The organism is Oleiagrimonas soli (genome assembly GCF_000761445.1).
In the GTDB taxonomy this organism is placed as follows: Bacteria; Pseudomonadota; Gammaproteobacteria; order Xanthomonadales; family Rhodanobacteraceae; genus Oleiagrimonas; species Oleiagrimonas soli.
In genome coordinates this window covers 1806160-1921502 of sequence record NZ_KN196470.1, presented here as the reverse complement: position 1 = coordinate 1921502, position 115343 = coordinate 1806160, and the positions used below count along the sequence as shown (strand labels likewise).

At 64.1% G+C, this 115343-nt stretch carries 105 protein-coding genes (2 of these 105 only partly in view); 75 read left to right on the top strand and 30 right to left on the bottom strand.

Annotated features, from left to right (window positions below):
* The 7 genes from carA to LF63_RS08315 all read left to right on the top strand — a co-directional run.
* On the top strand, positions 1-251 hold the end of the coding sequence (gene carA, locus LF63_RS08345) for a glutamine-hydrolyzing carbamoyl-phosphate synthase small subunit (protein WP_043100973.1). It extends 874 nt beyond the left edge of the window; 251 of the gene's 1125 nt are visible here — the last part of the coding sequence; the start codon falls outside the window, past its left edge; its stop codon occupies positions 249-251.
* A complete protein-coding gene (carB, locus tag LF63_RS08340) occupies positions 251-3481 on the top strand; it encodes a carbamoyl-phosphate synthase large subunit (RefSeq protein ID WP_043100971.1) in 3231 nt (1076 codons plus the stop codon). Before carA ends, carB begins: the two co-directional genes overlap by 1 nt.
* A complete protein-coding gene (gene greA, locus LF63_RS08335; RefSeq protein WP_043100969.1) occupies positions 3478-3954 on the top strand; it encodes a transcription elongation factor GreA in 477 nt (158 codons plus the stop codon). The genes carB and greA overlap by 4 nt, the downstream gene beginning before the upstream one ends.
* 31 nt (positions 3955-3985) lie before the next feature.
* Complete coding sequence (locus LF63_RS08330; protein ID WP_043100967.1) at positions 3986-5896, top strand: ABC-F family ATP-binding cassette domain-containing protein; 1911 nt, start codon at positions 3986-3988, stop codon at positions 5894-5896.
* 35 nt (positions 5897-5931) lie between these two features.
* Positions 5932-6822: a hypothetical protein gene (locus LF63_RS08325; RefSeq protein ID WP_043100966.1), complete on the top strand. Its 891-nt coding sequence runs from the start codon at positions 5932-5934 to the stop codon at positions 6820-6822.
* On the top strand, positions 6819-8537 hold the full coding sequence (gene recJ, locus LF63_RS08320) for a single-stranded-DNA-specific exonuclease RecJ (RefSeq protein ID WP_043100965.1): 1719 nt from the start codon (positions 6819-6821) through the stop codon (positions 8535-8537). Before LF63_RS08325 ends, recJ begins: the two co-directional genes overlap by 4 nt.
* Before the next feature lie 104 nt (positions 8538-8641).
* Positions 8642-9076 (top strand): GFA family protein, encoded by a 435-nt coding sequence (locus LF63_RS08315; RefSeq protein ID WP_043100964.1) that lies wholly within the window; start codon positions 8642-8644, stop codon positions 9074-9076.
* Between the two features lie 456 nt (positions 9077-9532).
* On the opposite strand, the gene LF63_RS15870 is transcribed toward LF63_RS08315, so the two are convergent.
* The 5 genes from LF63_RS15870 to LF63_RS08295 all read right to left on the bottom strand — a co-directional run bounded on the left by LF63_RS15870 (position 9533) and on the right by LF63_RS08295 (position 16729).
* Complete coding sequence (locus tag LF63_RS15870; protein ID WP_152569297.1) at positions 9533-10087, bottom strand: hypothetical protein; 555 nt, start codon at positions 10085-10087, stop codon at positions 9533-9535.
* A gap of 403 nt (positions 10088-10490) precedes the next feature.
* Positions 10491-12014: a serine hydrolase domain-containing protein gene (locus tag LF63_RS08310; RefSeq protein WP_081945153.1), complete on the bottom strand. Its 1524-nt coding sequence runs from the start codon at positions 12012-12014 to the stop codon at positions 10491-10493.
* Positions 12015-12330: 316 nt separating this feature from the next.
* Complete coding sequence (locus tag LF63_RS08305; protein ID WP_043100963.1) at positions 12331-13536, bottom strand: acetyl-CoA C-acyltransferase; 1206 nt, start codon at positions 13534-13536, stop codon at positions 12331-12333.
* Between the two features lie 135 nt (positions 13537-13671).
* Positions 13672-16044 carry a 3-hydroxyacyl-CoA dehydrogenase/enoyl-CoA hydratase family protein gene (locus LF63_RS08300; protein ID WP_043100961.1) on the bottom strand — a complete coding sequence of 791 codons (2373 nt, stop codon included), beginning with the start codon at positions 16042-16044 and terminating at the stop codon, positions 13672-13674.
* 70 nt (positions 16045-16114) lie between these two features.
* On the bottom strand, positions 16115-16729 hold the full coding sequence (locus LF63_RS08295; protein ID WP_043103485.1) for a TetR/AcrR family transcriptional regulator: 615 nt from the start codon (positions 16727-16729) through the stop codon (positions 16115-16117).
* Between the two features lie 259 nt (positions 16730-16988).
* Between LF63_RS08295 and ndk the strand changes: the two genes are divergently transcribed.
* From ndk to tadA, 11 genes are all read left to right on the top strand, one after another.
* Positions 16989-17414, top strand: a complete 426-nt coding sequence (ndk, locus tag LF63_RS08290) for a nucleoside-diphosphate kinase (RefSeq protein WP_043100959.1) — start codon at positions 16989-16991, stop codon at positions 17412-17414.
* A 19-nt stretch (positions 17415-17433) separates the two neighbouring features.
* Positions 17434-18549, top strand: a complete 1116-nt coding sequence (gene rlmN, locus LF63_RS08285; protein WP_043100958.1) for a dual-specificity RNA methyltransferase RlmN — start codon at positions 17434-17436, stop codon at positions 18547-18549.
* Positions 18539-19306, top strand: coding sequence for a type IV pilus biogenesis/stability protein PilW (gene pilW / locus LF63_RS08280; RefSeq protein WP_043100956.1), 768 nt, complete (start codon positions 18539-18541; stop codon positions 19304-19306). The genes rlmN and pilW overlap by 11 nt, the downstream gene beginning before the upstream one ends.
* 158 nt (positions 19307-19464) lie before the next feature.
* Positions 19465-20349: a helix-turn-helix domain-containing protein gene (locus tag LF63_RS08275; RefSeq protein WP_235205292.1), complete on the top strand. Its 885-nt coding sequence runs from the start codon at positions 19465-19467 to the stop codon at positions 20347-20349.
* Between the two features lie 216 nt (positions 20350-20565).
* Positions 20566-21222, top strand: coding sequence for a YfgM family protein (locus LF63_RS08270; RefSeq protein WP_043100955.1), 657 nt, complete (start codon positions 20566-20568; stop codon positions 21220-21222).
* Positions 21219-22424 (top strand): outer membrane protein assembly factor BamB, encoded by a 1206-nt coding sequence (gene bamB, locus LF63_RS08265; RefSeq protein ID WP_043100953.1) that lies wholly within the window; start codon positions 21219-21221, stop codon positions 22422-22424. Before LF63_RS08270 ends, bamB begins: the two co-directional genes overlap by 4 nt.
* Positions 22425-22498: 74 nt before the next feature.
* On the top strand, positions 22499-23899 hold the full coding sequence (der, locus tag LF63_RS08260) for a ribosome biogenesis GTPase Der (protein WP_043100951.1): 1401 nt from the start codon (positions 22499-22501) through the stop codon (positions 23897-23899).
* Positions 23900-24017: 118 nt separating this feature from the next.
* Positions 24018-24884, top strand: coding sequence for a bifunctional methylenetetrahydrofolate dehydrogenase/methenyltetrahydrofolate cyclohydrolase FolD (gene folD / locus LF63_RS08255; RefSeq protein ID WP_043100949.1), 867 nt, complete (start codon positions 24018-24020; stop codon positions 24882-24884).
* Between the two features lie 147 nt (positions 24885-25031).
* Positions 25032-26486, top strand: a complete 1455-nt coding sequence (gene guaB / locus LF63_RS08250) for an IMP dehydrogenase (RefSeq protein WP_043100947.1) — start codon at positions 25032-25034, stop codon at positions 26484-26486.
* A gap of 127 nt (positions 26487-26613) precedes the next feature.
* Positions 26614-28173, top strand: a complete 1560-nt coding sequence (guaA, locus tag LF63_RS08245) for a glutamine-hydrolyzing GMP synthase (RefSeq protein WP_043100946.1) — start codon at positions 26614-26616, stop codon at positions 28171-28173.
* Positions 28174-28263: 90 nt separating this feature from the next.
* Positions 28264-28746 carry a tRNA adenosine(34) deaminase TadA gene (gene tadA / locus LF63_RS08240; RefSeq protein WP_043100944.1) on the top strand — a complete coding sequence of 161 codons (483 nt, stop codon included), beginning with the start codon at positions 28264-28266 and terminating at the stop codon, positions 28744-28746.
* A gap of 28 nt (positions 28747-28774) precedes the next feature.
* Here the strand turns inward: tadA and LF63_RS08235 are convergent, their stop codons facing one another.
* Positions 28775-29014, bottom strand: a complete 240-nt coding sequence (locus tag LF63_RS08235; RefSeq protein ID WP_043100943.1) for a hypothetical protein — start codon at positions 29012-29014, stop codon at positions 28775-28777.
* A gap of 136 nt (positions 29015-29150) precedes the next feature.
* Between LF63_RS08235 and pxpB the strand changes: the two genes are divergently transcribed.
* Genes pxpB through LF63_RS08220 form a run of 3 tightly spaced genes read left to right on the top strand, consistent with a single transcriptional unit; the run spans position 29151 to position 31590 of the window.
* Complete coding sequence (gene pxpB / locus LF63_RS08230) at positions 29151-29855, top strand: 5-oxoprolinase subunit PxpB (RefSeq protein WP_043100941.1); 705 nt, start codon at positions 29151-29153, stop codon at positions 29853-29855.
* A complete protein-coding gene (locus tag LF63_RS08225) occupies positions 29852-30832 on the top strand; it encodes a 5-oxoprolinase subunit C family protein (RefSeq protein ID WP_043100939.1) in 981 nt (326 codons plus the stop codon). The genes pxpB and LF63_RS08225 overlap by 4 nt, the downstream gene beginning before the upstream one ends.
* Entirely contained in the window at positions 30829-31590 is a 762-nt protein-coding gene (locus LF63_RS08220) for a LamB/YcsF family protein (RefSeq protein WP_043100937.1), read from the top strand. Before LF63_RS08225 ends, LF63_RS08220 begins: the two co-directional genes overlap by 4 nt.
* Positions 31591-31622: 32 nt before the next feature.
* Here the strand turns inward: LF63_RS08220 and LF63_RS08215 are convergent, their stop codons facing one another.
* Positions 31623-32168, bottom strand: a complete 546-nt coding sequence (locus tag LF63_RS08215; RefSeq protein WP_043100935.1) for a cytochrome b — start codon at positions 32166-32168, stop codon at positions 31623-31625.
* On the bottom strand, positions 32165-33259 hold the full coding sequence (locus tag LF63_RS08210; protein WP_043100934.1) for a catalase family peroxidase: 1095 nt from the start codon (positions 33257-33259) through the stop codon (positions 32165-32167). Before LF63_RS08210 ends, LF63_RS08215 begins: the two co-directional genes overlap by 4 nt.
* A gap of 131 nt (positions 33260-33390) precedes the next feature.
* On the opposite strand from LF63_RS08210, the gene LF63_RS08205 reads away from it, so the two are divergent.
* Both LF63_RS08205 and LF63_RS08200 read left to right on the top strand, forming a co-directional pair.
* A complete protein-coding gene (locus LF63_RS08205; protein ID WP_043100932.1) occupies positions 33391-33912 on the top strand; it encodes an RNA polymerase sigma factor in 522 nt (173 codons plus the stop codon).
* Complete coding sequence (locus tag LF63_RS08200) at positions 33909-34670, top strand: anti-sigma factor family protein (RefSeq protein ID WP_043100930.1); 762 nt, start codon at positions 33909-33911, stop codon at positions 34668-34670. Before LF63_RS08205 ends, LF63_RS08200 begins: the two co-directional genes overlap by 4 nt.
* Before the next feature lie 15 nt (positions 34671-34685).
* Here the strand turns inward: LF63_RS08200 and LF63_RS08195 are convergent, their stop codons facing one another.
* The gene (locus LF63_RS08195) at positions 34686-35042 is read right to left on the bottom strand and encodes a hypothetical protein (RefSeq protein ID WP_152569295.1); all 357 of its coding nucleotides are present in this window, start codon (positions 35040-35042) and stop codon (positions 34686-34688) included.
* A gap of 56 nt (positions 35043-35098) precedes the next feature.
* Between LF63_RS08195 and LF63_RS08190 the strand changes: the two genes are divergently transcribed.
* Complete coding sequence (locus tag LF63_RS08190; protein ID WP_043100927.1) at positions 35099-35398, top strand: 7(1) septoil knot domain-containing protein; 300 nt, start codon at positions 35099-35101, stop codon at positions 35396-35398.
* Here the strand turns inward: LF63_RS08190 and LF63_RS08185 are convergent.
* A complete protein-coding gene (locus LF63_RS08185) occupies positions 35378-36085 on the bottom strand; it encodes an SPOR domain-containing protein (RefSeq protein ID WP_161782336.1) in 708 nt (235 codons plus the stop codon). The two genes, LF63_RS08190 and LF63_RS08185, sit on opposite strands and share 21 nt — an antisense overlap.
* Before the next feature lie 143 nt (positions 36086-36228).
* Here LF63_RS08185 and LF63_RS08180 point away from each other — a divergent pair, with 143 nt between their 5' ends.
* The 17 genes from LF63_RS08180 (at position 36229) to tssA (ending at position 59321) form a co-directional block, all read left to right on the top strand.
* On the top strand, positions 36229-37230 hold the full coding sequence (locus LF63_RS08180; RefSeq protein WP_235205291.1) for a sigma 54-interacting transcriptional regulator: 1002 nt from the start codon (positions 36229-36231) through the stop codon (positions 37228-37230).
* A 39-nt stretch (positions 37231-37269) separates the two neighbouring features.
* Positions 37270-37536, top strand: a complete 267-nt coding sequence (locus LF63_RS08175) for a hypothetical protein (protein WP_152569293.1) — start codon at positions 37270-37272, stop codon at positions 37534-37536.
* Positions 37537-37940: 404 nt separating this feature from the next.
* Positions 37941-40307 carry a type VI secretion system contractile sheath large subunit gene (gene tssC, locus LF63_RS08170; RefSeq protein WP_043100922.1) on the top strand — a complete coding sequence of 789 codons (2367 nt, stop codon included), beginning with the start codon at positions 37941-37943 and terminating at the stop codon, positions 40305-40307.
* Between the two features lie 35 nt (positions 40308-40342).
* Positions 40343-40927 (top strand): Hcp family type VI secretion system effector, encoded by a 585-nt coding sequence (locus LF63_RS08165; protein WP_043100921.1) that lies wholly within the window; start codon positions 40343-40345, stop codon positions 40925-40927.
* Between the two features lie 35 nt (positions 40928-40962).
* Positions 40963-41352 carry a GPW/gp25 family protein gene (locus LF63_RS08160; protein ID WP_052394855.1) on the top strand — a complete coding sequence of 130 codons (390 nt, stop codon included), beginning with the start codon at positions 40963-40965 and terminating at the stop codon, positions 41350-41352.
* Positions 41352-43172 (top strand): type VI secretion system baseplate subunit TssF, encoded by a 1821-nt coding sequence (tssF, locus tag LF63_RS08155; RefSeq protein WP_043100919.1) that lies wholly within the window; start codon positions 41352-41354, stop codon positions 43170-43172. Before LF63_RS08160 ends, tssF begins: the two co-directional genes overlap by 1 nt.
* Positions 43136-44257: a type VI secretion system baseplate subunit TssG gene (gene tssG, locus LF63_RS08150; RefSeq protein ID WP_081945151.1), complete on the top strand. Its 1122-nt coding sequence runs from the start codon at positions 43136-43138 to the stop codon at positions 44255-44257. The genes tssF and tssG overlap by 37 nt, the downstream gene beginning before the upstream one ends.
* The gene (locus LF63_RS08145; protein ID WP_052394854.1) at positions 44254-46836 is read left to right on the top strand and encodes a contractile injection system protein, VgrG/Pvc8 family; all 2583 of its coding nucleotides are present in this window, start codon (positions 44254-44256) and stop codon (positions 46834-46836) included. The genes tssG and LF63_RS08145 overlap by 4 nt, the downstream gene beginning before the upstream one ends.
* Positions 46837-46843: 7 nt before the next feature.
* Complete coding sequence (locus LF63_RS15255) at positions 46844-49438, top strand: DUF2169 family type VI secretion system accessory protein (RefSeq protein WP_081945150.1); 2595 nt, start codon at positions 46844-46846, stop codon at positions 49436-49438.
* The gene (locus LF63_RS08135) at positions 49435-50502 is read left to right on the top strand and encodes a pentapeptide repeat-containing protein (RefSeq protein ID WP_043100916.1); all 1068 of its coding nucleotides are present in this window, start codon (positions 49435-49437) and stop codon (positions 50500-50502) included. Before LF63_RS15255 ends, LF63_RS08135 begins: the two co-directional genes overlap by 4 nt.
* Positions 50502-51059 carry a DUF3540 domain-containing protein gene (locus LF63_RS08130; RefSeq protein WP_052394852.1) on the top strand — a complete coding sequence of 186 codons (558 nt, stop codon included), beginning with the start codon at positions 50502-50504 and terminating at the stop codon, positions 51057-51059. Before LF63_RS08135 ends, LF63_RS08130 begins: the two co-directional genes overlap by 1 nt.
* A gap of 10 nt (positions 51060-51069) precedes the next feature.
* A complete protein-coding gene (locus tag LF63_RS08125) occupies positions 51070-51468 on the top strand; it encodes a DUF4150 domain-containing protein (RefSeq protein WP_043100914.1) in 399 nt (132 codons plus the stop codon).
* Positions 51468-51941, top strand: a complete 474-nt coding sequence (locus LF63_RS08120; protein ID WP_043100912.1) for a hypothetical protein — start codon at positions 51468-51470, stop codon at positions 51939-51941. Before LF63_RS08125 ends, LF63_RS08120 begins: the two co-directional genes overlap by 1 nt.
* A gap of 9 nt (positions 51942-51950) precedes the next feature.
* A complete protein-coding gene (gene tssK / locus LF63_RS08115; protein ID WP_043100910.1) occupies positions 51951-53369 on the top strand; it encodes a type VI secretion system baseplate subunit TssK in 1419 nt (472 codons plus the stop codon).
* On the top strand, positions 53370-54155 hold the full coding sequence (locus LF63_RS08110) for a DotU family type IV/VI secretion system protein (RefSeq protein WP_043100908.1): 786 nt from the start codon (positions 53370-53372) through the stop codon (positions 54153-54155).
* Positions 54152-58096: a type VI secretion system protein gene (locus tag LF63_RS08105; protein ID WP_043100906.1), complete on the top strand. Its 3945-nt coding sequence runs from the start codon at positions 54152-54154 to the stop codon at positions 58094-58096. Before LF63_RS08110 ends, LF63_RS08105 begins: the two co-directional genes overlap by 4 nt.
* 25 nt (positions 58097-58121) lie before the next feature.
* Entirely contained in the window at positions 58122-59321 is a 1200-nt protein-coding gene (gene tssA, locus LF63_RS08100) for a type VI secretion system protein TssA (RefSeq protein WP_052394850.1), read from the top strand.
* Positions 59322-59371: 50 nt separating this feature from the next.
* Here the strand turns inward: tssA and LF63_RS16045 are convergent, their stop codons facing one another.
* Positions 59372-59605: a hypothetical protein gene (locus LF63_RS16045; RefSeq protein ID WP_161782335.1), complete on the bottom strand. Its 234-nt coding sequence runs from the start codon at positions 59603-59605 to the stop codon at positions 59372-59374.
* A gap of 12 nt (positions 59606-59617) precedes the next feature.
* Between LF63_RS16045 and LF63_RS08095 the strand changes: the two genes are divergently transcribed.
* The 6 genes from LF63_RS08095 (at position 59618) to LF63_RS16350 (ending at position 69925) form a co-directional block, all read left to right on the top strand.
* Positions 59618-60436 (top strand): GNAT family N-acetyltransferase, encoded by an 819-nt coding sequence (locus tag LF63_RS08095; protein ID WP_161782334.1) that lies wholly within the window; start codon positions 59618-59620, stop codon positions 60434-60436.
* Complete coding sequence (locus LF63_RS15865; RefSeq protein ID WP_152569290.1) at positions 60436-60798, top strand: hypothetical protein; 363 nt, start codon at positions 60436-60438, stop codon at positions 60796-60798. The genes LF63_RS08095 and LF63_RS15865 overlap by 1 nt, the downstream gene beginning before the upstream one ends.
* Positions 60795-61556 carry a hypothetical protein gene (locus LF63_RS08085; RefSeq protein WP_152569289.1) on the top strand — a complete coding sequence of 254 codons (762 nt, stop codon included), beginning with the start codon at positions 60795-60797 and terminating at the stop codon, positions 61554-61556. Before LF63_RS15865 ends, LF63_RS08085 begins: the two co-directional genes overlap by 4 nt.
* 81 nt (positions 61557-61637) lie before the next feature.
* Positions 61638-62801 (top strand): hypothetical protein, encoded by a 1164-nt coding sequence (locus LF63_RS08080; RefSeq protein WP_152569288.1) that lies wholly within the window; start codon positions 61638-61640, stop codon positions 62799-62801.
* A gap of 344 nt (positions 62802-63145) precedes the next feature.
* Positions 63146-64636: a right-handed parallel beta-helix repeat-containing protein gene (locus LF63_RS08075; protein ID WP_043100900.1), complete on the top strand. Its 1491-nt coding sequence runs from the start codon at positions 63146-63148 to the stop codon at positions 64634-64636.
* Positions 64637-65035: 399 nt separating this feature from the next.
* The gene (locus LF63_RS16350; protein ID WP_052394848.1) at positions 65036-69925 is read left to right on the top strand and encodes an autotransporter-associated beta strand repeat-containing protein; all 4890 of its coding nucleotides are present in this window, start codon (positions 65036-65038) and stop codon (positions 69923-69925) included.
* Between the two features lie 233 nt (positions 69926-70158).
* Here LF63_RS16350 and LF63_RS08065 read toward each other — a convergent pair whose 3' ends face one another.
* From LF63_RS08065 to LF63_RS08055, 3 genes are all read right to left on the bottom strand, one after another.
* A complete protein-coding gene (locus LF63_RS08065; protein WP_043100899.1) occupies positions 70159-71097 on the bottom strand; it encodes a LysR family transcriptional regulator in 939 nt (312 codons plus the stop codon).
* A gap of 140 nt (positions 71098-71237) precedes the next feature.
* On the bottom strand, positions 71238-72137 hold the full coding sequence (locus LF63_RS08060; protein WP_043100897.1) for an SDR family oxidoreductase: 900 nt from the start codon (positions 72135-72137) through the stop codon (positions 71238-71240).
* Positions 72138-72191: 54 nt separating this feature from the next.
* Positions 72192-72929 carry an SDR family oxidoreductase gene (locus LF63_RS08055; protein WP_043100895.1) on the bottom strand — a complete coding sequence of 246 codons (738 nt, stop codon included), beginning with the start codon at positions 72927-72929 and terminating at the stop codon, positions 72192-72194.
* A gap of 126 nt (positions 72930-73055) precedes the next feature.
* On the opposite strand from LF63_RS08055, the gene LF63_RS08050 reads away from it, so the two are divergent.
* Positions 73056-73958, top strand: a complete 903-nt coding sequence (locus tag LF63_RS08050; protein ID WP_043100893.1) for a LysR family transcriptional regulator — start codon at positions 73056-73058, stop codon at positions 73956-73958.
* A 351-nt stretch (positions 73959-74309) separates the two neighbouring features.
* On the opposite strand, the gene LF63_RS08045 is transcribed toward LF63_RS08050, so the two are convergent.
* Complete coding sequence (locus LF63_RS08045; protein ID WP_043100892.1) at positions 74310-74495, bottom strand: hypothetical protein; 186 nt, start codon at positions 74493-74495, stop codon at positions 74310-74312.
* Between the two features lie 64 nt (positions 74496-74559).
* Between LF63_RS08045 and LF63_RS08040 the strand changes: the two genes are divergently transcribed.
* The 3 genes from LF63_RS08040 to LF63_RS08030 all read left to right on the top strand — a co-directional run bounded on the left by LF63_RS08040 (position 74560) and on the right by LF63_RS08030 (position 77971).
* The gene (locus tag LF63_RS08040) at positions 74560-75885 is read left to right on the top strand and encodes an amidohydrolase family protein (RefSeq protein WP_052394847.1); all 1326 of its coding nucleotides are present in this window, start codon (positions 74560-74562) and stop codon (positions 75883-75885) included.
* 63 nt (positions 75886-75948) lie between these two features.
* On the top strand, positions 75949-77148 hold the full coding sequence (locus tag LF63_RS08035; protein WP_043103460.1) for an arabinose transporter: 1200 nt from the start codon (positions 75949-75951) through the stop codon (positions 77146-77148).
* 52 nt (positions 77149-77200) lie between these two features.
* Entirely contained in the window at positions 77201-77971 is a 771-nt protein-coding gene (locus LF63_RS08030; protein WP_043100890.1) for an SDR family NAD(P)-dependent oxidoreductase, read from the top strand.
* Positions 77972-78229: 258 nt separating this feature from the next.
* On the opposite strand, the gene LF63_RS15545 is transcribed toward LF63_RS08030, so the two are convergent.
* Positions 78230-79135: a LysR family transcriptional regulator gene (locus LF63_RS15545; protein ID WP_081945149.1), complete on the bottom strand. Its 906-nt coding sequence runs from the start codon at positions 79133-79135 to the stop codon at positions 78230-78232.
* 101 nt (positions 79136-79236) lie between these two features.
* Between LF63_RS15545 and LF63_RS08020 the strand changes: the two genes are divergently transcribed.
* Positions 79237-80238, top strand: coding sequence for a bile acid:sodium symporter family protein (locus LF63_RS08020; RefSeq protein WP_043100886.1), 1002 nt, complete (start codon positions 79237-79239; stop codon positions 80236-80238).
* A 195-nt stretch (positions 80239-80433) separates the two neighbouring features.
* Positions 80434-81258 carry an alpha/beta hydrolase gene (locus LF63_RS08015; RefSeq protein ID WP_052394845.1) on the top strand — a complete coding sequence of 275 codons (825 nt, stop codon included), beginning with the start codon at positions 80434-80436 and terminating at the stop codon, positions 81256-81258.
* Between the two features lie 78 nt (positions 81259-81336).
* Here LF63_RS08015 and LF63_RS08010 read toward each other — a convergent pair whose 3' ends face one another.
* The 5 genes from LF63_RS08010 to LF63_RS07990 form a co-directional block, all read right to left on the bottom strand.
* Positions 81337-81687, bottom strand: a complete 351-nt coding sequence (locus tag LF63_RS08010; RefSeq protein WP_043100883.1) for a DUF1330 domain-containing protein — start codon at positions 81685-81687, stop codon at positions 81337-81339.
* Positions 81688-81782: 95 nt separating this feature from the next.
* On the bottom strand, positions 81783-82877 hold the full coding sequence (locus LF63_RS08005) for an NADH:flavin oxidoreductase (protein ID WP_043100882.1): 1095 nt from the start codon (positions 82875-82877) through the stop codon (positions 81783-81785).
* 112 nt (positions 82878-82989) lie between these two features.
* Entirely contained in the window at positions 82990-83577 is a 588-nt protein-coding gene (locus tag LF63_RS08000; protein WP_043100880.1) for a TetR/AcrR family transcriptional regulator, read from the bottom strand.
* Positions 83578-84034: 457 nt separating this feature from the next.
* Positions 84035-85045 carry an SDR family NAD(P)-dependent oxidoreductase gene (locus tag LF63_RS07995; protein WP_043100878.1) on the bottom strand — a complete coding sequence of 337 codons (1011 nt, stop codon included), beginning with the start codon at positions 85043-85045 and terminating at the stop codon, positions 84035-84037.
* Between the two features lie 299 nt (positions 85046-85344).
* Entirely contained in the window at positions 85345-86337 is a 993-nt protein-coding gene (locus LF63_RS07990; RefSeq protein WP_200877570.1) for an aldo/keto reductase, read from the bottom strand.
* A gap of 149 nt (positions 86338-86486) precedes the next feature.
* Between LF63_RS07990 and LF63_RS07985 the strand changes: the two genes are divergently transcribed.
* A complete protein-coding gene (locus LF63_RS07985) occupies positions 86487-87467 on the top strand; it encodes an AraC family transcriptional regulator (protein WP_043100876.1) in 981 nt (326 codons plus the stop codon).
* Between the two features lie 169 nt (positions 87468-87636).
* On the opposite strand, the gene LF63_RS07980 is transcribed toward LF63_RS07985, so the two are convergent.
* Together LF63_RS07980 and LF63_RS07975 are read right to left on the bottom strand one after the other, a co-directional pair.
* The gene (locus LF63_RS07980; RefSeq protein ID WP_268746052.1) at positions 87637-88344 is read right to left on the bottom strand and encodes an MBL fold metallo-hydrolase; all 708 of its coding nucleotides are present in this window, start codon (positions 88342-88344) and stop codon (positions 87637-87639) included.
* 550 nt (positions 88345-88894) lie between these two features.
* A complete protein-coding gene (locus LF63_RS07975) occupies positions 88895-89305 on the bottom strand; it encodes a hypothetical protein (RefSeq protein WP_043100875.1) in 411 nt (136 codons plus the stop codon).
* 224 nt (positions 89306-89529) lie between these two features.
* Between LF63_RS07975 and LF63_RS07970 the strand changes: the two genes are divergently transcribed.
* On the top strand, positions 89530-90381 hold the full coding sequence (locus LF63_RS07970) for an AraC family transcriptional regulator (RefSeq protein ID WP_043100874.1): 852 nt from the start codon (positions 89530-89532) through the stop codon (positions 90379-90381).
* 242 nt (positions 90382-90623) lie between these two features.
* Here the strand turns inward: LF63_RS07970 and LF63_RS07965 are convergent, their stop codons facing one another.
* Positions 90624-91109 carry a helix-turn-helix domain-containing protein gene (locus tag LF63_RS07965; RefSeq protein WP_152569287.1) on the bottom strand — a complete coding sequence of 162 codons (486 nt, stop codon included), beginning with the start codon at positions 91107-91109 and terminating at the stop codon, positions 90624-90626.
* A 134-nt stretch (positions 91110-91243) separates the two neighbouring features.
* A complete protein-coding gene (locus LF63_RS07960; RefSeq protein WP_043100871.1) occupies positions 91244-91465 on the bottom strand; it encodes a hypothetical protein in 222 nt (73 codons plus the stop codon).
* A gap of 352 nt (positions 91466-91817) precedes the next feature.
* Here LF63_RS07960 and LF63_RS15830 point away from each other — a divergent pair, with 352 nt between their 5' ends.
* The 8 genes from LF63_RS15830 to LF63_RS07930 all read left to right on the top strand — a co-directional run bounded on the left by LF63_RS15830 (position 91818) and on the right by LF63_RS07930 (position 99277).
* Entirely contained in the window at positions 91818-92009 is a 192-nt protein-coding gene (locus LF63_RS15830; protein ID WP_152569286.1) for a hypothetical protein, read from the top strand.
* A 112-nt stretch (positions 92010-92121) separates the two neighbouring features.
* A complete protein-coding gene (locus LF63_RS07955) occupies positions 92122-92799 on the top strand; it encodes a rolling circle replication-associated protein (protein WP_152569285.1) in 678 nt (225 codons plus the stop codon).
* A complete protein-coding gene (locus LF63_RS07950; RefSeq protein ID WP_043100869.1) occupies positions 92796-93062 on the top strand; it encodes a hypothetical protein in 267 nt (88 codons plus the stop codon). Before LF63_RS07955 ends, LF63_RS07950 begins: the two co-directional genes overlap by 4 nt.
* Positions 93063-93283: 221 nt before the next feature.
* A complete protein-coding gene (locus tag LF63_RS07945) occupies positions 93284-93532 on the top strand; it encodes a hypothetical protein (protein ID WP_043100867.1) in 249 nt (82 codons plus the stop codon).
* Positions 93533-94033: 501 nt separating this feature from the next.
* Positions 94034-94993, top strand: a complete 960-nt coding sequence (locus tag LF63_RS15825; protein WP_152569284.1) for a hypothetical protein — start codon at positions 94034-94036, stop codon at positions 94991-94993.
* A gap of 2 nt (positions 94994-94995) precedes the next feature.
* Entirely contained in the window at positions 94996-95316 is a 321-nt protein-coding gene (locus LF63_RS15535) for a DUF2523 family protein (protein WP_081945145.1), read from the top strand.
* Positions 95313-96431, top strand: a complete 1119-nt coding sequence (locus LF63_RS15530) for a zonular occludens toxin domain-containing protein (RefSeq protein WP_081945144.1) — start codon at positions 95313-95315, stop codon at positions 96429-96431. The genes LF63_RS15535 and LF63_RS15530 overlap by 4 nt, the downstream gene beginning before the upstream one ends.
* Before the next feature lie 725 nt (positions 96432-97156).
* Complete coding sequence (locus LF63_RS07930) at positions 97157-99277, top strand: EAL domain-containing protein (RefSeq protein WP_052394839.1); 2121 nt, start codon at positions 97157-97159, stop codon at positions 99275-99277.
* Positions 99278-99310: 33 nt separating this feature from the next.
* Here the strand turns inward: LF63_RS07930 and LF63_RS07925 are convergent, their stop codons facing one another.
* From LF63_RS07925 to LF63_RS07915, 3 genes are all read right to left on the bottom strand, one after another.
* On the bottom strand, positions 99311-99889 hold the full coding sequence (locus tag LF63_RS07925; protein ID WP_043100862.1) for a response regulator: 579 nt from the start codon (positions 99887-99889) through the stop codon (positions 99311-99313).
* Positions 99886-101130: a sensor histidine kinase gene (locus tag LF63_RS07920; protein ID WP_161782333.1), complete on the bottom strand. Its 1245-nt coding sequence runs from the start codon at positions 101128-101130 to the stop codon at positions 99886-99888. The genes LF63_RS07925 and LF63_RS07920 overlap by 4 nt, the downstream gene beginning before the upstream one ends.
* Positions 101131-101513: 383 nt before the next feature.
* On the bottom strand, positions 101514-101864 hold the full coding sequence (locus LF63_RS07915) for a hypothetical protein (RefSeq protein WP_043100860.1): 351 nt from the start codon (positions 101862-101864) through the stop codon (positions 101514-101516).
* Between the two features lie 295 nt (positions 101865-102159).
* Between LF63_RS07915 and LF63_RS07910 the strand changes: the two genes are divergently transcribed.
* The 9 genes from LF63_RS07910 (at position 102160) to LF63_RS07870 (ending at position 108593) form a co-directional block, all read left to right on the top strand.
* Positions 102160-103086 (top strand): LysR family transcriptional regulator, encoded by a 927-nt coding sequence (locus LF63_RS07910; protein ID WP_043100859.1) that lies wholly within the window; start codon positions 102160-102162, stop codon positions 103084-103086.
* Between the two features lie 93 nt (positions 103087-103179).
* Positions 103180-103305: a type B 50S ribosomal protein L36 gene (ykgO, locus tag LF63_RS07905; protein WP_008215056.1), complete on the top strand. Its 126-nt coding sequence runs from the start codon at positions 103180-103182 to the stop codon at positions 103303-103305.
* Positions 103306-103476: 171 nt separating this feature from the next.
* Positions 103477-103818: a hypothetical protein gene (locus LF63_RS07900; protein ID WP_043103445.1), complete on the top strand. Its 342-nt coding sequence runs from the start codon at positions 103477-103479 to the stop codon at positions 103816-103818.
* A 7-nt stretch (positions 103819-103825) separates the two neighbouring features.
* A complete protein-coding gene (locus LF63_RS07895; protein ID WP_043100855.1) occupies positions 103826-104866 on the top strand; it encodes an agmatine deiminase family protein in 1041 nt (346 codons plus the stop codon).
* A 55-nt stretch (positions 104867-104921) separates the two neighbouring features.
* On the top strand, positions 104922-105437 hold the full coding sequence (locus tag LF63_RS07890; RefSeq protein ID WP_221265654.1) for a YbhB/YbcL family Raf kinase inhibitor-like protein: 516 nt from the start codon (positions 104922-104924) through the stop codon (positions 105435-105437).
* A gap of 79 nt (positions 105438-105516) precedes the next feature.
* The gene (locus tag LF63_RS07885; RefSeq protein ID WP_043100853.1) at positions 105517-106404 is read left to right on the top strand and encodes a carbon-nitrogen hydrolase; all 888 of its coding nucleotides are present in this window, start codon (positions 105517-105519) and stop codon (positions 106402-106404) included.
* 86 nt (positions 106405-106490) lie between these two features.
* Positions 106491-107726, top strand: coding sequence for a TraB/GumN family protein (locus tag LF63_RS07880; protein WP_043100851.1), 1236 nt, complete (start codon positions 106491-106493; stop codon positions 107724-107726).
* A 135-nt stretch (positions 107727-107861) separates the two neighbouring features.
* Entirely contained in the window at positions 107862-108197 is a 336-nt protein-coding gene (locus LF63_RS07875; protein ID WP_043100849.1) for a c-type cytochrome, read from the top strand.
* A 24-nt stretch (positions 108198-108221) separates the two neighbouring features.
* The gene (locus tag LF63_RS07870; RefSeq protein WP_043100847.1) at positions 108222-108593 is read left to right on the top strand and encodes a c-type cytochrome; all 372 of its coding nucleotides are present in this window, start codon (positions 108222-108224) and stop codon (positions 108591-108593) included.
* A gap of 81 nt (positions 108594-108674) precedes the next feature.
* On the opposite strand, the gene LF63_RS07865 is transcribed toward LF63_RS07870, so the two are convergent.
* Positions 108675-109283 carry an NfuA family Fe-S biogenesis protein gene (locus LF63_RS07865; RefSeq protein ID WP_043100845.1) on the bottom strand — a complete coding sequence of 203 codons (609 nt, stop codon included), beginning with the start codon at positions 109281-109283 and terminating at the stop codon, positions 108675-108677.
* Between the two features lie 135 nt (positions 109284-109418).
* Between LF63_RS07865 and LF63_RS07860 the strand changes: the two genes are divergently transcribed.
* Entirely contained in the window at positions 109419-109754 is a 336-nt protein-coding gene (locus LF63_RS07860; RefSeq protein WP_043100843.1) for a 4a-hydroxytetrahydrobiopterin dehydratase, read from the top strand.
* A 1-nt stretch (position 109755) separates the two neighbouring features.
* On the opposite strand, the gene LF63_RS07855 is transcribed toward LF63_RS07860, so the two are convergent.
* The gene (locus LF63_RS07855) at positions 109756-110736 is read right to left on the bottom strand and encodes an RluA family pseudouridine synthase (RefSeq protein ID WP_081945142.1); all 981 of its coding nucleotides are present in this window, start codon (positions 110734-110736) and stop codon (positions 109756-109758) included.
* Positions 110737-111075: 339 nt separating this feature from the next.
* Here LF63_RS07855 and LF63_RS07850 point away from each other — a divergent pair, with 339 nt between their 5' ends.
* Both LF63_RS07850 and LF63_RS07845 read left to right on the top strand, forming a co-directional pair.
* Positions 111076-114444 (top strand): Rne/Rng family ribonuclease, encoded by a 3369-nt coding sequence (locus LF63_RS07850; protein WP_081945141.1) that lies wholly within the window; start codon positions 111076-111078, stop codon positions 114442-114444.
* Positions 114445-114886: 442 nt separating this feature from the next.
* Positions 114887-115343: the 5' portion of a collagen-like triple helix repeat-containing protein gene (locus LF63_RS07845; protein WP_043100841.1), read on the top strand. Its footprint extends 1049 nt past the window's final position; only the first 457 of its 1506 coding nucleotides appear in the window; its start codon is at positions 114887-114889; its stop codon lies off the right edge, out of view.

The window sequence follows — 115343 nt, the reverse complement described above, 5'->3', positions numbered from 1 at the left end:
CGGTCAAGGACATGGACGACGGCCGCGTACTGATCACCAGCCAGAACCACGGCTTCGCGGTCGACCCCGGCTCGCTGCCGGCCGAGGCCCGCGTTACGCACCAGTCGCTGTTCGACGGTTCGCTGCAGGGCTTCGCGTTGACCGACCGGCCGGCGTTCTGCTTCCAGGGCCACCCGGAAGCCAGCCCCGGACCGCACGACATCGATTACCTCTTCGACCGTTTCGCCACTCTGATGCAGGAGGCCCGCTGATGCCCAAGCGCACCGATCTCAAGAGCATCCTCATCATCGGCGCCGGCCCGATCGTCATCGGCCAGGCGTGCGAGTTCGACTACTCCGGCGCGCAGGCCTGCAAGGCGCTGCGCGAGGAAGGCTTCCGCGTGATCCTGGTCAACTCCAATCCGGCCACGATCATGACCGACCCGGAGATGGCCGACGCGGTCTACATCGAGCCGATCACCTGGCAGACCGTCGAACGCATCATCGCCAAGGAGAAGCCCGACGCGGTGCTGCCGACCATGGGTGGCCAGACCGCGCTCAACTGCGCGCTGGAACTGGCCGACCACGGTGTGCTGGACAAGTACGGTGTCGAGCTGATCGGCGCTTCGCGCGAGGCCATCCGCATGGCCGAGGACCGCGAGCTGTTCCGCGACGCGATGACCGAGATCGGTCTGGAATCGCCGCGCTCGGAAATCGCCCGCTCGATGGAGCAGGCCTGGGACATCCAGGAGAAGCTCGGCTTCCCCAGCATCATCCGTCCGTCCTTCACCATGGGCGGTTCGGGCGGCGGCATCGCCTACAACCGCGAGGAGTTCGAGGAGATCGTCAAGCGCGGCCTCGAACTGAGCCCGACGCATGAAGTGCTGATCGACGAATCGGTGCTGGGCTGGAAGGAATTCGAGATGGAAGTGGTCCGCGACAAGGCGGACAACTGCATCATCGTGTGCTCGATCGAGAACCTCGACCCGATGGGCGTGCACACCGGCGACTCGATCACGGTGGCGCCGGCGCAGACCCTGACCGACAAGGAATACCAGCGCCTGCGCGACGCTTCGCTGGCGGTGCTGCGCAAGATCGGCGTCGACACCGGCGGCTCCAACGTGCAGTTCGGCGTGAATGCCGAGACCGGCCGCGTGGTGGTCATCGAGATGAATCCGCGCGTGTCGCGTTCGTCGGCGCTGGCCTCCAAGGCCACCGGCTTCCCGATCGCCAAGGTCGCGGCCAAGCTGGCCGTCGGCTACACGCTGGACGAGCTGAAGAACGAAATCACCGGCGGCCTCACGCCCGCTTCGTTCGAGCCGGCCATCGATTACGTGGTCACCAAGATTCCGCGTTTCGCCTTCGAGAAGTTCCCGACCACCAACGCGCGCCTGACCACGCAGATGAAGTCGGTCGGCGAGGTGATGGCGATCGGCCGCAGCATGCACGAGTCGCTGCAGAAGGCGCTGCGCGGTCTGGAGACCGGCAAGACCGGTCTCGATCCGACCGGACTGGATCTGGGCAACGAAGAAGATCTGGCCACGCTGAAGCGCGAACTGCGCCAGCCGGGGCCGGAGCGCATCATGTATCTGGGCGACGCCTTCCGCGCCGGCCTGACGCTGGAGGATGTGCACGACCTGACCGCGGTCGATCCGTGGTTCCTGGCGGCCATCGAGGACATCATCGTCGCCGAGCGCGAACTGCACGAGCAGGGCATGCCGTCGCTGGACGCCGCGCGCATGCTGGAACTCAAGCGCCTGGGCTTCTCCGACGCGCGCATGGCGACGCTGCTGGGCACCAGCGAGGCGTCGGTGCGCCATCTGCGCCGCACGCTGGACGTGCGTCCGGTGTACAAGCGCGTGGACTCCTGCGCGGCCGAGTTCGCCACCTCCACCGCGTACATGTACTCGACCTACGAGGAAGAGTGCGAATCCAACCCCAGCGACAAGCGCAAGATCATGGTGCTGGGCGGCGGACCGAACCGCATCGGCCAGGGCATCGAGTTCGACTACTGCTGCGTGCACGCGGCGCTGGCGCTGCGCGAGGACGGGTTCGAGACCATCATGGTCAACTGCAACCCGGAGACGGTCTCGACCGATTACGACACTTCAGACCGCCTGTACTTCGAGCCGCTGACGCTGGAAGACGTGCTGGAAATCGTCGACAAGGAAAAGCCGGAAGGCGTGATCGTGCAGTACGGCGGCCAGACGCCGCTGAAGCTGGCGCGCGCGCTGGAAGCCGCCGGTGTGCCGATCATCGGCACCAGCCCGGATTCCATCGACCTGGCCGAGGACCGCGAGCGCTTCCAGCAGCTGATCGAGCGCCTGAAGCTCAAGCAGCCACCCAACCGCATCGCCCGCAGCGCCGAGGAAGCGCTGACCCTGGCGCGCGAGATCGGCTATCCGCTGGTGGTGCGTCCCAGCTACGTGCTCGGCGGCCGTGCGATGGAGATCGTCTACGCCGACGCCGACCTGGAACGCTACATCCGCGAGGCGGTGCGCGTGTCCGAGTCCTCGCCGGTGCTGCTGGACCGCTTCCTCGATCACGCCGTGGAAGTCGACGTCGACATCATCGCCGACGCCGAGGGCAACGTGCTGATCGGCGGCATCATGGAGCACATCGAGGAGGCCGGCGTGCATTCCGGCGATTCCTCCTGCTCGCTGCCGCCGTACTCACTGACGCCCGCGCTGCAGGACGAACTGCGCCGCCAGGTCACGCTGCTGGCGCGCGAGCTGAAGGTCATCGGCCTGATGAACACCCAGTTCGCGGTGCAGGCCGGCGAGACCGTGTTCATCCTCGAGGTGAACCCGCGCGCTTCGCGCACGGTGCCGTTCGTGTCCAAGGCCACCGGCCAGCAGCTGGCCAAGATCGCCGCGCGCTGCATGGCCGGCCGCAGCCTGGAAGAGCAGGACGCGACCCGCGAAGTGGTGCCCGACTACTACTCGGTGAAGGAAGCGATCTTCCCGTTCCTGAAGTTCCAGAACGTCGACCCGATCCTCGGCCCCGAGATGCGCTCGACCGGCGAGGTGATGGGCGTGGGTCGCGATTTCGGTTCCGCCTTCGGCCGCGCGCACGAGGCCGCGGGCATTCGCAAGCCGCCGCTGGGCAAGGTGTTCCTGTCGGTGCGCGACGCCGACAAGGATCGCCTGCTGCCGATCGCGCAGGACATCCTCAAGCGCGGCTACGGCCTGGTCGCCACGCGCGGCACGGCGGCGTTCCTCAACGACAACGGCGTGACCTGCGAGCACATCAACAAGGTGCTGGAAGGCCGTCCGCACATCGTCGACCTGATCAAGAACGGCGAGATCGTCTACATCGTCAACACGACCGAAGGCAAGCAGGCGATCGCCGATTCGTTCTCCATCCGTCGCGAGGCGCTGCAGCAGCGCGTCACGTATTCCACCACCATCGCAGGCGCGCGCGCACTGCTGCACTCGCTGGATTCGCGCGATGGCGGCAGCGTGCACAGCCTGCAGGAACTGCACAAGGAGCTTGAAGCATGAACCGTGCTCCCATGACCAAGAAAGGCGCGGAGCGCCTGCGCAAGGAACTGGACCGCCTCAAGAGCGAGGAGCGTCCGCGCATCATCGAGGCCATCGCCGAGGCGCGTGCGCACGGCGATCTGAAGGAGAACGCCGAATACCACGCCGCGCGTGAGCAGCAGAGCTTCATCGAGGGTCGCATCAACGAACTCGAAGCCGCGTTGTCCACCGCGCAGGTGATCGACACCAGCACGCTCAACGCTGGCAACAAGATCGTGTTCGGCGCCATCGTCGATCTCGAAGACGAGGACAGCGGCGACGAGGTGACCTACCAGATCGTCGGCGACCTCGAAGCCGACATCAAGCAGAACCTGATCGCCGTGACCTCGCCGATCGCGCGCGCGCTGATCGGTCGTCTGGAAGGCGACAGCATCGAGTTCGAGGCGCCCAGGGGCGTGAAGAACTACGAGATCATCGGCGTCCGCTACGAGTGAGCACGGCCCCGGCCGGCGGAGCGCATAGACGGTGATCGCCTTTCGCGAATTCGGCCTCCGGCGCGGTCCGCGCGCGCTGCTCGAAGGCATCGACCTGACCCTTCACGCCGGCTGGAAAGTCGGCGTCGTCGGGCGCAACGGCTGCGGCAAGTCCAGCCTGTTCGCGGCCATCCGCGGCGAGCTGGACAGCGATACCGGCTCGATGGACATGTCCGCCGACATGCGCATGGCCTCGGTGGCGCAGGAAACGCCCGCGTTGCCCGATCCGGCCATCGACTACGTCCTCGGCGGCGACACGGAACTGGCGGCGGCGCTGGCCGACGAGGCGCGTGCGCAGCAGGTTGGCGACCATGCGGCCGTGGCGCAGGCGCATCAGCGCATCGAAGCGCTCAACGGCTACGACGGCCGCGCCCGTGCCGGCCGTCTGCTGCACGGTCTCGGCTTCGCGCCGGATACGCACGAGAAGCCGGTGGCCTCGTTCTCCGGCGGTTGGCGCGTGCGGCTGAATCTGGCGCGTGCGCTGATGGCGCCGTCGGAGCTGCTGCTGCTCGACGAGCCGACCAACCATCTCGATCTCGACGCCGTGCTGTGGCTGGAAGAGTGGCTGCGCCGCTATCCCGGCATGCTGCTGGTGATTTCGCATGACCGCGAGTTCCTCGACGGCGTCGTCTCGCACGTGCTGCATCTGCATGCGGGCACCGGCAAGCTGTACGCTGGCAACTACACGGCCTTCGAGCGGCAGCGCGCCGAGCAGCTTCGCCAGCAGCAGATCGCGCACGAAAAGGAGCAGGCCGAGCGCGCCCACCTACAGTCGTTCGTCGACCGCTTCCGTGCCAAGGCCAGCAAGGCCAAGCAGGCGCAGTCGCGCATCAAGCGGCTGGAGAAGCTGGCCGGCACCGAGGCGGTGCGCGTGGAGCGGCCGTTCCATTTCCGCTTTCCCGAACCCGGCCGATTGCCGACGTCCATGCTCGGCCTCGATCACGCCGAGTTGGGCTATCCGGCCAAGCCGGGGCAGGGCGAAGCCGCGCGCGTGCTCGGTGACGTGACGCTGCGCATCGAGGCCGGCGACCGCATCGGTCTGCTCGGCGTCAACGGCGCCGGCAAGTCCACGCTGGTGAAGTCGATGGTCGGTGAGTTGCCGTTGCTCAGCGGCGAGCGCAGCGCGCACAAGGATCTGCGCGTCGGCTACTTCGCCCAGCACACGGTGGAGAGCCTGCGCGCCGGCGCCAGCCCGTTCGAGCATCTTTCCGAGCGCGCGCCCGGCGTCTCGCAGCAGGAGCTGCGCGACTGGCTCGGCCAGTGGCAGTTCGCCGGCGACCGCGCGTTCGAGCCGGTCGACGGCTTCTCCGGCGGCGAGCGTGCGCGTCTGGCGCTGGCGCTGATCGCCTGGGACAAGCCCAACCTGCTGCTGCTCGACGAACCGACCAACCATCTCGACCTGGACATGCGCGAGGCGCTGGTCGATGCGCTGGAAGACTACGAGGGCGCGCTGGTGCTGGTCTCGCACGACCGCCATCTGCTGGGGCTGGTCTGCGACCGTTTCTGGCGCATCGGCGAGGGCGGTCTGCACGTCTTCGACGGCGACCTGGACGACTACGCGCGCTGGCTGCGCAGTCGCGGTCAGGATACTTCCGCGTCATCCGCATCGGCGCCGCAGACGTCCGCGCGCGACCGCCGTCGCGCCGCCGCGCAGCAGCGCGAACGGGCGCGGCCGTTGCTGAAGGACGTGCAACAGACCGAAAAACGCATGCAGGCCATCGACAAGGAACTGGCCGACATCGAGACGCGCATGGCCGATCCGGCGCTGTACACCGAGCAGCCGCGCGAAGCCGCGGAGCTCGGCAAGCGTCAGGGCGAACTGCGCGCCGAGCACGATACGCTGGAAACCCGCTGGCTGGAGCTGCACGAGCAGATCGAGGCGCTGCAGGACGAGCACGCGTGAGCGCGCCGCCGCCCGATCGATTCCGGAACTGAACCATGCTGCATGTATTGCTGCCCAACTTCGCGCTCTGCGGCCAGGACCGAGTGCTGCGCACCTGGCTGGTTCGCGGCGACCGGCTGCCCGATGCGGAACACGGCTACACCACGGCGCTGGGCGCGCATTTCCGCTGGCCGTCGGGCGGCTTGCCGGCGGCCGCGCTGCTGCGCGAGGCCGTCTGCGGCGATGCCGGGGGCGAGACCTGGCTGTGCGCCGATCCGGCCTTCGTGCAGCCGGACATGACCGGTGCGCGCATGCTCGCCTGCGGCACGCTGGACCTGACGGCCGCGGACGCCGAGGCGCTGGCGCGCCCGCTGCGTCCGTTGTTCGGCGACCGTGGTTTCCTGCTGGAAACGACCGCGCCTTCGCGCTGGCATCTGCGCCTGCCGCGCGACGCCCAGCCGCCGGCCTTCGCCGCGCCTGATCGCGTGCTCGGCGACGACCTGCTGCCGTACCTGCCGCAGGACGCGCGCCACGCAAGCTGGCGCGAGCTGTTCAACGAAGCGCAGATCCTGCTGCATCAGCACCCGCTCAACGCCGAGCGCCGCGCGCGTGGGCAGATGCCGGTGAACTGCCTGTGGCTGTGGGGCGGCGGACGCCTGCCGTCCTGGGTGAAGGCCGACATCGAGCGCATCTACACGGCGGACCCGCTGGCGCGCGTGCTGGCCGAGCGTGCGCGGGTCGGGATCGCGGCAGTGCGCGATTTCGATCCCGACGGCGAGGGCGACGTGTTGCTCGACCTCGAATCCGACCTGCGTCCCGAGGTGCATTGGCCGCTGCTGACGCGGGCGCTGAAAGGCCACAAGGCCATGCGTCTGGACTTTGCCAGCGGCGAGCGCATGGAGGTGCGCCACGCGCATCGGTGGCGCTTCTGGCGGAAGGTGGTATGAAGCGCACGACGCTGCGCCGACGCGTTTGTCCGGACGTCCGCATCGACTGGCCGCAGGACCTGCATCCGGTGCTGCGCCGCATCTACCTGGCGCGAGGCGTGAAGACCGCGCAGCAGCTCGATCACGGCCTGGCCTCGCTGACGCCACCGCAGGCGATGGGTGGACTCGATGCTGCCGTCGAGGTGCTGGCGCAGGCCATCGCGACGGATCGGCGCATCGTCGTGGCCGGCGACTACGACTGCGACGGCGCGACCGGCATGGCCGTCGCGGTGCGTGGTCTGCACATGCTCGGCGCGGGAAACGTGGGCTTCGTGGTGCCGAACCGCTTCGAGCACGGCTACGGTCTGAGTCCGGCGCTGGTGGCTTCGCTCGACGAGCCGCCGGACGTGCTGGTCACGGTCGACAACGGCATCGCCAGCGTGGCCGGCGTCGCCGCCGCGCACGCGCGCGGCATCCGTGTGGTCGTCACCGATCACCATCTGCCCGGGCCGCAGTTGCCCGAGGCCGACGCCATCGTCAATCCGAACCTGCCCGGCGATGCCTTTCCGAGCAAGGCGCTGGCCGGCGTCGGGGTGATGTTCTATCTGCTGCTGGCGTTGCGCGCGCGCCTGGAGCGCGATGGACGTTTCGCGCACGGCGAACGTCCGAATCTGGCGTCGCTGCTGGACCTGGTGGCGCTGGGCACGGTGGCCGACGTGGTGCCGCTGGATCGCAACAACCGCGTGCTGGTCGAGAACGGCCTGCGCCGCATCCGCGCCGGTCGCGGCTGTGTCGGGTTGCAAGCGCTGATCGAAGCCAGCGGCCGAAGCGCCGCCACGTTGACCGCGTCGGACATGGGCTTTTCCATCGGACCGCGGCTGAACGCTGCCGGTCGCCTGGAGGACATGACGCTGGGCGTGGCGTGCCTGCTCACCGACGACGCCGGACACGCGCGCGAGCTGGCCGAATTGCTGTCGTCGATCAACAGCGAACGCCGCCAGCTGCAGACCGACATGGTGACCGAAGCCGAACGCATGGTCGAGAACGCCGACGTGCCGGACGCGACCGGCGTCGCCTTGTACGACGCCGGCTGGCATCCCGGCGTGGTCGGTCTGGTGGCCTCGCGCCTGAAGGAGCGGCTGCACCGGCCGGTGGTGGCGTTCGCGCCGTCCGATGCGGGCAGCGAGGTGCTGCGCGGCTCGGCGCGCTCGATTCCCGGCTTCCACGTGCGCGATGCGCTGGCCGAGGTCGATGCTCGCCACCCGGGTTTGATGGGACCGTTCGGCGGTCACGCGATGGCGGCCGGACTCAGCTTGGCCGTGGATCGCTTCGACGCCTTCGCGCAGGCCTTCGACGACGTGGTCCGCGACCGCATGCAGCCCGAATGGCTGGAGTCCGTCCTGTGGACCGACGGCGAACTGGATGCAGGCGAAATGACGCTGGCGTTGGCGCGCGATCTGCGTCTGGCCGGCCCCTGGGGGCAGGCGTTCCCGGAACCGCTGTTCGAGAACACCTTTGAATGCCTGCGGCGGCGGCCGATGGGCAGCACCGGCGCGCATGCGCGCTTCCATCTGCGCGATCCGCGCGACGGCAGCCTGATCGATGCCGTGATGTTCAACGTCGATCCCGAATTGCCGGAACTGACCCACGTTCGCGCCGCCTACAGCCTTGTCGTCAACGACTGGCAGGGCCGGGAAACCCCGCGACTGTTGCTGCGCCACGTCGAACCGGCTTGACGCCGACGTAGACGACATCGAGCAAGGGCATCCGTGCGGCCGATTGCGGTTCGCGGCCATCGCTCGCATGATGATGCGACGGTGTATGCGATGGAGGCACGGCCATGAGCACGTCAGACACGCACGTCGCCCGTTGTTTCTGCGGCGCGGTGGAACTCGAGATCAGCGGTCAACCCGAAGGCATGGGCTACTGCCATTGCGCGTCCTGCCGGGAATGGTCGGCCGGTCCCGTCAACGCCTTCAGTCTCTGGCCCAAGGACGCCGTGAAGGTGCGCAAGGGTCAGGACAAGCTGGCGCACTACGCCAAGCACCCGCGCAGCGTGCGCTACTGGTGTTCGACCTGCGGCGGCCACCTGTTCACCGAGCATCCGGAGTGGGGGCTGATCGACGTGTTCGCGGCGGTCATCGAGGATTTCGAGTTCGCTCCCGGCGTTCACGCCAACTACCAGGAAACCGTGCTGCCGATGCATGACGGTCTGACCAAGTTTCGTGATTTTCCTGAACCGCTTGGTGGTAGTGGGGAGACCATCGCGGAGTAGGGCGGGACGCGTTCTGGGCGGGTTGCGCCATGATGCAGTCTGCCGGGTCTTCAAGAGCGTTCCGACCGGCTCCGCCGGCCGGGTTCGTTTTCTTGCTTGCCCAAGAAAACGACCGGAGGGAGTGCCTGTGGTGCGAACCAAAAGAAGGGCACCCCAGCGTCCGCGCCTTCCGGAGCTTCGCTCCTCCAGGTCCGCTCCGGGTTCCGGGGGGGAGGGTCGACAGCACATCCTGTGCTGACGAAACACTGGCGCACATCCCTGTGCGCCACCCTGCGGGCCTGATCCTCCACCCTCCGCCGCTACCGAAGGGGAGGGGGGCAGATGGGGCTCTTCGGCCGCGATTAATTGCCTCCGTTCCTTTTTCCCCGTTGGGGAAACGCCCATATGAGCCCTAACGCGTTGAATAAAACGCCAATTTGGAGTGGCGGTGGAAAATTGGTTGGCTTCATTCATTTGTTAGGGGTGACCCTCGGGTTCGCCCCATGCTTCGGCATAAATCGAAGCAGACCAATGAAGAAAGTCAGACCTAAATTGCTCAAAATTTTGTATCTCTACGTCTGTAATAGATAAATCCTCAGGTTTTTTAGGATGAACCAAAGCGTTGCGAGATTTATAGAGCGCCTTAACTCTTGACCAGCGTTGCGAACTGAAATCCCACAGCAACTTAGGGTAGAAGGAGCCAAGAATCTTTATGACTGCCTTCAGCTCATCGGCAGGCGGTATTATTTTTACACGTGACTTAATCTCACCGTTTTCTATTACACTCCATTCCGTGCCTTCTAGGAAGCCAAAGATCTCTGGAGAAAGCTTAGTGTGGTCAATCAAATGGTCGTTGACTTTTAGCTCCATTTTGAGTAAATGAACCCTGGCCTCGACAAAAGTACAAAGGCAGCGCAAATAAGAACGATGCCAATACTCCCTATCTTCACCGGTCTCTATACCCACGAGGCAGCGTTCTACATCGTCGTTAAGTGGGCCGTAATAATTTATTAAGTCGCTAATTGGCATCATCTCGGAAGACCTCCTAACGCTTGAGTTAAGCGGCTGGTGGTGCTTTTTCGCCAGTCTGCTTGAGCGAATTGTTAGGCGCCAGAAGTTGCGCATCGATGTGTTGATATATTTCTAAGCGCTCTTGTATGCGCTTTACAGACCAAGAGTATTCCGTGTAGAAAATATTTGAACGCAATTGCGCCAATGCAAACGTTTCTGCGCTCGACTCACTGTCTGCCTCGACCGTGTAACTCTTTGTTGTCGTGGCATGGTCCTTGTGGCCAACAAACTCTACTAGATACCTGGACATGCTGACTCCTTAGTTGATACTAAATTTCTTGCTATCTATTTTAGCGCTTCATCTGTGTGGATATAAAAAAGGGGCCTGTTAAAAAAGGTGCCAGGAACAATTTTTGAACCGGGGTCAGCGCTTGGTACCTTCGGCGGAGAGTAGGTCGGCAATGCGTTCGACCAGCATCCAGTTTTCCGACGGTCCTTCATTGCTGGTCATGACTACGGTCGCGCCGGTCTCCCAGACCATTTGCAGATCAGCCGTCGTACCCTCGATGCCGCCGACCTTGCCACGAATGTGGCGACCGTGCGAGAGACGGTCACCGAAGCCAGCTGCATTCCAGCCCGGACCGGCCGGTACCTCGTCATCGAACATCTTTGCCAGAGTTGCAGGCTTCAGCAGCGTTCCGTCGCGCATTGCCTTGGCGAAACGGAGCATGTCGGCGTTGGTGGAGTAACCGCCGCCATCCGGAGCTGCCATGTAGGGAAGTTTCAACCAGTTGGCCTTCCAGGCCTTGGAGAACAAGGCGTCGTGGTAGTAGCCAACCGCCAGCTTCGGGACGACCTGGTCGATGCTGCTGAAGCCGCTGGACAGCATGTGCGCGGGCGCGAAGATGTGGTGCTGGACGTAGTCGAAATAACTTTCACCGGAAACATTCTCGATGATCCGACCGAGCAGCACATAGCCGGAATTGCTGTAATTCCATTGCTTGCCCGGTGCGCTCACAAGCGGCTGGCGGGCAATCAAGCGAAGATAGTCGACCGGGTGGACGTAGCGTTCACGATGCTCGAAGAACGCCGGCACCATGTAGTCGCCCAGGCCGGAGGTGTGGTGCAGCAATTCCCACACGGTGATCTTCTTCGCCGTTGCCTGATCGGGATATTCCGGTACCCACTTGGCCAGGGTGTCGTTCCATGACAGCTTGCCCGCCTGCACCAGTTGCGCGATGGCGACGGCCGTGAACATCTTGCCCATCGAGGCGATGCGGAAACGGGTCTGATGATTCACTGGTACGCCGAAGCTGCGTTCGGCAAGGCCACGGCATGCATCGAAGATCATATGGCCGCCATCCACGACCGTCAGGCATCCGGAGAAGTCTTCCGTGCGCACCAATCGATCGAGCGCCCCCTGGATCAGTTGGCGCAGTCTGGCGTGAGAAACCGCCCCCTTCGGCCAACCTGCATACAGCGCCGGATCTTGCATGGGCCACAGTATTGCCTGGTCGAGTTTGCCGGCATGCGCAGCATCGACGTTCAGCACGAGCAAGGCATGTGTGTCGCCGCGACGTGCCTTGACGGCCACCTGGATGAACCCGGGGCGTCGCGCGTTGCTGCGTATGTCGAATATCTGCAGGCCGCCACTGTCGCGGGCGGCCGAGACCATGCTCTCCACAAAGTCCTTGCGATCACCCGGGTCCATGGACGCGGCAAGGAGACTGGGCACCCACTTCCGGATATGTGCCGTGCTGTCTGTATCGACATGATGGATCAATTCGCCGGCGAGACGCCCTGCGGGTGTGTCCGGAAGCGTTACTTGAGATGGCGGTTTTACTGCCGATGGCGCAGCCAGGCAGCTGACGGTCAGCACTGTCCAAAGCAGTGAAGCCAGTACGGCTTTGCGGATCAGGCATGGCGGGAAGGGGTTGCGGTTGTTCATGGGCAGTCGATCCTTGGCAGTCGCTCATGTGGCGACATCGACTACTTAGATGCGTTCTCGTCCCTAACGGATGCACCCATCGGCCACGAACATAAAAGGGACGACCTCAGCGCAGTTGCCGGTTTGTGTAACGCCCGTGGCAGCGCACCGCGTGGTCATCCTTGACCATCTCCTGGAGAACGGGGCCGGTTCAGTTTTTGTCAGACGTGTCGAGATTTATCGGGCTCGATCTACAGCTCCGGTTCAAAAGCGAGTCGTGTAAAAAAACGGCAGCGTGATTGCGCTGCCGTTTTTCGTGGTGATGTTGCAGGGTGGGTTAGAGCGCCTCGAAGATCCCCGCCGCGCCCATGCCGGTGCCGATGCACATGGTGACCATCCCGTACTTCTGCTTGCGACGACGCAGGCCGTGCACGAGCGTGGCGACGCGGATGGCGCCGGTGGCGCCCAGCGGGTGGCCGAGGGCGATGGCGCCGCCCAGCGGGTTGACCTTGGCCGGGTCGAGATCGAGGTCCTTCATCACCGCCAGCGACTGTGCGGCGAAGGCTTCGTTGAGTTCGATCCAGTCCATCTGGTCCTGCGTGAGGCCGGCGGCTTTCAGCGCCTTCGGGATGGCTTCCTTGGGACCGATGCCCATCACGTCCGGCGGCACGCCGGCGACGTCGAACTTCACGAAGCGGGCCAGCGGCGTCAGACCGTAGTCCTTGACGGCCTGTTCGCTGGCGAGGATCACCGCGCCGGCGCCGTCGGACATCTGCGAGGAGTTGCCGGCGGTCACGCTGCCGCCGAACTGGCCGTTGCGGAACACGGTGCGCAGCTTGGCGAGGACTTCCGGCGTGGTGCCGGCGCGCGGGCCTTCGTCGGTGTCGATGATGCGCTGGTCTTCGCGCACGCTGCCGTTGGCGACGTCCGGGTAGCGGTCGTCCAGCGTGTACGGCGTGATCTCGTCCTTGAACTCGCCGGCTTCGATGGCGGCGAGGGCGCGGCGGTGGCTTTCGACGGCGAAGGCGTCCTGCTGCTCGCGGGTGATCTTCCAGCGTTCGGCGACCTTCTCGGCGGTGATGCCCATGCCGTAGGCGATGGCGACGTTGTCGTCGTTGAAGATGGCCGGATTCATCTGCACCTTGTGGCCCATCATCGGCACCATCGACATGGATTCGGTGCCGCCGGCGATCATCAGGTCGGCCTCGCCCAGGCGGATGCGGTCGGCGGCCATGGCCACGGCCTGCACGCCGGACGAGCAGAAGCGGTTGATGGTCACGCCCGGCACGGTGTCGGGCAGGCCGGCCAGCAGCACGCCGATGCGCGCCACGTTCATGCCTTGCTCGGCCTCGGGCATGGCGCAGCCGATGATGGCGTCGCTGATGCGCGCCGGGTCGATGCCCGGGCACTGCTCCATGGCGGCGCGGATGACGTGCGCCAGCATGTCGTCGGGACGGGTGTTGCGGAACACGCCGCGTGGCGCCTTGCCGACCGGCGTGCGGGTGGTGGCGACGATGTAGGCGTCCTGGATCTGTTTGCTCATGAGGATTCTCCTGCATGCCGGGGTCATGCCCGTCATGCCTGTATTTGGATCGTCATTCCGGCGCAAGCCGGAACCCAGTGTCTGTGTGCTCGATGCGGAGTCGCTGGGTCCCGGCGTGCGCCGGGATGACGAGCATCAGTTGCGCAAGGGCTTACCGGTCTTCATGGTGTGGGCGATGCGCGCCTGGGTCTTCTCCATCTGCGCCAGGGCGACGAAGTGCTTGCGTTCCAGCGCCAGCAGCCAGACCTCGTCGACTTCGCTGCCGCGCTCGATCTCGCCGCCGCACAGGGTGTCGGCGATGCGGCTGGCGATCTCGTAGTCGTGCTTGGAGATGAAGTAGCCCTCCAGCATGTTCACCAGCATGGCCTTGAACGTGGCCGTACCGGTGTCGCCGGCGACGGTGACGTGGCGTGCGGGCAGGGGCGGGCGATAGCCGGATTCGGCCAGGGCGCGCGCCTGCTGCTTGGCGACGTACAGCAGCTCGAAGCTGTTGAAGACCACCACGTCGGATTCGCGCAGCAGGCCGAAGGCCTTGGCTTCCAGCGCGGAGCCGGCGACCTTGGCCATCGCCACGGTCTCGAAGTAGCGCTTGACGTTGTCGAAGGCGTCGCCGACCGGCGAGGCCGAGCAGCGCGTGGCGATTTCCTTCAGACCGCCGCCCGCCGGCAGCAGGCCGACGCCGGCCTCGACCAGGCCGATGTAGCTTTCCAGTGCCGCGACGGTGCGCGCCGAGTGCATCTGGAATTCGCAGCCGCCGCCCAGGCACAGGCCGCGCACGGCAGCGACGACCGGAATCTGCGCGTACTTGATGGCCATGCTGGTGGCCTGGAAGTTGGCGACCATGGCCTCGAATTCGGCTAGCTTGCCTTCCTGCAGCAGGCCCAGCGCGCCCTTGAGATCGGCGCCGGCGGAGAACGGTTCGCTGGTCTGCCAGATCACCATCGCGTCGAGTTTTTCCTCAGCCACGCGCACGGCCTGCTGGATGCCGTCGAGCACATGGTCGTTGACCGTGTTCATCTTGGTCTTGAACGAGAGGATGCCGATGCGGTCGTCACCCAGCGTCCACAGGCGCACGCCGTCGTTCTCCCACACGGTCTCGCCCTCGGGCGCTTTTTCGTCGAGGATCGGGTCGGGAAACAGCTGGCGTTCGTACACCGAATGCTTGGAGCGCGGCAGGTCTTCGCCCTTGGCTGGCGCGAACGAGCCGGCGGCGTGGTGCACGCCACGGCGGCCGTCGGTGACCCAGGCGGGCAGGGGCGCATCGCTCATGGCCTTGCCGGCCTGGATGTCCTCGTCGATCCACTGCGCCACCTGCTGCCAGCCGGCGGCCTGCCAGGTCTCGAACGGACCCAGCTTCCAGCCGTAGCCCCAGCGGATCGCGAAGTCGACGTCGCGCGCGGTCTCGGCGATGTCGGCCAGGTGATAGGCGGTGTAGTGGAATAGGTCGCGGAAGCAGGCCCACAGGAACTGCGCCTGCGGATCGCTGGACTCACGGAGCTTGCCGAATTTTTCGGCCGGGTCCTTGATGGCGAGAATCGCAGCGACTTCGTCGGAGGCTTTCTGCTCGGACGGCACGTAGTCCTGCTTGCTCAGGTCCAGCACCTCGATGGTCTTGCCGTTCTTGCGGTAGAAGCCAGCGCCGTTCTTCTGGCCCAGCGCACCTTGCTCGATCAGCGCGGCCAGCCACTCGGGCGCCTTGAAATATTTGTGCCAGGGATCGTCCGGCAACGTGTCGGCCATGGTCTGGATGACGTGCGCCATGGTGTCCAGACCGACCACGTCGGCGGTGCGGTAGGTGGCGCTCTTGGGGCGGCCGATGGCCGGGCCGGTCAGCGCATCGACCGCGTCGAAGCCGAGACCGAAGGCCTGCGTGTGCACCATTGTCGACAGCATCGAGAACACGCCGATGCGGTTGCCGATGAAGTTCGGGGTGTCGCGGGCGATGACCACGCCCTTGCCCAGCGCCGTGGTTAGGAAGCCTTCCAGACCGTCCAGCACGTTGGCGTCGGTGGCCTTGTTCGGAATCAGCTCGACCAGGTGCATGTAGCGCGGCGGGTTGAAGAAGTGCACGCCGCAGAAGCGATGACGCAGGTTTTCCGGCAGCGCCTCGGCCAGGGTGTTGATCGACAGGCCCGAGGTGTTGGAGGCGATGACCGCATGCTCGGGCAGGTGCGTGGCGACCTTCTTGTACAGGTCCAGCTTCCAGTCCATGCGTTCGGCGATGGCTTCGATCACCAGGTCGCAGTCCTTGAGCTGCGCCAGGTGTTCGTCGTAGTCGGCCGGCAGGATCGACTTCGCCAGCGACTTCTCGCCCAGCGGCGCGGGCTTCAGCTTGGCCAGGTGCTGGATGGCCTTCACGGCGATGCCGTTCTTCGGACCGTCCTTCGCCGGCAGGTCGAACAGCACGGTCTCGACGCCGGCGTTGGTCAGATGGGCGGCGATCTGCGCGCCCATGACGCCGGCGCCCAGCACCGCGGCCTTGCGGATGCGTAGCGGTTTGGTGGTCATGCCTGTCTCCATTGCGAAAGCGGAAAGCGCCGCCCGCGGCGTGCGGCCACGGGCGGTCGGGATGGGAAATTCATTCGGCGCGCAGGCCGGCTACGGCGAAGCGGATCAGGTGTTCGGCCGCCTGCTCGCGATGCTGTTGTTCGGTCACGCCCTCGCGGCGCTGGATGATGCCGAAATCGGCCATCGCGTAGGTCAGCGCGCCGGCGACGATGTCGATGCGCCAGTACAGCTCCTCGCGCTTGAGCTGCGGCAGCAGCGTCCCGAACACCTTGGTGAACTGCTTCAGTACGTGGCCGTAGTTTTCCGAGAGAAACTTGCGCAGCTGGTCGTTGTGTTCGGCGTAGGCACGCGCCAGCACGCGCACGAAGGCGCCGCCGCCTTCGCCCTCGCGCGCCAGTTCCAGCGCCGGGCGGATGAAGGCGGCCAGGGCGTCTTCGAGGGTCGGGGTCTCGCCCAGTTGTTCGAGGGCATGTAGACGCCGCTTGTTCAGTTCGTCGAGGCGGCGACGGAACACCTCCTCGATCAGCTTGTCCTTGGAACCGAAGTGGTAGTTGACCGCAGCCAGGTTCACGTTGGCTGCCGAGGTCACTTGACGCAGGGATGCGCCGGCGAATCCATGCCGTGCGAAGAGGGTTTCGGCAGCCTCGAGAATGCGCTGCTTGGTAGAGAACTGGGAACTGGACACGGCGTTCGGGCTCCGCTGGACGATCACGTATCAAACGATCGTTTGAAGCATAGGCTTCCGTCGCACCGAGGTCAAACGTCCGTCACATGCCCGAAAACCGCGCCTGCGATGCTGGTGCGGACTTGCGATTGATCTAGAATCTGTCAAGCTTTAGGTCACCAAATCCCGAATTTTTCACGGATTTGGTGGTACGGTGACTGGCTCGTGGGAGCCGGCCCGTGTCCGTTCATCTTTCCACCCGTAACCGGAGCACACCTGCATGGCGCTGGAGCGCACTCTTTCCATCATCAAGCCCGATGCCGTCGCCAAGAACGTCATCGGCGAAATCTATGCGCGTTTCGAGAAGGCCGGCCTGAAGGTCGTCGCCGCGAAAATGAAGCATCTGTCCCGCAGCGAAGCCGAAGGTTTCTACGCCGTGCACCGCGAGCGCCCGTTTTTCGGCGCGTTGGTCGAGTTCATGATCTCCGGCCCGGTGATGATCCAGGTACTGGAAGGCGAGGGCGCCATCGCCAAGAACCGCGAGCTGATGGGCGCGACCAATCCGAAGGAAGCGGCCGCCGGCACCATCCGCGCCGATTTCGCCGATTCGATCGACGCCAACGCCGTGCACGGTTCGGACGCGCCGGAGACCGCCAGCAACGAGATCGCGTACTTCTTCGCGACCACGGAACTGTGCCCGCGCTGACCGACCAGGAACGAAGCTTGTGACACCGACGGAAAAGACCAATCTGCTCAACTTCGACCGGCAGGGGTTGCGTGATTACTTCACGCAGCTCGGCGAGAAGCCGTACCGCGCCGATCAGGTCATGAAGTGGATCTATCACCGTCTGGAGAACGACTTCGAGCGCATGACGGACCTCGGAAAGAACTTGCGCGGCAAGCTTTCCGAGGTCTGTTACGTCGGCCCGCCGGACACCATGTTCGAGAAGGGCTCGACCGACGGCACCCACAAGTGGCTGCTGGGCATGAACGGCGGCAACGCCATCGAGACCGTGTACATCCCGGAACCCACGCGCGGCACGCTGTGCGTGTCCTCGCAGGTGGGTTGCGGCCTGAACTGTACGTTCTGTTCGACCGCCACGCAGGGCTTCAACCGCAATCTGTCGACCGCCGAGATCATCGGTCAGGTGTGGGTGGCGGCGAAGTACCTCGGCAACGTGCCGCACCAGCGCCGCCGCATCACCAACGTGGTGATGATGGGCATGGGCGAGCCGCTGATGAACTTCGACAACGTCGTCGCGGCGATGAACCTGATGCGCGACGACCTCGGCTTCGGCCTGGCCAGCAAGCGCGTCACGCTGTCGACCTCCGGCCTGGTGCCGCAGATCGACCAGCTGTCCCAGGTCGCCGACGTGTCGCTGGCCGTGTCGCTGCACGCGCCGACCGACGAGCTGCGCACCACGCTGGTGCCGCTCAACAAGAAATACCCGATCGACGAACTGCTGGCCGCGTGCAAGCGCTACGTCAGCTCGCGTCCGCGCGCTTCGATCACCTTTGAATACACCCTGATGAAGGGCATCAACGACCATCCCGAGCACGCGCGCCAGCTGATCAAGCTGATGCGGCGCCTGCCGAGCAAGGTCAACCTGATTCCGTTCAACCCTTTCCCCGGCACGCGTTACGAGCGTTCCGACGCCGCCGACATCGAGACCTTCCGCCGCATCCTCAACGAGGGCGGGATCATCGCCACGGTCCGTCGTACGCGCGGTGACGATATCGATGCCGCCTGCGGCCAGCTCAAGGGCCAGGTTCTCGACCGCACGCGCCGTTCGGCCGAATTCCGCAAGCAACTCGAAAAGGATGCGATCCATGCGGCTTGATCGTTGGTTGATTTCGGTGGCGTGTGCCTTGGTGCTGGCCGGTTGCGCGACTTCGAGCAACGGCCCGCTGCCTGCACGCAAGGTCAATGATCAGGATGCTGCGCGCATCCACACCGAGTTGGGCCAGCAGTATCTGGAGCGCGGGCAGCTCAAGCGCGCCCTCGAAAAATTGCAGAAGGCGCTGCAGTTCGACGAACAATACGTGCCGGCGCACACGGTCATCGCGACCATCTATGCGCGCATCGGCGAAACCGACCAGGCCGAGAAGCATTTCCGTCGCGCCGAGGAACTGGATCCCAAAAGTGGCGACACGAACAACAATCTAGGCGTGTTTTTGTGCAGAATCGGCAAGATCGATCAAGCATTGCCGTATTTTCAGAAAGCCACGCAGGATCCGTTCTATAACACCAAGGACGTTGCCTTGAGCAACGCCGGCCGCTGCGAGCTGAAACGAAACAACTATGCTGCGGCCATCAAGGATTATCGCCTGGCGCTGGCGATCAATCCGAACAATGCGGATGCCCTCTACCAGATGGCGGACGCATTGCTGCATGAGGGCAAGGCGTTTCGCGCCCGTGCCTTTATTCAGCGCTTCGACGCCCTCGGGCGTCCCGATCCGTCAGCCTTGCTGCTGGGATACCGGATTGAGAAACGCCTGGGCGACGAGGAGGGGGCCCAGAGTTATGCCAAGCGACTGCGAGCCAAATTCCCGGATTCGGATCAGGCGCAGTCCATCAATTCCGACAGATCGCGATGAATCAACGAGAGTCCACGACATTCACGGATCAGGGACGGAACGACAACGAGCACCATGCACCGGAATCGACGGCCGACACCGTCCCGGCGTTCGCGAGGGGAGCGGACGAGGCGTCGATAGAAGGCGAAGCGCCGTCGTTCGGCGATTGCCTCGTTGCCGTGCGCGAGTCCAGACACCTGGCGCTGAGCGACTGCGCGCGTGACTTGCACTTGCCGGTCCGTCTGCTGCAGAAGCTGGAGCGCGACGACTATGAGGGGATCGACTACTCGGTCTACCTGCGCAGTTACCTCTGCAAGTACGCGACGTATCTCGGCATGGATCGGGAACGCGTGGACGCCCAACTGGAGCGTCTGCAGCCCCGACAGCCGGAGCTCGTCGCCACGCAGCAGCTGTCGGTCTGGCAGCGCGGTCTGAACCGATACTCGAGCGCTGCCACCTACGTCGTGCTGACGGCGGTCATCGTCGCACCGCTGATCTGGCTGGGTCTCAACGGCGTGCTCAAGCGCGACATCGCGCGTCTGGCGCCGCTGGACGCGGCCCCTGTCAGCGCTCAGTCGACCGAACTCGTGGGCGCGGAAAGCGGCACCACCGCGCAGACCGTTTCGGCGACGCCGGTCGTGCCGGCCGTCACCGACCAAGCTTCGAGCGCCGCGCCGGCCAACAGCGAGAAGCCGTTGATGGCGTCGATGGCTCCGTTCAGTGCCATGGAGGCCGCCAAGGCCAAGGCCGAGTCGGCGGACGCGCCGGTCGCTGCGACAGCGCCGCAGGCGTCCACCGATACAAAGCTGACCCTGAATCTGCAGAACGACAGTTGGGTGGAGATCACAGACGCCGACGGCAAGCGCCTGGAATACGGTCTGCTGCCGGCTGGCACGCGCAAGTCCTATCACAGCGCCGGCACGCTCGACGTCCGCATCGGCAACGCCGATGGCGCCAGTGTGGCGGTGGACGGCAAGGCCTTGTCGTTGGTCAAGTTCCGACGTGCCAACGTCGCGCATTTCACGGTGGCCGACGACGGCGAGGTGCAGCCGTCCAACGGATGATCCAGCGCCGCAACGCATGCGGGTGCGAGCGCGCGCCATGCGGGGCAGCGTGCGTGTCCGTGTCCGATCCCATGGTGCGGTATCGCAGGCCGCGAGCATCGGTTATCCTTTCCGGGTTTCGCCGCGTACGCGGCTGACTCAACTCGATCCGCCTGCCTGCGGCCGCCCGCCAGTTCGTCTGGCCTCGCGGCCGTTCGCGGCTTCTACAGGTGACGCATGGCTTTCGACGCATACGACGATTACGAACAGGGCGAACGTCTACAGGAATGGCTGCGCCAGAACGGCATATCCATCGCCGTGGGCATCGCGCTCGGACTGGTGCTGATCTTCGGCTACAAGCAGTGGCGCGCCCACCAGGAAGAAAATCGTGTTGCCGCCGCCGCGCAGTTTGGCGCCATCAAGAGCGCCTACGCGTCGGGCAAGAACAGCGAGGCCGATGCGCTGGTCGGGGTCATGCTGGACAAGCATGCCGATTCGCCGTACGCGGTGTTTGCGGCCTCGGCGCGTGCCGCCAGCGAGGTCAAGGAAGGCAAGTTGGCCGAGGCGCGCAAGTCGCTGCAATGGGCGCAGTCGCACGCCGACAGCGAACACGGCGCGATGAAGGCATTGATGACGCTGCGTCTGGCGCGCGTCGAACTGGCCCAGGGCAAGGCCGACGATGCTCTTGCCGCCCTGGATACCATGCCGAAAGACCAATACACGGCGCTGCGCGGGGAACTGCGGGGCGATGCGCTGGTCAAGCTTGGACGCACGTCCGAAGCGCGTCAGGCCTATCAGGCCGCTCTTGACGCCTACGGCAAGGATGCGCCGCAGTACCCCAGCGTGCGCATGAAACTCGACAATCTGGCCACGGCCGGGAAGCAGGGCGCATGAAACGTATTTTCCTGATCGCAATCCTCAGCACGCTGGCGCTTGCCGCTTGCCATTCGAGCAAGAAGAGCAATGTCGAGCCACCGCGCGAGCTCACCGACATCACGCCGACGGTTTCGGTACAGCGCGTGTGGAAGGAGAGCGTCGGCGAGGGTGCGCAGGATTCCGGCGTGCGCATGCGTCCGGCCTACGACGACGGCACCCTGTTCGCCGCCAGCACCGATGGCGTGATCGAGGCGCTGGACGCGAAGACGGGCAAGACGCTGTGGCGCAACAAGACGCGCACGCACGGCTGGTTCGGCTGGGGCGACAAGAAAATCCGCAAGGACGCCTTGTACGCGGGCGGTCCGGGGGCTGGCGAGGGACTGGTCGTGACCGGCACGCTGGACGGCCATGTCTACGCGTTCGACGCCAAGACCGGCAAGCAGCGCTGGGTGGCCAAGGTATCGTCCGAGGTCATCTCCGCGCCGGTGGTGCTGAAGGACATCACGGTGGTGCGCACCAACGACGGCAACGTGTTCGGTCTCGACACCGAGACCGGCAAGCAGATCTGGCTGTACGACCAGGACACCGTGCCGCCGCTGAGCCTGCGCGGCAATGGTCCGTTGCTGGTCGCGCGCGGCGTGATCTTCTTCGGCACCGATGACGGCAAGCTGGTCGCGATCCGTCTGGACACCGGCGAGAAACTGTGGGATCTGCCGCTGGCGACCGGCGAAGGCCGTACCGACATCCAGCGTCTGGACGATGCCGATGTCGGCGTACTGATCGACGGCAGCACGCTGTACGCCTCCGCCTATCACGGCGAGCTGACCTCCATCGACGGTCCGACCGGCCGGCCGGGCTGGCATCGCAAGTTTTCCACCTACACGTCGATGGATATCGGCGGAAACGCTATCGTCGGCGTCGACGACGCCTCCAACGTCTGGGCCTTCGACAAGGGCACCGGCAGCGACCTGTGGAAGCAGGACGCGCTGCAGTGGCGCTGGCTGAGCGCGCCGGCCGTACAGCAGGACAAGTACGTCGTGGTCGGCGACCTGAAGGGCTACGTGCACTGGCTGGACCTGAGCAACGGCAAGATCGCCGCGCGTGAACGCCTGTCGCACAAGGCCATCCGTTCGCAGCCGCTGGTCGTCGGCGACATGGTCTATGTCGAGGACGTCGAGGGTGACATCGGCGCCTACCGCCTGGGTTCGTCCACGCCTTGATGTCGCAACGCGCATCGTCCCGCAGGGCGATGCGCGCAATGACGCCGGATTGCTAACCGATGGATTCTCCGCACATGCTTCCCGTCGTCGCCCTGGTCGGACGCCCGAATGTCGGCAAGTCGACGCTGTTCAATGTCCTGACCCGCAGCCGCGAGGCGCTGGTGGCCGATCTCCCCGGCGTGACCCGCGATCGTCATTACGGCGTGTGCCGTCTGGGCGACGCGCCGTTCGTGCTGGTCGACACCGGCGGTCTGTCCGGCGACGAGGACGGGCTCGACGGTCTGACCGCGCGCCAGGTCCGCCTGGCCATCGAGGAAGCTGACGTCGTCGTGTTCCTGGTCGATGCGCGCGACGGTCTGATGGCCCAGGATCACGCCATCCTTGGCGAGCTGCGCCGCACCGGCAAGCCGATGCTGCTGGCGGTCAACAAGACCGACGGTCTCGACGAAATGGTCGCGATGGCCGATTTCGCCGCCTTGGGTTTCGCGGACAGCCTGCCGCTCGCGGCAGCGCACAGCCGCGGCACCGATACTCTGATGCAGGCGTTGAAGCCGCTGCTGCCCGAGTACGTGGCGCCGGAAGAGGAAACGAAGCACGACGACGGCATCCGCGTCGCGATTCTCGGCCGCCCGAACGCCGGCAAGTCGACCCTGGTCAACCGCCTGCTGGGCGAAGAACGCGTCATCGTTTCCGACGTGGCGGGCACCACCCGCGACGCCATTCGGGTCCCGCTCGAACGCGACGGCCGCAAGTACACGCTGATCGATACCGCCGGCGTGCGTCGTCGCGCGCGGGTCGAGGAGGCCGTGGAGAAGTTCAGCGTCATCAAGACGCTGCAGGCCATCGCCGCCGCGCAGGTGTGCGTGGTGATGGTCGATGCCCGCGAGAATCTGGCCGACCAGGATCTGACCCTGATCGGTCACGTGCTGGACGAGGGCCGCGCGCTGGTCATCGCGGTCAACAAGTGGGACGACATGGAACCCTACGACCGCGAGCAGTGCCAACGCGCGCTGGACCGTCGCCTGGAGTTCGTCGGCTGGGCCAAGCGCGTGTTCATCTCCGCGCTGCACGGTTCGGGTCTGCGCGAGCTGATGAGCGCGGTCAACCGGGCGCACGCTTCGGCCAACTGCACCATGACCGCGTCGCAGCTCACGCGCACGTTGGAAAAGGCCTACGAGGGTTACCAGCCGCCGCTGGTGCGCGGGCATGCGCCGAAGCTGCGCTACGCGCATCCCGGTGGCCACAACCCGCCGACCATCGTCGTGCACGGTACGCGCACCAAGCACATCGCGCCGGCCTACCGCCGCTATCTGGAAAACACCTTCCGCAAGCGTTATCGCCTGGAAGGCACGCCGGTCCGCATCGAATTCCGCGACAGCGAAAATCCCTACGCCGGCCGCCGCAACGAACTGACCGACTCGCAGAAGCGCAAGCGCCAGCGCATGATCCGCAACGCCAAGCGGCGCAAAAACTGAGTCCAATTCCGTTCGTTGTGCCTTGTCGCAAGCGCGTCGCGAAACCCGCAGCAGCGCTCCGATTTGTGCCGCTCGCCGCGAACCCGGATAATGCGCGCTTTCCCGGCACGCATTCGACATGACCGCACGCATTCTCGACGGTAAACGCATTGCCCAGGAAGTGCTCGACCGCGTCGAGCGACGGGTGACCGAGCGCGTCGCGGCGGGCAAGTCGCCGCCCGGACTGGCCGTGGTGCTGGTCGGCGAAGATCCTGCCTCGACCGTCTACGTGCGCAACAAACGGCGTGCCTGCGAGCAGGTCGGTTTCCGTTCCTACGACTACGACCTGCCGGCCTCCACCAGCGAAGCCGAATTGTTCGCCCTGATCGACAAGCTCAACGCCGATCCGGACGTCAGCGGCATCCTGGTGCAGTCGCCGCTGCCGGATCACGTCGACGAGGACGCGCTGGTCGACCGCATCGATCCGCGCAAGGACGTGGACGGCTTCCATGCCGTCAATGTCGGGCGTCTGGTCCTGCGCCGGCTCGGCTTGCGTCCGTGCACGCCGAAGGGCGTGATGACGCTGCTCGGTCACACCGATCGTCCGGTGCGGGGGCGGCATGCCGTCATCGTCGGCGTGTCCAACCATGTCGGACGGCCGCTGGCGCTGGAACTGTTGATCGCCGGTGCGACCGTGACCTGCTGCCATCGCTTTACTGCCGATCTCGCCGCGCACGTGCGGCAGGCCGACATCCTGGTGGTTGCCGTGGGGCGGCCGGGACTGATCCAGGGCGAGTGGGTCAAGCCGGGGGCCGTGGTCATCGACGTCGGCATCAACCGCCTCGAGGATGGCCGTCTGGTCGGCGACGTCGCGTTCGATGCCGCCAGCGAACGTGCGTCGTGGATCACGCCGGTGCCCGGTGGCGTCGGACCGATGACGGTCGCCACGCTGATCGAGAACACCCTCGAAGCCGCCGAGTCGCGCCAGGCGCGCTCGGTCGCCTGACGGTGCATGCGGCCGTGTGTGGCCGCGCTCGATCCGCTACGGAAGCTGCTCGAAGACGTCCCGAGATGACGAAACTTCATGGCGGATATGGCTCCGCCTTGACGACATGCAGTACAATGCCCTGATTTACCTGCGGGACCATACGCCATGCGCATTCTTGCCGAGGCTCTCACCTACGACGACGTCTACCTCGTCCCCGCCCATTCGACCGTGCTGCCGCGCGACGTCGACACCTCCACGCGATTGACCCGGGGCATCCGCCTCAACGTGCCGATCGTGTCGGCCGCGATGGACACGGTTACCGAAGCGCGTCTGGCCATCACCATGGCGCAGTGCGGCGGCATCGGCATCATCCACAAGAACATGACGCCGGAACAGCAGGCCGCCGAAGTGCGCCTGGTGAAGAAGTTCGAGGCTGGCGTGATCCGCAATCCGATCACGGTCGGACCGGATACCTCCATCCACGAAGTCATGCAGATCACCCGCGCCAACAGCATCTCCGGCGTGCCGGTGGTGGAAGGCGATGCGCTGGTCGGCATCGTCACCAGCCGCGATCTGCGCTTCGAGAAGAAGCACGACGATCCGGTGCGCAACATCATGACCCGCAAGGACAAGCTGGTCACGGTCGGCGAGGGCGCCGGGCACGATGAAGTGCTGGACCTGCTGCATCGCAACCGCATCGAGAAGGTGCTGGTGGTCAACGACGCGTTCCAGCTGCGCGGTCTGATCACCGTCAAGGACATCCAGAAGGCGCGCGACAACCCGTACGCAGCCAAGGACGCGCACGAGCGTCTGCGCGTCGGCGCCGCGGTCGGCGTCGGCGGCGACACCGAAGCGCGCATCGCGGCGCTGGCCGAGGCCGGCGTCGACGTGATCGTGGTCGATACGGCGCACGGCCATTCGCAGGGCGTCATCGATCGCGTGGCCTGGGTCAAGAAGCATTATCCGGAGCTGCAGGTGATCGCCGGCAACATCGTCACCGGCGACGCGGCGCTGGCGCTGCGCGACGCGGGTGCGGATGCGGTCAAGGTCGGCGTCGGCCCCGGCTCGATCTGCACCACGCGCGTGGTCGCGGGCGTGGGCGTGCCGCAGATCACCGCCATCGACATGGTCGCCACGGCGCTGAAGGATGACATCCCGCTGATCGCCGACGGCGGCATCCGCTATTCGGGCGACGTCGCCAAGGCCATCGCCGCGGGTGCGTCGATGGTCATGCTCGGTTCGATGTTTGCCGGTACCGAGGAAGCGCCGGGCGAAGTCGAACTGTTCCAGGGCCGTTCCTACAAGAGCTACCGCGGCATGGGTTCGCTGGGCGCGATGCAACAGGGTTCCAAGGACCGCTACTTCCAGGACGAGGCCGATGCCGACAAGCTGGTGCCGGAAGGCATCGAAGGGCGCGTGCCGTACCGCGGCCCGCTGCGCAGCATCGTGCATCAGATGATGGGCGGCCTGCGCGCCTCGATGGGCTACTGCGGCTGCGGCAGCATCGACGAGATGCGCAACAAGGCGCAGTTCGTGCGCGTGACCGGCGCCGGTGTGCTGGAAGCGCATCCGCACGACATCCAGATCGTCAAGGAAGCGCCGAACTACCGGCTCGACTGATACACCCGCCGGTTTCCGGGACTCGGGAACTGGATGCCGGCGGAGCAGGGCGGTTCGACCGTCCGACGCGATTTTTCAGCAGCGGTGGCCGGGAGCCCGAGTCCCGGGCCCGAACCCGAGTCCCCGCATGCAGAACATCCACAGCGACAAAATCCTCATTCTCGATTTCGGCTCGCAGTACACGCAGCTGATCGCCCGCCGCGTGCGCGAAATCGGCGTCTACTGCGAAATTTGGGCCTGGGACCACGACGCCGACGACATCGCGCAGTTCGCGCCCAAGGGCATCATCCTTTCCGGTGGCCCGGAATCGGTCACCGAGAGCGACTCGCCGCGCGCGCCGCAGGCCGTGTACGACCTGGGCGTGCCGGTGCTGGGCATCTGCTACGGCATGCAGACCATGGCCGTGCAACTCGGCGGCAAGGTCGAGAGCGAGCATCATCGCGAGTTCGGCTATGCCAAGGTGCATCGCACCGGGCACTGCGAGCTGCTGGATGGTCTGATTGCCGCCAACGGCGAACTCGACGTCTGGATGTCGCACGGCGATCGCGTCACCGCGTTGCCGGAGGGCTTCATCGGCGTGGCCGCGACCGACTCGGTGCCGCTGGTCGGCATGGCCGACGACGCGCGCAAATACTACGGCCTGCAGTTCCACCCCGAAGTGACGCACACGCAGCGCGGTCTGGAGCTGCTGCGTCGCTTCGTGGTCGATCTGTGCGCCTGCCAGACGCTGTGGACGCCGGGCCGCATCATCGAGGACAGCATCGAGCGCGTGCGCGAGCAGGTCGGCGACGACCACGTGCTGCTGGGACTGTCCGGCGGCGTGGATTCCTCGGTTGTCGCCGCGCTGCTGGAAAAGGCCATCGGCGATCAGCTGACCTGCGTGTTCGTCGACACCGGCCTGCTGCGCTACCAGGAAGGCGATCAGGTGATGGCGACGATGGCCGAGCATATGGGCGTGCGCGTGATCCGCGTCAACGCCGCCGAGCGCTTCTTCCAGGCGCTGGAAGGCGTGTCCGACCCGGAAGCCAAGCGCAAGGTCATCGGCCGCCTGTTCATCGAAGTGTTCGACGAAGAAGCCGGCAAGCTCGAAGGCGTGAAGTGGCTGGCGCAGGGTACGATCTATCCGGACGTCATCGAGTCGGCCGGCGGCAAGACCGGCAAGGCGCACGTCATCAAGAGCCACCACAACGTCGGCGGCCTGCCCGAGCGCATGAACCTGAAGCTGGTCGAGCCGCTGCGCGAGCTGTTCAAGGACGAGGTGCGCCGCATCGGCGTCGAACTCGGTCTGCCGCGCGAAATGGTCTATCGCCATCCGTTCCCGGGTCCTGGGCTGGGCGTGCGCGTGCTCGGCGAGGTCAAGGCCGAGTACGTCGAGCTGCTGCAGAAGGCCGACGCCATCTACATCGAGGAACTGCGCCGGCACGATCTCTACGATCGCGTCAGCCAGGCCTTCGCGGTATTCCTTCCGGTGAAGTCCGTCGGCGTGGTCGGTGACGGCCGCGCCTACGACTGGGTCGTGGCGCTGCGCGCCGTGGAGACTGTGGACTTCATGACGGCGCACTGGGCGCAGTTGCCTTATGAGTTCCTGGATCAGGTTTCTCGACGTATTATCAATGAATTACGTGGTATTTCTCGCGTGGTTTATGATATCAGTGGCAAGCCGCCGGCAACCATCGAGTGGGAGTAATGAAATCAATAGCTTGCGAATCCCATGCCTGCCCGCGCTGGTTTCCACAACGCGATCTTTACATCGCAAGTGATTGATGGAAAAGACTTCATGACGCCGTCTGCCAACGACGCCTTCAGCGATCAGGATCGCGCCTGGATGCAGCGCGCCCTGGCGCTGGCCGGGCATGCGCGCGATGCCGAGGGCGAGGTTCCGGTCGGCGCCGTGCTGGTGGATGCCGACCAGCAGGTGCTGGGGTTGGGGTGGAACCGCAACATCACGCTGCACGATCCGACCGCGCACGCCGAGATCGTGGCGTTGCGCGCGGCGGGCGAGAAATTGGGCAATTACCGTTTTCCCGGCAGCACGCTCTACGTCACGCTGGAACCGTGCGCGATGTGCGCCATGGCACTGGTGCATGCGCGCATAGCCCGCGTGGTGTACGCAGCGACAGACCCGAAGACCGGCGCGGCCGGCAGCGTGTTCGATACGCTGGTGTCCGAACGCCATAACCACCGCATCGAGGTCGGCTCCGGCCTGCTGGCCGAAGAGGCTGGTGCGATGTTGCGCGACTTCTTCCGTTCGCGGCGCTGAGCGCGTTCGCGGCGCTTAGTGGCGAACGTCAGCCGTACAGCTTGGCGTCCGCGTCGACGCCCACGTTCTTGTCGATGGCGGTCGCCACCACGTGCCGGATGGCGCCGGCTTCGTCGCCGTCGATGGCCTCGCGCTGCAGCTGACCCTTCGGGCGGCCCATCACGTGACCGTCCTGACTGATGATCGCGCCCCAGAATACGGTGTCGTTCTGCACGCTCCAGAACGCATCGAAGCGGTAGCCTGCGTGCGAGCCTTGAAGTTGTGCCATGACCGGGTGCTCCGTAGGATTCGCCGCCATCATGGACCTCCCAAGATGAATCGACGGACAATTCGGCGCGTGCTGGCTGAATGCGGGCTGCACCGCGGTTTCACGCCGCAATGCGTGCCTGTGTACGATGCGGGCCATGCATGTCGCATTCGAAACACTCGACGAGCACAGCATTCTGCTGCGCCTGGCGGACACCATCGATCCTGAAGTCAACGCGCGGGTGCATGCACTGGCCACGGCATTGCGCGCCGCCGATCTGCCGCGTCTGCGCGATCTGGTGCCGGCCTACGCCAGTCTGCTGCTGCGTTTCGATGCACCTACGCCGGGGCGGGCAGACGACGACCTGCGGGCGCGCATCGAGACGGTCGTGAACGATCCCGAGGCCTGGCCGGTAGCGTTCGAGCAGGGTGCATGGCATCGCATTCCGGTCTGCTACGACATCACGCACGGCGAGGATGTGGCTGCCGTGGCTGAGGCGCTTGACCTCTCGGTCGAGGACGTCGTGCGCCGCCACAGCGCCGCGGAATACCGCGTGGCCATGCTCGGCTTCGCCCCCGGATTCGCCTACCTGCTGGGCATGGACCCGTCGCTCGCCATGCCGCGCCGCGCCACGCCGCGCACACGAGTGCCCGCGGGTTCGATTGCCATCGGCGGAGCGCAGACCGGCATCTATCCTCGGGAGTTGCCTGGCGGCTGGCAGTTGATCGGGCGCACGCCGCTGAGCATGTTCGATCCGTTCGACGATGCCCGCCCGTGCCGTCTGGCGCCGGGGGATCGGGTGCAGTTCGAGCCGATCGACCCGGATGCGTTTGAACGCCTGCAGCGAGAGTCCGGCGCATGAGCGCGCTGGAAGTGCTTGCGCCCGGTTTGCTCAGCAGCCTGCAAGATGCTGGACGTCCCGGCTGGGCGCACCTCGGCATCGGCCGCAGTGGCGCCGCCGACCAGCCTGCATTGCAACTGGCGAACGCGCTGGTCGGCAATCCCTTGTCGGCGTGCGCCATCGAATGCACGTTGCGCGGGCCGAAACTTCGTCTGCATCGCGATGCGCACGTGGCGCTGACCGGCGCGCCGTTGCCGCGCGCGCGCTGCAACGATGCGCCGATGCCGATGTGGGCCAGCGTATGGTGTCCCGCGGGCAGCGAACTCGATCTCGGTCCGATGATGTCGGGCTGTCGCAGCTATCTGGCCATCGAGGGTGGCCTCGAGGTCGAACCCTGGCTGGGCAGCCGCAGCGTCGATCTCAATGCAGGACTCGGTCCGTTGGAGGGGCGTGCGCTGCGGGCGGGCGATCATCTTTCGATCGGCGCGCGTCGTTTGCCGGATCGGGCCGTGTCGGGCTGGTCGCTGGACCCGCGTCCCTGGTTCATCGACCCAGCGACCGACGCGCCGTTGCGGTTGATGCAATCGCGGCACACCGCGGCGCTGGATGCGGCCTCGCACGCGACGCTTCTGCGTTCGGGCTTCCGCGTGGCCGCAGACAGCAATCGTGTCGGCGTGCGTCTCGAAGTCGAACATCCGCTGCAGGCGCCCAGCGTGGGCGAGTGCATCAGCGAAGGCGTGGTCGCCGGCGTCATGCAACTGCCGCCGGGCGGACAGCCGATCCTGCTGGGCGCCGAACATCCGGTCACCGGCGGCTATCCGCGCATCGCGCAGCTGGCGGGCGTGGACCTGCCGCGTCTGGCGCAATGCCGTCCGGGCGATGTGGTGCGCTTTGCCTGGATCGATCCCTCGAAGGCTCGGGACGCGCTTGCCGAGCAACAGCGAAGCCTCGATGATCTGTGCCGGAACATCGCGCGACGACTGGAGCAGGGCGCATGAAACGCATCGATCTGAATTGCGACATGGGCGAATCCTTCGGCCCCTGGCGTATGGGCGCCGATGCCGACGTGATGCCGTGGATCACCTCGGCCAACGTCGCCTGCGGATTTCACGCCGGCGATCCTTCGATCATGCGCGAGACCGTGGCGGCGGCGGTCGCCGCCGGGGTCGCCATCGGCGCCCATGTGGGCTTGCCCGACCTGGCCGGTTTCGGGCGGCGTGCGATGGCGCTTGATGTCCAGCAGGCCTATGACATCACCGTCGCCCAGATCGGTGCGCTGGCCGCCGTCGCGCGCACGCAGGGTGCGCAACTGACGCACATGAAACCGCACGGCGCGCTCTATCACATGGTTGAGCGCGACGCCGAACTCGCCGATGCGTTGGCCCGCGCGGTGCGCGATGTCGATGCCGGCATGCGTCTCGTCGGTCGTTCGGGCGGACAGCTGGTCGCCCATGGCCGACAGCTCGGGCTGACGGTGACGCACGAAGTCTTCGCGGACCGCCGCTACCGCCCGGACGGCCAGCTTGTGCCGCGCGGCGAGCCGCATGCCGTTATCGAAGACGCGCAAGCCGCGGCGTCGCAGGCCGTGCGACTGGCCTGCGACGCCGCGGTCGAGGCCGACGACGGCAGCGTGCTGACGCTACGCGCCGACAGCATCTGCGTGCACGGCGACCGAACGCATGCCGCGGCGTTCGCGCGCGGCATGCATGAGCGGTTGCGCGAGGCGGGCGTCGTGTTGCGCCAACCGGGGGCGTAGCACCGTCTATTGTCTCGACTTCGTGCGCGGATTCATTCGCGACGTCGTCCGCGCGCCATGCTCGAGAACACCCCATCGCGGCGGATCAGTCCGTGGTGCAGCGCCGCGCCGACGTGTCCCAGGATCGTGGCGAAGAGTCCGAACGCCAGCACGGTATGCGCCTGCCGCAGGTAGGCGTAGAGCAGCGTGCTTTGCGGCGCGATCGGCGGCAGGCGCAGACCGCCGCCCAGCACGATGGGATCGCCCGCAGCCGAGAGCATGGCCCAACCGATCAGCGGCATGGCGATCATCAGGCCGTACAGCAACCAGTGCGATGCGTGAGCCGCATGTTTCTGCCAGCGAGGGAGCGTCGTCGGCAGTGCGGGCGGACGCGCGGCCAGCCGCGTGCACACCCGTAGCAGGGCGAGCAGCAGGATCAGGATGCCGAGCGGCTTGTGCAGACGGATCAGGGCTTCGTGCGTCGAGGACACACTGCCGACCATGCCGATGCCGATGAACAGCATCGCCACGATCAATACGGCCATCGACCAGTGCAGCAGGCGTGGCAGCCAATGGAAGTGCCGGGTAGGGGACGTCATGGCGTGTGCTCCTGCGGCGTGGCGGATGGCTGGACGGCGGGATACCCCGGTACATGCGCTTCTTCGCTGGTGCGGCGCAGATGCGAAAGCGCGTAGACCGCGGAGCGCGCCGGCAGCAGCGGGTCGTTAGAGATGCGGATGCCGTTCGGCAGTACGGTCGGGTCGTAGTTGATGTCGCGACAAGGTCCCTCGCTCTGCGATTCGGCGCGGGTCAGCACCAGCGTACCGGCGTCGACCTCGGGGCGATCCTCGGGCCAGGCGCGGGTGGCATCGTCGGTCGGGTCGCCGGGCTGCGCCAGCGTGACGATCAGGCGCCAGCGCAGCGGGCCTTGCGCAAGACGCTGCTGCAGGTCGGTGGCCAGTCCGTCGTTGCCGCTGCCTTCGTCGTTGATCGGCGCGGGCGTCTCGCTCTGCATGCGCCAGCGCACCGGATGTTGGTGTCCTTCGGCGTCGACGAACTCGAAGGCGTCCAGGCTGCGGTAGGTTTGCGTCGCCCAGCTCGACGAAGGGCGGGTCGCCTTGGCCCAGGCGAGGAACGCGCGGGTTTCCGGATGCGCTGCCCGGAAGGCCGCGATCCTAGCCGGATCCGGCTTGCCGGTAGCCGGATCGGGCTGGTGCGCGATCATCCGCGCCAGAAACCCGGCCGGCGTGGCGACGACGAAGACCGGCGAATTGTTCATGGCGGTGCGCCACTGCTGTCCGTCTTCCGGCGTGAAACGCAGTGCCAGGCTGCGCACCGGTCCGGCGGCATCGGAGGCAACCGGGTTCGGACCGGGCACGGCAAAGCGTCCGATCACCGGCGTGCGGGCATCGGTGGCGAATACCGAAGCCGTCGAATAGCGGCTGGCCGCGCCGTTGCTCTGGAAATAGCCGCTTACGCACATGCCCTTGGCATGATTGCGGCGGAAGCCCGGATGCACGCCGCCATGCTGGAACTGGTCGACGAAACGCGCCGGGGTCAGGCGGTCGGGTGTCATCCAGCCGGCGACGTAGGCAAACAGCAGCACGGGGACGACGAGCGCGCACGCGATGACGAGCCACCACCAGGGCTGTCTGCGCCGCGACGGGGCGGATGGGGAAGATGCCGACATGGGCGTACTCCTGGCCTCGAACGTGAGGGGGGTCTTCCTGTACGACGTTCGGGACAGGGATCTATTCCCTCGTCGGTGGAATAATCGTTCCTGCGCGGCGTCCCACTCATGGAACCCCGACAGGCGGACCCATGTCCCGGAACAACGAACTCGATGCTTACCTGCGCGCGTGTCTGCCGCGCCTGCGGCGATTCGCGCATTCGCTGACGCGCGATCAGACGCGCGCGGACGATCTGGTGCAGGCGGCGCTGGAGCGCGCCGTGAAGCGCTGGGACAGCCGGCGCGAGCCGGAAGCGCTGCAGGCCTGGCTGTTCAGCATCGTCTATCGGCAGTTCCTCGACAGCCGCCGCCGTGCGAAGCGTTATGCCTGGATGCTGGAACGCCTCGGCCACGAGGAAGGCTTCGCGCCGTCGGCACAGCGACACACCGAGGCGCATGCCATGCTCGAAGCGCTCGATGCCTTGCCCGAACCGCAGCGCAATCTGCTGGTCTGGGTCACCGTCGAAGGGCTCAGCTACCGCGAGGTCGCCGAGATTCTCGACGTGCCGATCGGCACCGTGATGTCCCGCCTGTCGCGGGCGCGCCGTGCGCTTCGTTCGCTCTGCGAGGGCGACGCTGTGTCGTCTTCTCCCCACCTGAGATTGCTGAAATGAGCATGATTCCCGACGAAAGCGATCTGCATGCCTACGTCGACGGTCGACTGGACGAGGCGCGTCGAAGCGAAGTCGAGCGCTGGTTGCAGCAGCATCCGGAGCGCGCACGCGAAGTCCGGCAGTGGCAACAGGACGCGCAACGTCTGCGGGTCCTGCTGGCGGCGTCGCCGACGCTGCCGGATGCACCGCAGCTGGACCCGGTCGCCATCCGCTCGCGACACGCCGCTCGGCGTCGTCGGCTGCTTGCGCTGGCGGCGTCGCTGGTGCTCGGCATCGGCGCGGGTGGTTTCACCGGCTGGCAGGCGCGCGGCATGCAGGAGGCGGCACGCGGCGAAGCGCCGATGAGCGACGCGCTGCAGGCCTACCGGATGTTCGCGCTGCAGCCGGAGGCCGTGGCCGACATGGTCCAGCAGCAGCCGGGACAGATGCAGTCCTGGTTGCAGCGCCATTTCGGCGACGCGGCGCATCTGCCGGATCTGCACGAAGCGGGATTCCGGCCCGTCAACGCACGGCTGCTGGCGACGGGTAGCGGTCCGGCGGCCATCGTCGTGTACCGCAACCGCGGCGGCGACGCCATCAGTTTCTACATCCGTCCGCCGACCGCGCTACGCGGGCCGCTGCCGCCGGGCACCAACCGGCAGGATGGCCTGCTGGCGAAATACTGGTCGGGGCAGGGCTACAACTACGCGCTGGTCAGCCGCGACCGTGGGCGCGATGCGCATGTCGTGGAGCGGGCATGGTCGGCGCGTTCGATTTGAGCCTGCGTTGCGGTTTCAGTCGCCTTCGGGCAGCGAGGTATCGATCTGGAACATCACCTGCACGCGCTGATCCGCTTCGCGCCTGGACATCGGTCGCGGACCGGGTCCGCCGTTGAGCTGGGCGCGCAGTTCCGGGTCGAGTTCGTAGGACAGTGCCGTCTGCAGTCGCGGCGGCAGCGGTTGGTCGATGGTGGCCGGGGTCTGTTTGCGCGGATTGGCATGCGAGGGGCCTGCCTGCATCGCGGCGCGTGCGCGGCGGTCGTCCTCGACCGGTTCGGATTCGCCCAGCACCAGGCGTCCCGATATCGGCGACCTCATTACGCTGATGCGTCCTTGCGGGAACCGGCCGCCGGGCCGGATGGGTGACTTCATGGTCGTACCTCGGCGATGATCGGGCAGGACATCCTGTAGAGGACATACTGAGGCCGATGGCACGCATCTATCAAGTCTGGACGATGGGCGAGGCGGACGTGCGCGTGGCGCTGGTGCACGATCGCGGCCAGGCCGACATCTGGGTGCATCGTGTATCCAGCTGGGGACTGGCGCAGGGCGACACGCGTTGGTTCATCACGCGCGAGCGGCATGACGCCACGGCCTGGGTGTATTTCTGCAGCATCGGCATGGCGCAGGTGAAAGTCTGTTTCGTCGACAGCTATGGCGAAGCCGGCTGGCGCGATCCTGCACAGGCAAGGCGCGGCCTGTTCGCTTCACGACGCGGGTTTTCCTGAGTCCGGCAGGCGCACGACCGACAGGTTGCGCATGCCGAGGATGCTGGCGATGCGCTCCTCGGACTTCTGCGCGTCCGCCGTCGACGGGAATCGACCTACCGCGAGCACGACCCAGGCATTGCCGCTGGCGTCGACCACGCCGATACGCGTCAACGGCAGATCGATGCCGGCCGCCTTCACGCGTTTCTCCTCGCTCGCCGCGGCGGCGTCGGAGACGTACATGCCCAGTTGCAGCGCGTAGGCTGCGGCGCCTTTCTTCGGCTCGGGCTGTTTTACCGCGGTACTCACTAGCAGGCTGCCGAGCGTGGCCGGCTTGGCAGCGCTCGAAGCCTTCGCCGTCGAGGCGGCCGGAGCGATGGCGCTCTTCGCGACGCGCTTGGCCTGGCCTGCGGCATCGCTCTTGGATGAATCGGACGGCGACAGGCCGGGCAGTTTGCCGACCAGGCCGGCGATATCCTGACGCCATGAATCGGGTGCCATCGCACCCGCCAGAAACATGCTGGCGCCGAACAGGATCACCAGAAGAATCAATGCCAGTTTCGCGAGCATGTCGCCATCCCTGTTGCCGTCTGCACCGCACGTGCGTCCCATGGTGCCACCGCCCGCAGGCAATGGCGAGACAGGAAAAGCAGCCATGGCCTGGGAATTATTCGCATTGAATCGATGCGCGTCTTCGTGGTACCACATCGACCTCGTTCGATCTTGAACTCGGGGAGCATCGAACGCGTCGCTCGCCATGCGGATGGCCCATACGGTTCCGCAAGTCTCCACGGCGCGACCGCCGATGCACCCACCGCGGCACAAATCAGGGGCGTGTCATGGATGATGCTTTGCGATTCAACCTTCTGGGTTCCTCGCCGCAGTTTGCGCACGTGTTGGCGCAGATCCGCCGCGTGGCCGGTTTCGACATTACCGTGCTGGTCAGCGGCGAAACCGGCACCGGCAAGGAACTGGCGGCTCGCGCCGTGCATTACCTCGGACGTCGTTCGGAAGGCCCCTTCATCCCGGTCAATTGCGGTGCGCTGTCCGAGTCGTTGTTGGAAAGCGAATTGTTCGGTCACGAGCGCGGCGCGTTCACCGATGCGCGACAGGCCGCGCCGGGACTGATCAGCGAGGCCGACGGCGGTACGCTGTTCCTCGACGAAATCGATGCGCTTTCCTCGAAGGCGCAGGCCTCGCTGCTGCGTTTCCTGCAGGACGGCACCTACCGCCGTGTCGGCGGCACGCAGATGCGGCACGCCGACGTGCGTCTGGTCACCGCCAGCAACGCGAATCTGGACGCGCTGGTCGAATCGCGGCGCTTCCGTCGCGATCTGCTGTACCGGTTGAAGGTCCTGCCGCTGCACATGCCGCCGTTGCGCGAGCGCGCCGGCGATGTGCCCGAACTGGCGCAGACGTTCCTCGACCGTCTCAACCGGCGTTATGCGTCCGACATGCCGGCCAAGCGGCTGCATCCGCGCACGCTGGCGGCGTTGGCGCATTACGATTGGCCGGGCAATGTGCGCGAACTCGAGCACTTCGTGCAGCGCGAATTCCTGATGTGCGAGGGCAGGGTGATCCAGGCCACGCCCGGCAGCGATCGGGTCGGTCAACAGGCCCCGGCCGAGGAGACGCCGCGATTCAGTGGTGACTTCCGCGAGGCGAAGGCGCGCGCCATCGCCGCATTCGAGAGCGACTACGTGGCCAGCGCCATGAAACGCGCGCATGGCAACATTTCCGAGGCGGCACGGATGGCTGGACAGGACCGCAGCGCCTTCAGCAAACTGGTCCGCAAGTATCGCAGCAAGCCGGCCACCGCGGACAAGCGCGAAAAGCATTCCGTCGACCCATGAAAACAAGAACTACGGGAGGAGCTTTCGCAGCTTCCAGTCATGGCACGCAAGCCATTCCCCAACGACGACGCCGCAACGGCTGAGCGTCATCGTATGATCGCTGCCGCGATCGCATCCTATCTGCGGCAGCATCCTCGAAGTGCGGATACCGCGCAGGGCATCCGCCAATGGTGGCTGCATGCTTCTGTGCCCGACGCCACCGAAGCCGAAGTCGAGCAGGCGCTCGCCGGCTTGAGGCAGCACGGCGTTGTCGAATCGTTGCGCATCGGTCAGCGAGAACTCTGGCGTTTGCGCACGGACGACTGAGCGCGTCCTCCATTCTTGACACAGCATCCGCGTTCGGGAGACCGGTCGCGATGGATTCGCGCGTCCATGCGCAGCGTTCGGCGGGGCATTTTTCTCCCGCCGTGAAGAAATCGTCCCACCTTCGCGCGGTGAGCCGGCAACCGTGGTTCCTCGTCCGCGTGCGCGGCAGGCTCATGCCGTTTCTTCACCATGCTCCGGCGAAATGTCCCGTACGAGCACTGGCCACGACTGAGTGAAAAAGCACACGGCAGTGCCGGACATTTTTCGTTGGTAAATAATTTTCTATATATAAATCAATATCTTGTGATCTTGGCATGCATCTTGATTAAGCGTCTACGCACGGGAACAACGGGCGGCATTCGTACGAACGGAATCCGCAGCCTTCCACCAACCGAGGCGCGAACATGACTGTCGAGAGTATTCAGAAGAAGTTGCTGCGTGTGCGTCCGCCGCGCGTACGCATCACCTATGACGTGGAAACGGGCGGGGCCAGCGAGAAGGTCGAGCTGCCCTTCATCGTCGGCATCTTTGCCGATCTTTCCGGCGAACGAAGCGCGGACTCGCTGCCTGCAGTGAAAGACCGCCGCATGCGCGACATCGACTCGGAATCCTTCGATCGGATCCTGTCCGAGTGCGGTCCGATGATCAGCCTGAACGGGTTGCCCGATCTGGTCGCCGGCGACGGCAAGAAGCTCAATGGTTCGTTGAGCTTCAACGCGCTCTCGGACTTCGAGCCGCTGGCCGTGGTCAACAAGGTGCCCAGCCTCCGACAGCGCTACCAGGCACGCGGCGACCTGCGCGGCCTGCAGTCGATGGCCGAGTGCAACGATTCGCTGGCCAGTCTGCTCGATCAGACCATCCAGGATGCCGATGCGATGGGCGGCCTGAAACAGCTGTTCCCGACCGACAGTTCGGATGACTGGGTCGTCGTCGATGTGTCGCCGTCCTCGACGCCGGCGCAGGGTCCTGTCGAAGGCAAGGACGTGCCGACCGCGCTGGTCACGCAGCTGGTGGCTCAGATGGGCGACAGCGTGAAGACGGCCGAAGCGGCCAAGGAAGCCGCGGCGGCGGCGCAAGAGGCGGCGGACCATGCCAAAAAGGCCGCCACGGATGCCGATGCCGCGCTGACGACCGCCAAGGACAACGCCAAGACGGCCGCCGACAAGCTTGCCGCGGCCGAAGACGCAGCCAAGAGCGCCTCCGGCGATGCGGCCATTGCCAAGGCCAACAAGGCCGCCATCGACGCCCGCAAGGCCAGCGACGATGCCGCTGCGGACCTGCAGCTTGCACAGTCCAATGCCGATGCCGCCGAGGCCCTGTCCGCACAGGCCGAGCAGACCGCGGCGGACCGTCATGCCGCATTCCTGTCCATCGATCCGCTGTCCCGTGCCCGTCGACTGACGGCGCGCTTCACGCATGAAATCGTCATGCCGATGGAGAACAAGGATCTGACCCACGTCGAGTTGGGCAGCAACGGACTCATCGATGAGCGGGTCGGCGGCATCGACGTGCAGATCGGTCGTCAGCTCGACGTGATCATGCATGCGCCGAACTTCCAGAAGCTCGAAGCGACCTGGCGCGGCATGTTCTACCTGGTCTCGCGCGCCGAGACCGGCACGATGCTGAAGCTGCGCGTGTTCAACGTCGCCAAGGACGATCTGCGCAAGGAACTGGAGAAGGCGGCCGACTTCGATCAGAGCTGCATCTTCAAGATGATCTACGAGGCGGAGTTCGGCACCTACGGCGGCATGCCCTACAGCCTGCTGGTGGGCGACTACGAGTTCGGCCGCCTGCCCAACGACCAGTCGCTGCTGAGCAGCATGACCATGATCGCCGCTGCCGCGCATGCGCCGTTCGTGGCGGCGGCCGCACCGTCGCTGTTCGGTCTGGACGGTTTCGACAAGCTGGCCAAACCGCGCGACCTGGCCCAGTTGTTCGAGTCGCCCGAAATGCAGCAATGGGTCGAGTTCCGCAACACCGAGGACTCGCGCTACGTGGCGCTGACGCTGCCGCACGTGCTGCTGCGTCTGCCGTACGGCAAGGATTCGCGTCCGGCCGAGGGCCTGCATTACGAGGAAACCGTGACCGGCAAGAACGGCCCGGAACACGGCGCCTTCCTGTGGGGCAACGCGGCCTACGCGCTGGCCGAGCGCATCACCAACGCCTTCGCGCTGTTCCGCTGGACCGCGGCGATCCGAGGCGTCGAGGGCGGCGGCCTGGTCAACGGCTTGCCGATCTTCACCTATCACGACGATGCCGATCTGGTGAACATGATCTGCCCGACCGAGGTCACCATCACCGATCGCCGCGAGAAGGAACTGAACGATCTCGGCTTCATCTCGCTGTGCAACTGCAAGGGCACCGGGCAGGCGGCTTTCTTCGGCGGCCAGACCGCGAACCAGCCGCGGCAGTACCTGACTACCGACGCCAACGCCAACGCGCGTCTGTCGGCCATGCTTCCGTACATGCTGGCGGCGTCGCGCTTCGCGCATTACATCAAGGTGATCATGCGCGAGAAGGTGGGCTCGTTCCTCACCCGCGGCAACGTCGAGGCCTACCTCAACACCTGGATTTCCCAGTACGTGCTGCTGGACGACAACGCCTCGCAGGACGTGAAGGCCAGTTATCCGTTGCGCGCCGCGCAAATCAACGTGACCGACGTACCCGGCGAACCCGGATCGTACAAGGCGACGGTCTTCATCAAGCCGCACTTCCAGCTGGAAGAGCTGACCGCATCGATCCGCCTTGTCGCCGACCTGCCCAAGGGCTGATCGCCTAAGCAACGGATCCACCACCAGGAGCGACCATGGACCTCATTCTCTTGCAACCCGGCGACCCCTCCATCTTCGGAGGCGCGAACAGCTGGCAAAACGGCGGCAGCCTGATCGACAACTTCGAGGACGTGTGGAAAGGCTTCAAGCCGCCCTCGAAGAACATGGGGCAGTGCCTCGAGCTGGTTTCCGTCCATCAGGGCATGAAGCAGCAGATCACCACCGACGTCAGCAACTCGGCGCGTACGTCGGGCCGTCCGATCATCACCGAGTTCACGTGCGTCAAATACGTCGACAAGACCTCGGTCAAGCTCTACGAGAACTGCCTGGCGGCGAAACCGCTCGGTGCGGGCGCCGACAAGCCGACCAAGATCTACATCGCGCGCAATTCCGGCGAGAAGACCGCCAACATCCTGACCATCGAGCTGCGTGACGCGATCGTCAGCGAGATCCAGTTCCAGTCGAATCCCGACGACATGCCGACCGAACAGTTCAAGCTCAATTTCACCGAGGTCCTGTGGACCTACACGGTGCAGCGGGCCGACACCAACACGTCCGGCAACCTCTCGTCCGGCTGGAGCATCGCGCGCAATCGAACGATCGGTCAGTTCACCCCCTGAAGCTGTCGCCGCACGTCGGCGAAGGGAAGTTCGACATGCAGTTCCTGCTCGAAAAGCTGGTCAACCGGGAAGCGCCGGGCATGGGCAAGGCGCCGCCGTTCGACCTGGCGGCGGCCATCGCGGAGCAGATTCAGCGGCTCGTGATGTGTCGCCCGAGCGTGGCTGCGGGCGACATCCGCATCGACGACTTCGGCATGCCGAGCATCGTCGAGTTCGGCATCGGCAGCAGTGACCGGGAGCGTTACGGTCGCTGGCTGCTGCGCGCCATCGCGCATTACGAGCCGCGTCTGCTGGAGCCTCGTCTGGAGTGGGTCGATGGCGATCACGGCACGCTGACCGCGACGCTCAAGGTCCATGGACGCCTGCCTGGAGAGAGCACCGCACGCGTGTTCCGCTTCGACGCGCCCCGAGCGGAGCGTCGGTGATGAAGCTGGAAACGCCGCGACTGAAAATGTGGTTCGAGAACGAGCTGTCTTCGCTGCGCGAGGAGGCCGTCGAGTTCGGCGCTTCGTTCCCGGCCCTTGCCCGCGACCTGCAACTCAGCGGCGGCCGCAGCAGCGATCCGCACGTGGAGATGCTGATGCAGTCCTTCGCCTGGCTCGCCGGGCGTCTGCGCTATCAGCTGGAAGCGGATCAGGCGGTGCTGCCCAACGCCTTGCTCGGCATTCTCTATCCGCATCTGGAAGCGCCGCTGCCGGCGATGCTGCTCGGCGAGATCGAGGTACGTGCCGACGGCGCCAACTTCGTGCATGGCGCCGCGCTGGAGCGCGGCCGTCTGGTCTCGGCGATGGCGAGCTCGGAGGACGGCAAGGAGGTTCGCTGCCGCTTCCGTACCTGCTTCCATACGCCGCTGTGGCCGCTCAAGGTGATGCAGGTCGGACCGGTCGCCGCCAACGCCTACGCGCTCGACCCGCGCGACAAACGCACGGCCTCGGTCGTGCGCGCCACGATCCGCGCCTTCGGCAAGGACACGCTGCAGGCGCTGAAGCCACCGTTCCTGCGCTTCTGCATCCACGCCGAGAACAAGCACGCGTACCGATTGCACGACGCGCTCGCCCTGCATCTGGTGCGCATGGCGGTGCGCATCCCGGGTCAGGACGAACTGCGCTACATCGAGCCGGACCGTCTCCGCTGGTGCGGCTTCCGCGACGACGAAGCCATGCTCGATGCGCATCCGTTGACGCATCCGGGCTACCGCCTGGTGCAGGAATATTTCGCGTTCCCGCAGAAATTCCTGTTCTTCGAGGTCGACGGGCTGGACCTGAGCGGCGCGGACAAGGAGTTCGAGCTGCTGTTCCTGCTCGACCTGCCGCCGATGAAGGTGTCGATGGACGCCTCCTTGCTGCGCCTGAACTGTCTGCCGCTGGTCAACCTGTTCCCGCAGCGCATCGAGCCGTTCGTGCTCGATCAGAAGCAGTACGAATACCGTTTGATCGGCGACGAGCAGCATCACCGATTCTGCGAGATCTACGCGATCAAGGATCTGGTGTCGATCGTGCCGGGCAAGAGTCCGCGTCCGATCGCGCCGTATTTCTCCATGGACGAGTCGATCAGTCTGGAGCGTCAGGACTACTTCTACGCCCCGCGTCGCGGCATCAACCAGACCGGGGCGATCCATGGCACCGAAACCTATCTGTCCTTCCTCGACCCCGATTTCGCATTGACGCATCCGGCCGAGGAAATGATCGGCGGCACGGCCCTGTGCACCAATCGACGGCTGCCGTCGATGCTGCGAGCAGGCACGTTGCTGTACCTGGAAGGCGCGGGCGCGGTGTCGACGTTGACCGTGGCCTGCAAGCCCACGCCGAACCAGCCGCCGCAGATGATTGGCGACCGTCCCTGGGCGGTGATCTCGCAGTTGTGTCTGAACCATCTGTCGCTGGTCGACAACGGCCATGGCCCCGAGGCGCTGAAGAACATGCTGCGCCTGCATGTGGGCTCGGCCAGCGTGGACGGCTATCGCCAGATCGACGGATTGAGCGGGCTGCAAACCCGCCGCGTGCAACGCGCGCTGCCGCGTTGGCCGACGCAACGCGGATTCACCGATTGCCTGCAGATCCGCCTGCAGATCGATCTGGGCCATTTTGAAGGCGCCAGCGCGGCGCTGTTCGCATCGGTGCTGCGCCATTTCCTGGCGCTCTATGCAGAGGTCAATACCGTCGTTGAAGTGATTCTGGAGTCGATCCATCACCGTGGAGAATTGAAGACATGGCAACCGCTGACTGGCGCACAGGCGAATCTCTAGCCGCGCGCCTGCAGGCGCAGCCGGCGAGTTTCGATTTCTTCCAATGGGTACGGCTGTCGTCGTGGCCCGCGCAGGATGATGTGCAGGCGCGCGAGCGAGGCGCTTCGCGCGTGCATCCCGATCTTCGCTTCCGCAGTGAATTGTCGGCGGCGTTCCCCGGCAGCGAGATTTCCGCCGGGCGCATGCGCATGCCGCGGCGTCCGCTCGGCGGTCGGCGGCGGCGGGAATTGTTCGTCTCCAACTTCACCGTGCTGGGCATGTTGGGTCCGATGCCCGACAGCTTCACCGAGTGGGTGCGCGAGCGGCTCGCCGAACGCGACGCGGGAATGGCCGAGTTCCTCGACATCTTCAATCACCGCATCAGCACATTGCGCTACGAACTGAAGGCGGCCAGCGTGCCGGCCTTCGACGCGCTGCATCCGGAGCACACCCGGTATGCCGGCGCGGTCGGCGCATTGATGGGGCTGCTCGCGTTCGACGGCGCGGCCGACGAGATACTCAAGCAGCGCGTGCCGCTGCCGCGTCGTGCGTTGCTGTCGTTGGCGGGTCTGTTGCCCAGTGGACGGCGCAGCGCGGCGACCGCCGAGCGCGTACTCACGCTGTATCTGGGTACGGACGTTCGCGTGCAGCCGTTGCTCGGCGCATGGCGCGACATCGAGCAGCGCGATCGGACGCATCTGGGGCGGCGACGCCTGAGCGATCCTGCGCCGCTGGGCAAGCGGGTCTGGATCAACCATGCCTGCGTGGGTCTGGAGATCGGTCCGATCGGCTACCAGGCGCTGTGTGCCGTACTCGCCGATCGCGCGCCGGCCGGCATGGATGCGCGCAAGGATGCCTTCGGTCGCGGTCACGGACCGCTGGTGGCGATGGTGCATTACCTGTTCGACCGTCGCGTCGATGTGCGGGTGTCGGTGACGCTGCGCGATGAGCGTCTGCCGCCGCCGAACCTGCGCCTGCCGCGCACCGCGAACGGCAGCCACGGGCTGCGCCTGGGCCAGACCGCCTGGTTGCGCGGCCCGCAGACGGCGGCGCGCCGGGTGAGCTTCCTGATCCGTGCCGACGACGACCGGGCGGTGGCCGCATGAGTCCGCGCGACGACCAGGTGGGCGTGACCCGTGTCGACACGATCGGCCAGGCTGGCAAGCCCGACTCGCCGCTGTTGTGGCTGCACTGCGCGATCACGCTGCCAGGCAACCGCTGGTACGGCGACGAGACCTTCCGCCTGATCGATTTCAAGGGGCAGGAGAGCATCTCCGAACCGTTCGACTATCAGCTCGAACTGCGCGCCAGCACCAGTCCGTCCGGCGCCGTGGAGATCGATTTCGACCAGGTGATCGGCCGCCCGATCACCGTGGGCATCAACAGCGCGATCAAGAGCGACCGTCCCGATGCCGCCGCCCGTTTCATGCAGGCGGTGAAGCAGGGCAGTGCGCCGGGCATGAACGTGTTCAACGGCATGGTCAGCTCGTTCACGATGGCCCAGCCCGGCGTGTACCGCATCGGCATGAAGCCGGCGCTGTGGAAGCTGACGCTGACCAACAACTACCGCGTCTATCCGCAAATGAGCGTGCGCGACGCCATCGAGCAGCTGATGCGCCGGCACTACCTGGATTATTCGCTGGAAGACATCTCCGGCAACAACAACCTGGCCGTGGCGCGCGTGCAGGACTGGCTGCAGTCGGGCGAGAGCGACTATGCCTTCCTGCAGCGTCTGATGAGCAAGGCGCACATCTTCTACTACTTCCAGCACTACGGCGATCGGCATGTGGTGGTGTTCTCCAACCGCGCCGTCTACCCGCAGGCCTTCGGCGACCGACCGCTGCGTTATACCTACACCTCCATCGACGATCTCGGTCTGCATTTCGACGATGTGGTGTACGAGTACAGTTATCAGCAGTCGCTGGTCAGCAGCGGCGTCAGCGGCGGCTTCGTGCATCAGGAAAGCGCGTCCGAGCAGGACACGGTCGCCGACTACCAGACCTTCTCCTCGCAGATGCCGGCCGATCCGGGCGAGCTGCCGTTCAACCAGTACCGCACCTACGAATACGGCTTCAGCAACGACAGCGCGCAGGAGTACGTGAAGAACACGGCTTCGGTCCTGGCGTCCTCGTCCAGTCAGCTCAACGGCGGCAGTACCTGCATGTACTTCCGCGTCGGCTATCGCTTCACGCTGCAGGGCAACATGGCCGAGGGCACCAGCCCGCGCGCGGTGCGACCGACGCTGCAGGGCAAGCCGTTCGTGCTCAGCCGCGTGCAGCATTCGGCGTCGGCGGAGGGGTCCTACACCAACACCTTCGAGGCCACGGAGGCGAACGGACTCATCAGTCCGTTCTCGGTGCAGGACACCCAGCAGGGCAGCATCCTGGCCCGCGTGGTCGATGTGGAAGGTCAGCGCCCGCAGGACTGGCGTTTCTACGAGCCGCAGAACTTCGATCCGGAATCGTCGAACCTGCGCGACACCCAAGCGGCGCCGACCGACCTCATGGCCAAGGGCGTCTACGTGCAGTTCTCCAGCCCCGGTTCGCCCGGCGATCCGGTCTGGGTGAAGCTGGCGCCGCACATGCAGACGGTGCCGGAAATCGGCGTGATGGTGCTGGTCTCGCGCGCCAACGACGAATCCGAATTGCCCGAAGTGCAGAGCATCGTGCAGGCCAACGGCTCGCTGGTGGTGACACCGTCGGGCTGGACCGCGAACACCAATGTCGGCAGCAGCTACTCGACCAGTTACGGCGACAACCAGAGCATCCGCTTCGGCCTGCACTCGGACTACGACCTGGACAAGGCCGTCAGCATCGTCACCTCGAAGTACGACACCGGCGACTACCGAGATACCAGCTATTCGCAGGGCGCCAGCTACAGCTACGCCACCTCCGAAAACGGCAAGGACGGACTGCTCAGCCGATCCGATTCCTTCGGCTGCACCTACAGCACGCACGAGGGCGCCGAGGTCTGGAGCAAGAGCACGCTGGGCAAGACCACTTCGTATTCGACCGTGACCGGCGACAGCTACAGCGAAGATGTGTCGCTGGGCACCGCCACGCGCAAGTCGACGCAGAACATCGTCGACAACACCTCGCTCACGGCCATGCAAAGCAGCACGTCCGCGGTCGGACTCACGACTTCCATCGACACCATCGGTTCGACCACCACCACCTCGGCGGTCGGCATCAGCACCGGCATATCGATGACCGGGGCGGCGCTGCAGACCTCGGTCACTGGCGTGCGTACCGAGAGTTCGCTGACCGGGGCCGTCACCAGCGCTTCGCTGACCGGCATGAGCAGCTCGGTATCGGCGACCGGATCTACCGAAGCCGTGGCGGTCACCGGCAGCGCCATCGACACGCGCGTGACCGGTTCCAGCATCAGCACTTCGGTCACCGGCAGCAGCATCCAGACCAACGTCGTCGGTTCCAGCATCGACACCAGCGTGGTCGGCGCATCGACGCGCCTGAGCGTGACCGGCGAAAGCACCGGCATCTCGGTCACCGGCGACACCACCGACATCGGCGTGGTCGCTTCGGAGACGCATGTCGGCGTCAAAGGCATGTCCACGTCCGTGGAAGTCATCGGCACGGGACTCTCCGTGAAGGTGGCCGCGGCCCAGATCGGCGTTGAGATCACCGGCATCAGCGTGTCGATCCCGATCACCTACATCTACGTATGAGGCGCGCATGAAGATAGTCAAACCCATGACGCTCGGCCTGATGCACCGCCCGTACCGGTGGCGCGGACAGAGCCGTCTTCTGGCGGCCACGCTGCAGTGTTTCCATCTCGGCGGACGCGTGGAAAGCCTGCTGCGCGACAATCTGCAGTGGCGCAAGATCATCGCCCAGCTGCCGACCGGCAAGCCGCTCGACGAGTTGATGCCCAAGCATCGCGGCGAAGTGCTGCTGGCCGGTCACGCGTATCCCGCGAACGGACTGGCGACGACCGAGATGACCGTGCGCATGACCCTCGCCGGCATCGACAAGTCCGTGCGCGTGATCGGCGACCGCGAATGGCTCTACGGCATGCTGCCGCTGCGCCAGATCACGTCGCCGGCGCCGTTCACCAGCATGCCGTTGACCTGGGATCGCGCCTTCGGCGGCGCGCGGCATCCGGGCAATCCGCAGGGGCGCGGTTATCTGCCGAATCGACTGGCCGCGCTGATCGGCCGCAACCACGGCAGCATGCCGAACCTGGAAGCGGTCGACGAGCCGGTGCGCAACCACAACCGTGCCTACGCGCCGGTCGGTTTCGGTCCGCTGGACGTGGGCTGGATGCCGCGCCGGCAGTGGGTCGGCACCTACGACAGCCAGTGGCACGCCAAGGGCTTCCCGGGCCTGGCCGACGACACCGACCCGGAATTCTTCAACGCCGCGCCGCTCGATCAGCGCATCGAAGGCCTGTTCCGCGGCGGCGAACCGTACCGCCTCGAAGGTCTGCATCCGCAGCGTCCCGTGATCGAGGGGCATCTGCCCGACATGCGTCCGCGCGTGTTCCTGCACCGCAAGGGCGCCGGCACGGACGTGGTCGAGGAATTGCCGCTGCAGTTCGACACCGTGTGGCTCTTCCCGGACGCCGATCTGGGCGTGGCGATTCACCGCGGCGAAGCCATGACGCAGGATGCGATGGCGCTCGACGTGGATGCGCTGATGTGCGCCTACGAACATCAGTCCGATGCCCCGCGTCCCGTGCAGCACTACGGCGAGACGCTGGCGGTGCGCATGAACCGCGACACGGCGGCTCGGCACGTATTCAACGAATCGCAGCTGACGCCGGACATCGACGCCGCCACCCGCGCCGAACGCGCTCGTGAGGCGCAGCAGGAGCAGGCCCACCGTCGCGATGCCCGCGAGGCGCGCGAGGCCGAACTGCAAGCGGAATTCGAGAAACAGGGCGGGTTGCCGCCATCGGACACCCCCACGCCGACGGCCGAACCGATGGCGCTCCAGACGCCGACCGCCGCAGCCGTGAAGCGAGGCGATTTCGCCTTGGGTCCGTTGCTCGACAGCGCCCATCAGGTCGCCGAGCAGGCGCGGCAACGGGCGCAGGCACGTCGCGAGGAAGTTCTTGCCGAGTATGGCGAACTGCCCGCCGCCGCGCCGCCGGAAGCGACCGGAAGCGCCGAAGCCATCGAACGAGCGCAGCATGGCGATGCTTCGCTGGGCATGCTGGCCGAACTGGCCGACACGCAACCGCAGTCGCCGCCGCCCATCGCGCAATTGCACGATCTGCAGCGCCGCGCGCGTCTGGCTTCGCCTTCCGCGACGGCGCCGGTGCAGCCGCTGACGCCGGAAGCGGCCTCGGCGATCGGTCATTGGATCGTGCAGCGCGTGCGCGAGGGCGAGTCGCTGCGCGGCTGCGATCTGGCCGGCGCCAATCTGCGCGGTGCGTTGCTGTCCGGCGCCGATCTCAGCGGTGCGTTGCTGGAATCGTCCGATCTCAGCGGCGCGCGCCTGGACGGCGCCAACTTCAGCGAAGTGGCCCTGACCGGAGCCTGCCTCGACGCCGCCGACTGCACCAGCGCGCTGTTCGACGGCGCCAACCTGGCGCGCACGCGGGCGCATCGCACGCTGTTCCGCAGCGCCAGTTTCAAAGGCACGCAGGCGGCCGAATCCGATTGGCAGGACGCCGACCTGAGCGGTGCGCAGATGGATCAATGGATGGCGTCCAACATCAATCTGACGCGCGCCGATCTGCGCGGCACGAAGCTGAGCGACTGCGTGTTGCTGCACGCCCGCGGCAAGGGCAGTCGCTGGGCGCGCTCGCACTGGAACCGCATCGTGGCGCTGGGTTCGGACTTCGACGCCAGCGAATGGAACGACGCCGTACTGGAACGCAGCGTGCTGATGGAGTGTCTGCTCACCGACAGCCACTGGTCCAACGCGCGACTGGTGCGCGTGCAGGCCGGCGGCGGGGCCGACTGGAGCCGCGCCGATCTGCAGCGCGTCGATGCCGACCGCAGCAGCTGGCGCGACGCCACGCTGATCGATGCCGATCTGACCGACGGCGAGTTCCGCCAGTGCGATTTCGGCGGCGCGAACCTCGCGGGCGCTTCGCTGAAGCGTTCGCTGTTCTATCGCGCGCTGTTCATGGGCAGCGATCTCAGCAGCACACAGGCCGATGCCGCGGACTTCTATCAGGCCATGTGTCGTCGCGCGGACTTCCGCGAAGCGGATCTGCATGGCGCCAACTTCATGCAGGCCGATTGCAGCGAGGCGCATTTCGAGCATGCCTGCCTCGACGAAGTGCGCATCGAACCGGGCCGGAGGTTGCCGCGATGACCGACTGGAACGATATCGCCCGTCTGCAGCGGCTGGGCAAGCCGCTGCACGACGTCGACCTCGGCGACCTCGACGGTCGCGGTCGGACCATCGAGGGGCTGGTGCTGAGCAAGGTGCGCTGGAACAACGCGCGCCTCGACGGCGCGACGCTGAAGCGCGTGACCTTCATCGATTGCGATCTGCAGGGCGCTTGTTTCGACGGCGCGACGCTGGACGGTTGCAGTCTCACCAAGACCCGGCTCGCGCGCAGCTCCTGGACCGGCAGCCAGGTGGCGCAATCGGCCTTCACCGAATGCGACCTGCAGACGAGCGCATGGACCCAGGCACAGTGGTCGATCAGCGTGGCGACGCGCTGCGATGTCCGTGCCAGCCAGTGGACGTCCGCCATCCTGCATCGCAGCGTGTTCGCCGAAGGGCGGATGGATCACGCGGTCCTGCGCAACACCGTGCTCGATCAGTCGGTGCTGCCCGACGTCGATTTCCGCAGTCTCGATATCGTCGGCCTGCAGGCGCATACCAGCGTGCTCAAGCAGGCGCGCTTCGACGGCAAGGATCTGCGTTCCGTCACGCTCGAACGCTGCCTGTTGGAACAGGCGTCCTTCGTCGGCTGCGACCTGCGCGGCACGGTGCTTCGCGAGTCCAATCTGCGTCAGGCGCACGTGCGGCAGTCGAATCTCGATGGCGCCGACCTCAGCCGCGCGCTGCTGCTGGAAGCGGTGCTGAAGGACGTCGACGCACACGACCTGCGTGCGACCAACGCCGTGCTGCAGGGCGCGCGTCTCGACGACGTGCGGCTCGACCGCGCCGTGCTGTCCTCCAGCAACTGGGACCACAGCCAACTGCACGACGTCAGCTTCGCGGCCGCCCAGCTCGACTACGCGCGTTTCGAGCATGCCCGCGGCAGCCGCATCGATTTCGATCACAGCCGCTTCCGTCACGGCAACCTGCACGACGCGCGCTTCGCGCAGGCCACTTTCGAGCAGGCCGATTGCGCGGGCCTGCGCGGCACCTCGTCCGAGCGTCTCGCCGCCGAATCCCGTTCCCTTTCCCTGGAGATGCACTGATGTTCGCTACTCAACGACGCCGCTTCACCCGCGTGCAGCAGCACGCACCGGAATGGTCCGAGGCCGTGATCCACTCCAGCCTCGACGATGGACTCTGGCTGATGCAGGACGGTCGCAGCGCCCGTCAGGCCGTGTCCTGCCTGATCACGCCGCAGGCCGGCGACGAGGTGCTGCTGGTGCGCACGGCCGAAGGCCGCTACCACGTGCTGCACGTACTCGACCGCGTTGAACGCGAGCAGGTGGTGATGACCGTGCCCGGCGCGCAGCGTCTGACGATCCGTCAGCCGGACGTGGACGTGAGCGCCGAGCAGACCATTTCCATGCGCGCCGCCGATGGCGTCGACATCACCGCGGCACGCGGTTCGCTGTCGCTGAACGCGCGCAACGTGTTCACCAGCGCCGCCGAATCGCTGGTGCAGACGGCTTATCACTACGTCGGCCAGGTCGAACATTTCCTGGTCAGCGCGCGTCAGCTGCTGCGTATCGACAGCGAACAGGCGCTGGTCACCGCGCGCCAGGACGCCAAGATCGACGCCGAGCGCGTCAGTCTGGGCTGAAGGAGGAGCGATGTTCGCGAACACCAACCTCGGCGTGCTGAGCCTGGCTTTTCCGGACGTATGCAACGTGCCGGTGTCGGGCGTGCCCGTGCCGACGCCGTTCCCGAACATCTCCATCTCGCTGATGGATATCCCGGTGCAGTTCGAGGTCATCATCGGCGGCGGGCTGGGCGAGAACCTGATCACCATCAGCAGCATGACGCAGGGCGATGAGGCGGGCGTCGAGGGCGGCCTCGAATCGGTCATGTTCATGGGCCCTGCGCGCACGCTGCTGGGCAGTTTCACGGTGTATGTGGGAGGGGTCCCGTGCACGCATCTTTTCGATCTGACCGGTCAGAACGGCATGCTTCCGAACGCCGAGGGCACGTCGCTGACGCCGGCGCAAATCACCGTACTGGTGTTCAGCTGATGCGCCGCCGTCACGCCATCGTGCTGTTCGCGTTGCTCGCGTCGCTGCTCGTATCGGGCTGCAGCGTCTTGTCCAAGCTGGTGCCGTGGGGCGACAAGACCACGGACGTGAAGGACCTTCGCGTGGTCGCGGTGCCGGACGCCAACGCCGATTCGGCCACCGCGCTGGATCTGGTGTTCGTCTACGACAAGACCGCCGCCGGCCTGCTGCCCAAGACTGCGCCGGAGTGGTTCGGCAAGAAGGGCAACCTGGTGAACGGTCTGGGCACCTCGGCCGACATCGTCTCGCTGCAGGTCACGCCGGCGTCGGTGGTCGATCCGGTCAAGCTGCCCAAGCGACACGGCAAGGCCATCGCCGTCTATGGCTTCGCCGGCTACCTGAGTCCATCGGGGCAAGGCCGCGTCGACCTGACCGGCTTCAAGCACCCCACGATCTGGCTGGAAACGTCGGCCGTCCACGTTAGCGAACCCTGAGGTAGCGTCATGCCTGTCGTCGATCCATCCATCCTGCTGCCCGAGGCCGTGTCCTGGACCGAGGGCATGCTGCTTTCGCCGCAGCATTTCCAGCAGAACGACATCTACTGGCACGCCACGCTGCGTCAGCGCATGGCCGCGATCCAGCCCAACTTCTGGGGCATCCAGACGCTCAAGCTGGACATCACCGAGCTGGTCAAGGGGCGGGTGGCGATCGAGCGCCTGCGCGCGATCATGGGCGACGGCTTGCTGGTGGATTATCCGGGGCACTACGGATCGCAGCCGCTGGCGCTGGACCTGTCCAAGCACGACTGGACCGTCACGCCCGAGGTCACCGTGCATCTGCGCATTCCGGTACGCGGACGCGGCGCGGCTAGCGACATCGGCGACATGCGCCGCTACACCACCGAACCCGGTGCGCTGGAGGCGGACGAGAGCAACGTGCAGGACGAGATCAACGTCGATCGCCTGCGCCCGTGTCTCAGCCTCTTCGCCGGCGACAACGTACCCAAGAGCTATTGCTCGTTTCCGCTGCTGCGTCTGCGCGGCGATTCGCGCGGCGTGCATTTGACCGACTTCCATCCGCCGATGCTGCAGGTGGACGCTTCCGACTTCCAGGGTGACAACTCGCTGCGCAGCCAGTTGGAGAACCTGTCGGCGAGGCTGTGGGCAAAGTATCGCGAACTGCTTGGGGTGCGCATCGGCGAACAGCCGGGGTATGCCGAGGACAGCGTCGCGCAGGTGTATGCGGCGCGCTGCCTGGCGATGGCGCTGCCGGCGTTCGACGTCGTGCTCAAATCCGGCGTGGCCCATCCGTGCGATCTGTACGTGGCGCTGGCGCAGCTGCTCGGCTTCGTCGCCGCTACGCCGTCGGCGCCGCAGCCGCCCGCGCTGGCGGGCTACGAGCACGAAAACTGCATGCCTCAGTTCCAGCAGGCGATCGGTTACATCACCAAGCAGATCGATCAGCTCAATGCCGACTACCGGATTCTCGAATTCGAGCCGGTCGGACGTTCCGGTTTCCGCTGCCGTCTGCCGGCCGGCACGCACACCGACACGCTGTATATCGAACTGCGTCCGCGGGCAGGGCAGAGCGGACCCACGCTGGGCCACTGGCTGCGCAACGCGCGCATCGCCGCGCACGAGATGCTGCAGACCCTGCTGCGCCGGCGCTTCCCGGGCGCCGGCGTGCGCGAGGCGGACGCCACCCGCGTGGCCTCGTTGAACCTGCGGCCGGGCGCGTTCGTGTTCCAGGTCAGCAACGCCAACATCGAACTGGACGGCGGCCAGGTCCGCCGCCTGATCGTGGACAACGACGAACTCGTCATCCTCGGCGAGCCGGGCGACGAAGTGCCGGCTTCGATCCTGCTGTATCTGCCGCGCGTGCGCGACGGCGCGCCCGCTGCAACCACGGGTGGAGGCGGCTGATTGATCGCGACGACGCGCCCCGACCGGAATTTCCTGCTCGAGCATTTCTCGGCCTTCTACGAGGAGCTCGCGCGGATCAAGCAGGCTGCACGCAGTCAGGAACTGACGCGCCTGCTCGAACCGGATCGACCGCATGCCGAGATCGATCCACACGCCATGGCCGAACGTGTCGCCGCGCGTCTGCTGGCGGTCATGGACGCACAGATGCACATCGTGCGCGGCATGGCCACCGGTGCCGAGATGGACGCTTATCGGCGTACTCGATACGTGATGGCGGCGCTGGCGGACGAGGTCATCATCTTTGAATTGTCCCGCCCAGACAGCAACGACTGGACCGCGCACTGGGTCGAGCACCTGATCGAACATTCGATCGCGCGCAGCCGGGTTGCCGGTCGCCAGTTCTTCGTGCTGGCCAAGGCGCTGGTGGAATGTCGCGCGCCCAGCGTGCTGGAGGCGAATCTGGCGGCCGTGTTCCTGCTTGCGCTGCAGCTCGGCTTCAAGGGCATGTACCGCGGACCGGAGAGCAACAGCATCCTGCGCGCCTACCGCAGCCGCCTGCACAAGCTGGCTCGCCTCGGCGACATCGGCAAGGCGCGCGAGCATGCGTTTCCGCAAGCCTACGACTATGCCGTGCAGGTCGATGAGTCGAGCGCGCAGGTGCGTCCGGCGCTGTCGCCTTGGCTGCGCGCGGCGACCTACGTGACCGTGGGCTATCTGCTGCTGTCGTCGGCGCTCTGGATCACCCTGACCTGGTCGCTGGTGTACTCGCTGGGCGGTGCCTCGTGAGCGCGCTGTTCACCATCAGCATCGTCGTGGCGCTGGTCGCACTGCTGCTGATCGTGGTGCTGATGTGGCGCGCGCGTCGCAGCAAGGCTGCGCCGAAGAAGCCCGCGAACAAGAAGCCCTCGCGCTGGAGTCTGCATGGACTGATCGACGCGCTGCGCCGCCGCTACGCGGTGATCGAGCGCGCCGTGCGCTATGTATTGGCTCGCCATGACTGGCGCTATCGCAGTCCCTGGCTGCTGCTGATGGGGTTCCCCGGGCACGGCAAGAGCAGCCTCGTGGCCTCGATTCCGGATGCGCTGCTGCGCAGGAATACGCGCGGCGATGCCCGCCACGAGGCCTATCTGAAGGCCGGCACGCGTTACGCACACTGGTATTTCCTCGATCAGGGCATGCTGCTCGATCCGGAGACCGGAGTCAGCGCGCCGCCGGGGCAGGTGGAGGTCGACGCACGCTGGCGTGCCTTGCTCGACGACATCGACAGCCTGCGTCCCGATCGTGCACTGGACGGCATCGTCTGGGTGGTCTCGGCCGAGCGTCTGCTGCATGCCGACGATACCGCGCTGCATGCGGAGGCCGCGCAGGCGTTCCAGCGCATCCACGAAGTCCAGGAGACGTTTGCCTTCGCATTGCCGGTCTATGTGGTCGTCAGTCAATGCGATGCCATCCACGGTTTCGATGCCTTCTGGAAGGCGCAGTCGACGAGCCTGCGCTCGGAAATGATCGGCTGGTCCAGTCCGACCATCGATGACAACGGCACGCCCGACGCCTGGGTCGAGGATGCCTTCAACAAGCTCACGCGCGGTTTGCGCGAGCTGGTGCTGGACGCGGCGGCCAGTCACGACCATATCGACGACGTCGACGACTTCTTCCTGTTCCCGCGCGCCATGAATGCGCTGCAGTCGGCGCTGCAGCGTTATCTCGGCGTGGTCTTCAAGCCCAACAGTTTCGAGACGCGTGCGTTCTGTCGCGGCATCTACTTCACCGGTGCCGTCGATGCGGTCGACACGCCGTCCGACGCGCCGCGTCGCGATGTGTCGTTCATCGAGAGCCTGCTGCGCGACAAGATCTTCGCCGAGCGCCGACTGGCCCAGCGCACCCAGCGCGGTCTGTTCGCGCGCAATCGCCTGATCCGCCGCATCCAGATCGGCATGACCGCGGCAGCGCTGCTGCTGGCTGTGGCCCTGCCGTGGTCCGCATGGCGACTCGATGCGCAGACGCAGTCCTTGCGCAGCGCGCTCGCGGACATCCATCTGAGTGCCAAAGCGCAGCATCAGGGATGCCTGGATCGCGATCACGTCTACGCCCTGATTGCGCAGGTCGCGCATCTGGACACTCACATCGGCCGCGTCGCCATTCCGTTGTCGTGGTTCGACGACCGGGTCAGCGACGGCGTCGCGCACGAAGTGTCCTCGAAGACGCTCGGCACGGTGGTGTTTCCCGCGCTGGCCTGCCAGTTGAGTCTGCGTATAGATGAACTGTCGCGGGCCACGCTGACCACGCCGGCCGGCGAGAGCGCCCCGGGACGCGATTTCGATGCCGAGCGCAGTCAGTTGACGCAAACGCTCAACGAGCTGTCGGCATTGGAGACCAACCTCGACCGGCTCGCGCGGCTGTCCGAACCCGGACTACGCAGTGAGCGCAAGGCGGAACTGCAGGAGCTGGCCGATCTGGCCCTGTATGTCTACGGCAAGCCCTTGCCCGACGTGGCGATGCGCACGCAGAGCGCGCTGACCACGGCGCTCGCCGAAACCACCTACGACGGCGCGCCGCAGATTTCCGCGCTGCAGCGCGAGGGTTACACCAAGCGCATCGATGGCATGGTGCGCCAGGTGCGCAACGACCTGCTCAAGGAAGTCGCATCTGGGCCGCGGCTGCTGCGCGATCTGCAGGCCACCCGCGCGCCGATCCTGCGCCCGCTGCGCGCCTTCAACAGCTGGCTGGACTGGATCAACAGCTCCTGGCTGACCTCGACGACCTACGACAATCCCTGTGAGCGCACGCGTCGCGCCATCGCGCCGGGCATCGAGGCTTTGATCGGCGTGCATCATTACAACGATTCCCTGCGCGATGCGTTGGGCTATCTGGATACGCCCTCGTGCTATCAGCCGGCCGTGGACACGCTGCGGCAGGCGCAGCTGACGCCGTACGGGTCGCTGTTCGTGGTCAACAAGTCGACCGATCAGCTGCAGGGCGTCAGTCCGGGCTTCGGGCGCGAGGCATCGGGACTGAAGACCCTGGCTTCGCTGGCCTTCGCCCAGGTCGAGCGTCTACAGCCGTTCAGCTGCAACGGCTCGGTCAGCGGCTGGAAGTCGGGCACGTTCACCGAGGTCCTGACGCAGTTGCGCGATTACCAGAACTTCATCGCCGCGCAGCCGCCGAGTCCGCTGAAGGGCGGGGTGGACAACGAGCCGCTGTACCAGCGTCTTGCCCTGGCGCAGCTGTCGGCGGTAGTCGAACGCGACATCGCCCAGAACCAGCTCGGCGCGACGGATGCGGATACGGTGCCGGGGCTGGACGCCACCTCGCAACTCGACCGCCAACTGGCGAGCGAGAGCAGCCAGTTGTCGGCCGCCGTCGGTCCGATCCTGCAATCGCAGCAGCAGTTGCGGCAGCTGCAACTGTCGCCGCTGGCCGATCGTGTGGGGCAGTGCATGCGCAACTACGCATCGGATCGTCTGGCCGACGTTTCCGGTCTTGCCGTCGCCAGCCAGTTGTACGATCCGGCCGTGCAGTCCGACAGCGAAGGCGACGCCCATGTGTTCGATCTGGGCGCGCCGGCGGTGCTGCAGTCCTACCTCAATCGGCAGATCGAGCGGGTGCAGGTGCTGGCCGGCTACGCCGCGCCGTTCGTGACCCTGCTGAAGAACTCCGCCGGCAGCGACGACAGCCAGCGCAAGAACGACCAGACCGACGCCTTCTGGGGCAACACCATCGACGCGCTCAACAGCGCGGTGCAGTTCTCCGATCCGGCGGGGCAGGCCGCCAAGCTCGATGACTTCTTCACCAAGCAGCTGCAGCCGATGACCTTCGACAACTGCAGCGCGACCCTCGACGCCTACACGTCGCCGACCGTCGGCAACGACCTGTTCTCGCAGCGCCGGGAAGCGATGCTGAAGGTCGCACGCATGGCCTGCTCCGGACACGGACAGTCCAGCGTCGACCTGCATTACTACCGCATTGCGATGCTGTTCAACAGCCAGATCGCCGGGCGCTATCCGTTCGGCGCGAGTGGCTCGCACGAAGTGTCGCTGAGCAACGTGCGCGCTTTCTTCGTCTACTACGACAGCGAGAAGCCGGAGCTGGAAACCTGGCTGAAGACGGCCCAGGGCGACAAGGCGAAACAGATGCGCGATTTCGTGCAGAAGCTCGACGCCGTGGAAACCTTCCTCGCCGGCAACCTGCTGGCCACGCCCCAGCCGCAACCCATCGAACTGGCGGTCGGCTTCCGCGCGCTGCCGCAAAAATCGCCGCAGAGCGACCAGTTGATTGCCTGGAATCTCGGCGCCGGCGACAACGCGGCCGTGTGGCCGAACGGTCCGACACAGGTGCCATGGAGCTTCGGTCAGCCGTTGACGCTCACGCTGCAATGGGCCAGCGGTTCGCGCTTCATGCCGCTGCCGGACAGCCGTCAGAGCGACCTGCAGGTCAGCGGCGAACGCGCGCTGTTCAGCGCCAGCGGCCCGTGGGCCTTGCTGCACCTGCTGGATCTGCATCGCACCAGCGCCGGGACGGGCGATAGCGCGCTGCCCGACCGTCAGTGGCTGCGCTTCAGCGTGCCGACCCTGACCAAGAGCGATGCGAAAACCGCGCCGACCGCCGTGTCGCCCGATCCGACCGCGTTCTATCTCACGCTGGATCTGAGCGCCAAGGACCCGAAGACCAAACAACCCGTCACGCTCGACGTACCCGCGTTCCCGCAGAACGCGCCGGTGCTCTGGTGAGCGCCGACGCGACGAGGACTCCATCATGAATCAGCTTGCCCACGCCGAACCCGCCACGCCGCCACCGGAAGTCGCGTCCTCGCAGGAAGCGACGAGCGTGGTCGACTACTTTGCACGACACCTCGGCGAACACGCGCGACGTCTGCTGAACGCGATCGACGGCGGGCAGCCCACCGGACAGACGATGCGCGGCACGCCCACGCTGCGCGCCATCGAGGGTGCCCGGCGCAGCGACGATCCGACGCTGCCGATGGGGCCATGGGCGGTCGAACTGAAACAGGCCGACTGGCCGCGTGCGTCGCACCTGATCGTCGACGCGCTGTGCACGCGCAGCAAGGATCTGCGGCTGGCCGCGTGGCTGCTGGAAGCCGAGATGCATCAACGCGGTTTCACCGCGCTGGCGCCATGCTTCGCGTTGATGCACGCGATGTGCGAACGCTGGTGGGAAGGGCTGCATCCGCAGGCGCAGGACGGCGACCACGAACCCCGAGCCAACATCGTGCGCTGGGTGAACGACAAGCTGCTTTCGACCCTCTCGCTGATCCCGCTGGTGCAGTTCGACGAGCACGTGGCGAGCTGGTCGGCGTGGGAACTGGCGCACCACCACGAACGCATCCGCGCCGCCAACGGGGCCTTGCCCGAGGAGGCCGAGGAAGCCGCATCGCTGGAGCAACTGCAGGCGCTGATGGCGCACGTGCCGGTAGCGCTGCTGCGCACGCGGCATGCCGAGATCGCCCATGCGCGCGACGCCATCGCGACGCTGGAAGCGTGCCTGCGCGAACGCATGCAGGACGATGCGCCGACCCTGCACCGGATGGATACGCTGCTGGGACGCATGCAGTCGTTGCTGCAAAGCGAATTGAACCGACGCCACGAGCCGCTGCAAGCGCCGGCGACCAGCGAACGCCATGAGTCCGATGAGGATGGGGACGAGCATGTCGTCGCGCCGACCGAGTCGACCACGCCATCGCGGCGCAGCGTAACGAACGCAAGCCGCGAGCAGGCGTACCGGGAGCTGGCCGGCATCGCCGATTTCCTGATGCAGGTCGAGCCGCACAGTCCGGTGCCGTACCTGCTGTATCGCGCGATCGCCTGGGGACAGCTCGATGCCGCCAGCCTCTACCACGAGCTGTTCCTGAAGGCGGGCGGCCAGATCAGCATCTTCGAGCTGATGGGGTTGGCCGGTGACACAGACGATGAAGCAACAGGGGAGGGCGATTCGTGAGTGCGGCCTGCTCGATGCAGGATCAGCGCGCGCCCGTGGGCGACATGCCGTCACCCCATGCCGCGGTTCGCGACGTTCCGGACGAGTCGATCCGGCTCGCGGTTCCGGACAACAGCGAACAGCGCACGGCGCGCATGATCGCTTTGCGTGAATGTCTGCGCAGCACGCCCGATGCGCTGGTCGCCGAACGCTTCCGATCCACGCGGAGGCATCTCTTCCTGGATGCATTGGCGTGCGATGACTGGCCATGCGCTTTCCACGTTGGACTGGCCCTGCGCGCCCATGGCGAAAGCGACATGAGCGACGCCTGTCACATCGCGCTGGCAGCCTGGCGCATCGGCGAAACGGCGGCCGCCGCGGACATACTTCGCCAAGTGCTTCTGTGCGAGCCGCACCATCGCGAGGCCGTGTCGCTGTCCGCGGCACTGCATGCCTGGTACGCATCGTGCGACTTGTCCGGCGGCCTCATCGACGACGGCGAGCTGCGCCTGCAAGCGCTCGGGCATCATCATATCGACGATTTTCGCTGGCACTACGACGATCCGGCCATGATCGATCTGTGCTGCCTGCCCGACTTCGAGGATGACGCGGACTGGCACGCGTGGCTGGACGAGATTCACGAAGCCGGCGATCAGGCGCTGTTCGGCCTGTGGCACCGCTACTGGGGATTCGTCGGCTGCGTCAGCTTGATCATGCACGCCGGTCTGGGCCTGTACTACTACTGGATCGGCCGCGATTTCCGCGGACTCGGCTTCGGACCGCGGGCAGGGCGCCTGTTGCTCGAGCAGGCGCAGGCCGCCTGGGGCATGCGCGCGTGCTACGCCAAGGTCTATGCGCACAACGCGCCGTCGCTGCGCGGTCTGTCCAAGATCGGATTCCAGCCGACCGGCGTGCCGATCATGCGTCCCGGCCAGGCGCCGGAACATCTGCTGCGCTGGCCCGAGGCGTGCGGCGACGTCGGCGAGGAAGCCTGGTCATTCCTTAAGCATGTCGATCGCGCCACGCACGTGCTGAGCGTTCATGCGCGTTCCGATGTGTCGGCGCTGGTCGGAAGCATGGCCAGTATCCCCGCGACGCAGCTTGCGTCCGAATCCTTGCCAGGGAGCATCCTCTGATGTCTTCACCCAGTCGAAGCAGCTTTCCCACGCTTGGCGATCTTCGCCGCACAGCATCGAGCTTCTTTTCCGCGACAACCGGCCCGTCCCGGCGCATCCAGCGGCACTACGAGACGCTGTCGCCCAGTTATCTCTCGCAACCGATGACGCCGGACAACGTCGGCGACTTCGTGCGTCGCGAGAACCGCGCCGTGTTCCAGGGCACCACACCGCCGACACGACAAGATTATCTGGCGATGGCGGCGACACCGTTCCGCAGCACGTTCGCGCACTTCGCCGCGCAGCAGATGGTGGTCTCTCGCATGGGACATTTTCACGACAACGAATATTCACGCAGCGCGCTCGAAGGCGTGATTGGATGAATCCACGCGCGTCGCCTCGCGCGCGACGCCGCTCCGAGAGGTGCACGATGAACCCGAGAAAACGCCCCAAGTTGCGCTCCGACACCAGCGAGGAAAAGCGCAAGGAAACCATCGGCAACATGAAAGACGTCGAACACTTCGGATTCAGCACCACGCCGTACGTGAGCACGGCCATGAAAGCCGGCGGCAGCCTCGACGAGACCAGCCGGCGGACCATGTACGGCAAGATCAAGGCGACCAAGATTCAGGCCGGCAAGCTTTCCAAGGTGCTGCCCGGACCGCTGGCATCGCACATCAAAGAGCATCAGTCGTCGTTCGAACTCATTTTGCAGAAGGACCTTCGTGTCGGTCCACGCAAGGACGAGTCGTACATCGGCCATCAGATCACGTCCACCTACGTGAATCCGATGCACGGTTCCGAGGCGGAAAGCAAAACCATCAGCGAACCATTGAGTCCGCAACCGCACAGCGATGTCAAAGGCGGCTATCACCGTGCGCATGCCGCTCCTTTCAGTCTCGTCGGCGAGGAAAGCAACAGCGCGCATACGGTATGGGCGCCAAGCTGGGCCAACATCACCGTCGACGGATTCATCGAAAAGCGCGCTCTCAAGGCGGCGTCGAAGGGGCACGAGGTCTACCACTACCGCCTCGATACCGACACGCATTCCACGGTCGGCTTCGTGCAGCAGCGCAGCAGCAAAAGCAAGAAGCCTCAGTTCAAGAGCATCTCCGCGACCTACAAGAGTCGGGGCCTCTGAATGATCCGTCTCCCTGAAACCACGGCGCACGCGCCTGGACGAGCACGAGCTTCGAGCCGTCGGTTCTAGGCGTTCGCATGCATGCCCAAGAAGAACTCAACCCCGACGCCCAGCAGTTCCAAAAAGGCGAAAAAGGCGACAAGCAAATTCACCGCATCGGCAGGCAAGAGCCATGTGGGCATGCCGTTCAAGCAGAAGCTTGCGCAGAAGAAACAGACCATAAGCATGATGAAACAGGCGGTCAACGCGGTCGCCACGCAACATGGTCTGCCGAAGGTAACGACGGCGAAAATCAAGCGGAGCCTGAATTTTTCGCACAAGGCATTTCCGAAGGGCGGAAATGTCGAACACGGCACGGGACTGCGCTACCACCAATTTTCCAACCTGACGCTATCGAACGCGCAGCACGCGCAGTCCTACATCACGGACACCGGTCTGTCGCCGATGCAGACCACGCAGGATTGGGGAACGCCGCGCTCCAACCCGAGCCTGCCGCCGCCGACACAGATGCACCGCTCCCGGCGCGGCTCCATTGTCGGTCTCGCGCCGATGCCCGACGGCTCGGTCAAGGCCTGGCGATTGCATTCGCTGCCGACCAGCGAGGCCATCGGAGACAGCACGTCCACCGATTCGAGCAACTTCGCGAAAGCCTTCGACACGCACGCATCGCGCATGTCCAATCCAGCGACCAACAGCGTGGGCAAGAAGCAGCCGGTCAACTCCATTCTCTCGGACGTCGGCAAGGTGCGCTTCAATGCACAAAGTCAGAAATTCGACTTCACCGACGTCACGCATGCCATGGGTGTATCCGGCTCGGGCGTGGACACCAAGCACAGCACACCGTCGACACAGCTGTTCAAGCCGAGCATCGACGTCGCGAAGGCCTTGGGCAAGGCCGGTCGACCGGAGCAGACATACCACTCCGAACCGATGGCGATCACACTCCACAACGGTTCGCGATCGACCTCCATGGAACATGATTCCAATCTGGTGGGCACGTTCGCGAGTTTCCCCAACCAGGTGTGTCGCCAATGCGGCGACATGTTCCAGAAGAAAGTCGGTTCGCATGCGGCCATCACCGGCGTTCCTGGACGCCCGTTCGGTGGCCAGAAGCCAGGCGATATGTTCGACAAGGGCACGGGGTCGACCGTCACTCGTGCCGCGCCGATGACCGAGCTGGTGGGTAACAAGAAAAATCAGACCGAGGTCAAGAATATCTTCGACTACCACCATCAACTGAAGTGACATCCACCGTCATCGAACGCAAGGAGCCGCGCGATGCGTGTCGCGACGAAAAGCCGGGCCACGCAACGTTCGTCCGGAGGAATACGTATCCGATGTGGAGGGCGAGGGGACCCGCTGCGCCGTCCTTCGAGACGCGACAAGTTCCAGGCTGCGGCGCATCCGATGCAACTTCGTCGCGCGTCCCGCATCCGCGCATGGCGTTCTAAAACCATCCGATCGAGACTGCGGGCAAGGCCGTCATGGCCGCGAGTATGCACGCAGCCATCTGCAGATGGTGTACGCGTAGCCGAAATCCCCGTACATCGTGCGGGCCATTCCATCCAACCAACCTTCACGGACGAAACATGACCACATCCGACCACAGCGACGACCTTGTCGAGCGAATCTTCGCCTACGACGTACTCAAGGATCTCGACCGCGCGGCACTCCTGAAAGCGCGTGACGCGTCCCAGCCGATCGAGAAACTCAATGCGCCGCTGCTGGTGCAACGGAATGGCGTGGTTCAACAAGACAGCAGGATCACGCAGATTCCGAAGCAGGGCATCGTCATCGACACCCCAGGCAGCTATACCTTCGCCGGCGACCTGACGTGGACGCCCGAGCCTTCGGCTTGCGCGGCCATCACGATTGTCTGCAGCGACGTCATCCTCGACCTCGGCGGATTCAGTCTCACCGCGAACATCGAAGACAACCAGCACCAGATCGTCGGTATTTTGATCCATGGCGCGGAAGAACTCTCCGCAGTGACCGTTCGCAACGGCGTGCTCGCCGACATGTGCTTCTACGGCATCCATGCGCACGGCGTCGAGGGTCTGAGCATCGAGAACGTCACCATCGACGGACTGTCGTTCGCGAACCTCGACGTGCGCTTCATGACGCCGGCCGGCATCCACGTCAACACGGCACGCAATCTCAACATCGCCCATTGCACCGTGCAGAATCTCGACGTCACCGCCGACGGCAGCGCCGGCATCCAGGTGCTGAACACGCAGGGCGGCAACGTCCGCTCCTGCCTGCTCAGCCAGTTCGTCAATCACGACGGCGCAGTGCAGGGCTACAGCTACCTGAAGTCGGAGAACATCGCGACCACGAACTGCGTGTCGAGCCACTTCCAGTCGCACTTCAACGGCAACATCCTGACCATGGGCCACACCGTGCTCGGGTTCGTGCCGATCCTGTGCATGAACCTGATCTACGAAAACTGCAGCGCGGCGAACATGACCGGCTGCTGCGACGACTGTCACGGCATGTCGGTCTTCATCGATGCGCTGGTGGTCGTCAACAACTTCACCGCCAGCGGCATCACCGACGGCGTCGCGGCCTCGAACAGCGGCGCCAAGGCGACCGGTCTGGAGGTCTATGGCGCGGCGGTGTCGCTGAACAACTGCGCCGTGTCCAACATCACCGCGATCCGCCCGCAGGACAAGCAGGGCGCGGGCTTCAGCGCCTGGGGCTATGCGATCAAGTTCAACGGTTGCGTCGCCAGTCAGGTGATCGCCGTCGACGAACACGGCCAGACCAGTCACGCGCTCGGCTACGGCGTCGGATTCGGCTGGGCACCCGATCCGCGGCCGGTATTCCGCGACGTCGGTGCGGTGAAGGTCGAATACACCGACTGCATGGCCAGTGACTGCCAGGTCGGCTTCGACACCTGGTTCCACATCGATTCGACCTGGACCCGCACACGTTTCGCCAACTGCGAGATCGGCATGCTGGTCGAACCCGGCGGCAAGCGCACCTTGTCGGCCAATCCGTGCTCGGAATGCAATCCGCCGCTCAAGACCGTGCTGACCAACATCGCGCACGGCAATACGTACCCAGGATCGGGCAGCTAGCGCGGCGGGAATCGATTCATTGCAGCCGGTTCGATGGACAACCGATTACGCGCAGGTGGCGCCGGTGTAAAAGACGTCGATTCCACGGCTCGGGGCACGAACGTATCGCCAAGTTGGCGTGCGGTACATGAGGAAACAGAGGCGGTCCACTTTTCTATCGATACCCACGTTCATGGGGAAATATAAGCCGTCATCCATCTGGATTTTCTGGCGTGCCGTGACTGAAGCGAACGGGCCGTCTACTCGCTTGGTCACTCACGCCCAAGGTTTTAGTATGTCGGTCACGAACTTCTCTGAACGCGCGCAGGTTGCGCACCGTCTGGATCGTCACTGCGACATCTGACGACCGGTGCCGATCAGACGCCGGTTTCGGGGCTGATCGATTTCACTGGGGCACATATGAACAAGGTCTATCGATTGGTCTGGAACCGTGCGCTCGGTGCGGTACAGGTGGCTTCCGAGTGGGCCAAGTCGCCGTGCGACGGTGCCTCTTCGGTGAGCGGTGTGTCGAGCGCAGGGCCGGCGCGCAACCGACTGGCCCAGGCGTGCGTCGTGGCCCTGGCGCTGGCCGCGGGTATGGCGGCGTCTCCGCTGCATGCGGCCACCTTCACGGTCACCGAGGCAACCGATGACGGCACCGGCACCACAGCCGGTTCGCTGAGCTGGGCCATCGCCCAAGCCAATGCCAATCCCGGCAGCACGATTCAGGTGCAGCTGAGCAGCGGCAACACCATTACCCTGACCGGTGGTGCACTGAGCGTGACCGCGCCGGTCACCATCGATGATGCCAGCGACCTGATCCTGCAGGTGCCGCTGGGCGGCGACGGCGCGATCACCTGGGCCGGCAGCGGCACGCTGACGCTGGCCGGGAACCACACCAGCCTGACTGGCGGCATGACAGTGGGCGGCGGCAGCCTGCAACTGGGCGAGAGCACCGGCACCGCCACTATCAGCATGGCGCAAGCAGCGGCAGGCATGTACGGCGGTGGGGCCTTTGGCGCGGGTGCCGCTGGTGGCAACGGCACCACCGGTGTCTACGCCGCGTCGGGCAGCTCAGTCGGCATCGGCGCGGGCAGCGTCATCGGCGGCAGCATGGGTGGCACCGGTGGGGGTGGCATAACCGGTGGAGCAGAGAGTATCCCCGGTCGTGCCGGAGGCTCCGGTGGTTATGGCGGTGCAGCGGTCTACGGACAATCCTTCATGGTGTCCAATATCGGCAGCGTAACCGGTGGCAGTGGCGGTAGCGGTGGCTACGGTGGCTCAGGTGGCGAAGGCAATCAGGGATACACGGACGTCATCGGCACAGACGGCAAACCAGGCGGTACCGGCGGCGATGGCGGTATAGCTGGAGCGGGTGCCAGCGCGATCAGCGGCGCCTCATTCAGCGTGACCAACACAGGCACCATCACCGGCGGCGTCGGTGGTGTCGGTGGCAGCGGCGGTATAGGCGGCAGCGGTGGCACGGGCGGCAATGGTTCGACCTACGAACACTCGGGTGGCGCGGCTGGTAACGGTGGCGCAGGCGGGCGCGGTGGTCCGGGCGCTGTGGGAGGCGCAGGCGGTAGTGCGATCAGCGGCTCATCATTCACGCTGTCCAATAGCGGGAGCCTGCTTGGCGGTGCCGGCGGCCAGGGTGGCCAAGGTGGGAACGGTGGCGCCGGCGGCCGAGGCGGTAACGGTGGCTACAGTGGCTACAGTGGTGCGTATCGTCTTTACACCACCGGCGATGGCGGCAATGGGGGCAACGGTGGCGCGGGCGGTCGAGGAGGCATCGGTGGTGCCGGCTCTGCCGCGGTCAGCGGCGAGCATTTCACGCTGACCAATACCGGTTCCATATCGGGCGGTGACGGCGGTCTCGGTGGCGCGGGTGGTGGTGGCGGGCCGGGAGGCCAGGGGGGTAGCGCGGGCGGTGGCGCTGGCTCCGGCACTACCTCGGGCACCGATGGCGTCGCCGGTTCCAGCGGCGCAGAAGGCACGGCGGGCACGGGCGGCCTCGGTGGCGTCGGCGTAATCGCCACTGGCGGCGCCACCATCTACAACGGCGGTTCCATTGCTGGCGGCAGGGCAGACGGAGGCAGTGGCGCGCAGGCCGATGCGATCGACTTCTCCGGCGGCGGCAACACGCTGGTGATCGAGGCAGGCGCCAGCTTCATCGGTAACGTGGTCAGCACCAGCGGCAGCACCAACGGCGGTGACGTCCTGGCCCTGGGCGGGACTTCGAACAGCAGCTTCGATATCTCCAGCGTGGGCACCGGCCAGCCGTACCAGGGCTTCAATCTGCTCGAGAAAACCGGCACGGCCACCTGGACGGTCACCGGTTCCAACTCGAGCGGCCTGGGTTGGCACCTGAACGGCGGAACGCTGTCGATCTCCTCGGCCACAGGCACCGAACTGGGAAGTTATGCGGTGACCTTCAACGGCGGCGCACTGCTGACGACGGGCGCGGCGACGCTGAACCAGAACATCAGCCTCGTCGGCAACGGCAGCTTCGACAACGGCGGCTACAACGACACACTATCCGGTGTCATCAGCGGCAACGGTGGCATAGGCTTCGGTGGGGCAGGCACCACTACGTTGACGGGCAGCAACACCTACACCGGCAGTACCGACATCACCGGCGGCACGCTCAAGGGCGGCGTGGCCGATGCGTTCAGTGCCGCTTCTCACACCACGGTCAACACCGGCAGCGTGCTGGATCTGGGAGGCTTCGCACAGACCATCACCACGGTGAACCTGGCCGGCGGTACTGTGCAGAACGGCAGCCTTACCGGTGTCGTCGCCTCGACAGGCGGCACCATCGGCAATCTGTCAGGTAGTGCCAGCCTGATCGTGACGGGCGGCATCACCACACTGACCGGGACGAACACCTACGCCGGCGGCACCACGCTGAACGCAGGTACCCTTATCGTCAACACGAGCAGCCTTCCCGGCGACGTCACCGACCATGCGGCACTGGTGTTCAATCAGACGGCCAACGGCAACTTCGCTGGCGTGATCTCGGGCAGCGGTTCGGTGACCAAGACTGGTTCCGGCACGCTGATCCTTACCGGTGCCAACACCTACAGTGGCGGCACCATCATTAGCGACGGCATCCTCGAAGGCGACACGACCAGCTTGCAGGGCCGTATCGACGACAACGCGGCGCTGGTGTTCAATCAGAACGTTAACGACACGTTCGCCGACACGATCTCGGGCAGCGGCTCGGTGACCAAGACCGGCACCGGCACGCTGATCCTTGCCGGTGCCAACACCTACAGCGGCGGCACCACCATCAACGCCGGCACCTTGGAAGGCAGCACGACCAGCCTGCAGGGCCGCATCGACGACAACGCGGCGCTGGCGTTCAATCAGACCGCCAACGGCACGTTCGCCGGCACGATCTCGGGCAGCGGCTCGGTGACCAAGACCGGTTCCGGCGCGCTGATTCTTACCGGTGCCAATACCTACAGCGGTGGCACCACCATCAGCGACGGCACCTTGGAAGGCAGCGCGACCAGCCTGCAAGGCAGCATCATCGACAACGCTTCGCTGGTCTTCAACCAGACCAGCAATGGCAACTTCAGCGGTGCGATCTCCGGGAGCGGTTCGATGGTCAAGGCCGGCAGCGGCACGCTGGTCCTGTCCGGCGCCACTACTTACACAGGTGCCACCCGCCTGATAGGCGGCTCGCTCGTGGGTGCTGCAGATCATGTGTTCAGCGCCGCTTCCAGCACCACCGTCAACGCTGGCACTGTGCTGGATCTGGGCGGCTTCGCGCAGGCTATCAACACGTTGAACCTGGCTGGCGGTACCGTGCAAAACGGCAGTTTGAGCGGCGCCATGACCTCGACGGGCGGCACGATCGGCAACCTGTCGGGAAGCGCCAGCCTGACCGTGGTAGGCGGCACCACCACGCTGATCGGTACCAATGCCTACACCGGTGGCACCAGGCTTAGCGCCGGCACGCTGGTGGTCGGCGATGCCTCGCACACAACGGCTTCGGTGGCCGGTGACGTGACGGTCGGCGCGGGCGGTACATTGCGCGGCCACGGCACGGTGGAAGGCAATGTCGGCATCGACGGTGGCGTGATGATGCCAGGTGGCAGCATTGGTGTGTTCACCGTGGCCGGCAACTACGTGCAGAGCAGCGCGGGTACCTTGAATCTGGAAATCACGCCCGATACGACGGCCGGTATGGGGTATAGCCAGTTGCAGGTGGGCGGCTCGGCCAGCCTGGACGGTAACCTGGTGGTGACCCTGGACACCGGGATGTACTTGGCGAACACCAGCTACGACCTCGTGCATGCAGCGGGCGGGGTGAATGGCACGTTTGCCACCACCACGCTCACCCCGGCGCTGGCGACGTACCTGACCTCGACGGTGACCTATGGCGCGAACGACGTGCGGCTCACGCTTGCGCCGAATGAGCGCGCTTATCCAGATGATTTTCCGGACTACGCCAGCAACGTCAGCATCGGCGTGGAGCAGAGTTTCCAAGCAGTGTTGGGTCGCATGAACCCACAGGCGGAAGCCCGCAACGGTGCCTGGGGCCAGTACGTCGCCGGCTGGGGCGGTTTGAGTCAGGGTTCGCGTTACACACAGAACGGAGGCGCAGTCGGCGTGGGCAGATCGGTTAACGGCAAGCTGGTGCTGGGTTTGGCGATCGCCGGTGGCACGACCACGACGACCTTGTCGCCAATGCAGGTGCGTGCGAAGCCGCTAGGCGGATTTGTCTACGGAATCTGGCGCGAGGGTGGTTTGCGCTTGGCCGGCAGCGTTGGCTTCGGTCATCTGCAACAGCGCAGCAGGCGTCACCTGAACGGTATGGGTGTTCAAATAGCCTCCAGCACCGGTCGCTACGACGGTTTCGCACTGCGTGGCGACTACAGCGCCACGGTCGGAGCTATGCAGTTGTCGCCGTATATCGGGTTCGACTACGTGAAAGGCCAGTACGGTGCCTCGCAGGAGCATGGCCTGCCCCTGCTTGCACTGAACTACAGCAAGACTAGCCAGCACCTGTCGCACTACCAGGCAGGTCTGCGTGTGGGGACGTCGAGTACGACATGGAAGCCGTGGGTGCAGTTGGGTATGGAAGGCTGGGGTGGCGATCGGTCGGTGACGGTGACCGAGTCGTTGGGCGGCTACCAAAAGCAGGTAACCAGTAATGCACTGCCGCGGACCGCACTCAGTGGCGGCGTTGGTGTGGACTGGCATGATGGCCCTTGGGGCGCGACCCTGGCATGGCACAGTGCATGGGCCAGCAACTACCACGGCAACAGCGGCATGCTGCAAATCCTTTACCGCTGGTAAGCGCCCGAGATGCCGTGACGCGCGGTGTGCGTGCCACGGATCGCAACAGGTCGGCGTGGACAGGTTAGTGCTTATGCGACGCGATGGCGATTAGGACAGGTTCTCGCCGGGATCATGGCTACTCGTGTGGCGTCTCTTTTGGCGAAACTCGGCGGACGCACCGGCTTGAGACGAACAAGGGCTTCAGATCGAGGGAGCGTCGTGGGTTTCTGCCTCAAGAAGAGCGACGAGGATCAGCCAGTCCTCTTTGACGAGATGGCTAACCTTTGGTGTTCTCGGCAGATCTCGACGCAAAAGCCCAGGAAGGCTTCGACCGCCGCCGGAGGAAGGCGTCGCGATGGTCGAGCCGCGTACAGCGGATAGGTCTCGTCTGGCCACTCGGGAAACAACTCGACCAATGCGCCGCTGGCGATCAGGTGATCGACACTCAGCGCCAGGGGCTGAGCAATGCCTGCACCACTGACGCACGCTTGCACCATCACATCCACATCCGTGGTCGTGAGATGGCCTCGCGTTTTCACGGGCAGGATTTTTCTACCGCGGTGAAACTCCCAGGAAAAGGGCTTGTTGTTGCGCGGGTCGATGTACTGGATACAGTCGTGGTCGACCAGCTTTTCGGGGCGCTTGGGTCGTCCATATCGTGCCAGGTATTCCGGAGATGCCACGGTCAAGACGCGTGTCTCAAGCAGCAGTCGGGAGGTCATGGTGGAAGGCGGCTGCGGGCCGAAGCGCACGGCGACGTCGATGCCTTCGGTCACAAGATCGCCTACGTCGGCCTGCTGAAGCACGATCAATTCAAGATCCGGATAACGCTCGCGCAGGAGCGGTAGCTTCGGTGCCAGGATGTGTTGAGCAAAGATCGGATTGAGGCCGACCCGCAGGGTGCCGCGAACCGTTTCGGAGGCACCGGATACGTAGTTCGCAGCCTCTGCGATGCCCTCGAGGTGCTGCACCGCGCGCTCGTACAATCCGGCACCTTCGCTTGTAAGATGCAGGGCACGCGTGGTGCGGTCCACGAGACGCACGCCGAGTCTTTCTTCCAGTCGGGAAATCGATCGGCTTACGCCCGATGCCGACATCCCCAGCAACTCGCCGGCGCGACTGAAGCTTCCCGCTTCCACGACGGCTGCCAGCACGGTCATGCCCGATAAAATCCGCCCATCGAAGCTCATGGCCGACCCTTCTTTTTTGAGTTTACGCAAAAGTTGTTTAAAGCAGCCTATCTTTATCAAAGATGACGCACAACCGATCTCGCTGAATCGGCGTGAGCAACGGACGCGGCCCGGGGCAGAACCGCGTCCGTCACGTGACTTCACGACTCGGCAGGTTTGAGCAAATCCTGCAGGCCGACACGTAGAAGCATCTCCGAGCGCACGCGGTCCATCACGGCGAAGCCAACGTCCGCGCCATCCTGAGTCGGGTCGATATGGACGCGGAACGGCCGCTTGCCATCGGGTGCGTTCACGACATCTACCATGGCGTCAGCGACCAGACTGGCATCGGCATCCGCCGGGACGATGTTCGCAAAGGCTTCTTGAACCTGCTCACCGAAACCCGCATAGGGGCCGCTGGCCTCGTATTCGGCCGCACGCTCTGCATCGGCCGGGTGCCCGGCATGTGCAAAGTGGTTTGTGCCGCTGGTGAACGCGCCAGGGACGATGATCGACGTTTCGATGCCCCAGCGCGCCAGTTCGCGGGCGTACTGCACGGCAATCGCATCCATCGCGGCCTTGGCGCCGAAGTACGGTGCCAGATAAGGCGGCGTGCCGCCCGCCACGCTGCTGCTGGACACCCAGACCAGCAAGCCGCTTCGTTGCTGACGCAGGTGCGGAAGTACGGCGCGGTTCACGCGCTGCGTTCCAAGGACGTTGACGTCGTAGAGCTGGGCATACTGTTCCGCCGTGAATGCTTCGGCAGGTCCGAACACCATGTGTCCGGCGTTATGCACGACGACATCGATCTTTCCGGCTTCGCCGATGATGTGCGCGATGGCCGCATCAGCGGAGTCCTGCGATTGCACGTCCAGTTCGACGGTGCGTAGATCGACCTGGCGATCTTGGGCATGTCGGGTCATCTGTTCGACCACGCCGGCGTTGCGGGTGGCGGTCGCGCGCATGGATGCGTAGACCGTGTGTCCTGATTCGGCCAACGCTTCGGCGGCGAGGCGGCCGAAACCACTCGACGCGCCCGTGACAAGAATGATCTTGCTCATGATGTGTCTTCCTTCGAAAGGGAGAGTTTGTTGGGCGAGTAGGGCTGACGTGAGTCAGATCATGCCGCCGTTGGCTCGCAGCACTTGTCCGTTGATCCAGCCGCCATCGGGACCGACAAGGAACGCGACGGCGTTGGCGATATCGGACGGCGTGCCCAGGCGCTCCAGTGGGTTCATCTTGGCCATGCGGGCAATCAGCTCGTCCGACTTTCCGTTCAGGAAGAGATCGGTCGCCGTGGGGCCGGGAGCGACCGCATTGACGGTGATCGAGCGTCCGCGAAGTTCTTTGGAAAGTATCCCGGTCATGGCCTCGACGGCCGCCTTGGTCGCGGCGTAGACGCCATAGCTCTCCAGCTTCAGGCCCACCACGCTCGTGGAGAGGTTGACGATGCGGCCGCCACTGCGCAGCCGTCGGGCGGCGAGACGCAGCGTGTTGAAGGTACCCTTCAGATTGACCGCCATCTGGCTCTCGAATAGCCCGTCGTCGCTGTCGGCGAGGGGGGCCAGCTTCATGATGCCGGCGTTGTTCACCAGGACATCCACCCCGCCGAACGCCGCTTCCGCGGCGTCGAACATGCGCGTTACCGCTTCAGGATCGCTCACGTCGGCCTGAGCAGTGATGGCCCGTCCACCTGCGGCCTCGATCTTGCGCACAAGCTGCTCGGCCTCCGCCGTGTTCCCGGCGTAATTGATGGCGACAGTGAAACCGTCACGGGCCAGACGTTCCGCAATCGCGGCTCCGATGCCGCGCGAGGCGCCCGTCACGATGGCTACTTGGTTGGGATTCGTCATTGCGTTTCTCCTATTCATTGCCCGCGGGACTGGCGGGTTGAGGGCATCTTGTCAATTTCCGTGAGTGAGATAATCTGCGCAAATTGCACATGACTGTTTCTTAATGGCAAATAATGTGGAGGTGGCATGGACCGACTTGACGCCATGAGCTTGTTCGTTCGCATCGTCGAGCGACGCAGCTTCACGATGGCGGCCAACGACATGCAGATTCCGCGCTCGACGGCTACGAAGGTGATCGCGGCATTGGAGAGTCGGCTCGGCGTGCGCCTGCTGCAGCGGACGACTCGCGTCGTGCGACCCACCCTCGACGGTGAGGCCTTTCATCAGCGGTGTTTGCGCATCCTGGAGGACGTCGAAGATGCCGAAGGGGCTTTCCGTGGTGCGCAGGCAAAGGGGCTCGTGCGCGTCGAAGTGCAGGGCACCCTTGCTCGTCACTTTCTGCTTCCACGGCTTCCGGAGTTTTTCTCGCGCTACCCGGGCATCGAGCTGTCGATGAGCGAGAGCGATCGGTGGATCGACCCGGTTCAGGAAGGCGTCGATTGCGTGCTGCGCTATGGCCATCTGCGAGACAGCGAACTGGTCGCGCGCCAGGTGACGCTGCTCCAGAGACTGACGTGTGCATCGCCGGGGTATCTGGAGCAGTTCGGTGTTCCCGAAAGCATCGATGATCTGGACGGTCATCGCATGGTCAGTTTGCGTTCCCTGACCTCGGGGCAGGTCACGCCATTGGAATTTCAGGTAGAGAACAGCACGCGTTCGTTATCCCTTCCGAGTCCATTGACGGTGACGGGCACGGAGAGTTATCTGGATGCCATCCGCCTAGGGCTGGGGCTGGCCCAGGTGCCGTATTTCCATGTCGAGGAAGATCTGCGCAGCGGTCGCCTGGTGCAGCTCCTCGACGCTGTGCCCCCGCCATCTGTTCCGGTGTCCTTGGTGTTTTCACGCGGCAGGCAGTTGTCTCCGCGTGTGCGGGCATTCCTGGAGTGGGCGGTGGATGTGTTCAAGCAAAGAGAGACCTCGGCGGACTGAGCGCATGGGGTCGGTGCAAGCTTCCCGAGTCGGGTTCGGACATCGCCAGCGCGGTCGTTCCTTCGACAGAAGTCGACGAGTGCACTGAGCGCGGTCTAGACGACGACGGTGCAGCCCTGCGGACACGTGTCGTCGGCACCCGGGAAGTAACGCTCGGCTTTGTGCTTGCAGGTACTTGTGCGGCCCGGTTTGTCCCCGAGTTCTCCGCATCTCTGATGCAGTCCGTCCGATCCGGATCAGCGACGGTGCCTTGCCTATGCGCCACCACCGGCACGGGCCACGAAACGTCTGCTCACCCCGCGCCGCCATGGCGTCAGGCTGTGCCGCTCGCGAATCGCTCAAGCCCTCGCTTCAGCGACTGAGGCTTTTGGTTTCCAGGATGGTCGCCGTGCCGTCCATGTTGGACAACCGCCGGCATGACCCCATGCCGCCGTCCATCCTGTGATTTTTTGCAAAGATAATTTGATCCAAACCATCTTTATCAAAGGTGGTTCGACACTTATCGTGCTCGCCGTGCCTACGAGGCAGCGGCTTCATCGGAAAGATTCGTTGAGCGAGCAACCGCTGCCAGTCGGCCCATCCCCTTCCGAGGAGTCCTCTCATGACTACGCAACGCACCCTATTCAAAGGCGGCACCATCCTGACGTTGGATGCCGAGGTTCCCAATCTCGCTGTCGGCGATGTTCTGGTCCAGGACGGACGCATCGCTGCCGTCGCTCCATCCCTGAAGGCCGACAATGCACAGGTCATCGATGCCGGCGGCCACATCGTCATGCCAGGCCTGGTCGACGCCCACCACCACATGTGGCTCGGCGTGATGCGCCGCATGATGCCCAACGTGGACGACCTGTTCGCCTACATCGACGTCGTGGCCGAAAAACTCGGTGCGCATTTTCGTCCGCTGGACATGTACCTCAGCACCAAGCTCACCGCGGCTGCTTCGCTTGATGCCGGCATCACCACCATCATCGATGCCTGCCATAGTTCGCGCAGCACCGAACACACCGACGCCGCGCTCGATGCGCTGGAGGACTCCGGTATTCGCGCGCTGCACATGGTCGGCGCGGCGATGGACAAGAAGGCTTCGTCCGCCCATTTGCCGGGCGATCTGCAAAGGCTGGCGCACAACTGGAATACCGTCAGCAGCCGTGTACAGGTGGGCTTGTTCGGTCAACTCAATCTCGATTGGTGGGAGGCTGCGCGTGCTCTGGACATGCGGATCCTGACCGAGTTCATCGGCGACCTGGCCAAGCTGGGACCGGAATTCGCAAAGCCGGGTGTGTTGGGCACCCACAACATCTTCAATCACTGCACCCGCGTGCCGCAGGAAACATGGAAGCTGTTCGCCGACGCGGGCGTGAACATTACCGTCAACCCGCGCTCCGATGCGCTTTTCGGTTTCGACGACGAAACCTTCGCCTACCAGCAGGCGATCGACCACGGCCTGACCCCGGCCCTGGGCATCGATCTGGACACGGCGTTCGGCAGTGACATGTTCGGCGAGATGCACGCCTTGTTCGGCCAGCAGCGTTCGGCCATGCGCTACCGCCGCTTCCGCGGCGAAGCCGATGCACCCAAGCCGATCTCGGTGGAAGCGGTGTTGCAGGCGGCGACCATCAACGGCGCTCGCGCCGCAGGCCTGGAAGGTCAGGTCGGCACGCTCACGCCTGGCAAACAAGCCGACATCATCATGGTGCGCACCGACGGCGTCGCCGTATTCCCGGCCACCAACGCCGTGGGAACGATCGTCCAGGCGGTCGAACGTGCGGACGTGGACACGGTGATGGTCGCGGGCCATCTGCGCAAACGCGCGGGCAAGCTCGTGGATGTCGACCTGGCCAAGCTCAACGCCGAGGTCACCGCTTCGCGCGACTACCTGATCGAAGCCAGCGGCTACCGCGCCGAGCTGTTCGGCGCCACCGCGTAATCAGGAGAGGCCGCCGGCGACGCCGGCGGCCTCCTTACCGATACATCCGTTTTGGAGATTGTCATGTCAACGCTTGCCAACGCACAGGCTGCGCCGGCCGATGCCGCACCCGCGCACCTGTCTCGCCCGGCATGGGGCGTCATTGCGGCACTGTTTTGCGGTTATCTGGCCGTCGGCCTGCCGCTCCCCGTCATTCCGTTGTTCATCCACGACCATCTCGGTTACAGCAATGTCGTCGTGGGTCTCGTGATTGGCATCCAGTTCCTGGCCACGGTGCTCAGCCGCGGCTACGCGGGCAGGGTGACCGACCAGCAGGGTGGAAAGCGCTCCGCGCTGCAGGGTGCGGCGGTCTCAGCCCTGGCGGGCCTGCTGTATCTAGTGGCGGCCCTGCCCAGCCTGCCTTCGACAATGAGCCTGGCCATCGTCGTAGTAGGGCGCCTGGCTGCAGGCCTCGGCGAAAGTCAGTTCGTCACGGGCTGCGTGTCCTGGTCCATTGCCTCGGTCGGACCGCAGCGCGCCGGCATGTCGATGTCGTGGACGGGGATTGCCATGTTTGCGGCGCTGTCGATCGGCGCGCCCTTTGGCATGGGGCTCTACGAGTCGCACGGTCTGGCTGTTGCCATGATCGCCTGCATCGTCGCGCCTGTGGTTGCTGCCACGATCGCTATCGGTGCGACGTCCTACCTGTCGCCCGGCGGCGTGCGTCTTCCGTTTCATCGCGTCGTCCGCAGCATCTGGCGCGAAGGCTTCGGGTTGATGCTGCAGGGTGTTGGCCTCTCCGGACTCACTGCATTTGCTTCGCTGTACTTTGTTGCGCGTCATTGGAGCCACGCCGGACTGGTGATGACCGCGTTCGGCATCGGCTTCATCTTCGTGCGCGTTGTGCTCGGGCATCTTCCGGACCGCATCGGCGGCTACCGCGTCGCGGTGTGGTCGCTGGTCGTGGAGGCGATCGGCCAGGCTCTGGTCTGGTTTGCTCCGAACGCATGGGTGGCGCTGACCGGCGCCTTGTTCACGGGGCTTGGCTGCGCGCTGGTATTTCCAGCACTCGGGGTAGAAGCGCTCAAACGCGTGCCGCCGGCGAACCGCGGCAGTGCAATGGGAGCTTTCGTGGCCTTTCTGGACATTGCCTATGGCATCTCGGGCCCCGCGGCCGGAGTCATCGCCGGACAGTTCGGGTATGCGGCCGTCTATCTGTTCGGCGCCGTATGCGCGCTGTTGGGCGCCATGCTGTCAGGAACTTCCCGGAGCCAGACGGCCTGACTTTCATCGACGGTTGGATTGCAACCGCCAACCACCATCAAGGAGAAATCTCATGTCTCGGATTTTCATATCCGGTTCGTCCACGGGTCTCGGTTTGATGGCTGCCCGACTGCTTGTCGAGCAGCATCACACGGTTGTGCTTCATGCTCGCAATGCCTATCGTGCCGAAGACGCCAAACGTGCACTGCCACAGGTTGAAGCGGTCGTTGTCGGCGATCTGGAAACGATCGCTGGCGCCAAAGACGTTGCAGCGCAAGTCAACGGGCTGGGGCATTTCGACGCCGTGATCCACAACGCAGCGGTGGGTTATCGCGAGGGCTTCCGCGTGACGGAAGACGGACTGCCGCATGTCTTTGCGATCAACACGCTTTCGCCCTACATCCTCACGTCTCTGATCGATCGTCCCAAGCGCCTCGTGTACCTGAGTTCCGGCATGCATCACCATGCCGATGCGAGTCTGGATGACATCCTGTGGAGCACGCGTCGATGGAACGGCTCGGACGCTTATGCGGAAAGCAAGCTGCACGATGCCATGCTCGCATTTGCCGTAGCGCGCCGCTGGCCGGACGTGTTCTCCAATGCGCTGGAGCCGGGGTGGGTGCCGACCAAAATGGGAGGGCCGGGCGCGCCCGACGACATGAGTCAGGCGCACCTAACCCAGGCTTGGCTGGCTGCGGGCGACAACGCAAAGGCCGATGTCTCGGGGCAGTATTTCTACCATCTCAAACGCATGGCACCCCATCCCCAAGCCAAGGATACCGCCCTGCAGGATCGCCTGATTGCCATCTGCGAGGACATCAGCGGTGTGGCGTTGCCTGTCTGAGACAGTGGACAGCCACTGGCCGGTTCGGTGCAGCATCGAGATAGACGTGTTGCCGCGCCTGACCGGCCAGCTCAGCATGGATCGAGCAGAGAAAGACATCGCTGCACAGCCGCATCAAAGCCGACCTTGGCGATGCTGCGATGCGTTTCTACCAGGTGGGTAGGGCGCACATGACTTTTCTGCGATCTAGCCTGCGCTACTGAATGCTCCGAGAGCCTCGTGGGCAAGGTGTTGATCCGCAACGCACTGAAAGGAAGCTCAACGCAGTCGGCTTGTTGGATTGAGCCGAGCGGTCATGTCACACAGGTGGTTCCAGACTTGCTCGGCCGCCGGAGATAGCGAGCGATGCTTGCGCCGAATCAATGTGATCGCCCGTTTCGAGGTAGGTGTAAGCGGGCGAACGGAAAGATCGTCCGATACAGGTAACGATAACGCAGGGGTGATGCTGCAACCGATCCCGGCCTCGACCAGGCGAAACGCCGTGTGTGTGTGACTCGTTTGTTGGGCCACATGCACCGTAATACCGCGCTCTTCGAGGATGCGGTCTATCAGACGGCGGCTGCCGGAAGAGTAGTCGAGCAGTACCACGGTTTCGCCATGCAGTTTCTTCCAGGGCACGCGATCCAGTCGAGCCAGAGGATGATCGTTCCGGCAGACCAGCACGAATGGATCGTGCAGGATGATCTTCTTGTCGAACTCGCGATTGTCCGGCGGGTCGATGGCGACACCGAAGTCGACTTCACCGCCGCGTACGCTGTCGAGCACTTGAGTTTGCGGCTGGTCGCGCAAGTGCAGTGTCAACTCGGGATAGTCCCTAGCGCATTCCGCGATGCAGCGAGGCATCAGCGAGGCCGATGGTGTAGGTGCCGCCGCCACGCGCACGGTGCCGCGCCGACCTTCGCCTTCCGTCCGAACATGGGCAAGCACGTTTTCCAGTTCGTCCAGCACACGCTCCACGGCGCTGTGCAGGTAGCGGCCGGGTTCGGTAGGGACGACTTCGCGCGTGCTTCGATCGAGCAGGCGTACGCCCAACTCGGCTTCCAGATCGGCGATGTGACGGCTGATGGCTGGCTGCGTGAGATGCAGTTGCTCGGCGGCACGCCCGAAATGGCGGAGGCGGGAGACGGCGAGGAAGACACGCAACTGGCGCAAACTCACATTCATAAAAATATATTATCACTGATTACAATATAGTGATTGGACTTATCAGTCGCGCAGCGGTGCAATGATGTGAACCGCCTTATGGCCTTCTCTGCGTTCCCATCATGTCATTGCGCCGCTTCCTGCCTGATCCCTTCATTTGCGCGCTGCTGGCCACGGTGCTTTTGGCGAGTAAGCTTCCGTGCCGAGGCGAAGCTGCGCAGGTCTTCGACGGACTGACCGATGCGGCGATCGCGCTGCTGTTCTTCCTGCACGGCGCCAAACTTTCGCGCTCGGCAGCGCTGGCCGGGCTGACCAACTGGCGGCTGCACATCACCGTGCTAATCAGCACGTTCGTACTGTTCCCCCTGATGGGTTTCCTGCTGCGTCCGCTGCTGTCGCCGCTGGTGACGCCCGGACTCTATGTGGGCGTGCTGTTCCTGTGCACGCTGCCGTCGACCGTGCAATCGTCGATCGCATTCACTTCGATCGCCCGCGGCAACGTTTCCGCCGCCGTATGCGCTGCTTCGGCTTCCAGCCTGATCGGCATCCTCGTCACACCGTTGCTGGTGGGCGTGCTGCTGGAGGCGCACGGGCAGGGCGGCATGTCATGGCACGCCGTGGAAAGCATCGTGATGCAACTGCTGGTGCCGTTCGTGGCAGGGCAGGCGACGCAACGCTGGATCGGCGGCCAGGTGCAGCGGCACAAGACGCTGGTGGGATTGGTGGATCGCGGTTCGATTCTGCTGGTGGTGTACACCGCATTCAGCGCGGCCGTGCTGGAGGGGCTGTGGCGGTCTACGCCGTTGTCGGTGTTGGGCGGTTTGGTGGTGGTCGATGCCGTATTGCTGGCGCTGGTGCTGTTGACGACGCGTTATGGCTCGCGCGCACTCGGTTTCTCGCGGGAAGACGAGATCACCATCGTGTTCTGCGGCTCGAAGAAGAGCCTTGCCAGTGGCATCCCGATGGCGAGAGTGCTGTTCGCAGCGCCGACACTGGGCACGATCGTGCTTCCGCTGATGATGTTTCATCAGATCCAGCTGATGGCTTGTGCGGTATTGGCGCGCCGCTACGCACGGAAAGCCGAGACGTCATCCGGTCAGAAATCCGTCGATATCGCGAGCTGATTACAAGCGGTATCGCTCAAGGGCACCTCAACAGCACGCTGCCGGGAGATGTCCATATCGCCATGTCCCAGGCCGAAGGTTCCGTCGTCTCGCGGTCTCTTCGGGTCCTGAAACTTCGTTTCCAAAGCTGCGCGGTCTGATCTCGGTCAGGGCTCGCCACGTTTCCCACAAACTGTTCAAGTAAGGAGAATCCCCGTGATAAGCGCAACAAAAAAACTCTTTGTCTCGGTTTTGCTGGCCAGCGCTGCAGCACTGTGCCTTCCGGCGGCCGCCGCGACGCCTGTCCACAACATCGTCCTGGTGCACGGTGCATGGGTCAATGGTAGTGGCTGGAAGCCGGTCTACGACATCCTCGTGAAGGATGGCTATCACGTAACCGTAGCCGAGCATCCATTGACCTCGTTTGCCGATGACGTGGCTGCGGTCCATCGGATCGTTGCCATGCAAGACGGTCCCACCATTCTGGTCGGACATAGCTACGGCGGTGCCATCATCACCCGGGTCGGCAACGATCCCAAGGTCGTCGGTCTGGTCTACATTGCGGCGCACGCGCTGGACGAAGGAGAGACCGAAGTCGCAAACGGCAAGAAATTCCCCAGCGCGACCAGCAAGACCGGCGACATCAAGAAGACGCCCGATGGATTTACCTATCTGGATCCGGCGCACTATCCCGCCGATTTCGCCGCCGACCTGCCCAAGGCTCGGGCGGAATTCGAGGCGCATGCGCAGGAGCTGACCGCTGCGGAGGTGTTTAACGTGCCAGCGACCCATCCGGCATGGAAGGACAAACCCAGCTGGTACATGGTCGCGGGCAGCGACCGCATCATCAATCCGGACCTGGAACGCATGTACGCCAAGCGCGCGCACAGTTACACCGTGGTAGTGGCTGGGGCCAGTCATTCGGTCTACGAGTCGCACCCCAAGCAGGTGGCTGCCTTGATTGAGCGGGCGGCCATGACGGTGGGCGATGCCGAGGCATCGGCGTCCTCGCAAAAGTCCAATGGCAACCTTGAAAAGTAATTTGTTGCGAGCGCAGCACGCGACCGTATCGCCCAGCGCAGGACGGTACGATCGCGTGCGTACAAGAGCCAAATAGGCTCAGCCGCCCTGGATCGCTCGACGTACTTCGGAAGCGAAGCCCTTGATGGTGAAGTCCTCGGGCATTTGGTCGATCAATACGATGTCCGAGATCGCGTTGTTGATGCGCAGGGGCAGGATTGCCTGGTATTCGGGCGAGTGGTACCACGCCATGGCAGCTTCGCGACTTGGGAACTCCATGAGGACGACCGAACCGGGCCACGCGCCCTCGATCACATCGACCGCACCTTGGGCCAGCCACTTGCCGCCGTGCGGGGCAACCGTCGCCTCGACTTGTTCGAGGTAGCTGAGGCCATCACTGTTCGGCACGTCGCCGGGAATTCGCAGATGATTGATGAGGTACGTTTTCATGGTAAGCACTCTTTGGGGATTGGGGAAAAGGGGAAGGATCAACGTGGCCGGGGATTTGCACGCGCTCTGGCCCGGCGTTCGGATGCTGTTGCGGTTCAGCTGAGTGAGGCGAACGACGCCTTGTTGAAGGGAATCAGTTCCTCGATGCGCCCTTGGCGAACCTTGGTGGGCCACTGTGGGTCGCTCAGGAGTGCGCGCCCGACGGCGATCAGGTCGAACTCGTCCCGACCCAGCCGATCGATCAAGGCGTCGAGCGTGTCGACCTGTGCACCGGCGGAATCGCCGCGCAGTTGCTCCATGAAGTCGGCACCGGCCAGACCGACCGAGCCGACGCTGATGCTCGGCAGACCGGTAAGCTTGCGCGACCAGCCAGCGAGGTTGAGGTGCGACCCCGCGAACTCAGGTTCCCAGAAGCGGCGTGTCGAAGCGTGGAAGATGTCCACGCCGGCATCTGCCAGTGGCACGAGCAATGACTCAAGCGCCGCGGGCGTCTCTGCCAGGCGAGCGGCATAGTCCTGCAACTTCCACTGCGAATAGCGGAAGATCAATGGCATGTCCGGACCTATCGCCTGGCGCACGGCGCGCACGACCTCCACCGCGAAGCGAGTCCGTTCCACCGCCGTGCCGCCATAGGCATCGCTGCGTGCATTGGTGCCAGCCCACAGGAACTGGTCGATGAGATAGCCATGCGCGCCATGCAGTTCGACAGCATCAAATCCGATCCGTTTGGCGGATGCTGCCGAGCGGGCGTACGCGTCGACGGTATCGGCAATGTCGCCGTCGCTCATCATCTTGACGCCGGCATCGGTGGCGACCGGACCTTCGGACGGAGCATCTGGGTGTGGGCCGGTTCCGCCTTCGCGAACGCTCCCTTGGTGCCAGAGCTGCGGTGCAATCTTGCCTCCGGCTGCGTGCACTTCGGAAACCACTCGCGCCCATCCCTCAAGGCTTTTCGGCGCGTGGAAGTTCGGGATCGACGCACTGTTGGAGGCAGCTTGGCGCCCGATCGTGGTTCCTTCGGTAATGATCAGACCGACGCCACCCTCAGCTCGCCGCCGATAATAGCCGGCCACATCCTCGCCGGGGATGCCACCCGGGCTGAATTTGCGAGTCATCGGTGCCATGACGATGCGGTTGGGCAACGTGAACTGGCCGAGCTGGAAGGGTCGAAAAAGCGGATCGATATGCATGGTTCAAAACCTTTGAAGGTGTTCGGCCGCCTTCCGCAAAATGGGCCATATGGCCATGTGTCCTGCACCGAAGCGATGAAGGATTGGGGACGGTCAGGGAAACGTGGAGTTGTTACCGAGCCGGTCTGTCGGAAGCGGTTTTCTGGCCCGCGGCAATCCACGCCGCGGTCTCGCTGAGGAGTTCATCGGCCAGCGCGGGGTCGTCGCTGAGCCGCGAGAGCACAACAGCGCCGACCATGGCGGCCCAGCTTCCGATTGCGGCTTGGCGGCGCTCCGTGCTTGTCTCGCCGGTCCCAGTGCGTGTGAACGACTCAATGCGTCGCTGCATGGCCTTGGTCATTACGTGCCGGCCCGGTGCCGAACCACGCACCAATTCCGTACCTAGCGCTGCGAAGACGCAACCGGTACCGGCATCGTCGCGATGGGCAATGCTCAGATACGCCTCGGCGAACTGCAAGATATCGTCGGGTTTCGGACGCGAGTGATCATCGCTGGATGGATCCAAGGCGCTCGCAATGGCCTGAACGACCAGTTCGTCCTTGTCGGCGAAGTGTCGGTAGAAGCCACCATGCGTCATGCCAGCCTCCTGCATGACGTCGGACACGCTTACACCGTGGATGCCACGTTCGCGAAAGAGCCGGGCAGCGGCGCCGAGGATCAGTTGCCGGTTCTGCTGCTTTTTCTCTTGACTGTTTTTCATCTCGCCAACTCGGTTCGAGGACGTTTAGATGATACACATAATCTATATGAATGGATGATGAACATCATCTAAATGAGCCCGAGCAACGACTCTCTTTCCCTTGCTAGCTCTGGGGACACCGGCTTGCGAGATTCAAATACGGAATCGGGGACGTACCGTCCAGCCTGTCTTAGCCATCGGTTCCGGGCAGGGTGCTCCGCCGGAATCCGACGTCCGTGCGGGGCGGTTAGGACAGGTTATCGGGGTAGAGAAGGTCTGCATGCGACGGCGGATTCGACTGATCGATGCCGTCGAGAGTTGCCCGATGCTACGGCAGACGCCCCCATTCCGGTCATCTGCGGTCAGTCGCTTTCGCGGCGACCAGTGGTGTACGTCTTCAACTCCTTGATCGTGCGCGAAAGCGGTGACTGCTCGACGTATATCGCTTGGCGGCGCGACTAACGCCATCACATCGTGACTAGCCCTGGATGGAGACGTCGGTGATTTCTTCGCTTCTGCGCCACAGTTCTTCGGCTGCGTTAGGGTCGACCGCATAGGCTTGGACGCCAGTGCCGCGATGGGTACGGTCTTCTGACAGATCGAAAGAGTTGCCATCCGGCAGAATCGGAGTGATATCGGAATCGGCGCAGAACACCCCGCCTTTGCCGTCGAGTTGCGGACTGACCGCACACCAGACATGGGTGGCCGCGCCCTGCGGTATCGATTTCAGGTCACGGGCCAGATCGATGACCGGTCGACCGCTTTCATCGACGAATCCGGTTTTTTTCAGCATTTCCACCCCGACGTGCGTGCCGAGATTCGTTCCCGCGATCCCGCCTGGATGGAGCGCGAACGCACGAATGCCATCGTCTTTGCCTCGCCGGTCAAGACCAACCGCAAAGAGGATGTTGGCCGTCTTCGACTGACCATAGGCCTTGAAAGGATCGTAGTCACGGCGCTCGAAATGGATGTCGTCGAAGACGACGGGTGAGAAGCGGTGCCCAGCAGACGAGACGGATACGACGCGCGCGCCACCGGCCCGCTTGAGCGCTGGCCAGAGTCGCAGAGCCAACCGGAAATGACCGAGATGATTGGTAGAAAACTGTAGCTCATTGCCTTGCGCATCGCGCTTCAGCTCGGGCAGCGCCATGATGCCGGCGTTGTTGATAAGCAGATGGAGCGGCAAGCCAGTTTCAACGAAGTCGCGTGCGAAGTCGTCGATCGAGTGGGGGACGGTGAGATCCATCGGTTGAACTTCCATGCCGCCGCCTGCTTCGGCAATGGTTCTGCGCGCGCGCTCGACATCACGTGCCGGCACGATGATTCGTGCGCCCGCCGAGGCGAGCGTGCGTGCTGTTTCGAGTCCGAGGCCCGAGTAGCCTCCTGTAACGATCGCTACTTTGCCCACCAGATCGATGCCCTTGATGATGTCGGCGGTCGTGGAAGCGCGGCTAAAGCCGGAGCCGATGGGGGCCTGGGCTGTACTCATGGCTATATCTCCTTTTCCTAAATCAGAGTGAGTGCGTGTCAATTTGATATACAACTGTTCCAACTGTTTGCATCTAAAAACTGAGTAATGCGATGTTCGGATGCTCGTTTGCTCTGCCACTTCAAGTTAAGGCGAGTGGTCCACTTCCAGCAGCGCAATAAATCCTTGTAAATCCGTGAGGGCATGCCCCAAAACTTCTGATGCGACGAGATCTACTCGTTCAGGCTGTCCGCTGCACCGACCAAGAAGAAAAATGGGACATGAATCCTGCGGCCGGCAAAAGCCGACTGTTTCCCCGGTCAGGTCCGGGCAAATGACGGCACGGTTCGGCCATCAACCGTCGTGCCGGGGAACGCCAGCATCGGTGCCAGGGTTTCGTTGTTCTCGGCCGGGAAATTCAGCTTCGGCTTCGAGACCAGGCTGAGTTTGCCGATCTGATCGGCTGACAGCGTCACTTCGAGAGAATCGAGATTGGCTCTGAGCTGATCGAGCCTCCTGGCGCCGATCAAGGTGGACGTGACACCAGCCTGTGAACGGACCCAAGCCAGTGCCACCGATGCCGGGCTGATGCCAAGCTCCGATGCGACTTCCGCGACAGTTTCGATGATGTCGTAGTCCGCTTCGCCCGGAACACCGACCATGCTCGTGCGCTTCGTATCGACCTGGCCTGTCCCGCCGCGCCGGAACTTGCCACTCAGGAAGCCACTCTTGAGCGGGGACCAAGGCATGATGCCCATGCCCATCGCTTGAGCCATCGGGAACAGCTCGCCCTCACTCGTGCGTTCCAGCAGCGAGTATTCGAGTTGTAGGGCAATGATCGGTGTCCACCCGCGAAAGAGGGCGATCGTCTGCGCTTCGGCCGTTTTCCAGGCGGGAATGTCCGAGAATCCGATGTAACGGATCTTGCCGGCCGTGACGAGATCGTCCAGACCTCGCAACGTTTCCTCGATCGGCACTCCCCGGTCCCAGTTGTGAAGCCAGTAGATGTCGATGTAGTCGGTCTGGAGCCGGCTTAGCGAGGCTTCGCACTGCTGGATGAGCGCTTTGCGTCCGGCCCCACCGCCGTTGGGATCGCCAGGAAACAGATTGCAATAGAACTTCGTGCTGAGCACGATCTCGTCGCGCCTGACGTCCTTCTGCTTGAGGTAGTCACCAACGATTTGCTCGGAATGGCCGGCGGTATAGATGTTGGCGGTGTCCACGAAGTTGCCTCCGCGGCTTCGATACTCGTCGAGCATGGCGAATGACTCCGCGGGACTTGCTCCCCAGCCGAAGTCTTCACCAAAGGTCATGGTTCCGAGGCAATACGGGCTGACGCGCAGGCCAGAACGCCCGAGCGTTACGAAGTGATTTAGAGGCACGCAGGATCTCCGAGGCGAATTAGCTCATGGCATGGTAGGCTGATCGCAATGTACTAAGAAGACGTATAAGTTCAATTTTTATGCGCGATAGTTCAAATCTTCGGGTTGACCCTCTTTCAGATCTGCTGGACTTCCTTCAAGCCCGCTGCGAACTGTCTGGGCGCGTGGTCGCAGGTGGCACCTGGGCTCGCCGCTTCGCCAATCTGAATGCAATCAAGTTTTGCGCGGTAACCGAAGGCAACTGCTGGTATTCCAGCGACGGTATGTCCGAGCCGGCTCGAGTGGACGTCGGTGACGTATTGATTACCAACGGTACACACACCCTGACGCTCGCCAGCACCGTTGCACTGATTCCTGACGCAACGACCACGCCCATTGTTCGAGACAGTAACGACCAATATCAGCTTGGCGAGGGTTGCGACTTCACCATGCTGGGCGGCACGGTGCAGATTGACGCAGATCGGCAAGCGCTACTTTTGGCCGGTCTGCCGCCGCTCATTCATGTGCGGGGAACGACAGACGAAGCCAAACCGCTTGCCTGGTTGCTTGAACAACTTGTGGCCGAAATGAAAAGCGTCCGACCGGGTCGGTCGGCCGTCATATCAGGGCTGGCGCAATTACTGTTCACTCAAGCGCTGCGGGCCTACTTGGCGCATGCATCGGATGGCGATGAGGGATGGCTCAAAGGCTTCGGCGACCAAAAGTTAGCCATTGTGCTTAGTAGCATCCATAGCGAGCCTTCCCGGAACTGGGGTCTTGAGGAACTTGCGAAAAAAGCGGGGATGTCGAGAACGTCGCTCGCGGTTCGATTCCGCGAAATGATGGGCATTCCACCTCTCGCCTATTTGACCCAATGGCGCATGTATCTGGCGAGACGTAAGCTCCGGGCAGGTGCCTCAATCTCCGAAGCTGCGACCTCGGTTGGGTACACATCCGACAGCGCCTTCAGCACCGCATTCAAGCGCGTGATGGCTGTTGCACCCGGTCAGTACAGGAGGGCGATGCATGGAGAGGGCGAGGCAACACAAACTAAAAGTAAGGCAGACATACTCGAATTTTGAAAGATTCGACGGTTCTTCATAAATACAAATGCCAATTGGCTGCCGAGCGGACGCAGATCAAGACCGTGAGACCACTTGCAACATCCAGTCTTCAAAAACAGGACGATGAGTTGGTGTTATTGGGGGTGGGGCAGTGGGTCACCTGGGATAAATACGGCGTTTGGTCTGCTTACAGCAGCATGGTGCGGGAGCCGCACAGGCGCTCAGCATGAAGGCCGGCCTCACGGCAGCGTGCAATGAACTTGTCGGATTCGACGATCTGCTTGCTTTCCGGCGTGTACTTCAGGCCTGCCACGAAACGCAGCCAGGGCTCCTGCGCCATGGCATAGACGTATACGTGACGGCAACCGAACTCCTCCGCGATCATCCAGGCATGTTCGCTGTCCGAGCCAGATAGACGGCGTGACTCATCGTCCTTGCGACTCACTGGGCTGCTGAGATAGGGGCCGTAGAGCCAGCTCAGCGGCGCGCCGTCGCATTCCATGCCTATGAACAAGTCGTCCACCGCGCCGATCTGCCGGGAGAGATGCCGGTACAGCATGCGGTCCTTGCCGTCGGAGTCGGCCAGAAACAACAGATGGCGGCCCTGCAGTTTCACGCTCAGGCCGTGCTTGCTGGCGATGCTCAGGTCAGCGTGTTCGCCGTAGAACGGCAGGCTGGTGATGCTGCCACCGGGAATGTCGATGCGGTCCAGTGGATCCATCACCTGCACATTCGCATGGCCGATGGCGCGCAAGGCCAGTCGCATCGACGGGTCAGCGAGGTTGTTGGCGTTGTTGCGTGGGACCAGGATGGCGCCGACGCGGTTACGTAATTGCAAAAGCGTCTCTACGCTGAAGTGGTCCTGGTGATTGTGGGTGAGGAAGATGTAGTCGATGCGGTCGGGCAGGTCGTGGAAGGTCAGCCGGCCATCGGCGTCGTCACGGTCCCAGGCCAGAGATAAAAGCGCGCTCCTCGTTCGCGCTACCTAAGAAGGACTATCGCGCTCACCTCTGAGAATGGATATCAGGAACGCCTCAAGTGAAGCTTCCTGCCCGGTCTCAACGAGCTCCCTTGGTGTCATGCCACCGAGCTCGGCAATGCCCGTATGCAGCCACCATTCCATCAACAGTGATGCGTCTGGTTCGATACGTCTGGGCAGGTCCATGAGATGTCGATGGGTCATACGCGCTCACTCCCAAAAGCAGGTTCGTGGCAGAACAAGTGTCAGGCCGAGGAGGCCGCCCCGGTGTTGGAGTCTTTGCAGCCGGTCGCGCGCAGGTGATCCAACACGCGAATATCGGTGGCTAGAATTCCTGGCCGACTTGCTCGTCCGTGTTCTTCCGCGACAGCCAACGGCCATGAAATAACCGAGATGGCGTAGCTCCATGGTTATCGTCTCAAGGGAGGTAACTCCCATCGTTAAGAATCATCGGAGCCAACGCCGCTCAGTGCGTTGGTTCCCCCGCCTCCTGCACTGAAGACAACTGCTTCGCCAAGGCATGCGCGTCGTCCTTGGTAGCTACCATGAGCATGGGATAGCCCCAAAACTTCTCGTACACCACCGCGAATGCCTTGGCCGCCAGCCTTTTGGCAGCGCTCGACTCAATGCAGATCATTGCCTTGACGAAAGCCCGCAACTCGCTTTTATGGCGTTTCATCCAAAGCGAGGTTTGCTTCATTTCCTCCGGCGAATGCTCGTGCTCGCCCGTATCAAGTCCCTCGTCGTTGATCAAAACGAAGGCTTCCTTGCGTGCTAGTAATGCCTCGAACTCGGAAAACGGCGGAGCATCAGAGTTGTTGCTGGGTGCCTTCATTCGCACCCAGACCAAGGGGAACCGCGCGGCGTCAATCAACATGCCAATAGTCCTTCGATAGATAGCGAGAATCGCCAGTCGCCCAGCCGCGCCAGGAAATGGAGTCCCTCTGCACCGAGGAGACCATCGTGATGGGGGAGCGACCCGTATGGTTAGGAACACGATACCGACGCGCGCACTGGACGTCATTGCACAATTTGGTCAAAATATTATTCATTTAGGCCAGATGTCTCCCGTCTTCCGTTCGAGGCCCAAACCGACCTGCTATGTCGAACGCTGCGATCTCCGATCCGACCGAGAGCAAGGATGTCGATAGCGTCCCTCGTCCCGTCTTCGCCCTGAGTGCCACATCGGTATCCAAGGACTGGGAACATGCGCGGCATCAGCATCGCAAGGCGCAACTGTTCTACTCCGTGCGCGGCATCCTCAACTGCGAGATTGAAGACGGTGTGTGGATCGTGCCGCCGCAATGCGCCGTATGGATACCCGGAGACTTGCCGCACTCCGCGCGCGGCTCCGGCGAGACGGAATGTTATTGCCTGTTCGTGGAGCCCGATGCCGCACCGAATCTTCCGAAGACCTGCTGCACGATTGCCGTGTCGCCACTGTTGCGCGAGCTGCTTCTGACCGCAGCAGGATTCCCGGAGTTGTACGCGCGCGGTGGCCGTGAAGACCGCCTGATTGCAACCCTGTTGGATGAATTGGTGGCCGCTCCCGTGGAAGACTTGCATTTGCCGATGCCGCGCGACCCCCGGTTGCGCCGGCTTGCGGAAATGCTGTTAGCCGACCCGACCGACAAGGCCTCGAAGGGCGATTGGGCTATCCGCATCGGCATGAGCGAACGGAGCATGAGTCGGCTCCTTCTGCACGAAATCGGCATGAGCTTCGGACAGTGGCGCCGGCAACTCCATGTCATCCTCGCACTACAACGTTTGACCAAAGGCGAAAGCGTGCAAACAGTGGCATTGGGACTGGGCTACGAAAATGCCAGCGGTTTCGTCACCATGTTCCGCAAGGCCGTAGGCAAACCGCCTGCACGGTACCTCTCTGAACGAGCGACCGCCCGGGAGCCTGTCTCAGTACCAGGCATCATGCTTTCCGATCAGGGAATGATCTAACCGATTGTTTCGGCATCGCGACGAGGTGAGGCGCGAAACAGATGCGTTTTCTTTCCGATGGCGTGACATGGACCCGCGCCGCAGCCAGACCGAACGAGGTCTCATCACCGAACAACACCGCATCGGAAAAGCGCAGCTGGATCAGGTCTCGGAGATGGCGTAACTGATCATTTCCAGCGCGAAATTGTTGCTTTCAGAGACACGATAGTCCCGGGTAGCCCTCGATTGATCATGAGAGGGACTTATTGCTGATGAACGGTGACACGATAAGACGGAGTGACATCATTAAACGGGGAAGTGACTCGATTAAGCGGGATGCGACACGACACCAGCTGCAAATCGGCGGCCCAACAATTTGACATAATATACAGGCTTGGCAGATTATGGGCGAAGAAAAGGGCGATCATCGCCACCTTTCCTAGTATCGGCGCAACCTCCTTTGCCCATCGAAGCCACACCCTTTCGCTTGCTGGGTCTGTGTCGTGCAGCCGCTCTGCCTCGATCTTCATCGCCCATGCTATGGCCGGTTCTTCGATCCTCTTTGCCAGCTTCTCGATTACTTCTACCTTCGGCTTCCTTGTGTGCTGCCTGTAGTTGCTGATCGCCCCTGCGGTCATGCCTAGAGACCGCGCTAGGGCTGCGTCTGACGTTACGCCCAGCGCCGTTTTTACCTTGTCCAGTAGCTCGTTTGTGGCCGACATAAACACCCCGTGTTGACGAACGTTCACACCTAGTTTACCCTCCGAATCGTACACGGGGTGTGTACGTGTTTCAGGGGGAACGTATGGTCTACCGCACCGCATGCGCTGTCTTCGTCGCCTTCGTTTTTGTGTCGCTGTTAGTGACCCGTCCGGGGCTTGCCTCACTCAACATCATCGCGGTCTGTTTCGTCGGGTTCGCTTCGCTCTGTCTCTACGTCTTTGTCCGCTTGCTCGATCTCCGTGATCGCCAGCGGGACACCCTTCGTGTTTCTGCTCTCGCCGATCAGGTCATCCGTGACTGTGTGCGCGAAGCTCTTGCGCACCGTGCGTCTGATTGGGATCAGTGTGCGTTCCTCGCTGAGTGTTCCGCAGAGAACTCGCATGCAGCGTTCGCTATAGCCCGGCGCTGGTCATGAGGCACACATTCCCTCTCAATTTATCCGAGCAGTCAATCGAAGAGGCTCTTCGACAGCATCGTATTAGCGATGCCGATAAGGATCGTGTTCTAACGCGCTTCCGACTTGCCATTCTTTCGGACGTCCAAACGAGAAGCTCCCTTCTAGAGTCGGTTGCTGACTCGATGCTCAATTTTCGGGATTCGACGTCTCGTGTTCTGCGTTGATCGAGCTTCTTACCTCTACAAGATGGCCATGCTCGGTCTTGGCTTCCGCGCTTTCTTTATGCTCGGTTGCTTGGCTCTTCTGCTGGCCTTCCTCTATCACAGGAATCGCCCACGTGGATGACCACATCGATCTTGGTCCAGTTACGGTCGACGAGCTTCATCGCGCCTCTACCTGGCTTCGCACGCTTGCCCATCGGTCGTCCGATCACGGCCAACAAATAGTTTGGATGGTTACTGACGCCGCTGCGGAGTCCATTGCTGATGCAGTTGACATGATGGAAGGATCGGATAGTGACGTCTCCTGATTCCATTCTGAGTCATGGCTCTACTCCTTCCGTGGCGGCGTTAGCCGCCACGGAAGGAGTGGGGCTTGTCTCTAATGAAACAACTGGGACGCCCCGACGAACCCGCCCTCACATGATCGCCGTTTGTCGTGATGCAAACCGCATCAAGCGCCTTCGTATCAACGTAGGGCATTCAGGCCGTCTCCTTCACTTCCAGGCTCATACGGAGCGTTCTGCTTCGCGCTGGAACATCAAGATGCTCACTTTAACCTATCGCACCGGCGATCAATGGCAAAAGCTCCACATCAGTCAGTTCCGTGATCGCCTGCGTCAGTGGTTCAAACGGCGTGGTTTGAAGTGTCGTTTCGTGTGGGTCGCTGAGCTTCAGAAGCGCGGTGTTCTCCATTACCACATGATTGTGTGGGTCCCCAAAGGTTACTACCTGCCAAGCCCTGATAAGTCCGGTTGGTGGCCTCATGGCATGTCCAATGTCCGTAGCGTGAAGTCTTCCGCCGTGGGCTACCTGATGAAGTACGCCAGCAAGACTACTCCCGACGATGCCATGCGTTATCCCAAGGGTGCACGCATGCATGGGGCAGGGGGCCTTGACCCTGAGGATCGTCGGCATCTTCGCTACTGGCGTTCACCCATATGGGTTCGCGAGGCCATGTCCGGCCGTTCCGACATCCGCAAGGTCAATGGGGGTTACTGCGACAAATTTACCGGCGAGTTCCTGCGCTCGCCTTGGCGTATCTACATCGGTCCAGGGGGGCAGGTCTGGACGTTCAAAGCAACGGAGACAACCCAATGAAAATCGATGTCCTCAACCGTGAACCGGAACATGTCCAGACGACCTGGGACGGCCAGACCCGTGATCGCGTCAAGCAGTGGTGCACGATCGAGATCGACGGCCTCGTTACTTCCTTCCAGCACACTGTCAACCCCGGTGAAGAACTCAAGCCTGGTTCGTATCGTCTCTCGCCTGCCAGTTTCAGCGTTCAGAACGGTCGTTTGCAGATGAACCGCCCGGTCTTGGAACCCATGCGTTCCAACGCTTCTCCCGCCAAGTCTTAAGCCGAGGCCTTCTCAGTGTCTGACCCAGTCGTGACGAAGTATTACGCCTGCGCCCAGTTCGATACCGCTGGGGTTTGTACGCAACCCGTCTGGGTCGACCAGCCGTCAGTTTTCCCGCCGCTGACGGTTTCCCAGGGAACAGAGATAGGCGCAGCTATGTTCGCGACGCTTGTCACTGTTTCCGTCATCAGGCGGTTACTGAACCAAGGAGCTACTCAGCAATGAACCTCAGCGTCTCCAACATCAGCAACAGCGTGTCGAGTCTGGCCTACCGTGTCGGTTCCAATCGCTTCGCCGTCGGCCTGGCTCTCCTCGCTGCCACCGGCACTTCGTTCGCTCAGAGTGATCCGACGACCGACATCCTGGCCAAGATCACCGAGTACGGTGGCTACGCCGTCACGATCTGCGTCGCCTGGGTGGTCGCCAAGATCGCCGCCCGCGCCGTCGGTCTTCTGAAGCCGAAGGGCTGAGCCATGGGACCGCAAACGACCACTTCTCCGGGCCGTTTGCGGTCCTTTTCCCGGAGTTTTCAAAATGGGTTATGTAATACTCGTGTTCTTTTTTTTGTTGTCCTGGGTCTGTTGTCGGGATTAATAACGCCTGCTTACGCTGCTACTTTCAGTGAGTCTTGGACGTCGTGCACAAGTATTGTTCATAACTACGACGAGCCTGTGAATGGAAGGTACGCTGCCTGCGAAATTAATACTTCTAACAGTACTGTTAATCTAAATACTCGTTGGAGTTCTGATAATTCTTATTACAGTCACATTACGCATTGGTATTACACTTTCTCGGGAACCTGCACTGCGGGTTCTGTCTCTTATGTCACCTTTAGCGGTACGTATAGCTCAGTTTCTGATACACCTACATACTCGAACGCTTTCGGTACTCCTTGTCAATGCGCGTTTGAGCCTCGTGCCTTTTTCGATAGTCCACCAGCTGTAACGGGTCGATGTATTCAAACCGGTCGCTTGTACGGTGATTATGCTTCTGACCCTGCGCCTCCTGTTTCTCCGCCTGTTTCAGATTCTGTCGAGCCGACCTGTCTCGCTCAGGCTTGTCTTGATATCGTCAAGGCCAAGTACTGTGCTACAGATTCTTCCGGTACTCAGGTCTGCACTGATGCTATCGGTGATGATGGCGCGACGCCTAAAAACTGTGCTATCGGCGATGGTATTGCGGTATGTGCTGGCACTCCTGATGCGCCCTTGCCGAATTGGACTCCTGTTCCTGATCCGCTTCAGGATCAGTCTATAAAGCTTGTTGATAACGATGGCAATGTCGTTAACAGTCAGTTGACTTTTTACGATACGACTGGTCAGGGTAATAATTCCGATCCTGGTGATGGAGCTACTACTAGCGGTTCAACTGGTAATGGCGGTAATAATGGAAGTCAGGGTTCAGCTGATCAGAACGGCAAATGTTCTGATGGTTCTACTCCTTCAGCGGGTGGCTGTGCTGCTGGGTACACCGATAATGGTTGCGATGCTCCTCCTACATGTTCCGGTGATCCACTCCTCTGCGCTCAGCTTCGTGAGACTCACGCTCAGCGTTGTGCCTCTGCGAAGGCTCGCGCTGATGCAGCTACCGCTCGTTCCTCGGACGCCGCTTACCTCGATGGTGTTGCTGCCGACGGTGATGGTCCTGAACACTCCCCTGGCGACGCCTGGGTCTCGGGTCAGGTAGGCACGGGCACCTCTGTTGACGTCAACGATGGTGGTACTGGTGATGCTTCTTCAAAGCTTGAGATAAAGCGCTACTGGGGAAGCCGCCATGAATGTCCAGGTGCGCCTGAAGTTCCTGTTCCTGGTCTCACCGAAGCAATGACTTATAGCATGTGCAAGGGCGGTAGCTATCTAGCCGCATTCATTCTTGCTATGGGCTATGTTTTCGGAACACTTGCTTTCGCCGCTACTGTCTCAGGGGATTGATAATGCTGGGTCTGATTAAGCGTTTTCTACCGGCTCTCATTGCCTTACTTGGCAAAATGATGAGTACTAAACTCGGTCGCTGGATCGCTGGCGCTTTGGTTTGGCTTGGCGTCGGTTTTGCTACACAAACGGCCTTTCACTACGCACTCACCGACTGGGTTGCTGACGGTTGGGCTGGTATTCCTGCCGATCTCGCTGCGTGGCTCTCATACCTGAATGTTGATGCTGCTGTTTCTCTGATTCTTTCAGGCTATGTCGCCGGTTGGGCTGTTAAAAATGGCTCGCGTGCTGTCCATCTTGCCGCTAGGGCTTCTACCTCATGATTAAAGTTTTTACGGGCGCTAATGGCGCTGGCAAAACGTTGCGCATGATTTGGTACATGTTGCAGCTTCGTAAGTCTGAGCCAGATCGCCCGATGTTCTACCATGGTATTCACGGTCTAACTATTCCTGGCATCGAGCATCTTGATGACCCTAAGAAATGGATGGACTGTCCCAACGGGTCTGTTATCTTTCTCGATGAAGCCCAGGCTGTTTTCCGTGCCCAGCAGGGAGCCGCTGTCCCTAAGCATCTAACCGAGCTTGAAGAACATCGTCATCGTGGTATCGATTTTTACATGACGACTCAGCATCCGGGTTTTTTGCATACGCATATTCGTAAACTTAATCCCACGCATGAGCATCTTGTTTCGCTCACTAATAATTCTGCTCGTATTTTTAGTTACAACGAAATTAATCAGAATCCAGAAACTAAGCGTTCTGGTGCTGATTTCAAAGTATGGGTTTATCCGAAAGAGATTTTTAGTTGCTATGAATCGGCCACTATGCATACCAAGCGTATTCAGTTTCCGCCTTGGTTAAAAAAGGCGATTATCTTCATTGCCATCGCAGCTATTCTTTTCGGTTATGTTTTTTACGGTGTCAGCAAGGATGTTAAGCATGGCCAGGACGCTCCCTCTGCTGCTGTCTACGCTCCTGGCGCTCGTCCGAAGCCTCTCACTGCCGAGGAATACGTTCACCAGTTCGTTCCGCGTCTTGCTTCTAAGCCTTGGAGTGCCCCTGCTTGGGACGGTCGATCCCCTTCGTCCAGTCCTGAGATCTACTGCATCGAGTTACAAGACGACGATGCTTTGCGATGTTCCTGTGTGACGGAGCAGGGGACTGACTATGATCTTCCTCCCCGTCAGTGTCACCGCATTGCGCTCCACGGCAACTACAACCCGTATCGTGATCCTCCCTCGGAGCAAGACTCTCCCTCTCGGTCGCGCGATCAGTCTCCTGATCGTTCTTCTGATTTTTCCTCGGTGCAGTCTTCTCCGGCAGGCATTCCTGCTCCTCCTCGCGGCTGGGGTGCAAACGAGATTCACGACGCCTACCAGCCGCCCGAATACGGTCACTGGAACGCTGAGAACGCTTTCGGTTCAAGCACGGCTAAATAGGCCCGTCGGGCCTCTGTTATAGACGTCTAAACGCACTCTTCAGACGGTCACGCTTCAACCGACCAGGCGGAAAGGCGGGTAGGGCACTACACGTGCACGTGGTGACCTATCAGGGATTTCCTCCCGCCCACTCGCTTCTTTGACCCAGAGTACGAGCATCCTTGCTGTTTCAGGATTCAGCCTTACTCCGCCTGGACCTTTCAGAAACTGTCCTCTGATGGTCCATCCTTCCCATGGTCCACGCAGGTCGTGTTTGCAGTTCAGGTCGTCTTGCATTCGCTGCGCTATGTCGTACAGCGTCACTACCTGACCGCCTGGGGTTGTGAATCGTTCTTCTTCGGCGTTGTAGTGCCATCCTAGCTTTCTCTGTCTGCGTGCCATGTCGGTGACTTCTCTTTCTCGTCGACGTCTCTACGCAAAATTCGTGCCAACTTCGAACTTTTTGAATCTGCTAGTTAACATAATATACATTATGCGCAATCAAGACTGCTGATGAAAAGCAGCTTGAAGCTGTCGCTCGAGGCGTGCTGAATGGATTCTCGCCTCGCGCGCACCGGCTCCGCGGCATGCGCAAATGCACAGACGTACAAGAGATTCAGCTTGTGATCCCGGGCATGCGCAGATGCCTGAAATTGCGCTAACGTGCAGGCAACAAAAATCGGTGCATGGCACGCCACATGGCGTCCTTCGTGCAGCCGGTTCCATGCCAAGTGAGCGAGGTGTGCATGAGCGAGCGGCCCGGTCCGGCGAACGAAGATCTGTTTGCACGCTGCTTCAACTCCAGTCCGACGGCGCTGCTGCTGATCGAGTTGCGCGCACCGATGTTTCCGATCGTCAACGTCAACAGCGCGGCCGCGACCCTGTTCGGCCGTGAGGCTTCCGCGCTGTGCGGTTCGGCCTGGGAACAGGCATTCGGCTCGGCATCGCCATTCGCGGAAATCCTGCAGGGTCTCCGCGATCGAGTGGCGGTTCCCGAAGCGCTAGGCACCTATACGAGAGATTCCGATCCTCCGTTCTGGTGCCAATTGCGGTTGCGCATCATCTTGTCGCATGACGGCATCGCCACGCATGCGCTGTGCATCGCATCGGATGTCAGCCAGCAGATCGACAACGAGGCATCCCGAAATTATCTGGCGACCTACGACACAGTCTCCGACCTGCCCCGTATCCACGTCTACGAGGAAAATCTTTCCGCCGAATTGGCGCGGGCGATCCATCACTGCTATCGACTGCTGATGTGCTACGTCAATGTCGACCGCTTCGGCGTCATCAACGAGACCTACGGCTTCGATTTCGGCGATCGTCTGATTCACTGCATCGCCGACCGGTTGGCCGAGTGTGCGGGCAGTCGCGAACGGGTGTGCCGCCTGGCCGGCGACGAATTCGTGCTGGCCGTGCCTGATCTCAACTCGGACACCGACCAGTGGGAACTGGCGCAGCGGATGCTGGATGCCCTGAGCGAACCCATCGTGCTGGACGAGATCGGCTTGCGGCTGACGGCCAGTATCGGCGTCGCCTGTTTTCCGGACACCGCCACCAGCGTGCACGAGCTGATGCAACAGGCTTCGGTCGCGGCGCGCGAGGCCAAGCGCGAGAACGGCGGAGACAGCATCCGCGTGTTCAGCAAGGAGCAGCGCGACGAACTGGACGAACGTCTGCGCATCGGCGCGCATCTGCGTAACGTGGTCGAGCGCGACGAGCTCGAACTGCACTATCAACCCGTGATCGATGCCGGCAAGCGCGAGATCGTCGGCATGGAAGCGCTGGTGCGCTGGCGCAGTCCGCAGCTGGGTCTGGTCATGCCCGAGCGCTTCATCTCCCTGGCCGAAGATTTCGGCATGATTGCCGAGCTCGGCCAGTGGGTGCTGCTGCGCGCGTGCACGCAGGCGCGTAGCTGGCTGGATCAGGGCGTGGGCGATTTCATCCTGTCAGTCAACGTTTCCGGCCTGCAGATGCGTGGCCAGCAGCTGGTCGAGGACGTCAATCGCGCGCTCGACAAGTCGCGTCTTCCGGCCCGGCTTTTGGAGCTGGAACTGGCCGAGGACGTGATCATGACCAACGTCGAACACGTCACCGCGGTCATGCGCGAGTTGCGCAAGATCGGCGTGAAGCTGGCGATGGACGATTTCGGCATCGGGCAGTCCAGTCTCGGCCACCTGCAGCGCCTGCCGGTGAATCGCTTGAAGATCGACCGTTCCTTCGTGGCCGCCGTGCCGGATGACGTCAGCGCCGCGCGCATCTCCCGCGCGGTGATCGGTCTGGCCCACGAGTTCGGCTTCACCGTCGTTGCCGAAGGCGTGGAAAAGCCGGTGCAACTGGCTTTTCTGGAGCGCAACGGCTGCGAATTCGTGCAGGGCAACTTCTTCAGCGTGCCGGTGCCGGCGGACGCCATGCTGGCGATGCTGCGTCGACCGGAACTGCGTCCGCGCGAGGAGATGGGCGACGATCAGGGCGGCACGATCCTGCTGGTCGACGACGAGCAGAATGTTTTGCGAGCGCTCGCCCGCCTGCTGCGTCGCGACGGCTACAAGATTTTCACCGCATCGACATTCAAGGATGCTTTCGAGATTCTCGGCACCCAACCGGTGCACGTGGTGGTATCCGATCACCGCATGCCCGACGGCAAGGGCACCGAATTTCTGGGGCGGGTCAAGGAGACCCATCCGCATACCGTGCGCATGATCCTCAGCGGCTATGCGGATCTCGGCGTCGTCACCGAGGCCATCAACGGCGGCGCGGTATATCGCTTTCTGACCAAGCCCTGGAACGACGACGAACTGCGCAAGACACTGCACGAAGCCATGCGCATGGCGCGTCAGGATTCCGCGACGGAAGCGGAGTCCTGACGTTGCACGCGCACAGGTGCGGTCCCGCGGGATTCAATCGCGATCGAATTCGCTCTCATCGAGGAAGATGGCGCCCGTCTCGTCGCGTTCCACGTGCGTGATGCCGGGACTGTCGGCTTCCAGATCGCGCAACGCCTGTTCGTGTTTGGAGATCGTGCTGCGCTGCACGCGCACCACGTCGGCCAGGCGCTTGTTCTCGCGCAGCAGCATGCAGTTGCGCAGCGCCTGCGCCACGCCCATCTGCAGCTCGGTGTCGTTCCACGGCTTGTCGATGAAGCGGAACACCTGCACGTCGTTGATCGCCGCCATCACCGTGGGCAGATCGGCGTGACCGCTGATCACGATGCGCATCGCGTCCGGCTGCAGATCGAGTGACTGGCGCAGGAATTCCATGCCGTTCATCAGCGGCATGCGCAGATCGGAAATCACCAGGTCGTAGCTGCGTTCGCCCAGGCTGGCCAGGGCTTCGTGCGGATCGCTGAAGCCCCGCACGTCGCAGGGGGCGTCCAGCCATTCCGAGGGCATGCGCGCGAGCACGCGGGTCATGGCCTTGACGATCTGTGGCTCGTCGTCGAGCACCAGCAGGCTGTAGGAAGTCATTCGTTCGTTCATGTATTCGCTTCCGCAGTGTGATTCGCCTGACGCAAAGGCAGGGTGATGATGAAGGTCGTGCCCTGCCCGACGACCGAATCCACCTCGATCCGGCCGCCATGCTTCTGGATGATGCCGTAGCTGATGGACAGTCCCAGCCCGGTGCCCTTCCCCACTTCTTTGGTAGTGAAGAACGGCTCGAAGATGCGCTGCTGCGTGGCTGCGTCCATGCCGCTGCCGTTGTCGGAAATCCGCAGCGTCACATGATCGCCGCTGGCTTCGGTGTGTATCTCGATGGCGCCGTCGGCGTCGACGGCCTGGGTGGCGTTGACGAGGATGTTCATCAACACCTGATTCAGCTCGGTCGGATTGCATTCGATCAGCGGAAGCTGCTGGAAATAGGTCGCGAAACGGATACGTCCCCCGCCCAGACTGCGCACGATGTCGAGCGTGGTTTCGATGGCGCGATGCACGTCGAACAGGCGGAACGACTCGGTCGGATCCAGACGCGAGAAATCGCGCAGGTTCTGCACGATCTGGCGGATGCGCTCGACGCCTTCGCGTGACTCTTCCAGCAACGCCGGCAGGTCCTCGGCGATCATCTGGTAATCGGCGGCCTGCTTGCGCATGTCCAGCGCTTCCAGGCGTTGCTGCGGAGTCATCTCGCCGTCGCGGACCAACTGGTCGCTCAATTCGAGAATGCCGAACAGCTTGTTGAGATAGTCGCGCAGCGTGCCCAGATTCGACTGCACGTAGCAGATCGGATTGTTGATCTCATGAGCCATGCCGGCAGCGAGTTGTCCGACCGTGGCCAGTTTCTCGGCGTGAATCAGGCTCTGCTGTTCGCTCGCGGACTTGCCTTCGAGCGCGCCGGCGCGATCCTCGCGCTCCTCGTTGCGGGCGGGTCGCAACGTGACGCTGACGTGTCCGTACTCGCCGGCCACTCGCCACTGGCGCACCACGCCGAGCGTGCGTCCTTCTTCCGTCGCGCAGTCGAAGCGATCCTCGCAGTCTTTCGGGCCGTCGGGATCGGCGGCCATCGGCGAGGCCGCGATCAATCCCAGCAGCCCTTGTTCGACGTCGCTGTGAATGACTCCCGCGAGTCGGCGCGCAGGGCCGTTGGCAAAACAGGGGGTGCCGTCCGATTCCAGCACGATCACGGCCACGGGCAGCGAATCGAGCACGGCCGTCGCTCCGCTGAGGTCGATGTCGCCACCGTGAACGACCTCCGGGCGCATCGACATTTCGTTGCTTGTCTTCATGGCCATCGAACCTTCCCGGTATGCTTTACGCGCGTCGGCTTCCTGGCCGGCGAAATGTTCGCGTACGACGATGAACTTCGGACAAGCCAAAGACTATCAGAGGCTTGCGGGATGTACAGCCTTTCTTCCGCACCGATACATGTGGTTTTCACGGGCCGTAACCGTGCCTCGGCCTGCCCGCGAGCCGATAGCGTCGTCACCATGCGTTGTCCCCTGTCTTGCCGCCTGTCCGGCTGGAAGACCGCTTCAGAAAAGCCCATGCGGCCGCGTCGATCACTGTGCTCTCAGGCGTACGAATTCGCCTGCATGATGCGCAGTGGAAACGATTTCATGTGTGACGGCGATCACGCATCGGCAGGACGCGCGGTAGGACGGCTCGAAGGTTATTCCGTGGACGAAGCCGCGTTGTCGTTCCAGCACTGCAGCGCGGCCGGCCAAGGGCGGTAGACCGTGGTTCCGGAAGCATCGTGGGTGACGTAGTACAGGCGCTGGCCGTAACAGCGGATGCGATGCTGGCGACGCGCGACGTCGACCTCGCAACGCCAGCGCTGCATGTCGTCCGTCGTGCTGCTGCAGCTGGGGAAGTCGCTGGCCGAGGGCGGCGGCGCATGAATCGAGGGCATCGGCATCGGCGGCTCGACGCGACTGGCCTCGCGCGCGCGATACACTGTCAAGCCGGCCAGAGCCAACGCAGCCACGCCGACCACGGCGATCACGCCATCCAATGCTTTCATGTTCGACGCCACTGCTCGCGTTGCTTCGGGGACCGCATCATACGTCACCGACCGTTCGGCAGCCGGAAGCGCGCGTGGCCGCAACGCAGGCAAAAAAAAACCGCCCCACAAGGCTGGCGCTACAGCTACGAATCGGGGGGAGGAGGAGGACCGAAGCTGTATATGGTTGCGCCGCTTGTGAGGCGGATACTCGCCGTCCAGGGGGGGAGGGGAACGGCGAGATGGGTGCATCTTAGGCTTGCGCTTACTTTCATTCAAATATATTTTTCGGCTGTAACAAATATGGAAAAACTATATGTTTAACCTGCGCCAGTTGCGCTACTTCGTGGCGGTCGCCGAATCGCTGAGTTTCACGCGCGCCGCCCAGAGCCTGCATATCTCCCAGCCGCCGCTGTCCCAGCAGATCCGTGCGCTGGAGGAAGACCTCGGCGTGCGCCTGCTGGACCGCACCAAGCGGCGCGTACGACTGACCGAGCCCGGTCGCCTGTTTCTGGAAGAAGCGCGCAAGCTGCTGGCGCAGGCCGAGAGCGCCCGCGTCACCGTCACCCATGCCGCCGCGGGCTATGGCGGACGTCTGCGGCTGGGCTATCCGGTATCGGTGGCGTTTCACCCCGCCCTGCCTCGCACGCTATTGGAATATGCGCAGGTGGCGCCGACCGTGCAGGTCGAACTGAGCGAGATGTACACCGGCGCACAGTACGAATCGCTGCTGGCCAACCAGATCGACATCGGCTTCGTGCGCGCGCATCCGGCCAAGAGCCTGCGCGGCCGCGATCGCCTGCTGATCCGCGAACTCGATCGCGAGCGCATGCTGCTGGCGTTGCCGTCCGCGCATCCACTGGCCAAGAAGGAACGCATCGCCCTGCGCGAACTGGCCGACACGCCGTTCGTGGCCCAGCCGGGCCGCTACGGCACCACGCTCTACGATGCACTGATGACGCTGACCGCACGCGCCGGCTTCCATCCGGCCATCGTGCAGGAGGCGCAGCAGGTCACCGGCCTGCTGGCGCTGGTCTCCGCCGGCATCGGCGCGGCACTGGTGCCAGCGTCGCTGCGGGCGGTCAAACTCACGCATGTGCGCCTGCTCGAACTGCTCGACCCGGATGCCTTCCTCATGCTCGGACTGGCTACCCGCAAGGACGACAACGGCCCGGTGCTGCAGCGTTTTCTCGGCGTGGTCGATCGGCTGCAGGAAGGCGCGGGCGACCTGGCCGAGGACTGACGGTGCCCGTGAAACAAGGGCTTGCCATGCTTCGGGAGTATCGTTACAATTGCGGGCTTGTCATCCGCGTTAAGCATATTTCGGGAGTTTGCCGTGAAGGTTCTGTCCTCGCTCAAGTCTGCCAAGCAGCGCCACCGCGACTGCAAGGTCGTGCGTCGTCGCGGCAAGGTGTTCGTGATCTGCAAGAGCAACCCGCGTTTCAAGGCGCGTCAGCGCTGATCGCGGCTTGGCTGCATGCACAGAAAAAGGGTCGCTGCGGCGGCCCTTTTTCATGCCCGCAAGCCGATGTGTTCGGTGTCATGAAAACCGCGTCGCGCGATGGATAAGGCGCGGTACATCTGCTACAACATGAACGTTGGCGCCAAGGCGCATTCGTGCGGAGTTTCCTTCATGTCCAAGCCTCTCGTTTCCCTGCCCGCGCTGGCCCTGGCCCTGGCGTTCGGTGCAGCCATCGGCGCGCCCGCGCATGCCGACAATCTGCTGGTCCACCGCGTGCAGAAAGAACACGCCATGAACATGCCCACGCGCGGCATGACGATGGCGCAGGTCGAGCGCAAGTTCGGCGCACCGCAGCGCAAGCTGGGCGCCCGCGGTGGCGACGCCCCCAAGCATCCCGTGATCCATCGCTGGGAATATCCGGGCTACATCGTCTACTTCGAGCGCAACCACGTGATCCACAGCGTGCTGAACACGCCGGCCGGCAACAACACCCATCCGCAAGACGCGCACTGACCGATCCATGAATCTGCCCCGCACTGCCCTGCCCGCGGAATGGGAACCGCAGGCAGCGATCCTCATCGCCTGGCCACATGCCGATACCGACTGGGCGCCGCGCCTGAGTCAGGTCGAGCGTACCTATGTGGCGCTCGCCGCTGCCATCGCCCGCTTCCAGACGGCGGTGATCTGCGTGGCCGATGCCGAGCTGGAGCAGGATGTGTGTCGTCAGCTCGATAGCGCCGGCGTCGACCTGGATCGCGTGCGTTTCGTGCAGCGCGCCTACGACGACACCTGGCTGCGCGACTCCGGTCCGATCACCCTGCGCACCGCGGACGGCTTCCGGCTGCTGGATTTCCGCTTCACCGGCTGGGGCGGCAAGTTCGAGGCTTCGCGCGATGACGAGCTGGTCGCTGGCCTGGTTCGCGACGGCGTGTTCGTCGATGCCGAGCACCGCCGCATCGACTGGGCGCTGGAAGGCGGCGCGATCGAGAGCGACGGCCACGGCACCATCCTCACCACCTGGCGCTGCCTGCATCAGCGGCACCCGGACAGCTCGCGCGAGGCCATCGAGGCCACGCTGCGCGACGCGCTCGCCGCGGACCGCGTGCTGTGGCTGGACCACGGCTACCTGCAGGGCGACGATACCGACGCGCACATCGACACGCTCGCGCGCTTCGCGCCCAACGACGCCATCGTCTATCAACAGTGCGACGACGTGTCCGACCCGCATCACGCCGAACTCGAGCGCATGCGTCGCGAACTGGAAGCCCTGCGTACGCGCGACGGCCATGCCTACCGCCTGCACCCGCTGCCCTGGGCCGCGCCGGTGGTGGACGAAGGTCGCCGTCTGGCGGCTTCCTACGCCAATTATCTGGTGCTCAACGACGCCGTGCTGGCGCCCGCCTACGACGACCCGTCGGATGACGTCGCGGCGGCCGTGCTGGCGGCGGCGCATCCGGATCGACGTGTCGTGCAGATTCCTTGCCGTCCGCTGATCTGGCAGAACGGCAGCCTGCATTGCGTGACCATGCAGCTGCCTGCCGGCTTGCTGTCGACCTCCTGAGCGGATGGCGGAGATGACGTTGATCCGGCTACCGATGTCGATGGCGCGACACCTGATGACTGTCATCCTGCTGGTTTCGATGGCCGCCTCGGTGCAGGCGGCCTCGGCCTTCAGGCTGCAGGTCGATGCCGGCGACGGTCACGGCCATGTGCGCAAGGTCTTCGTGTATCCGGATTGCGGCGGCGACAATCGTTCGCCGCGCATCCACTGGTCGCACGCGCCTGCCGGAACCCGCAGTTTCGCGCTGACGGTATTCGACCCGGACGCCAACCACGGCGCGGGCTGGTGGCACTGGGTCGTCATCGACCTGCCCGCGGGCACGCACACGCTCGCCGAGAATGCACCGTTGCCGACACCGGCGCGCAGTCTGCGCAACGACTTCGGACAGCGCGGCTGGGGCGGTCCCTGCCCGCCGGCCGGCGATCCGCCGCACCACTATGTCTTCACGCTGTACGCCCTCGACGTCGCTCGCCTGGCGCTGCCAGCCGATGCTTCGCCGGCTTCCGCGATGGCGTCCGTGCGTGCGCATGAACGGGCGCAGGCTCGGACGACCTTCGTCTACGGACGCTGAACGCGCCGGCCACAGCGCATGTCCCGCTGCGTCATCGCAGCTACACTTGACGACGGTCTTCACCGCTCCAGGAAAACGCATGGCACGCATGCTGAAAACCGCGCTGCTGCAGGAAACCGATCGAGGCAGCCGCGACGCCAACCTCGACGCCATCGAAGCCGGTCTGCGCGACGCAGCTGCACAGGGCGCGCACCTGGTGCTGCTGCAGGAACTGCACAACGGTCCGTACTTCTGTCAGAGCGAAGACGTCGACGTCTTCGACCGCGCCGAACCGATCCCCGGACCGAGCACGGAGCGCCTCGGCGCCCTCGCGGCCGAGCTGGGGCTGGTCGTGGTCGCTTCGCTGTTCGAGCGCCGCGCCGCGGGTCTGTACCACAACACCGCCGTGGTCTTCGATCGCGACAAGGGCATGGTCGGGCGCTACCGCAAGATGCACATTCCCGACGATCCGGGTTTCTACGAGAAGTTCTATTTCACGCCGGGCGATCTCGGCTTCGAGCCGATCGATACCTCGGTCGGTCGACTGGGCGTGCTGGTGTGCTGGGATCAATGGTATCCGGAGGCTGCGCGGCTGATGGCGCTGGCCGGGGCCGAACTGCTGCTCTACCCGACCGCGATCGGCTGGGATCCGGCCGACGACGACACGGAAAAAGCGCGCCAGCGCGAAGCCTGGATCACCGTGCAGCGCGGTCATGCGGTGGCCAACGGATTGCCCCTGCTGGCCTGCAACCGCACCGGCTTCGAGCCGGATCCGAACGGCGAAGGCCGCGGCATCCGGTTCTGGGGATCGAGCTTCGTGGCCGGTCCGCAGGGCGAGTTCCTGGCCCAGGCCGGCAACGACGAGCGCGAACTGCTGATCGCCGAGATCGACATGGCGCGCAGCGAGAACGTGCGTCGCATCTGGCCGTTCCTGCGCGATCGCCGCATCGACGCCTACGACGACCTGCGCAAGCGCTTCCGCGACTGAACCGGCGTTTCAACGCGTCTTCGCGCGGCTTGTCCTGCAGGCAGGCCGCCCCCATGCTCGAACCGTTGCCTGCCTGAAACGAGTCCATGAACGAGACTGTCGCTCCCCTCACCGAGAACGAAATCCCCGACGCACTCGATGGCCAGCCCATCGAGCGCGTCGTGCGCGACGGCGTCGAGTACGTCATCCTCGGCACCGCGCACGTCTCGCGGGCCAGCGTGGCGGCGGTCGAGGCGCTGTGCGAACGCGAGCCGTTCGACGCCATCGCCGTCGAGCTGTGCGACAGCCGCGCACGCAGCATGCGCGATCCGGACGCCTTCAAGCGCATGGACCTGTTCCAGGTCATCCGTCAAGGCAAGACCGGCATGGTCGCCGCCAGCCTGGTGCTGGGTTCGTTCCAGAAGCGCCTCGCCGAGCAGTACGGCATCGAGTCCGGCGCGGAGATGAAGGCGGCCATGCAGTCCGCCGACCGCGACGGCCGCGCGCTGTGGACCATCGACCGCGACGTCGGCCTGACGCTCAAACGCGCCTGGCGCTCGCTCGGCTTCCGCGAGAAGTTCGGCGTGCTGTCCAGTCTGGTCGGCAGCCTGTTCGAGCGCGAAGACATCGCCGAGGAAGAGATCGAGAAGCTGAAGTCCGGCGACATGCTGGAAGGCGCGTTCAGCGAGTTCGCGAAATCCTCCGAGGGTCTCTACAACGGTCTGATCGCCGAGCGCGATGCCTTCATGGCCGCGCGCCTACGCGAGCAGGCCGCCCGCTCGCCGGACGTGCGCAAGGTGCTGGTCGTGATCGGCGCCGGCCACCTCAAGGGCTTGTGCACGCATCTGGCCGAACAGGACGCCGACCCGAGCCTGCGCATCGCCGAACTCGAACGCATGCCGCCGGCCGCGCGCTGGCCGCGCTACCTCGGCTTCGGCCTGGTGCTGGCGATCTTCATCGCCATCGGCTTCGCCTTCCATCGCAGCACCGCGCTGGGCACCGACGCCCTGCTGACCTGGGTGCTGTGCACGGGCATCCTTGGCGCGACCGGCGCCCTGGTCGCCGGCGGCCATCCGCTGAGCATCGTGGCCTCGTTCATCGCCGCGCCGCTGAAGCCGATCCGCATGGCCATCCCGGCCGGCGCCATCGGCGCGCTGACCGAAGTGTGGCTGCGCAAGCCGCAGGTCAGCGACTTCGAGACCATGCGCGACGACATCGGCCACTGGCGCGGCTGGTGGCGCAATCGCGTGGTGCGGGTGTTCCTGCTGTTCACCCTGGTCAACATCGGCACCATCATCGGCGAGTACGTCGCTGGCGTGCACATTCTGCACAGTCTGCTCTGAGGTCATCCGCGCTTCCCCGACATCGTGCGCGCGGCGCAGGGCATGCTTGTCCGCACCCCGTGTGTACACGCTATACTGCGCGCTTCGCCTAACTATCAACCGGCCCGCTGGGCCGCAGACAGCTGGATGACCTTGATGACGCGACTGCCTCTGCTCGCCCTCGTCGCCGCAGCGTCGGTGCTGGGCCTCAACACCGCTCACGCGGCCGATGCCACCCAGGGCAATGCAGCCCGCGGCAAGACCCTGGTCTACACCTGTGCCGGCTGCCACGGCATCCCCGGTTACGAAAACGCCTACCCGAACTATCGGGTGCCGAAGATTGCCGGTCAGCACGAGCAGTACATCATCGACGCCCTTCACGCCTATCGCGACGGTGATCGCAGTCATCCGACCATGCATGCGCAGGCCAGCAGCCTGAGTGAGCAGGACATCCACGACATTGCCGCCTACCTGTCGAGCCTGGCGAAGTAAGCCGCAACGGAGCGAGAACACCGCATGAAGAGCGTGATCACCTTTTCCCTGTTCGCCGCCGCCCTGATGCTGGGCGCGACCGCCGCGCACGCCGACGGCAATGCCGCCGCCGGCATGAAGAAGGCCACGGCCTGTTTCGCCTGTCACGGCAAGGACGGCGAGGCCATCGCGCCGAACTACCCGCGCCTGGCCGGCCAGTACCAGAACTACATGGAACAGGCGCTGCACGAGTACAAGAGCGGTCAGCGCAACAACGCGATCATGAAGGGCATGGCCGCGCCGCTGTCCGAGCAGGACATCAAGGACATCACGGCCTACTTCTCGTCGCTGCCGAGCCAGCTCAGCACCCTGAAGTACCACATCCAGGGCGCCAACGAGATGGGCGCGAGCAACTGACGTCGCGACCGAACGATCCCGCAAAAAACCCGGCCTGCGCCGGGTTTTTTGTTGCCTTGTTGCGGAAGACTCCGGAAGAACTCAGGACACCGCCGAAGCGCCCTGCTTCCCCTCGTAGAACGGATGCTGTCCGCTGCTGTGATCGGTGGCGTCGCGCACCGCGGTGATTTCCGGTACCTGCTGGCGCAGTGTCTTCTCGATGCCCTGCTTCAGCGTCACGTCGGCCATGCCGCAGCCATGGCAGCCGCCGCCGAACTGCAGCACCACCACGCCGTCGGCGGTCACTTCCAGCAGACTGACGCGCCCGCCGTGCGAGGCGATCTGCGGATTGATGGTGGCCTCGATCACGTAGCGCACGCGTTCGACGATACCGGCTTCCACGCCCGGCACTTCACCCTTGATCTTCGGCGCACGGATGTTGAGCAGGCCGCCGGTGGCGTTCGGCTCGAAGTCGATGGAGGCGCCTTCCAGCCACGACACGCTGTCGCCGTCGACGTGGATCTCGAAGCCGTGGCATTCGATCGTCCATTCGTTGCCCTGCAATTCGTCGCGCTCGCAGAATTCCAGTTCGCAATTGGCGGCCGGCGTGCCGCCCTGCGCCACGTGCAGACGGATGCCGAGGCCGTCGATTTGCTGCTGGGCGATCAGCTTGCGGAAGTGATCCTGGGCGCGTTCGGAAATCTCGATCATGCGTTTTCCACGCGGCGCGGAGCCGCTTGTTTGAATCAGCACCATTTTAGTACGAATTAGGCGTCGCGTCTGCGTCTTTGACAATCGCAGGCGGACCGCCGACGCTTCACGCCTTTGCCCCGAAGGAGAACCGGCATGAACTTCCATGAACTCGCCGCGGCGCACTGCCAGCCGCAGAAAGGCCACACGGCACTGGATGCCGACGCGATCGACGCGTTGCTCGCCGAGGTGCCGGGCTGGTCGCGCAGCGCCGACGGCAAGGCCATCCTCAAGGACTTCCGCTTCCCCGATTTTCGCCACACGCTGGGCTTCATCAACGCCGTCGGCTTCATGGCCAATCAGGAGGACCACCACCCGGACCTCGAAGCCGGCTACGGCCATTGCCAGGTGCTGTGGTCGACCCACGACGTCGACGGATTGTCGCTGAACGACTTCATCTGCGCCGCCCGCGTCGAGGCGTTGTTGCGCTGAATCAGTATTTTCCGCGTCGATGCCGGGCGGCGACGCGCGCCGGCATCGCATCCAGCACTTCGCGAAGATCGTCCGGCAGCGGCGCGGAGAAGCTGTAGGCGCGACCGTCCAGCTCGAACTCGAAATGTGCGGCATGCAGGAACAGCCGCTTCAGGCCAAAGGCCTTGAAGCGCTGGTTGGCGTCCTTGTCGCCGTACTTCGGGTCGCCCGCCAGCGGATGCCCGGCGTGCGCCGCGTGCACGCGGATCTGGTGCGTGCGGCCGGTATCCAGCGTCACCTGCATCAGACTGGCGTCTGCATAGTGCTCGACTTCGCGGAAGAAGGTCAGCGCCGGCTTGCCGTCCTCGGCCACGCGCACCATGCGCTCCCCGCCCTGCAGCGCGAATTTGCGCAGCGGCGCGTTGACGTCGAACTTGGCGCGCGACGGCCGACCGCTCAGCAAGGCCAAATACTGCTTGGTGGTGCGCCCCTCACGAATCAGCGCCTGCAGCCCGGTCAGGCCGGCGCGGCTGCGCGCCAGCACCAGCACGCCGCTGGTGTCGCGATCCAGGCGATGCACCAGTTCGATGGACTCGTTCGGACGCGCCGCGCGCAGCAACTCGATGACGCCGAAATCCACCCCGCTGCCGCCGTGGCTGGCGACGCCCGTCGGCTTGTCGATGGCGAGAAAATGCTTGTCCTCGAAGATCACCCGCTCGTTCAGCTCCTGCGCCCGGCTCTCGGGCGGCGTGCCGGCGCCGCGTTCGGCCGTGCGTACTGGCGGCACGCGCAGCGTATCGCCCTTGCTGAGACGCGTGTCCGGTTTCACCCGCTTGCCGTTGACGCGGACCTGCCCCTTGCGCACCAGACGGTAGATCAGGCTGCGCGGCACGCCCTTCAGCAGAGCGCTCAAGGCGTTATCGACGCGCTGGCCGTCCCGATCGTCGCCGATTTCCACGTTTTGCACGCCGTTGGGGCGATCGGATGGGCTTGCCGTATGCATTGCTAAGTTCCAGATTCAAAAGCTATACTGCCGACGCGTTGGATCGGTCCGGAAGCCGTTTTCCGGTTCCGGCGAGCGTCCGTCACGGCGGTGAAATCTGCCCCGGTCGCGTCCCTTAAGGGCGATCGACGGCTTGTTCCCGTCATCGTAACGGTTCGACTCGTGGTTTGTCCCCGCTTGCGGTGCTGGCAACCCCCGCGCAAGGCCCCATGTATCACTTCGGAGCACCGGACACGCTTCGAACCCATCACGCACCTCGCAGAGGCGCGATCCCCGGCAGGCCGCCTGATGGCGCCGCCGCGGCGCGCGGCCCCGCGAGATGCCAAGGAACCACTACAAATGAAACGCATGTTGATCAACGCAACTCAGCGTGAAGAGTTGCGCGTGGCCATCGTCGATGGCCAGAACCTGTACGACCTCGACATCGAAATCCCTTCCCGCGAGCAGAAAAAGGCCAACATCTACAAGGGCCGCATCACTCGCGTCGAACCCTCGCTCGAAGCCTGCTTCATCGACTACGGCGCCGAACGCCACGGCTTCCTGCCGCTGAAGGAAGTCGCCCGCGAGTACTTCCCCGACGGCGCCGACCCGCACAAGAGCGGCATCCGCAATCTGCTGAAGGAAGGTCAGGAGCTGGTCGTCCAGGTCGAGAAGGAAGAGCGCGGCAACAAGGGCGCGGCCCTGACCACCTACATCAGCCTGGCCGGCCGGTACATGGTGCTGATGCCCAACAACCCGAAGGCCGGCGGCGTCTCGCGCCGCATCGAGGGCGAGGATCGCGCCGCGCTGAAGGAAGCGCTGGAGCATCTGGAAGTTCCCGACTCCATGGGCCTGATCGTGCGCACCGCCGGCATGGGCCGCAGCGCCGAAGAACTGCAGTGGGACCTGGATTACCTGCTGCAGCTGTGGAAGGCCGTCTCCGGCGCCGCCGAGTCGAAGAAAGCGCCGTTCCTGATCTACCAGGAATCGCGCCTGTTCATCCGCGCCCTGCGCGACTACCTGCGCGGCGACATCGGCGAGATCCTCATCGACGAACCGGCGATGTACGACGAAGCCCACGAGTTCATGCAGCAGGTCATGCCGAACTCGCTGCGCAAGCTCAAGCTGTACCAGGACACCACGCCGCTGTTCTCGCGCTTCCAGATCGAGACGCAGATCGAGAGCGCCTTCGATCGCACGGTGCGCCTGCCGTCCGGCGGTTCCATCGTGATCGACCCGACCGAGGCGCTGACCTCGATCGACATCAACTCGGCGCGCGCCACCAAGGGCAGCGACATCGAGGAAACCGCGTTCAACACGAACTGCGAAGCGGCGGTCGAGATCGCCCGCCAGCTGCGCATTCGCGATGCCGGCGGCCTGATCGTGATCGATTTCATCGACATGGACAGCCCCAAGCATCAGCGCGAGGTCGAGGACACGCTGAAAGACGCCCTGAAGCTGGACCGCGCCCGCGTGCAGGTCGGCCGCATCTCGCGCTTCGGCCTGCTGGAGATGTCGCGTCAGCGTCTGCGCCCGAGCCTGGGCGAATCGACCAAGATCGTCTGCCCGCGCTGCGACGGCCACGGCCATATCCGCAGCGTCGAGTCGCTGTCGCTGTCCGCGCTGCGTCTGGTCGAAGAGCACGCGATGAAGGAAAACACCGGCCAGGTGCTGATCCAGGCGCCGACGGCGGTGGCCAACTTCCTGCTCAACGAGAAGCGCGCCGGCGTGGTCGAGATCGAGATGCGCCACAAGGTCCACGTGGTGGTCGTCGCCGACGACAAGCTGCGCACCCCGCATCTGGAAATCACCCGCATTCGCGAAGTCGACATGGGCGAGCACACCAAGCCCAGCTATGCGCGTCTGACCGAGGTCGAGGCCGAGCCTCTGCGCAAGATGGGCCAGACCCTGGGCAGCACCGAGGAGCCGCTGGTCAACCGCATCGTGCATGCCACGCCGGCGCCGACGCCGGTCGCGCAGGAAGTCGAGGCCACGCGCCCCGAGGCGACGCCTGTCGTGGCCCGTCCGGGTCTGTTCAAGCGCCTGTTCGGCTTCCTTTCGGCCGGCGATGCCGCTGCGGAAGGCAGCGAAGCCAAGAACACCAAGAAGCGCGCCGACGATGCGCGTCGCGACCGCAGCAAGAGCAGCGACGAGCGCAAGAGCGGCGGCGATGCGCGTCGCGGCGGCAGCAGCAATGAACGCCGCAGCGCTTCGTCCTCGCGCAGCACCCGTTCGCAGCGCAGCGACAACACCGCGCGCGGCGAGAAAGGTTCGCGCTCGAGCCGCGGCGGCAAGACCGGCTCCGGCCGCGGCAGCCGCGCCAGCACCGGCGAGGCCAAGTCGCCGACGCGCATGAACGCGGAACCCTCCTCGCGCCTGAATCGTGGCGAGGAGAAGTCGAACGACGCCAAGCCGGCCGAGGAGAACGCCAAGCGCTCGCCGCAGGCTGCGCCGTCGACCGCTCCTGCATCGACGCCCACGCCCAAGCAGGAATCCACGCCGAAGCAGGAAGCCAGCGCGAATCCGCGCAGCGAAGACCATCAGGCTTCGGGTGACGACGCCAAGAGCAGCAGCCAGCGCCGTCGTCGCGGCCGTCGCGGCGGTCGTCGCCGTCGGCGTAACGCTGGCGAGAACACGCCGGATACGGCAAGCGCACCGAACAACGGCAACGGCGCGTCTTCCGAGTCGACGTCTGCGTCGGAGCCGAAGGCCGAAGTCAAATCCGAGACTAAGGCGGAGCCGAAGACCATCTCCGGTGATCGCCCTACCCGTGCGAAGACGGCGGACGCGACGCCGGCCAAGCCGGTGCCGTCGCACGATGCCGATCAGGCTTCCACGTCGGCGGCGCCCAAGCCTGCCGTGGCTGTGCCGTCGAACAACGACGCCAAGCCACCGGTCGCCTCGCCGTCTGCCGAAACCGTGAAGCGTGAGTCCGCGCCTGCGCCGACGGCATCGAAGACCCCTACGGCATCCGCGCCGCAAGCTGCGCCGACGTCCACGCCGTCTCCGGTCGCTTCGTCTTCGACGGAGGCTCCCCAGCCGGTCGCGCCCAAGGCCGAGACCAACTCCGCCGCTGCGGCTCCGACGGCCAAGCCCGTGACTGCGCCGGCCGAGGCTGCGCCACGCGCGCCTTCGACGCCGGCTCCGCCGGCTGCGCCGAGCGTGAAGCCCGCGTCTGCACCGGCACCGGTGGTTCCGACAGTGCCCACGGCGACTCCGGCTTCGCAGCCAACGCCCGCACCGGCCGCCGTGCGTCCGGTGAACACGCAGCCTCCATCGGCCCCTGCTCCGGCCGCTGCAACGCCGACGCCGCGTCCGGTCGAGCCACGCGCGAACGATGCGTCGCCGTCCAAGCCTACCGATGCGCCCAAGCCCGCGCCTGCGTCGTCATTGACGACCGAAACGCCCCGTCCGGCCACGGCGCCTTCCGCTGCGCAGACGTCGCGCACGGCAAGTGCCCATGCAGCGCCGTCGACCACCACCGCATCGACGCCGGCGGCACCGCCTGCCGTGCAGGCACCGGCACCGGTTGCACCGCCGAAGTCGAGTGAAACGGCCGCTCCGGTCGCACCCAAGACGCCGTCGCAGGAGCGCATGCCGTTCCCGCCGCCGTTCCAGGAGCGGTCGCCGGCGCAGCGCCCCGCGTCTGCCCCCGTGCAGAAGCCCGACAGTAGCGCTGGGGAGAAGCCTGCCTCCGTTCCGACTAGCGGGTCCGAAAGCAGCGACTAAGGCGGTCCACCCGCTCTTCAAGGAAACCCCGGCATGCTCGACATGTCGGGGTTTTTCTTTTTCTTCAGTAGGTTATGGGTTCTTCTTGCCGAAGAGTCTGCATGCGCGATGACGTATGCCATCGATGACCGAACCCGCGTCCTGCCAACGGGATGGCCGCATGGACGGAAACTGAACAGACAGCTCCCTCAATTGGACATCCAAACGGCACTGGAGTATCAAGAACCTCAACATCTCCGAATGGATCGCCCGGTGCATCCATTCGGAGAAACGACACGTAACTGCATGACAACGCCTGGATGCGGACTGGCATTCGCCGCACCCGGCTCAAGGATTGACGTTCAGGCCCGTCAAAGGGCGGAACCGACTAGCTCCCCACGCGAGGGGGCGGCCGCGCATTGGGTAGTTCCGGACAGGGGGACTGACATTCGTGGAGGGAGTCATGAACGATGCACGTGTACGCGTATTCATTCGCAAGACCATTCTGATCTCGAGCCTGGCGGCAGCCGGGCTGTCGCTGGCCGCCTGCAGCGGTTCGAGCAACGTCCGCAGCGGGTTCGGCGGCACCGGTTCGAGCGTTTCCGGATCGGGCGGCGGTTCGAGCAGCGGGAGCGGTTCGGACGGCGGCTCGGGAACGGGTTCCGGTACGGGAACGGGTTCCGGTACGGGAACAGGTTCCGGCACAGGAACGGGTTCCGGTACGGGCACCGGTTCCGGTTCCGGTGGCGATGGTTCGGGGACGGGTGGAGGCAGCACCGGTAGCGGTTCGCCGACGCCCGCGGGTGCGCTCGGTGCCGTGGCCACCGGTATCGGCGACGTGTTGGTCGCGACGGGCGGAGCCGTCGGCGGCATCGGCATGCAACTGCCCAACCAGATGCTGCTCGGCGGTGACAACGCCT

Excerpts from the sequence above, each read along its gene's own strand:
- carB (WP_043100971.1), top strand. The coding sequence starts at position 251 with ATGCCCAAGCGCACCGATCTCAAGAGCATCCTCATCATCGGCGCCGGC.
- greA (WP_043100969.1), top strand. The coding sequence starts at position 3,478 with ATGAACCGTGCTCCCATGACCAAGAAAGGCGCGGAGCGCCTGCGCAAG.
- LF63_RS08325 (WP_043100966.1), top strand. The coding sequence starts at position 5,932 with ATGCTGCATGTATTGCTGCCCAACTTCGCGCTCTGCGGCCAGGACCGA.
- recJ (WP_043100965.1), top strand. The coding sequence starts at position 6,819 with ATGAAGCGCACGACGCTGCGCCGACGCGTTTGTCCGGACGTCCGCATC.
- LF63_RS08315 (WP_043100964.1), top strand. The coding sequence starts at position 8,642 with ATGAGCACGTCAGACACGCACGTCGCCCGTTGTTTCTGCGGCGCGGTG.
- LF63_RS15870 (WP_152569297.1), bottom strand. The coding sequence starts at position 10,087 with ATGATGCCAATTAGCGACTTAATAAATTATTACGGCCCACTTAACGAC.
- LF63_RS08310 (WP_081945153.1), bottom strand. The coding sequence starts at position 12,014 with ATGAACAACCGCAACCCCTTCCCGCCATGCCTGATCCGCAAAGCCGTA.
- LF63_RS08305 (WP_043100963.1), bottom strand. The coding sequence starts at position 13,536 with ATGAGCAAACAGATCCAGGACGCCTACATCGTCGCCACCACCCGCACG.
- LF63_RS08300 (WP_043100961.1), bottom strand. The coding sequence starts at position 16,044 with ATGACCACCAAACCGCTACGCATCCGCAAGGCCGCGGTGCTGGGCGCC.
- ndk (WP_043100959.1), top strand. The coding sequence starts at position 16,989 with ATGGCGCTGGAGCGCACTCTTTCCATCATCAAGCCCGATGCCGTCGCC.
- pilW (WP_043100956.1), top strand. The coding sequence starts at position 18,539 with ATGCGGCTTGATCGTTGGTTGATTTCGGTGGCGTGTGCCTTGGTGCTG.
- LF63_RS08270 (WP_043100955.1), top strand. The coding sequence starts at position 20,566 with ATGGCTTTCGACGCATACGACGATTACGAACAGGGCGAACGTCTACAG.
- bamB (WP_043100953.1), top strand. The coding sequence starts at position 21,219 with ATGAAACGTATTTTCCTGATCGCAATCCTCAGCACGCTGGCGCTTGCC.
- der (WP_043100951.1), top strand. The coding sequence starts at position 22,499 with ATGCTTCCCGTCGTCGCCCTGGTCGGACGCCCGAATGTCGGCAAGTCG.
- folD (WP_043100949.1), top strand. The coding sequence starts at position 24,018 with ATGACCGCACGCATTCTCGACGGTAAACGCATTGCCCAGGAAGTGCTC.
- guaB (WP_043100947.1), top strand. The coding sequence starts at position 25,032 with ATGCGCATTCTTGCCGAGGCTCTCACCTACGACGACGTCTACCTCGTC.
- guaA (WP_043100946.1), top strand. The coding sequence starts at position 26,614 with ATGCAGAACATCCACAGCGACAAAATCCTCATTCTCGATTTCGGCTCG.
- tadA (WP_043100944.1), top strand. The coding sequence starts at position 28,264 with ATGACGCCGTCTGCCAACGACGCCTTCAGCGATCAGGATCGCGCCTGG.
- LF63_RS08235 (WP_043100943.1), bottom strand. The coding sequence starts at position 29,014 with ATGGCACAACTTCAAGGCTCGCACGCAGGCTACCGCTTCGATGCGTTC.
- pxpB (WP_043100941.1), top strand. The coding sequence starts at position 29,151 with ATGCATGTCGCATTCGAAACACTCGACGAGCACAGCATTCTGCTGCGC.
- LF63_RS08225 (WP_043100939.1), top strand. The coding sequence starts at position 29,852 with ATGAGCGCGCTGGAAGTGCTTGCGCCCGGTTTGCTCAGCAGCCTGCAA.
- LF63_RS08220 (WP_043100937.1), top strand. The coding sequence starts at position 30,829 with ATGAAACGCATCGATCTGAATTGCGACATGGGCGAATCCTTCGGCCCC.
- LF63_RS08215 (WP_043100935.1), bottom strand. The coding sequence starts at position 32,168 with ATGACGTCCCCTACCCGGCACTTCCATTGGCTGCCACGCCTGCTGCAC.
- LF63_RS08210 (WP_043100934.1), bottom strand. The coding sequence starts at position 33,259 with ATGTCGGCATCTTCCCCATCCGCCCCGTCGCGGCGCAGACAGCCCTGG.
- LF63_RS08205 (WP_043100932.1), top strand. The coding sequence starts at position 33,391 with ATGTCCCGGAACAACGAACTCGATGCTTACCTGCGCGCGTGTCTGCCG.
- LF63_RS08200 (WP_043100930.1), top strand. The coding sequence starts at position 33,909 with ATGAGCATGATTCCCGACGAAAGCGATCTGCATGCCTACGTCGACGGT.
- LF63_RS08195 (WP_152569295.1), bottom strand. The coding sequence starts at position 35,042 with ATGAAGTCACCCATCCGGCCCGGCGGCCGGTTCCCGCAAGGACGCATC.
- LF63_RS08190 (WP_043100927.1), top strand. The coding sequence starts at position 35,099 with ATGGCACGCATCTATCAAGTCTGGACGATGGGCGAGGCGGACGTGCGC.
- LF63_RS08185 (WP_161782336.1), bottom strand. The coding sequence starts at position 36,085 with ATGTGGTACCACGAAGACGCGCATCGATTCAATGCGAATAATTCCCAG.
- LF63_RS08175 (WP_152569293.1), top strand. The coding sequence starts at position 37,270 with ATGGCACGCAAGCCATTCCCCAACGACGACGCCGCAACGGCTGAGCGT.
- tssC (WP_043100922.1), top strand. The coding sequence starts at position 37,941 with ATGACTGTCGAGAGTATTCAGAAGAAGTTGCTGCGTGTGCGTCCGCCG.
- LF63_RS08165 (WP_043100921.1), top strand. The coding sequence starts at position 40,343 with ATGGACCTCATTCTCTTGCAACCCGGCGACCCCTCCATCTTCGGAGGC.
- LF63_RS08160 (WP_052394855.1), top strand. The coding sequence starts at position 40,963 with ATGCAGTTCCTGCTCGAAAAGCTGGTCAACCGGGAAGCGCCGGGCATG.
- tssF (WP_043100919.1), top strand. The coding sequence starts at position 41,352 with ATGAAGCTGGAAACGCCGCGACTGAAAATGTGGTTCGAGAACGAGCTG.
- tssG (WP_081945151.1), top strand. The coding sequence starts at position 43,136 with ATGGCAACCGCTGACTGGCGCACAGGCGAATCTCTAGCCGCGCGCCTG.
- LF63_RS08145 (WP_052394854.1), top strand. The coding sequence starts at position 44,254 with ATGAGTCCGCGCGACGACCAGGTGGGCGTGACCCGTGTCGACACGATC.
- LF63_RS15255 (WP_081945150.1), top strand. The coding sequence starts at position 46,844 with ATGAAGATAGTCAAACCCATGACGCTCGGCCTGATGCACCGCCCGTAC.
- LF63_RS08135 (WP_043100916.1), top strand. The coding sequence starts at position 49,435 with ATGACCGACTGGAACGATATCGCCCGTCTGCAGCGGCTGGGCAAGCCG.
- LF63_RS08130 (WP_052394852.1), top strand. The coding sequence starts at position 50,502 with ATGTTCGCTACTCAACGACGCCGCTTCACCCGCGTGCAGCAGCACGCA.
- LF63_RS08125 (WP_043100914.1), top strand. The coding sequence starts at position 51,070 with ATGTTCGCGAACACCAACCTCGGCGTGCTGAGCCTGGCTTTTCCGGAC.
- LF63_RS08120 (WP_043100912.1), top strand. The coding sequence starts at position 51,468 with ATGCGCCGCCGTCACGCCATCGTGCTGTTCGCGTTGCTCGCGTCGCTG.
- tssK (WP_043100910.1), top strand. The coding sequence starts at position 51,951 with ATGCCTGTCGTCGATCCATCCATCCTGCTGCCCGAGGCCGTGTCCTGG.
- tssA (WP_052394850.1), top strand. The coding sequence starts at position 58,122 with ATGAATCAGCTTGCCCACGCCGAACCCGCCACGCCGCCACCGGAAGTC.
- LF63_RS16045 (WP_161782335.1), bottom strand. The coding sequence starts at position 59,605 with ATGGGCGCGCAGGGCCAGTCCAACGTGGAAAGCGCATGGCCAGTCATC.
- LF63_RS08095 (WP_161782334.1), top strand. The coding sequence starts at position 59,618 with ATGAGCGACGCCTGTCACATCGCGCTGGCAGCCTGGCGCATCGGCGAA.
- LF63_RS15865 (WP_152569290.1), top strand. The coding sequence starts at position 60,436 with ATGTCTTCACCCAGTCGAAGCAGCTTTCCCACGCTTGGCGATCTTCGC.
- LF63_RS08085 (WP_152569289.1), top strand. The coding sequence starts at position 60,795 with ATGAATCCACGCGCGTCGCCTCGCGCGCGACGCCGCTCCGAGAGGTGC.
- LF63_RS08080 (WP_152569288.1), top strand. The coding sequence starts at position 61,638 with ATGCCCAAGAAGAACTCAACCCCGACGCCCAGCAGTTCCAAAAAGGCG.
- LF63_RS08075 (WP_043100900.1), top strand. The coding sequence starts at position 63,146 with ATGACCACATCCGACCACAGCGACGACCTTGTCGAGCGAATCTTCGCC.
- LF63_RS16350 (WP_052394848.1), top strand. The coding sequence starts at position 65,036 with ATGAACAAGGTCTATCGATTGGTCTGGAACCGTGCGCTCGGTGCGGTA.
- LF63_RS08065 (WP_043100899.1), bottom strand. The coding sequence starts at position 71,097 with ATGAGCTTCGATGGGCGGATTTTATCGGGCATGACCGTGCTGGCAGCC.
- LF63_RS08060 (WP_043100897.1), bottom strand. The coding sequence starts at position 72,137 with ATGAGCAAGATCATTCTTGTCACGGGCGCGTCGAGTGGTTTCGGCCGC.
- LF63_RS08055 (WP_043100895.1), bottom strand. The coding sequence starts at position 72,929 with ATGACGAATCCCAACCAAGTAGCCATCGTGACGGGCGCCTCGCGCGGC.
- LF63_RS08050 (WP_043100893.1), top strand. The coding sequence starts at position 73,056 with ATGGACCGACTTGACGCCATGAGCTTGTTCGTTCGCATCGTCGAGCGA.
- LF63_RS08045 (WP_043100892.1), bottom strand. The coding sequence starts at position 74,495 with ATGAAGCCGCTGCCTCGTAGGCACGGCGAGCACGATAAGTGTCGAACC.
- LF63_RS08040 (WP_052394847.1), top strand. The coding sequence starts at position 74,560 with ATGACTACGCAACGCACCCTATTCAAAGGCGGCACCATCCTGACGTTG.
- LF63_RS08035 (WP_043103460.1), top strand. The coding sequence starts at position 75,949 with ATGTCAACGCTTGCCAACGCACAGGCTGCGCCGGCCGATGCCGCACCC.
- LF63_RS08030 (WP_043100890.1), top strand. The coding sequence starts at position 77,201 with ATGTCTCGGATTTTCATATCCGGTTCGTCCACGGGTCTCGGTTTGATG.
- LF63_RS15545 (WP_081945149.1), bottom strand. The coding sequence starts at position 79,135 with ATGAATGTGAGTTTGCGCCAGTTGCGTGTCTTCCTCGCCGTCTCCCGC.
- LF63_RS08020 (WP_043100886.1), top strand. The coding sequence starts at position 79,237 with ATGTCATTGCGCCGCTTCCTGCCTGATCCCTTCATTTGCGCGCTGCTG.
- LF63_RS08010 (WP_043100883.1), bottom strand. The coding sequence starts at position 81,687 with ATGAAAACGTACCTCATCAATCATCTGCGAATTCCCGGCGACGTGCCG.
- LF63_RS08005 (WP_043100882.1), bottom strand. The coding sequence starts at position 82,877 with ATGCATATCGATCCGCTTTTTCGACCCTTCCAGCTCGGCCAGTTCACG.
- LF63_RS08000 (WP_043100880.1), bottom strand. The coding sequence starts at position 83,577 with ATGAAAAACAGTCAAGAGAAAAAGCAGCAGAACCGGCAACTGATCCTC.
- LF63_RS07995 (WP_043100878.1), bottom strand. The coding sequence starts at position 85,045 with ATGAGTACAGCCCAGGCCCCCATCGGCTCCGGCTTTAGCCGCGCTTCC.
- LF63_RS07990 (WP_200877570.1), bottom strand. The coding sequence starts at position 86,337 with ATGACCTTTGGTGAAGACTTCGGCTGGGGAGCAAGTCCCGCGGAGTCA.
- LF63_RS07985 (WP_043100876.1), top strand. The coding sequence starts at position 86,487 with ATGCGCGATAGTTCAAATCTTCGGGTTGACCCTCTTTCAGATCTGCTG.
- LF63_RS07975 (WP_043100875.1), bottom strand. The coding sequence starts at position 89,305 with ATGTTGATTGACGCCGCGCGGTTCCCCTTGGTCTGGGTGCGAATGAAG.
- LF63_RS07970 (WP_043100874.1), top strand. The coding sequence starts at position 89,530 with ATGTCGAACGCTGCGATCTCCGATCCGACCGAGAGCAAGGATGTCGAT.
- LF63_RS07960 (WP_043100871.1), bottom strand. The coding sequence starts at position 91,465 with ATGCGAGTTCTCTGCGGAACACTCAGCGAGGAACGCACACTGATCCCA.
- LF63_RS07955 (WP_152569285.1), top strand. The coding sequence starts at position 92,122 with ATGATCGCCGTTTGTCGTGATGCAAACCGCATCAAGCGCCTTCGTATC.
- LF63_RS07950 (WP_043100869.1), top strand. The coding sequence starts at position 92,796 with ATGAAAATCGATGTCCTCAACCGTGAACCGGAACATGTCCAGACGACC.
- LF63_RS07945 (WP_043100867.1), top strand. The coding sequence starts at position 93,284 with ATGAACCTCAGCGTCTCCAACATCAGCAACAGCGTGTCGAGTCTGGCC.
- LF63_RS15535 (WP_081945145.1), top strand. The coding sequence starts at position 94,996 with ATGCTGGGTCTGATTAAGCGTTTTCTACCGGCTCTCATTGCCTTACTT.
- LF63_RS15530 (WP_081945144.1), top strand. The coding sequence starts at position 95,313 with ATGATTAAAGTTTTTACGGGCGCTAATGGCGCTGGCAAAACGTTGCGC.
- LF63_RS07930 (WP_052394839.1), top strand. The coding sequence starts at position 97,157 with ATGAGCGAGCGGCCCGGTCCGGCGAACGAAGATCTGTTTGCACGCTGC.
- LF63_RS07925 (WP_043100862.1), bottom strand. The coding sequence starts at position 99,889 with ATGAACGAACGAATGACTTCCTACAGCCTGCTGGTGCTCGACGACGAG.
- LF63_RS07920 (WP_161782333.1), bottom strand. The coding sequence starts at position 101,130 with ATGAAGACAAGCAACGAAATGTCGATGCGCCCGGAGGTCGTTCACGGT.
- LF63_RS07915 (WP_043100860.1), bottom strand. The coding sequence starts at position 101,864 with ATGAAAGCATTGGATGGCGTGATCGCCGTGGTCGGCGTGGCTGCGTTG.
- LF63_RS07910 (WP_043100859.1), top strand. The coding sequence starts at position 102,160 with ATGTTTAACCTGCGCCAGTTGCGCTACTTCGTGGCGGTCGCCGAATCG.
- LF63_RS07900 (WP_043103445.1), top strand. The coding sequence starts at position 103,477 with ATGTCCAAGCCTCTCGTTTCCCTGCCCGCGCTGGCCCTGGCCCTGGCG.
- LF63_RS07895 (WP_043100855.1), top strand. The coding sequence starts at position 103,826 with ATGAATCTGCCCCGCACTGCCCTGCCCGCGGAATGGGAACCGCAGGCA.
- LF63_RS07890 (WP_221265654.1), top strand. The coding sequence starts at position 104,922 with ATGACTGTCATCCTGCTGGTTTCGATGGCCGCCTCGGTGCAGGCGGCC.
- LF63_RS07885 (WP_043100853.1), top strand. The coding sequence starts at position 105,517 with ATGGCACGCATGCTGAAAACCGCGCTGCTGCAGGAAACCGATCGAGGC.
- LF63_RS07880 (WP_043100851.1), top strand. The coding sequence starts at position 106,491 with ATGAACGAGACTGTCGCTCCCCTCACCGAGAACGAAATCCCCGACGCA.
- LF63_RS07875 (WP_043100849.1), top strand. The coding sequence starts at position 107,862 with ATGACGCGACTGCCTCTGCTCGCCCTCGTCGCCGCAGCGTCGGTGCTG.
- LF63_RS07870 (WP_043100847.1), top strand. The coding sequence starts at position 108,222 with ATGAAGAGCGTGATCACCTTTTCCCTGTTCGCCGCCGCCCTGATGCTG.
- LF63_RS07865 (WP_043100845.1), bottom strand. The coding sequence starts at position 109,283 with ATGATCGAGATTTCCGAACGCGCCCAGGATCACTTCCGCAAGCTGATC.
- LF63_RS07860 (WP_043100843.1), top strand. The coding sequence starts at position 109,419 with ATGAACTTCCATGAACTCGCCGCGGCGCACTGCCAGCCGCAGAAAGGC.
- LF63_RS07855 (WP_081945142.1), bottom strand. The coding sequence starts at position 110,736 with ATGCATACGGCAAGCCCATCCGATCGCCCCAACGGCGTGCAAAACGTG.
- LF63_RS07850 (WP_081945141.1), top strand. The coding sequence starts at position 111,076 with ATGAAACGCATGTTGATCAACGCAACTCAGCGTGAAGAGTTGCGCGTG.